Here is a 115,343-nt window from a genome sequence, read left to right on the forward strand (position 1 = left end):
GCACTTGGCGTTCGGCGGCGCGGGCGGGGCGGAGTCGATGCCGCCCGCGACATCGATGAGGTAGTCGTGATCGCCGCCCAGCGGCTCGGTGCCGAGCAGTAGACGTTGGACCACACACCCGGATTCGAAGAACACCGGATTGATGCCGTGGTCGCCCGGCACCACGCGGCCCTCCAGGTCACGGCCACTGACCACGGTGTACATCGAGACCGGATGGCCGGTGAGGGCGAGCCCGGCGCGCATCTCGAGCGAATGGATGTAGGGCACCAGGGGGTCGGCGGTGCCGTGCAACAGGATCGCGCGCTTGACGTCGATGCGGTCGGACATCAGTACCGCGGACCGGTCGAGATAGGACTGCGGGCAGGTGATCGGAGTGCAACCGCCCGCGTCGCGTTCGATCTCGGCCCGCACCCGCGGTCCGGCCAGGCCGGATTCGAGCCAGGCGGTGACATCGTCGGCGTGGCCGAACGTGTCGACCCAATAGTCGTAGGTGCCGGGCGGGGCGTAGGCGGCGGCCAGACCGCTCGTCACGCCACCCTGGCTCCAGCCCCACAGGACGGTGGGACCGAGGCCGGGATGCTCAGCGCGGTACCACTGGGTGGCCGCCAGCGTGTCCCGCCAGCCCGCCCAGACGTTCCACTCCCCCGTCCGCCAGGTGCCGGTGCCCGAGCGCTGATCCATGGTGACCAGGGCCGCACCCGTCTGACGGACGATCGAGGCCAGATACTCGGGGAAGTCACCGGCGCTGCCATCGTGACCGTGCACCGCCACGATGAGCGCCCTCGCCCCGCCGTCGGGTTCGTAGACCCGGCCGGTGGCGGTTTCACCGTCCACGGTCAGCGTCACCGGCCTCACGGACACGCCATCGGATGGCGCGCTCGAAACCACCGGAGCCGCAACCACCGTCGCCGCGAGCATGCCCGCGACCGCACCGACCACCCGAAACCCTCGCCATCGGCCGCCCACGCCCGGCATCGTCGCACGTCCGCCCGGTCCGGGCGGGTACCCACGCCGGGCCGCTCGCCCAGCGTTCCGACGCCGCGAGGTGCGCGTGGATTCGGCTGGCGGAGGCTAGTATTCGACCATGCGTTCGATGGACACCGCGGAACGACGGGCTCGGCTGGGGGTGCGGCATCGGCTGGCCGCGCAGGCTCGGGGCGAGGAGGTGGAACAGATCGTGCGGTCGGTGGTGGCCTTGCACGCCACGGATCCGGCCACCGCGTTCCTATCGGTCGCGGCACGCGGCACGGGCATCGAGCCCGGGCATGTGGAGAAGGCGCTCTACGACGAGCGGACGCTGCTGCGCCTGCTGGCCATGCGCCGCACCATGTTCATCGCTCCCGTCGATCTGGTGCCGGTGTTGCAGGCTTCGGTCGCGGATGCGCTGGCGCACAAGCAGCGCAAGACCTACGGGCGGTACATCGAGCAGTCCGGCCAAGTGCGGGGGAACGTCACCGCGTGGCTGAGCGAGGTCGAGGCGGAGACGCACACGGCGCTGCTGGCCCGCGGTAGCGCGACCGGAGCACAGCTGAGCAAGGATGTCCCGCGGCTGCGGACCCAGGTGGATACCGCGCCGGGAAAGCCCTATTCCAAGCCGACCAATATCACCACCTGGGTGCTGGTGACGCTCGGCTGTGAAGGCAGGATCGTGCGCGGTCGACCCAATGGGAGCTGGGCCAGCAGCCAATACACCTGGTCGCCCATCGAATCCTGGCTTCCGGACGGTATTCCGGCGTTGCCTCTGGAACAGGCGCGAGCGGAGCTGGTCCGGAAGTGGTTGCGCGCCTTCGGTCCCGCGCCGGTGAGCGACATCAAGTGGTGGACCGGCTGGACACTGGGCGAGGTCCGCAAGGCGCTGGCGCTGGTGGACACCGTCGAGGTGGACCTGGACGGTGAGACCGGCCTGGTTCTCGCCGACGACCTGGAACCCACCGCCGCCCCCGAACCCTGGGCCGCTCTGCTGCCCGCCCTCGACCCCACCCCGATGGGTTGGCAGTCCCGCGACTGGTACCTCGGCCCGCACCAGCCCGCCCTCTTCGACCGCAACGGCAATATCGGCCCGACCGTCTGGTGGGACGGCCGCATCATCGGCGGCTGGGCCCAACGGCCGGACGGCGACATCATCTGGCGGCTCCTGGAAGACGTGGGCGCCGACGCCGAACACGCCATCGCCGCCGAAGCCGAACGCCTGCAAGCCTGGTACGGCGACATCCGCCCGATTCCCCGTTTCCGGACGCCCTTGGAGCGCGAGCTCACTGCCTGAGCATCACGATCGTCCCCTTGTGCCCGTACTGCGGAGCACGGTTCGGCACAGCCCCGCGGGCGCGTCGCGCGACGCGAATTCCGCCATGCCGGATCGCGATCCAGGCCGCATGCGGGGTGCGAGTTTGCGATCCCATGTCGATCTCATTGCGGGGCAGGGTATTCGACGGTCCGCGCGGCGGCCGGATCGGTACTGTGATGTTGCTGTCCACGAGTATTCGGAGAATTTCTGCGGGCCTACCGGGCGGCAGGCTGTTACTGTCTGAATTGTTGTTCGCACGATCCGGGCCGGGACGCGGGGAGGTCCAGGGGTTCGGCGAGTCTTCGGAGTGTGTCATGGCATTGACGAATCGGCTGGTCTCCCCGGCTGCCCCGCACATCGATGCGGCCGGCGCGTCGCGGGCCGAATCCAGTATCGAGCGGCCCACGGCCGCGCCACAGCGAAACGAACTCTGGGGCAACGCCTTCCGCGATGCCGCGCTGGGCATGTGCGCGGTGTTGTCGGCGACCGACGGGCGCATCGATCCCGCGGCGCGCATGCGGGTGGCGCAGATGGTCGGCGCGCACGAGGTCCTCTGCCACCGTTCCCCCGAGGACCTGCGAAATCTGTTCGAGGACAATTGCGCCCGGCTCATCATGGATCCGGCCTTCGGCCACGCCTATGTGATGGCCCAGATCGCCAAGGCCACCGAATATCCCGAGCAGGCGGCCGCCGTCGTGCGGATCGGTCTCATCGTCGGGCAAGCCGACGGCGAACTCGGCGCACACGCGCTCACGGTAATTCGCGAGGCGTGTCAGATTCTGCGTTTGGACCCGAACGAATTCGGTGTGTAAAGCCCTCTGGCTTTTGCTGGACATTACCCGGACGGGCCCCGCATCCTTGGAGCGTTTGATGCCCAGCGAGGGGATGCACTCTGCATGGCGATCCAAGGGTTCCTCAATATTCTGCTCGATACCGTCCACCCCAATCGGGGCTGGCGATACTGCGGCTGGTGCGAAGGCACCGGGGCCGCAGGCTATTCCGAGAGCGGGTCGATTGTTTTCTGCTCATGCTGCGGCGGCACCGGCTGGCTGGTCGATCCGCCCGTGTACCGGCGCTGAACACGCGATTCACCCCCGGCCGAGGGGCACACCGGGGGTGAATCGACGGAAACTCGTTTCTCACATATCGAGTCCGAGATCCAGTACCCGGACCGAATGGGTGAGCGCGCCGACGGCCAGGTAGTCGACGCCGGTGCGCGCGTAGTCGGCCGCCATGTCCAGCGAAAGTCCGCCCGAGGACTCGAGTTTGGTGCGCGGCGACCGGGAGTTGCGACGCTGTACGGCCGCCTGGGTGGCCCACAGCGGGAAGTTGTCCAGCAGAACCAGTTCCACGTCCTCGGCCAGGACGGCGTCGAGCTGGTCGAGGCTGTCCACCTCGACCTCGCACTCGATGTCCGGGTTCAGTTTCCGCACGGCGCGCAGCGCGGCAACCACCGAGCCCGCCGCCACCACGTGGTTGTCCTTGATGAGCGCGGCATCGCCCAGGCCCATACGGTGATTGACGCCGCCGCCGACCCGCACCGCGTACTTCTGCAGAGCGCGCAGGCCGGGCAGTGTCTTGCGGCTGTCGCGGATTCGGCACTCGGTACCCGCCACCGCGTCCACCCATCGCGAGGTGGCCGTCGCGATGCCGGACAAGTGGCACACCAGGTTCAACAGCGTGCGCTCGGCGGTGAGCAGCCCGCGGGTGGGCGCGACCAGGCTCAGCACGGTATCGCCCGGCTGCACTCGGGTTCCGTCGGCCACCCGCCCGGTGACCTCGTAGTTGTCCGCGCCGAGCACCTCGTCGAGCACCAGCAGCCCGACATCCAGCCCGGCCACCGTGCCTGGTTGCCGAGAGGCCATGCCCGCCTTGGCCACCGCGTCCTCCGGCACCGTGGCCATCGTGGTGATGTCGGGTCCGTACCGCAGATCCTCGTCGAGGGCGGTACGGATGAGCGCGACCACCTCGTCGCGGTCGAGTCCGGCGTCGAGGGTCATGACTGCACTCCTTGTTCGATGACTGTTGCCGCGCCCCGGGCGTATCCGCTCATGACGCGGCGGGAATCACAGCGCGGCCCCAGGGCAGCGGCTCGACGCCCTCGGACACCAGCTTCGGACGCCCGTCCGATCCCAGCCGCACCGAGGTGCTGCGTCGCAACTCCTCCCGCGGCTCCGGGTAATCGGAGCGGGTGTGGCAGCCGCGGCTCTCGGTCCGCGCCGCCGCCGCGACCAGCAGCGCCCGCGCGGTGAGGGTGAGCGCGGAATCCTCCAGCTCGCGGAGGATGACGGCCGCCGAATCCGGCTGCGCGCCCGCACCATTCGTGTGCGCGTCCGGTCCGCCCGCACGCTGGGCGGGCGGCATGTCGGCCCCGTCGACCGGGTCGCCCGACGCCCCAGCGCCGTTCAGGCCTTCCGGGTCGGGCGGGCCGCTCACCGGGCCGTTCGAGACGGCCGCACCGGCGGGGCGGCTCGGTGCGCCGGTGGCGGGCGCGAGGCGGTTCAACGCCCACTCGACCGGGATATCCGGCGCGGCATTGTCGGCGACGAGGCCGAGGATCCGCAGGATGGCGGCACGCAGGCCGTCGCCGTCGCGGACGATGGCGGCGTGTTCGGTCATCAGCTCCTGCAAGAGCTTCCGGTCCGCACGGGGGAAGCGCAACGGGCCCACCTCGGTGATCGGAGCGGACATGCCCTGCCGTTCGGCGGAGGCCGCGCCCGCGCGCTCACCGACCACCAGGCCCTCGAGCAAGCTGTTGGAGGCGAGGCGGTTGGCGCCGTGCAGGCCGGTGCGGGCCACCTCACCCGCGGCGTAGAGGCCGGGGACGGTGGTACGGCCGTGGGTGTCGGTGAGAATGCCGCCGCACTGGAAGTGGGCGGCGGGGGCGACCGGGATCAGGTCCGCGGTCGGGTCGATGCCCGCGGCCAGGCAGGAGGCGGTGATGGTCGGGAAGCGTTGCGCGAAGCCGTCGATCGAGCGGGCGTCGAGATAGACGTGATCGGTGTCGAGCGCGTGCATGCGGGCCGCGACGGCGCGGGAGACGACGTCGCGCGGAGCCAGGTCACCGCGCGGGTGCACCCCCGCCGTCACCGAATCGCCCTCGGAGTCCACCAGAATCGCACCCTCGCCGCGCACCGCCTCACTGATCAGGGGACGGCGGCCGAGACCACCGGGGGTGAACAGCACGGTCGGGTGGAACTGCACGAACTCCAGATCCGAGACCAGCGCCCCGGCCCGCAACGCCAGGGCGATGCCGTCGGCGGTGGCGCCCGCTGGATTGGTGCTGCACGCGTACAGCTGGCCGAGACCACCCGTGGCGAGCAGCACGGCGGGTGCGTGCACGATGCCGAATCCCTTGTCCGACAAGGCGATAACGCCGCGCACCCCTTCGGGACCGGTCACGATGTCCAGCACGGCGGCACCGAAGATCGCCGACAGCCCCGCGGCATTCAACGCACGCTGCACCTCGGCACCGGTGGCGTCACCGCCGGCGTGAATGATCCGCCGCGTGCTGTGCCCGCCCTCCCGGGTCCGCGATACCTCGCCGTCTCGCCCGAGATCGAATACGGCCCCGAGGTCGGTCAGCGCGACCACCGCCTGCTGACCGCCCTCGACGATGGACCGCACCGCGTCGGCGTCACACAGTCCGGCCCCGGCGACCACGGTGTCGTGCACATGGGATTCCACCGAATCCCCAGACGGCGCGACCACGGCGATCCCGCCCTGCGCGTACTGCGTCGAAGTGTCGGTGGGTCCGCCCTTGCTGAGCGTCAGCACGCGCAGCCCGCGCAGGGAGGCGGTCCGCGCGGCGGTCAGCCCGGCCACTCCGCCACCCACGACGACGAGGTCGGCCTCGGCTTCCCAGGTGATGGAAATCGATGTATTCACCATTGTTCATCCCTCCCCGCACGGGGTGATGTGGCTATTCGCCGCCGCCCGGGTTGCCGATCTCGATCATGCGCTGGACCGAATTGCGGGCCAGGGCAGCCGTTTCGGGATCGACGTGAACCTCGTCGCGGTTCTCCACCAGGCAGCGGAGCAGGGCGGCGGGGGTGATCATCTTCATGTACTTGCAGGAGGCGCGGTCGTTGACGGCCTGGAAGTCGATGCCCGGGGCGGCCTTGCGCAGCTGGTGCAGCATGCCGACCTCGGTGGCGACCAGGACCTGGTTCGACTTCGCCGCCTTGGCGGCGTCGATCATGCCGCCGGTCGAGAGGATGTGCACGCGGTCCGCCGGGAACTCGCCCGCGCCCGCCAAGTACAGAGCCGAAGTGGCGCAACCGCATTCGGGGTGCACGAACAGTTCCGCGTCGGGGTAGGTGCGGGCCTGCTCGTTGAGCTCGTCGCCGTTGATGCCGGCGTGCACGTGGCACTCGCCCATCCAGATGTGCATGTTCTCGCGGCCGGTGACGCGCTTGACGTGCGCGCCCAGGAACTGGTCCGGCAGGAACAGCACCTCGCGATCCGGGTCGATGGAGGCGACCACGTCGACGGCATTGGACGAGGTGCAGCAGATGTCGGTCAGCGCCTTCACCGCGGCGGTGGTGTTCACGTAGGAGACCACCAGCGCGTCCGGATGCTCGGCCTTCCAGTGGCGCAGTTCCTCGGCGGTGATGGAGTCGGCCAGCGAGCAACCCGCGCGCTGGTCCGGGATGAGGACGGTCTTCTCGGGGCTGAGGATCTTGGCGGTCTCGGCCATGAAGTGCACACCGCAGAAGACGATGGTGTCCTCCGGCGCCTCCGCGGCGATCCGGGACAGCGCCAGGGAGTCGCCCACATGGTCGGCGATGTCCTGGATCTCGGGCAGCTGGTAGTTGTGGGCCAGGATGGTGGCGTTGCGCTCACGCGCCAGCCGCTTGATCTCCTGCGCCCATTCGGGAGTGGCCTCCACGCCGGTGTATCCCGACGGCCCGTCCGCGATGCGCTCGGTCAGCGTCATCGTCGCGCCCACTGCTGCAGCCATGGCATGGCTCCTTCTCTCATGCGGCCGGCAACCTCGCCGATTCGCATCCCATCGGTTTTCGACTTAGAATCGAAAACGTGGCCCATCGTAGCACCATCCACGAAACGCTCACCGCCGTGTTCCAGGTTCGTCGCTTCCCTGACACCATCCGTGCAGGTGAGAGCGCTATGGCCCGGCCCAGTGCGGTGCTGGATCGGTGCCCGCCCGGCCAACGCACGGAATTGGCGGTTCTGCTGTGGGAGCGGGCCCTGAATCCCGCCAAGGGAACCTGGTCACTACCGGGCGGCCGGCTGCGCGACGACGAGGACCTCGACACCTCGGCCGCGCGGCAACTCGCCGAGAAGGTGGATGTCCGAGAGTTGACGCACCTGGAGCAGGTGTGGGTGTTCAGCGATCCGGATCGAGTTCCCGGTGATCGACGGATCGCCTCGGCCTATTTGGGTTTGGTGCCGCTCACCGCGGAACCGGAGCTTCCGCCGGACACGCGCTGGCATCCCGTGTCGGACCTGCCGCCGATGTCCTTCGACCACGGAATCGTCGTGCGCCATGCGCGGAATCGTTTGGCCGCCAAGCTCTCCTACACCAATATTGCCTTCGGCCTCGCCCCGGCCACGTTCACCATGTCCACATTGCGCGAAATCTACTGTGCCGCACTAGGATACGACGTCGACACCACCAACCTCCAGCGAGTGTTGTCCCGCCGCAAGGTGATCACCCCCACCGGCGCGACGGCGTCCCCCGGCCGCGCCGGTGGCCGACCCGCCGCCGTCTACCGGTTCACCGACTCCGGAATTCGCGTCACCGACGAATTCGCCGCGCTCCGGCCGCCGAGCTGATAGCTGTCCCAGGCTCACCCGCATGGAAGCCGTCGACGCTCTCGACCTGTACCGAGCGCGCACCCGTACCGGTTGGGAGATTCCGATCGGTGTGACCGGCGAAATGTCGCCGGCCACACCGAACCGTCGGTCAGGACGCGGCTTTCACTCCCGGCGGATTCCAGGTGCCGTCGACGACCTTGGTGTCAGGCCAGTACAGGCGCAACAGCAGGTTGAAATCGGCCGAATCCGGAGCCGGGAGCCAGTTGGATTCGTGCTCCGGACCGGGGTTCTGGCTCTGGATATAGATATCGAGCGAGCCATCGGGATTCCTCTGCATCCGCTCGCCCCGGACCGCGTAGCGGTTGACGGGGTTGGCCACGAAGTAGCCCTTCTGGTTGTACATCGTGAGCGACCAGAACGCGTGCACCGGCGGAATCTGGTCGGCGGTGAAGTGCAGGACATGGCCGCGATCCGAGTTCAGCTGCGTGCCGTCGGCATCGGTCTGCGTGTTCGGGTAGATCGCGTCCTCGGGCAGGTTCGCGCCGAGGCCGCCGTGCGCGACGACGGCGCGCTGGTCGTAGTCGGTGCCGTAGGTGCCCATGCCGCTGACAGCGCTGTTCCAGCCGTTGACCGGCTTGCCGCCCATATTCGCCTCGATCTTCGACAATGCCTTGGGCCAGGCGTTTTCCCAGGTCTTACGGTCGGAATCGGAGAGCGAAGCCAGATCGAGTTTCTTGTCCGGCGTCCATCCCGCCTTGGCCAGTTGGTCGAGCAGGTCCTTGTCAGCCGGGAGGGGCTGATTGTGGGACAGGCTCGAGTAGTACAGATCCCAGTACTGCTGTGGCGTCAGGTTGTGGATGTAGGCGCCGACCTCCTGTCCCTGGGGCCAGTCCGGGTGCAGGTCGGTGTTCTCCGGCGGGGTGTAGGCGGTGCCGTACGCGCTCAGGGGCGCGGCGGTGAGCTGCTGCTGGATCGCGGCCACCGCGGGAATGTCCTCGGGGCCGTTGACCTGGATACGACCGATGATCCAGCCGCCGTCGGTCGGCATCTTGTACTCGCGGACGCCGTCCGGCAGGCTGCCGTGCCAGTTCGGGCCGGTGATGGCGAACTGGTAGCCATGGCTCGGGCCGAGGGTGCGGGTGCCCGGTGACGCCTGCACATTGGTCCACATGTCCAAGATCGGGAGCAGATAGTAGCGATCACCCATATCCGGAACGTTGATCACCAACGGCTCTTTCGAAACGTCATAGAACATCGACGAATACAGGGTGTCGACGTTCGCACGCACGACGCCGTTGAAGGACGCGTCGGGCAGGAACGCCATATTGGCGAACTGATTCATCGGAGCGGCCCCGCGCCCATCGGGCTGTCGCACGTTCGTCGACTGCCGGCGCGTGACCTCGACCGATACCAGTGGGTAGCTATAGACGTATGCCTTGACCGCCGCGTCCGCACTGACACCGGCCTCCGATGACGGGTTCTTCGAACAAGCCGTCATCCCCACCGCGACCATCGCCGAAATGATGAGCGCCGCAATGGCCTTGCCTTGACGAGATCTCGAACTCACAGGCCCTCCTAGGGGCTCGGACCGATCAAACTCATATTTGCCGAAAGATCGCTTCGGCAAATATCAGGCTAGCTTCGGCACATCGGACCACGCGTAATTTCGGGCTCCGCGTCACCGGCCTTTCCAACGGCTGACCCCGGCCTTGCCGTGCGTCACCGCAGCCGGAATTCGAGCAAGCACCGCTGATCGGTCAGATCGATCACCGAGTCCAGCACCAGCCCGCGCGGTGCCGCCAGCGCCTCGAACTCGTCGACCCTCCGTTCCCGGATTCGCCGCCGCGATCGCGGCAAGCACGCTCCCCCCGGTCCGCGGAGAACGCAACCGCGACGGTGTCTTACCGCGGGTGTTGCGGGGTTGTCGGCCAGGCGATGTCGTCTACGGCGAGCCAGGATTCGTCGGCGACGGCATGGGGGGTTATGCCGGTGAAGGCGACGATTTCGCGGTGGAGGTGGGATTGGTCGGCGTAGCCGGTCTCGGCCGCGACTCGGGCCGGGTCAGCGCCGGCGGCCAGGCGGTGGACGGCGTGGTCGAAGCGGATCAGGGTGGCGGCGCGTTTGGGTGGGAGTCCGAACTGGGTGTGAAATCGGGACCATAGGCGCTTTCGGGTCCAGCCGATTTCGTCGGCCAGGGCGTCTATGCGCACGAGGCCGTGGCCGGATCGGATGCGACGCCACGCCCAGGTCAGCTCCGGGTCGACCGACGGCCGGCAGGCGCCGCGGTGGGTGAGCAGCGCCTCGACGATGGCGAAACGTTCTGTCCACGAGTGTGTTTCGGCGAGTTGCTCGCGAATCCATCCCGCTTCGCGGCCCCACACTGCGTCCAAGGGCACCACGGAGTCGCTCAGTTCGGGCAGGGACACGCCCAGCATGGATGCCGCGATCAGCGGGGACAAACGTATCTGGACGCATTCGATCTGCTCGCCGCGCACACGGCGGGTGCCGGTGCCGAGGCCGGCGACGAGGCTGCCGTGCCATTGGCCGGCGGCGTCATCGATGAGGGCCGAGCGGGGGCCGAATTCCAGCAGCAGTGTCACGGCGGGATGCGGCAGTGCCAGCTGGTCAACGGGTTTCAGGCCGTGGTCGCGGAATCCGGCCATGCTGACGCCGGGGATCCGGCTGGGCCGCGGCGGGCAGACGACATCCCACACGGGTTCGGGCACAGTGGCGCGCACGACTTCATCGTGAGGGCAGGGGAACATTTGTTCAAGCCGGAGGTATCCGCTGACGGCGACAGTGGGTGCGTGACTATTTCAGCAGTACCCGACAACTACCCCCACGGCGGACGATGCCGCCGGCGCCTTGTCTCCATGGCCGTCGCCGGTGCGATTGTCGTTCTGGGAGGCTCGATGGCGACCATACCGGAGAGCTCCGCTGCCACAAGCGATTCGACGGTGACCGTGGACGGCGAGGGCATGCACGTCAGCCAGGACGGCCCGGGCGATGAGCCCGCGCTCGTCCTGATCCACGGGCTCGGCGCGTCCGCGCATTGGTGGGACCGGATCGTGCCATTGCTGCCCGGCTATCACGTGATCCGCGTCGACCTGCTCGGCCACGGCAGTTCCGACAAACCGGAAGGGGACGACTATTCGATCCCGCAGCAGGGCCATCGAGTCGCCGGTGTACTCGACCAGCTGGGCATCCGGCACGCCATCGTCGTGGGCCACTCCACCGGCGGCGCGGTCGCCACGTCCATCGCCGAACAGCGCCCCGACCTGGTGGTGGCGCTGGCCTTGGTCGACACCGGCCCGAGCATCGCCGACGACACCTCGGAATCCCCCGCCGCCCAACTGCTCACCACCCCGGGCGTCGGCGAGGCGCTCTGGCAGATACGCACCGACGCCCTCCTCCACCAGGCCCTGACCAGCGCCTTCGCCACCGACGACTACCCCATCCCCCAGCAGTTCATCGACGACCTGCGCGGCATGACCTACCACGCCCTCACCGCGACCTCGGCGGCCAGCACCGACTATGTGACCGAACGTCCCATACCGGACCGCCTGTCGCCCCTCGGCAAACCCGTCCTGGTGATCTTCGGCGACCAGGACCGCCGCTGGCGACCCTCCACCTCCACCGCCGAATACCGCACGGTCCCCGGCGCGACAGTGACCACGATCCCGAATGTCGGCCACTCCCCGCTCGTCGAAAACCCACCCCGGACGGCCGACATCCTGTTGTCCTTCGCTGACGGGATACCGCGCCCATCGTGGTGAACACGCACGCAGGCAACTGAACAGACGGAGGCATCGTGGCGGCCGAGGACAGCAAGCGAGCAGCATCGAGCTCTGGCATCGAAGAGAGCCTGCGAGCAACCCTGCGAATGCTCGGCACCATCACTCGCGACGGCACCGCAACCGCCGACGACATGCGAAAAGTCCTGTCCACCCGCGTAACCCGCCAACAGGTACGAGACGCCCTCACGGTCTGCACAGCTTTCAACATCACCGACCGCCTGGCCGACGCTTCGCCTTCGCCTTCGAAATCCTCACCCCCGCAGCCTTCGACGCAGGAGCCAAGTACCTGTCGAAGCGCGGCTACCATCAGCAGCCCGAACCATAATCCGACGGCAACCGCCCCGCCAATCGATCCCGCCAAGTCGAATTCGCATGCACCATAACGACTTTGACTACAACCCTGTCACGGCAGCCGTCTCGCGCCGGACCAGCTGTCCTGGTCGCGGTTACGGTGCTTGGTGGTGCGGTTGTAACGGCGGCCGCTGGGGATCGGTTGGGAGGCGTTGGAGCGGCGCAGGGCGTGACGGTGACGCCAGGCAGTGAGGTCTGGACGTTCGGTGAGGGGTGGCGCGGGGTGCGCGGCGGCGGGTTTCTTCACTGGTCCCCCTGGACGGAGCGTGTTCGTGGACTCGAACACGGTAGGGGGGAAAACGCTTGGGCTCCAGTGAATATTGCTGGGGCCGGGCCGGCGGAGAGTGCCGGATTCGAGGCGGGACGGGGCTCGAAGAGGACTATGGGCTCTCGGGGGCGAGGGTCTGCCGGGTGCCGTTGCCGGGGTAGGGGCCGTAGGTGATGGCGGAGCCGTACTGGGATGGGGCGATGGCGATCGGGGCGGGGCGGTGGCCGCCGAAGGGGAGGTATTCACCGCTGCCCAGGTCGTCGGAGGTACTGAGCGCGGCGAGGAAGAGGACTGTGACCGCGGCGGCCAGGGGTTGGGCGATGAGGGCGGCCCAACCCTCCACGGAGGGAGCGAATTCCACGATGGAGTGGATGGCTGGGTGTGCGGGCCGGGTGTGGAGCCGCTCGGCGACCGCCTCGCCGACCACCTTCACGAGGAGGGCTCCGCCGAGCGAACCGAGGACGATGCCGGAGAGCAGGACGGGGCCGCGGACGCGGCGCCAGCGCCAGGCCGCGGCCGTGCCGAGAACGCCGAGGGCGATGCCGATCAGCACGAAAATGGCGAGAGCGTCGAAGCGGTGCACGCTCTCGCCGGTGAGCGCGGTGCCGCGGTCGGGTTCCACCACCAGCAGCTGCTCGGCGGGAGCGAGGAACGCCCAGGCCACCCCGGCCAGGGCGCTCGCCGCGGCGAAGACGGTGCACACCACCGCCGCCGCGCGCACTTCCCGCCTCAGTATCTCGACGCGTGGCCCGCCCGGCTCGGCGGTGAGTGTGGTCGCCACTAGCGGTGTTCCAGGCTCGTGGAGTCGAGGATGCCGTGGCGGGAGCATTTCGCCCACCAGCCGTCGGGGCTGACCTGCACGATCATGCGGCGACCGCATTGTTCGCAGAAGCGCGGGGGCTCCAAACCCAGTGCGGCTGCGGCGGGTACCGGATCGTCCAGTCCCGGAACCACTCGCTTACCCGTGAACGGGTTGTAGCGCTCCTCGATGTCCACGACCACCTCGATGGATCCTTCGTGTCTCGAACTCGGGCGTGGGGGCGCAGCCCCCGGAACCCTTACCGTATGGGACGAGTCCGGGGTCGATGCCCCGTACCCCCTTTTTTTATCTCAGAAGGTTTCGTTGAGTGCCTTGATCGGCATCTCGAGTTCGCCCAGGAGATCCAGGTCGGCCTCGGCGGGGCGGCCCAGGGTGGTCAAGTAGTTGCCGACGATGACGGCGTTGATGCCGCCGAGGATGCCCTGCTTGGCACCCAGGTCGCCGAGGGTGATCTCGCGGCCGCCGGCGAAGCGCAGGATGGTGCGCGGCAGGGCCAGGCGGAAGGCGGCGACGGCGCGCAGGGCGTCGGCGGCGGGCAGCACCTCGAGGTCGCCGAAGGGGGTGCCGGGGCGCGGGTTGAGGAAGTTCAACGGCACCTCGTCGGGCTCCAGCTCGGCCAGCTGCGCCGCGAATTCGGCACGCTGCTCCAGGGTTTCGCCCATGCCGAGGATGCCGCCGCAGCACACCTCCATGCCGGCCTCGCGGACCATGCGCAGGGTGTCCCAGCGCTCCTCCCAGGTGTGGGTGGTGACCACGTTCGGGAAGTGCGACCTCGAGGTCTCCAGGTTGTGGTTGTAGCGGTGCACGCCCATGGCGGCCAGCTGATCCACCTGCTCCTGGTTCAGCATGCCGAGCGAGCAGGCGACCTGGATGTCGACCTCGTTGCGGATGGCCTCCACGCCGGCGGCGACCTGCGCCATGAGCCGCTCGTCCGGACCGCGCACCGCGGCCACGATGCAGAACTCGGTCGCCCCGGTCTTGGCGGTCTGCTTGGCGGCCTCCACCAGCGAGGGGATGTCGAGCCAGGCCGCGCGCACCGGGGACTGGAAAAGGCCGGACTGCGAACAGAAGTGGCAGTCCTCCGGGCAGCCGCCGGTCTTGAGCGAGATGATGCCCTCGACCTCGACCTCCGGGCCGCACCACTTCATGCGCACGTCGTGCGCCAGGCCGAGCAGCTCCTCGAGCCGGTCGTCGCCGAGCTTCAAGACCTCGAGGGTCTGGTCCTGGGTCAGGCCGACGCCGCGCTCGAGCACTTGCTCGCGGGCGATGGCGAGAATGTCATCGCCTGCTGCGGTAACAGCTTCGGTGGTGACGGCTGCCTGGGTCATTGCGCGCGAGTCCCTTCTGACGGCCGATGTGGCGGCCGAGCAACTTGAACGGTGTTCAGGGTAGGCTAGCAGTCCGATACGTGAGCCGGAACACGAGAGGGTCGGGTTTTTTCAGTGCAACTCCATCGCACGGATGTGGTCGACGGGGCCATCGCCATTCTCGACCAGTACGGACTGGCGGATCTGACCATGCGCCGCCTGGCCACCTCGCTGCACGTCCAGCCCGGCGCACTGTACTGGCACTTCCCCAACAAGCAGGCGTTGCTCGGCGCGGTCGCCGACCGGATTCTCGCCCCCATGGACGAGCCGGTCCGGGCCGACGAATGGTCCGAGCAGATGACCGAATTGGCGCACCGGCTGCGCGAGTGCCTGCTCGCCTATCGCGACGGCGCCGAATTGGTCTCGGCCACTTACGCTTCCCGCCTCACCACCAGCAAGGGCCGGGAACGCTTGGCCAGCGCCGCGATTCGCGCCGGCATGACGCGCGAGGAGGCCGAACTCGCCGCCTACACGCTGCTGTACTACGTGCTCGGCCAGACGGTCGACGAGCAGTCGCGCATCCAGATGGATTCCGCGGGCGCGCTGACCGAGGAGAACTCACCGCTCTACGACATGCCCGACGCCACCGCCCGTTTCGACTTCGGCCTGCAACTGTTCGTCAGCGGCGTCCGCCACCTCCTGGGCGCCCGCATCCGCTGACCGGCCCGGCGCCCGGAGACGTCCGAACGGTCGAGTCCGCGCGGCCATGGTCGGTGGCCAGGTGGGGATCCGGAGTGGTCGCGCCACCGCTAGCGCTGAATCTGGTGCCGCCCTCGACAATTCACCCACCTCCGATTCCGACGACGCGGTGCGCTGTCGGGCCCGGCTACCGCGGGACCGAGATCGCGATGACCTCGTCCGCCAGCACCTGCCGTACGAACGGCACCACCTGCTGTTCGATGACCGTGTTGTACTCTCCCGGCCGCTCGATCGGGTTGGCATGCGCCGTGGTTCGCATGGTCACCACCAGGAGCGTCCCGTTCACGCCACCCACCTGATCGATCAGTACGTTGTGCGAGTACTCCACATCCACGATGGGATCGTCGTAGGGGTTGTGCGGCCGCATGAACACGACGGCCGGACGTGGTTTGCCCGCAGCGGGTTTGGACAGCGCCCGCAGATCGTCGAGTGCGCCACCCGCCACAATGGCCTTGAACTGCGCCTCGATCAGGCCGTTGCTGGCGGCATCGGTGTTCAGGATCTTGTCGCGCAGTACATCTTTCACGGCGGCACGGAATTCGTTGCCGCGGATGATGTAGCGGCCGCCGACGAAACGGTCATGGCGCGCATAGGTTTCCACGATCAGCCGCAATATCCGGCTTTCGCGCGCGCCGGGCACCCAGCCCATCCAGCGCAGCATTTCCTCGCCCTGGTCGCGACTCTCGGGCCGTACCGCGTTCAGGTCGATGGGCGTGCAATCGAGGAGCACCGCCCGCACCCTCTTCCTGCTGTCCAGGTGCAGGTGCTTGGCGATCTCCAGCGCGATGACCCCGCCCATGCTGTGCCCGGTCAGCACCACGTTCGGCACCTTGGCGGCGTCGGTGACCTTCACGATCAGATCCGAGATGACCTTGGTGTCGATACCGCTGTTGTCATATCGCACCGCCCACACCGACCCCAGCCGCGTCAGCGACGGCAGCGCCCGGGCGGTGTCACTGGCATCGAGCACGCCGAGCCCGACCAGGTCGAAGACCGCGGTGTCGGTCGCCCGCAGATCCGACGGCCCCGCGATGGGCAGCACCGCCGGTTCGGTGCGCGCCAGCCGAGTCTGCTCCGGCAGCACGTCCAATCCCATGTATTCGGCGAAGGCGCCCAACGCGATCAGCGGAACCAGGCTCAGCCGCAGGACCAGCAGCCGGGTCCGCCGCCACCGCCCCCATCCGGCGCCGAGCCGGGTCGCGCGCAACCGCGCACGACGCCGCCGATCGTCGTAATCGGCGGCACCGGACGGACTCGGAAAGCCCGGCAACGCCATACCAATCAACTGTACGAATTTCCGGCTCGTCATCCAGGCTTGTGCTGCCGGTCATCTCCTGGTACGGCACAGGTCATCTCGATGGGCGGCAGTGATCACGCCGGAACGGCCGCGAAACGAGACCGGCGCCGGAGGGTGCCGGTGCGGCGGCATCAGTGTTCGGCGGTGTGTTCGGTGTGTTCCGCGAGTTTGGCCAGCGCCATGCGGAATCCGATCTCGTTCTCGTCGGGCGACAATCCCGGCGGCAGGTTCTCGTGGCAGGCGGTCACGCGAGTGCCGCCCGGTGCGTCGTCGAGGGTGTAGGTCACCGTCATCTCGCCGCGCAGTTCCGGGTCGTCCGTTTCGAATTCGACGATCTGCACCACCTCGCGATCGGGCACGACCCGGGCGAAGACACCGTGGAAGGTATCGGTGTGCGCGGTCGTCTTCCCCGCCCCGGTGGGCAGGTCGTAGGTCAGCGAGATCCGGAATCGCCCGCCGACGCGGGGATCGAACTCATGGACGCGGCTGCTCATGCCGTCGGGAACCATCCACGTGCGCACCGAATGCGCATCCAGGAGCGCCCGGAAGACATTCGGACGCGGGGCACCGACGAACTTCTCGACTCGAGTGGAAGGCACGGCGCCACCCTACGCTCGACGTGACGAAGATCACGACACCATCCCCGCCGGGTCACTCGAGGAGTCCACGGGCGCGCTGCCACGCCCGTTCGGATCGCGGACCGCAATCGCGGCGGCACAGGGTCCACTCACCAGATCGTCGTCCCCCGCGCACCGCTCACGGCCGCAGATACCGACCGGTCCAGCCCGTCTCGAACCAGGTCGGCGCGGCGACGGCGAACTCGGCCCGGCCCCACGTGCCCGCACCCGCCGGAACGGAACCGACCAGCTCCACCCCGGTCACCGCGGGCAGATCGGTTCGATTGCACTCCGACGCCAGGTCCGGTGCGGCAGGCCAGGATCCGATCACCAGGCCCGCGCACTCGATGCCCGCACCGGCCAGCGCGCGCGTGGTGAGCTCGCTGTGGTTGAGGGTCCCCAGCCCCGCGGCCGCGACCAGCAGCACCGGCGCGCCCATCTTCTGCGCCAGATCCAGCAGGGTGAACTCCCCCATCCGAACGAGCAGCCCGCCCGCTCCTTCGACCAGGACGAGGTCGGCGTCCGCGCAGGATTCGATCCCGGTGACCGTCTCCGCCAGCGTGAGCAGCGGCTCTCCGCAGCGGCGCGCGGCGGTGTCGGGAGCCAGCGGCTCGGGATAGCGGGCCAGTTCGAGTGTGCGGGTCACCCCGCTCAGCCGTGTGATCTCCGCCAGGTCGCCCGGCTCCCCCGAGGCCATGCCGGTCTGCGCCGGCTTGCACACCGCGACCTCGATTCCGGCCGCGCGGGCGGTGGCGGCCAGGGCCGCGGTAACGACCGTCTTGCCGACATCGGTGGAGGTGCCGGTAACGAACAGCAGTCTCGGACTCATGCCGAAACCACCTCCCGCCCACGAGCTTCGGCCAGTACCTCGCCGAGAACGGTTGCGATGGTGACCAGTTCCGCCTCGGTGAGATCGGCACGGGCGGTCAGGCGCAGGCGGGAGGTGCCTTCGGGGACCGACGGGGGGCGGAAGCAGCCGACGCTGAGGCCGCGGGCACGGCAGGCCTCGGCGGCGTCGTAGGCTACCTGCGCATCGCCGAGGACGACCGACACGACGGCCGAATCCGGTTGCCCGACACCGGCGATGCGGGCCAGATCGGCGGCCCGATCCAGAACACGCTGCGCCATCGCGGGTTCGCGGCGCAGCAGACGCAACGCCGCGCGGGCCGCGCCGACCACGGCGGGGGCCAGGCCGGTGTCGAAGATGAAGGTGCGGGCGGCGTCGATGAGGTGAGCGCGAACCCGCTCGCTGGCGAGCACCACACCGCCCTGGGCGGCAAGGGCTTTGGACAGTGTCGCGGTGATGATCAGGTCGGGTTCCCCGGCCAGCCCGCACTCGTGTACCAGGCCGCGCCCGCCCTCGCCACGCACGCCCAGGCCGTGCGCCTCGTCCACGATGAGCACCGCCCCGTTCGCGCGGGTGACCCGGTGCAGTTCGATCAGCGGCGCGAGGTCGCCGTCGGCGCTGAACACCGAATCCGTCAAGACCAGTGCACGTTCCTCACCGCGACCGGCCAGCAACCGGTCCACGGCCGCCGGATCACGGTGCGGGGCGATCTCGACGCGCGCCCGCGACAGCCGGCAGGCATCCACCAGCGAAGCGTGGCTGCCAGCATCCGAAACCACCAGTGCCCCACGGCCGGCCAGCGCGGTGACCGCACCCAGATTGGCTGCGTAGCCGGAGGCGAACACCAATCCGGCCTCCGCGCCGACGAATTCGGCGAGCTCGGACTCGAGTTGCTCGTGCTCGGCGGTGGTCCCGGTGACCAGGCGCGAACCGGTCGACCCCGCGCCCCAATACCGGACCGAGGCGATGGCGCCCTCGATCACCTCCGGGTGGCGCGCCAGCCCGAGGTAGTCGTTGGAGGCGAGGTCGATGGTCACCGTGTCGGACGTGCGGGGTCGCAGTTCACGGCGCAGCCCGGCATCGACGCGCTCGGCGGCGCGGGTGTCGAGCCAACTCAAGGGATCGGCAGTCACAGCTCGGAAGCATACTTGAACACCGTTCAGGCGGCCATGGGCATGGGTGGACGGCGCTATGCTGGGAAGTCGTAAGGAGGCTGCGCGATGCCACGATGGGCAATAGTGGTCGAGCAGACGACCGGCTTCGGCGACAACAAGACCTGGAGTCCGAAGATCCTCACCGAGGTGGTGGGAACCCGCGAACAAGCCCTCGCGAAGGTCCCGGACCTCGTTTCGAGATTCACACCCGATCACCCGAGATTGATCAGCCGCCGCACCATCCTGCGCGACGGCGACACCTTCATGCTGATCGCCCGGGGCTGGTCGGACGACTACCACTGCGTATTCAAGGTCTGGGAAGTCCTGTCAGACAGCGACAATTCAGACAAAGTGCGCGAAAGACGGGCCAGTCGCTGAAGGCTCGCGCCGCGCGAGCCGAAAGGGCGACACACCGTCAGCCGATGACCGCGTCGGACCAGCGGACCAGCCGGCTCAGCAAGGCCGAAGCGGTGACGCGAGGGTGGCGGCCCCGGTGAGCACACCGAAGTCCAGCCACGGGTGCGTCCGCGATGGTGTGGATCTGCCCGCACCGTGGGGACCCAGCACCTCATCGCGTTCAAAGGGCGAGATCGTCGACCACGCCGCGGGTGTCGCAGGTATTTCGCCAGGAGCGCGAACCGGTGGTCAGACCGCCGCGGCCGCGCACATGGCGGTGGCGATGCGCGCGACGTCGTCGCGGGTGCTGATGAACGGCGGCATGCAGTAGACGAGATTGCGGAACGGCCGCAGCCAGACGCCGGATTCGACTGCGGCATGGGTGGTTTCGCGCATGTCCACCGGGTGGTCCAGCTCGATGACGCCGATCGCGCCGAGGGTGCGGACGTCGGCGACGCCGGGGAGATCGCGTGCGGGGGCCAGGCCCTCGGCGAGGCCGTCGTGGATTTCGCGGACCTCCCCCTGCCAGTCCCGCGACAACAGCAGTTCGATCGAGGCCACCGCGACCGCGCAGGCGAGAGGATTTCCCATGAAGGTCGGACCATGCATGAGCCCGCCGTGCGAGCGGCTGATGGTCTCGGCGATCTCGGTGGTGCACAGCGCGGCGGCCAGGGTCATGTAGCCGCCGGTGATCGCCTTGCCCACGCACATGACATCCGGGCGGACTCCCGCGTGCTCTGCCGCGAAAAGCGTTCCGGTGCGCCCGAATCCGGTGGCGATCTCGTCGAACACCAGCAGCACGTCGTACTCGTCGCACAGCCTGCGCAGATCGGCCAGATAGCGCGGATCGTGGAAGCGCATGCCGCCCGCGCCCTGCACCACGGGTTCCACGATGACCGCGGCCAATTCGTGGGCGTGCGCGGCGATGGTTTGCTCCAGCTCCGAAACATATCGCGGCTCATAGCCTTCCGGCGGCGGGCCCGCGAAGATCTGCGGGACCAGCACATCCGTCCACAGCGAGTGCATGCCGCCCTCGGGATCGCACACACTCATGGGCGTGAAGGTGTCGCCGTGGTAGCCGCCGCGCCAGGTCATCAGCCGGTGCTTCGCGGGACGCCCCAGAGCCCGCTGGTACTGCAGGCACATCTTCACCGCGACCTCCACCGACACCGAGCCGGAGTCGCAGAGGAAGACCTTGTCCAGCCCCTCGGGCGTGAGCTCGACCAGCAGCTGCGACACTCGCACCGCCGGCTCATGGGTGAGCCCGCCGAACATCACGTGGCTCATCTTCCGCGACTGCGCCAGCAGCGCCGCGTCCAGCACCGGGTGTTGATACCCGTGCACGGCGGCCCACCAGGAGCTCATGCCGTCCACCACTTCCCGGCCGTCGGCAAGGGTGAGCCGGGTGCCGGACGCGGAGGCGACCACCAGCGGTTCGGTGGTGGCCGGGAAGCCGCCGTAAGGATGCCACACGTGGGCGGCGTCGATGGCGGTGATCTCGCCGGAGGTCAATGCCACAGTAAGTCCTTCGAGGAGCGCGCTTGAACGGTGTTCAAGTTACCACGAACCGGTGCACCCACCAGCACCTCGCCGTATTCTTTGACTCAGTCAAAGGATTGGAGCTGGTATGGCAGTCGAGACGGCCGAGCGCCCGGTCGAGGCGCGACACATTGCCGCCGTGCGCGCCTTCAACCGGCGCTACACCCGCATCATCGGTGTCCTGCAGGGCGGGATGGTGGGCACCGAGCACTCGCTCACCGAGGGCCGGATCCTGTTCGAGCTGGCCCACTTCGGGGCCACCGAGGTGGCGGATCTTCGGTTGGCGCTGGAGCTGGACGCCGGATATCTGAGCCGCATCCTGGCCAAGTTCGAGGAACGCGGTCTGGTGGCCCGCCGGAGATCGGAGGCCGACGGGCGACGGCAGGTGGTGGAGTTGACCGAGGCGGGCCGCACCGCGTTCACCGTCCTGGACCAGCGCACCCAGCAGCAGATAGGGAATCTGCTGATCCCGCACTCCCCCCTCGTGCGGACGCGGCTGGTCGGCGCCATGCGAACCATCGAGCAGATCCTCGACTCCGAGGCCGAACCGAATCCGGCCGGGGTCGTCCTGCGCGAACCCCGGCCCGGCGACCATGGCTGGGTCATCCAGCGCAATGCCGTGCTCTACGCCGAGGAGTTCGGGTGGAACGGCGAGTACGAGGCACTGGTCGCCAAAATCGTCGCCGACTGGCTGAATTCCCATGACCCGCAACGGGAACGGGCCTGGATCGCCGAATACGGGGGCGCACCGGTCGGCTGCGTCTACTGCATGCGCGCGGACGATGCCACCGCCCGGCTGCGACTGCTGCTGGTCGAGCCGTCCGCGCGCGGGCTCGGCGTGGGCAGCGCCCTGGTCGACGAATGCCTGCGCTTCGCCGCCGAGGCCGGATACACCGAGATGGTGCTGTGGACCAATAGCGTGCTCGATTCCGCGCGCCACATCTACCAGCGCGCCGGATTCGAACTGGTGGAGTCGAATCCGCACCATAGTTTCGGCGTGGATCTGGTCGGGCAGACCTGGCGGCGGGGACTCGGTCGGGAGGAGGATCCGGCCCGCTAGGGTCTTGGATCATGGCTCCCGCGACTCCCGACACCACCGCGCTCGGTGTCTGGCCGGGGACCGCCTATCCGCTGGGCGCGACCTACGACGGGGCCGGGACGAACTTCTCGGTGTTCTCCGAAGCGGCCCGCCGGGTGGAGCTGTGCCTGATCGACGCCGGCCATCGCGAGACCCGGATACCGCTCGACGAGGTGGACGGATACGTCTGGCACGCCTATCTGCCCGGGATCGGGCCGGGACAGCGGTACGGTTTCCGGGTATATGGGAGTTTCGACCCGACAAAGGGGCTGCGCTGCGATCCCAGCAAGCTGCTGCTCGATCCGTACGGCAAGGCGTTCGAGGGCGATTTCGGGGCCGACTCCGCGCCCTACAACTTCGGGCAGAATTCCCTCGGGCACACCATGACCGGGGTGGTCATCAATCCGTATTTCGACTGGGCCGACGACCGACCGCCGCGCCGGCCGTATCACGAGACGGTCATCTATGAGGCCCACGTGAAGGGCATGACCGTCACCCATCCGGCGGTGCCGCCGGAATTGCGCGGCACCTTCGCCGGCATGGCGCACCCGGCGATCATCGAGCATCTGCTGGGACTGGGCGTGACGGCCGTGGAGCTCATGCCGGTGCACCAGTTCCTCGACGATCGCATCCTGCTGGATCGGGGACTGCGGAATTACTGGGGCTACAACAGTTTCGGCTATTTCGCGCCGCATCGCGGCTATGCCGCGGGCTCCTCTCCCGCCGCGGCGGTCACCGAATTCAAAACCATGGTGCGCGCCTTCCACGCCGCCGGGATAGAGGTGATCCTCGACGTGGTCTACAACCACACCGCCGAGGCAAATGAATTCGGGCCGACCATCAGCTTCCGAGGTATCGACAATGCCGCGTATTACCGTCTGGTGGACGATGATCCGCAGCACTACATGGATTACACCGGCACCGGCAACAGCTTCAATATGCGTCACCCGCACGCCTTGCAGCTGATCATGGATTCGCTGCGCTACTGGATCCTCGACATGCATGTGGACGGGTTCCGCTTCGACCTGGCCGCCACCCTTGCCCGCGAATTGCACGATGTGGACCGGCTTTCCACCTTCTTCGACCTGGTCCACCAGGATCCGGTGGTGAGCCAGGTCAAGCTCATCGCCGAGCCCTGGGATGTCGGAGAGGGCGGGTATCAGGTCGGCAATTTCCCGGTGGCCTGGACGGAATGGAACGGCAAATACCGGGACACCGTGCGAGATTACTGGCGCGGACGGCCCGCGACGCTGGGCGAGTTCGCCTCCCGGCTCACCGGGTCCTCGGATCTCTATGAGACGACCGGGCGACGACCCAGCGCCAGCATCAATTTCGTCACCGCGCACGACGGGTTCACCCTCTCGGATCTCGTGTCCTACAACGAGAAACACAATGAAGCCAATGGCGAGGACAATCACGACGGCGAGGACTACAACCGCTCCTGGAACTGCGGCATCGAGGGCCCGACCGAGGACCCCGAAATACTGGACCTGCGCCGCCGGCAGTCCCGCAATCTGCTCGCCACCCTGATGCTCTCGCAGGGCACACCGATGCTGCTGCACGGCGACGAATTCGGCCGCACCCAGCAAGGCAACAACAATGCCTACTGTCAGGATTCACCGCTGTCGTGGATGGACTGGACGTTCATGGACACCAATGCCGATCTGCTCGAATTCACCAGGCGCGCCGTGGCTCTGCGCGCCGCGCACCCGGTATTCCGGCGGCGCCGCTTCTTCGATCCGGCGCCGGAGCCTGACGACCTCGGCGATATCGCCTGGTTCACCCCCGGCGGCGCGCCCATGACCGATGCCGACTGGGAGACCGGGTTCGCCCGCTCGCTCGCGGTATTCCTCAATGGCGACGGCATTCACGAGCCCGGCCCGCGCGGGGAGCGCATTGCCGACGACTCGTTCCTGCTGTGCTTCAACGCGCACGACCAAACGCTCGACTTCACCCTCCCCGACCGCCGGCACGGCGATGCCTGGTCGGTCGCCCTGGACTGCTCCGCGCCCACCGGCCGCCCGGCCGCCGACCCCGTCCTCCCGGCCTGCTCCACCGTCCAAGTGCCCGCACGCTGTCTGCTCGTGCTGCGCCGTACGGCATGATCGATACCGCCATGACCAGCTCGCCCGAACACCAGACCGGACCCATCGCCCGGCAGACGCCCGTGCGCAGCACCTACCGCCTGCAGCTGCGGCCCGACGCGCTCACCTTCGCCGATGCGCGCGCCATCGCCGAATACCTGCAGCAGCTGGGCATTTCGCATCTGTACCTGTCGCCCATCATGACGGCGGCGCGCGGCTCCATCCACGGCTACGACGTCACCGATCCGACCACTGTGTCGGCAGGGCTGGGCGGGCCGACCGGGCTCAAGGCCCTGGCCGACGAGGTGCGCAGCCGCGGCATGGGCCTCATCGTGGATCTGGTGCCCAACCATGTGGGCGTGGCCGATCCGCGCCAGAACCCGTGGTGGTGGGATGTGCTGCGGCACGGCAAGAAGTCCCAGTACGCCACCTGGTTCGATATCGACTGGACGCCCGGCAACGGCGCGGGCGGGCGCATCGCGCTGCCGGTGCTGGCCGGCGAGAACGATCCGGCGGCGCTGACCGTGGACCGCTCCGGACCCGAACCCATGCTCGCGTTGCACGATCTGCGCTTCCCCATCGCACCCGGCACCGATGGCGAGAACGCGCTGCGCATTCACGACAAACAGCACTATCGGCTGGTCAACTGGAAGTCCGGGCTGTGCGGATACCGCCGCTACTTCACCGTCGGCGGGCTGGCCGCCATCCGGCAGGAAGACCCGGCGGTCTTCGAGGCCACCCATCGCGAGCTGGCCGCCTGGTGCGAGCACGACCTCATCGACGGTGTGCGCGTGGATCATCCGGACGGACTGGCCCAGCCCGCCGAATACCTGCGGCGACTGCGCCAGCTCATCGGACCGCAGCGGCTGCTGCTGGTGGAGAAGGTGCTCTCCAATCGCGAACCCCTCGACGCCACCCTGCCCATCGACGGAACCACCGGCTACGACTCCCTCGCCGATATCGGCGGCGTGCTCATCGACCCCGACGGCGAAAAGCAGCTCACCGACCTGTCGCGGGAGTTCACCGGGCACGGCAGCGACCGGGCCTGGTTCACCGAGCAGGAGCACCGGATTCGCCGGGCCGTCGCCGAGACCATGCTGGTGCCCGAGGTGCGGCGGCTGGTGGCCGCCATCAAGCGCGACGCCCGCGCCGACGCCTTCGACACCATGGCGCTGACCAATGCCGCCATCGAGGTGCTGTCGTTCATGCCGGTCTACCGCACCGACTACGCGCCGCTGGCCGGCATGGTGGGCGCGGTGGTCGCGGAGGTGGCGCGGCGCAATGCCGAACTGACCGCACCGCTACAGGTGCTGGTCACCGCGCTGGCCACGGGCGGCGAGGCCGCAACCCGCTTCCATCAGGTAGGCGGGGCCATGAGCGCGAAAGCGGTGGAGGACACCATGTTCTACCGCGCCGCGCGACTGGTGTCGCTGCAGGAGATGGGCGCGGATCCGGCCCGCTTCGGCTGCTCGCCCATCGAATTCCATCTCGCCAATGCCGAACGCGCGCAACGCTGGCCGGCCACCATGACCACGCTGTCCACCCACGACACCAAGCGCGGCGAGGACGTGCGCGCCCGCATCGGCATGCTCTCGCAGGTGCCCGACATCTGGGCGCGCTCGGTCAGCAACTGGGAGGAGATCGCGCCCGGACCCGACGGCGCCACCACACTGTTCCTGCTGCAGAACATGTTCGGCGTCTGGCCCACCGACGGCCGGCCCGCCGCCGCGGTGCCCGGACTGCGCGAGCGCCTGCATCAGTTCGCGGAGAAGGCGGTCCGCGAGGCCGGGACCCAATCCTCGTGGGAGGAACCGGATATCGAATTCGAGACGGCGGTGCACCGCTGGATCGACACCGTCATCGACGGGCCGGTCGGGGCCGAACTGGGCGAGTTCGCGGCCGATCTGGCCATCCACGCCTGGACCGACGCGCTCGCGCAGAAGCTGCTGCAGCTGTGCGGTCCCGGCATCCCCGACATCTACCAGGGCTGCGAGCTGTGGGAGGACTCGCTCGTCGATCCCGACAACCGCCGCCCGGTGGACTTCACCCACCGCTCGCTGCTGCTGCAATCCCTCACCGGCACACCGGATCTCGAGCCGTCCGGCGCGGTGAAGATGTGGATCGTGGCCTACGCGCTGTGGCTGCGCCGCGAACGCCCCGACTGCTTCGTCGGCGGCACCTACACCCCGCTGTTCGCCACCGGCGACCGCGCCCAGCACCTGCTCTCCTACGCCCGCGGCCGCACGGGCGAGACCCCCGAGGTGATCGTGGCCGTCACCCGCCACAGCATCCGCCTGGACGAGGCGGGCGGCTGGGGCGACACCGTACTGGATCTGCCGCAGGGACATTGGACCGACCGGCTCACCGGCCACACCTTCTCCGGACGCGCCCGGCTGGAGAAGCTGTTCGCCCGGCTGCCGATCGCCCTGCTGGTGCGCTGACGATAGCGGCGCGGTCACCCCGCGATCGCTCATGATTCGTTCACGATCGCTGTGACAGCGTGGCCGCATGCCCGACGACGGAGTGAGCGCCCGCGGCGTCAAGGTGCTGGTCTGCGAGGACGACGAGCAGCTGGGCGAGCGGGTGCGGCGCGGGCGTGGACGAGGGGATACCTCCTGCGCGCCTGAAGGCCCCGGCGGGGCAACCGGTCCCGTGTGATCCGAACGAGGGGTCGGATCACACGGGGACACCGATCAGGTCAGATACCGGTAGGCGGGTGAGTTCGGCTCCAGCCGCTCGCACTGGATGGGCGCCCGGTCCATCCGCTCGAGCAGCGACTCGAGACCCTCGGGGGCACCCAGTTCGATGCCGACCAGGGCTGCGCCGGTCTCGCGATTGTTGCGCTTGACGTACTCGAACAGGGTGATGTCGTCCTCGGGGCCCAGGACCTCGTCCAGGAAGCGGCGCAACGCGCCGGGCTCCTGCGGGAAGTCGACCAGGAAATAATGTTTCAGGCCCTGATGCACCAGCGAGCGTTCGATGACCTCGCCGTAGCGGGAGATGTCGTTATTGCCGCCCGAGAGCAGGCACACCACCGTCGAGCCCGGCTCGACCTCGATCTCGCGCAGCGCCGCCACCGACAGCGCGCCCGCCGGCTCGGCGATCACGCCTTCGTTCTGATACAGCTCCAGCATGGCGGTGCAGATGGCGCCCTCGTCCACATGCATCATGCGGAAAGAGCCTGCGCCGGAATCGGATTCGGTCGTGGTCAGTAAAGGCAGCGAGGCGTGCGAACGGACCCGGCCGCCGAAGCGCGAGATCGCGGAGTAGGGCACCGCGCCGATCCGGCGCACGGCCGCGCCGTCCACGAACGGGTCGATCGTGGGCAGCGTCACCGGGCCACCCGCCACCAGGGCGGCGGTCATGGAAGCCGCGCCCGAGGGCTCGACGCCCAGGATCGCCGTCTGCGGCGAACGCTCCCGCAGATAGGTGCCGATACCGGCCAGGCAGCCCCCGCCGCCCACCGGCACCACCACCAGATCCGGTGCACGGCCGAGTTGTTCGAGGAATTCGGCGGCGATGGTGCCCTGCCCGGCCGCGGTGCGCGGATCGTCGAAGGGCGGGACCATGGTCGCCCCGGTGCGGGCCACATCATCGGCGGCGGCCGCGGCGGCCGCGTCATAGGTGTCGCCGACGGCCAGGAGGTCCACGAAGTCGCCGCCGTGGACGCGGATTCGGTCGCGCTTCTGCTTCGGCGTGGTGGTCGGCACGTAGATGCGGCCCTTGACGCCCATGGCCTTGCACGCGAAAGCCACGCCCTGTGCGTGGTTTCCGGCGCTGGCGGTGACCACGCCCGCGGCCTTCTCGGCATCGGTGAGCTGCACCATGAGGTTGTAGGCGCCGCGCAGCTTGTAGGAGCGGACGGCGGTGAGGTCCTCGCGCTTGAGATAGACCTCGGCCCCGGTCAGCGCCGACAGCCGCGGAATCCGTTGCAGCGGCGTCGGCTCCATAATGTTCGAAATCCGCTTGGCAGCCGCATCGATCTCGTCCGCCGTCAATTCGGGCAGCGGACCGGACACTTTCTCTGCTACAGCAAACGGATCAGACACCCGAACATGCTAGCTGGGAGCATGCGGCGGGTTGAAGGCAGCGCCACGAAATGCGCCGATCATCCGGGCCGCCGCGCCGCGCACGGCCGCGAAAATGCCCCGATGACGAGGTGATCGGGGCATTTTCTCATCGACCGCCGTGCTTCCCGGCGACTCGGCGGGCGAAGCTCAGGGGCGTGGGGTGAGAACGAAGACCGGGATCTCGCGGTCGGTCTTCTTCTGGTACTCGGCGTAGTCGGGCCAGACTTCGACGGCCCGCTTCCACCAGAGAGCCTTCTCGTCGCCGGTGACCTCCCGGGCGTCGTAGTCCTTGACCACGTCGCGATCGCGCAGTTCCACGTGCGGGTCGGCCTTGATGTTCCAGTACCAGACCGGGTGCTTGGGCGCGCCGCCCAGGGAGGCTACCGCCGCGTACATGCCATCGTGCTCGACCCGCATGAGCGGGGTCTTGCGGAGCTTGCCGGATTTGTTGCCGCGGGTGGTCAGCAGGATGATCGGCACGCCGCGCAACTCGTGCGCCTCGGCGCCGCCGGAGTTCTCGTACTGCTCGGCCTGCTCACGCGACCAGTCTGACGGACTGGGTTCATACTCTCCGATAAGTGGCATGACCTGGGTAACCGCTCACGATCATGCGTTGTTCCCGACAGAAGTTTCGGTTGCCCGAACTTTGGGTCACCGACTACCCTTACCGTATGGCAGTGGTTCACCCTACGGACACCGGGCGGCCCCGCTCGCACACCTCCGTGGACATCGCCGGTACGGCGTGGCCGGTCTACAAGCTGGAAGCCTTGTTCGCCGGTGTGGTGGTCTGCCTGATGCTCGCACTCATCACCGGGTCGGTACAGGCCGCGGTGCTGGCCGGCGCGACCGCATCGGCGGTGCGCTGGCTGCTCGCCGCGGTCCGTGACTGAAGTCCCACGCGTCGCGCGCCGGGCACACGGTGCCAGGATCGTGGTGGGCGCCGCGCTCAGCCCGCGAGACAGCCCGGACCGAGCAGCGCCTTCAGGTCCCCCATGAGTGCCGACGACGGCGAAACCCGGAGGTTGTCAGCGACTTTCAGCACCGTGGTGCGGTCGCGCGAGCCGACGTGGCGGATGTGGACGGTCGCGGTGCCCGGATGCCGGGACAGCACCCGCTTGAGCTCGCCGATCTTGTCAGGGGTGCACAGGCGGGTGGGGATGACCACCGCCAGCGGCTTGTCGACGCCGATAGACGAAAGGTCCGGCACCACAAGGTCATTGGCGATGAGCGAGACACGATCGTCACGGGCGCTCACGCGGGCCTTGACAAGAACGATGGCGTCCTCGGTGACATCCATGCCGTAGACCGAGTAGGACTGCGGGAAGAACAGCACCTCGATGCCACCGGTGAGGTCCTCGAGCTGGGCCGAGGCCCAGGGCAGGCCGTTCTTGTTCACGCGGCGGGTGACGTTGGCGAAGATGCCGCCGATGGTGACCTGCGCGCCGTCCTTGACATCGCCTTCGAGGATGGCCGGGATCTGGGTGTCGGACTGGGCCGCGAGGACGTGCTCGACACCGTTGAGCGGATGGCCGGACACATAGAGGCCCAGCATCTCCCGTTCCAGGGCGAGCTTGTGCTTGGTCTCCCATTCCTCGTCGGGAACCCTCACATTGAAGACGCTGGCGATGGACTCGTCACTGTCGTCGAGGCCGCCGAAGAGGTCGAACTGGCCGATCGCCTCGGCCTTCTTGGTGGACATGACCGCGTCGATGGCGTCGGAGTGCACCAGCATCAGGCCCTTGCGCGGATGCCCGAGCGAGTCGAAAGCGCCCGCCTTGATGAGGGATTCGGTGACCTTCTTGGTGCATGCGATGGCGTCGATCTTATTGAGGTAGTCGGAGAAGTCGGTGAACTTCGACTTCTCCTTGCGCGCCTGGATGATCGAGGCGACGACGTTCGCGCCGACGTTACGAACAGCCCCCATACCGAAGCGAATGTCATTGCCCACGGAGGCGAATTCGAGCTCGGACTCGTTGACGTCGGGCGGCAGCACCTGGATGCCCAGGCGGCGGCAATCGGCCAGATAGACGGCGGCCTTGTCCTTGTCGTCACCGACGGAGGTGAGCAGACCCGCCATGTACTCGGCGGGATAGTTGGCCTTGAGGTACGCGGTCCAGAACGACACCAGACCGTATCCGGCGGCGTGCGACTTGTTGAACGCGTAACCGGCGAACGGGAGGATCGTGTCCCACAGCGCTTTGATGGCGGGTTTGCTGAATCCGTTCTCCAGCATGCCCTTTTCGAAGCCCTCGAATTCGGCCTCGAGGACCTCGGCCTTCTTCTTACCCATGGCGCGGCGCAGAATGTCCGCTCGGCCGAGGGAGTATCCGGCGACCTTCTGCGCGATCTGCATGATCTGCTCCTGATACACGATCAGGCCGTAGGTATCACGCAGGATGTCCTTCAGGGGCTCTTCGAGCTCCGGGTGGATGGGCTTGACCTCTTGCCGCCCGTTCTTGCGGTCGGCGTAGTCGTTGTGCGCGTTCATGCCCATGGGGCCGGGGCGGTAGAGCGCGAGCACGGCGACGATGTCCTCGAAGCCGGTGGGGATCATGCGGCGCAGCAGATCTCGCATGGCCCCACCGTCGAGCTGGAACACGCCGAGGGTGTCGCCGCGGGCGAGCAGTTCGTAGGTGGCCGCGTCCTCGAGCGGCAGAGTGTCGAGGTCGAGTTCGATGCCGCGGTTGGCCTTGATGTTCGCCAGGGCGTCGCCGATGACGGTGAGGTTGCGCAGACCCAGGAAGTCCATCTTCAGCAGGCCGATGGCCTCACACGACGGGTAGTCCCAGCCGGTGATGATGGCGCCGTCCTGCGCGCGCTTCCAGACCGGGATCGCGTCGGTCAGTGGCTCGCTGGACATGATCACGGCGCAGGCGTGCACACCGGCATTGCGGATCAGACCCTCGAGACCGCGCGCGGTCTCGTAGATCTTGTTGACGTCCGGATTGGTGTTGATGAGCTCGCGGACCTCGGCGGCCTCTTTGTACCGCTCGTGCTCGGGATCCATGATGCCCGAGAGCGGAATGTCCTTGGCCATGATCGGCGGCGGCAGCGCCTTGGAGATCTGGTCCGCGATGGCGAAACCAGGCTGGCCGAACTGCACGCGGGCCGAGTCCTTCAGCGCCGCTTTGGTTTTAATGGTGCCGAAGGTGATCACCTGGGCGACCCGGTCGCTGCCCCATTTGTCGGTGGCGTAGCGGACCATTTCACCGCGGCGGCGATCGTCGAAGTCGATATCGATATCGGGCATGGATACGCGCTCGGGATTGAGGAAGCGCTCGAACAGCAGACCGTGCGGAATCGGGTCGATGTTCGTGATGCCCATGGCGTAGGCGACCAGCGAGCCGGCCGCCGAACCACGGCCCGGACCGACATTGATGCCGACCGAGCGGGCGTAGGTGATCAGGTCACCGACGACGAGGAAGTAGGCCGGGAAGCCCATCTCGTTGATGACGCCGAGTTCGTACTTGGCGCGCGAGATGTACTCCTGCGGCGGCCCGCTCGGGAAGCGGCGGTCCAGGCCCGCCATCACCTCGTGCTCGAGCCAGGTGGCCTGGGTGTGGCCCTCGGGCACCGGGAAGATCGGCATGCGGTCGCGGTGCGACCAGACCTCGTCGTAGGACTGGACGCGTTCACCGATGAGCTCGGTGTTGTCGCACGCGCCGGGGACCTCCGCGTCCCAGATGGCGCGCATCTCCTCGGCGGACTTCAGGTAGTAGCCGGAGCCGTCGAACTTGAAGCGGGTGGGGTCGGACAGCGTCTTGCCGGTCTGAACACACAGCAGCGCTTCGTGGTTGGCCGCATCGGCCTCGTGCACGTAGTGGCAGTCGTTGGTGGCCAGCGGCGGGATGCCCAGCTTCTTGCCGACTTCGAGCAGGCCCTCGCGAACCCGGCGTTCGATGGACAGCCCGTGATCCATGATCTCGAGGAAGAAGTTCTCGGGACCGAAGATCTCCTGCCACTTGGCGGCGGCCTCGAGGGCCTCACGCTCGTGGCCCAGGCGCAGGCGGGTCTGCACCTCGCCCGACGGACAGCCGGTAGTGGCGATGATGCCCTCGGCGTGCTCGGCGATGATCTCGGCGTCCATGCGCGCCCACTTGCCGAGCTGGCCCTCGATGGAGGCCAGTGAGGACAGCTTGAACAGGTTGCGCAGGCCGGTCGCGTTCTCGGCGACCATGGTCATGTGGGTGTAGGAACCCGAACCGGAGACGTCGTCGCTCTTCTGGGACGGGTCTCCCCACAGCACGCGCTTGGTGTTGAAGCGGGAGTCGGGCGCGATGTAGGCCTCGATGCCGATGATCGGCTTGATGCCCTGCTTCTTGGCGGAGTTGTAGAACTCCGAGGCGCCGTACATATTGCCGTGGTCGGTCATGCCGACGGCGGTCATGCCCAGCCGGGTCGCCTCTTTGAACAAGGGCGTGATCTTCGCCGCGCCGTCGAGCATCGAGTACTCGGTGTGGTTATGGAGGTGAACGAATCCCGACGAGGCTGACACCCCGACATACTATGCGGCCCCACTGACGAGTTTCGAAGGCACGCGGAGGCGGATCGGTCTTCCGGCGTGCCGTCCTCGCGTGTCGCGAGTTCACCCCGACGGCACAATGGCGAATGTCACTTCGGCAACGGCTCGGTGATAATCAGGCAGTGGACAGGTTGCGACGCGGTTCCGCGGACGGGGCGGCATGACCGCGACCGTCGCGGCGATCCTGGTCTCCGGTGCGCTGATCGCCGGCGCGCTGCTGGCCTGGCCGCGAACCCGGCGCACGGTCACCACACCCGCCGAGCGCGCCGTCCACACGGTCCTGCACACCGCCTCCCAAGCGGCCCGCCCGCTGCGCCGGGGCCTGACCGCCGACTCCGCCGCCCAGGCCGCCCCGCATCTGCGCGCCCTGACGGGGGCCGAGGCGCTGGGCATCGCGGATACCGAGGGAACACTGCTGGCCTGGGACGGCCCTCATTCGGAACTGGCCGAGATCTTCACCGACGCGGCCCGTCGGGCCATCTCGACCGCCCGCCCACTGCTGGTCTCCGGCCCCGGCGCCGGGACTCACGTCGTGATCGCGCAGCCGCTGTCCACCGAATACGGCGGCATGGCGGGCGCTCTCGGCGCGATCATCACCGGGCAGCCCGATCCCGGAATGCTGGGCGCGGTCGCCGAGGTCGCCCGATACGCCTGCGGACAGATCGAATTGGCCGAACTCGACGCCTCCCGCGCACGCCTCGACCGCGCCGAGGTTCGCGCGCTGCGCGCTCAGATCAGCCCCCATTTCATCTACAACGCGCTCAATACCATCGCGTCCTTCGTGCGCACCGACCCCGCCCGGGCGCGCGAACTCATCCTCGATTTCGCCGACTTCACCCGCTATTCTTTCCGCACCGCGGGCGAATTCACCGTTCTGGCCGACGAACTGAAGAACATCGACCGCTATCTCGTCCTGGAGCGCGCGCGTTTCGGCGACGCCCTTCAGGTCAGGCTCCGGATCGCCCCGGAGGTCCTGGGAGTGGTGCTCCCCTTTCTCGCCCTGCAGCCGCTGGTGGAGAACGCGGTGCGCCACGGTCTGGCTTCCAAACCGTCCGGCGGCACCCTCATTCTGGTGGCGGCCGACGAGGGCACCGACTGCGTCATCACCGTCGAAGACGACGGCGTGGGCATGGACCCCGACATCCTCCGCTCCGGGGCGCTGGACGCCATCGAAACCGGCTCCGCGGCAACCGGTTCCCCCGAATCCGCCCATATCGGCCTGGCGAATGTGGACGACCGGCTGCGGGCCGCCTTCGGCGACGACTACGGCCTCGTGGTGGAAACCGCCCCCGGCGCCGGCACCAAGATCATCATGCGGATCCCCAAATTCCGCGCCGGCATCCACACCTGAACGCGCCCCGCCATCGTCGTGGACCACATCGTACGATGAGGCCGTTGTGACTCAGACCACCGCGAAGGGGCCGGGCGCGCTGCGCGTACTGGCCGTGGACGACGAGAAACCTGCTCTGGACGAGTTGGTGTACCTGCTGCGCGCGTTGCCCGAGGTCGGCGAGATCCACGCAGCCGGTGATGCCACGGCGGCCCTGCGGGTATTGCGGGCGCGGTCGGTGGACGCGGTTTTCCTGGATATCAATATGCCCGGACTGGACGGGATGGAGCTGGCCGGGATTCTGTCGGAGTTCGCGGCGCCGCCCGCGGTGGTGTTCGTGACCGCGCACGATGACCGGGCGGTGGCGGCGTTCGACCTGGGAGCCCTGGACTACCTGCTGAAACCGGTGCGGCAGGCGCGGCTCACGGAATCGGTGCGGCGGATCGCCGCGGGGCGGACGGCGCCGGCGCGGGAGGACCAGCGATCGGACCCGCACGCGGTGATCCCGGTCGAACTGGGCGGCGTCACCACGCTGGTAGCGCGGGACAGCGTGGCGTGGGTCGAGGCCGACGGGGATTACGCGCGGCTGCATACCGACACGGGCTCGCACCTGGTGCGGGTTCCGCTCTCGGAACTGGAGAAGCGCTGGCGCGATGCGGGATTCGTGCGGGTGCACCGGTCGTATCTGGTCGCGCTGCGTCAGGTGGCCGGCCTGCGGACGGTGGGCAGCGGCACGGTGGTGTGCCTGCGCGCCGGCGGCTCCGCCCCGGCGGTCGAATTGCCGGTCGCCCGCCGGCAGGTACGCGAGCTGAAGCAGCGATTGATTCCCGCGGCGCACCGCACCCGGACAGTCCGGTGAGCGCGGAGCGGAAACCGGCGCGGGAACGGGTGGTCTTGGCCGAGCGGCGCGGAGCCCGGGTGGTGCGGACGCGGGTGGAGGTCGAGGAACAGACCGAGGTGGGCGCGGTACTCATCGGCGGATTGATCCGCGCTCAGTTCGGGCTGGCGGTGCGGCTGGGACTGGTGACCGTGGTCGTGCTGGGGGCGTTGCCGCTGGTTTTCCTGGGTCCCCTCGGGGCGGCGACGGTGTTCGGGATCCGGCTTCCGTGGCTGTTGCTGGGGCTGCTGGCCTACCCGCTGCTGTACGGCGTGGGGCGGATGTACACGCGACTGGCGGAGCGGAACGAGCAGGACTTCGATGAACTGACCGGGGACTGAGATGGTGTCACACGCCTCGGTGCCCACCCTGGTCGCGCTGCTGGCCTCGGCGGTCGCGACGGTCGGATTCGCGGTGTACGGGGTGCGGCTGGCGCGCACCACCTCCGACTTCCTGGTGGCCTCGCGCAGCGTCGGACCCCGGTTCAACGCGGCGGCCATCTCCGGTGAATATCTATCCGCCGCTTCATTTCTCGGCGTCGCGGGCCTGATCGCCAAGTACGGCGCGGACGCGCTGTGGTATCCGGTGGGATTCACCGCCGGATACCTCGGGCTGCTGATGTTCGTGGCCGCGCCGCTGCGGCGGTCGGGGGCGTACACGGTGCCGGACTTCACCGAATTCCGGCTCGGCTCTTTGCGTTTGCGGCGGTTGGCGTCGCTGGTCGTGGTGCTGGTGTGCGCGGTATATCTGATCCCGCAGTTCCAGGGGGCCGGATTGACACTGCGGATTCTGCTGGGCGTTCCCGGGTGGGTCGGGGCGGTCGCGGTGGGGTCCATCGTGATCGGGACCGTCGTCGGCGGCGGGATGCGGTCGATCACCTTCGTGCAGGCATTCCAGTACTGGCTGAAACTGACCGCCGTCGCGCTGCCCGCGCTGGTGCTGACCGCGCACTTCTTCGGCGACCGCCCGGCGACAGCCGACCTCGGCCCCTGGCTGCGGCCGGGCGGCGGACTGGGCGGCCCACATCCGCTGTACGCGGTGTATTCGCTGATCATCGCGACTTTTCTCGGCACCATGGGTTTACCGCATGTGCTGGTGCGCTTCTACACGAATCCGGACGGCCGAGCCGCGCGGACCACGGCCGCGACGGTGATCGGACTGGTCGGCGCGTTCTACCTGTTCCCGACCCTGCTGGGCGCGTTCGCGCGGATATACGCACCGCAGACGCTGGGCGCGGATGCCTCCGATGCCGCCGCGCTGCTGCTGCCGGAATCGGTGCTGGGCGGATTGCCCGGACAGTTGCTGGGTGCGCTGGTCGCCGCCGGTGCGCTGGCGGCCTTCCTGTCCGCCTCCTCCGGACTGCTGGTGAGTATCGCCGGTGTGGTCAGCACCGATCTGCTACGGGGCCGAATTCGTGATTTCCGGGTGGCGGCACTCATCGCCGGCGCTGTGCCGCTGGCGCTTTCGCTGATGGTGGTCTCACTGGATCTCTCGCGCACGGTCGGACTGGCCTTCTCGGTGGCGGCGTCGACGCTGTGCCCGCTGCTCACCCTGGGCATCTGGTGGCGCGGCCTGACCGCTACGGGCGCGGCCGCGGGATTGATCGCCGGCGGGCTGATGTCCGGTGCGGCGACCGCGGTTTCGGTGGCGGGCGGCGTGCCGGACCGGGCGGCCGGCGGGTGGCCGGCGGCGGTGCTGAGCTATCCGGCGGCGGTGAGCGTGCCGCTGGCCTTTGCCACCATGGTCGCGGTCAGCGGATTCACCCGCGGTCAGTCTGCGCGCGAGGTGGCCCGCGCCTTCGCCCGTCTGCACGCTCCCGAACGCCTGGGCATGGGCGCGGACCGTGAACGCGGCCTGCGATCGGCCTGAGCGGGCCCGACCGTTCGGCGCGCGGAATCGACCGTTCGGCTCAGGAAGCGGGTCCTTCGCCGAGTGACCCCGGACACAGCATGTGCCGACCACGCATAGCTGATTAACGTTCCGCGGCAAGTAAGCCACGTCACACGCTAGGACCGTTCGATGAGCAGTATCGAGCTCGGCGCCACGCCGCCGCATACCCCCACGGCGGCGGAATTCGTCGCCATGCAGGCCGGCCCGGAATTCCAGGAACTTCGCAATCGGCTGCGCCGCTTCGCTTTTCCCATGACCGCCCTGTTCCTCACCTGGTACCTGATGTACGTGCTGCTCGGCGCGTACGCGCACGACTTCATGGCGCACAAGGTGATCGGGCACGTGAACGTGGGCCTGCTGCTGGGGCTCGGGCAGTTCGTGTCCACGTTCGTGATCACCGGCCTGTACGTCCGGTTCGCCAACCGGGAACTGGATCCGCGCGCGGCCGCGCTGCGCGCCGAGCTCGAGGAGGGCCGGGCGTGAACACCCTGACCTACGCCGCCGCCGAAACCGTCGGTAAACCGGCCGTCAATATCGCCATCTTCGCTGTGTTCGTCGCCGTCACCATGGTCGTGGTGGTGCGGGCCAGCCGGTCCAATGCCGGCGCGGCGGATTTCTTCACCGGTGGACGCGGGTTCTCCGGCCCGCAGAACGGCATCGCCATCGCGGGCGACTATCTGTCGGCCGCGAGCTTTCTCGGCATCGCGGGCGCCATCGCGGTGTACGGATACGACGGGTTCCTGTACTCGATCGGCTTCCTGGTGGCCTGGCTGGTCGCGCTGTTGCTGGTCGCCGAAATGCTGCGGAACACCGGCAAATTCACCATGGCCGATGTGCTGAGCTTCCGGCTGCGGCAGGGTCCGGTGCGCACCGCCGCGGCTCTGTCCACGCTCACGGTGTCGCTGTTCTATCTGCTGGCGCAAATGGCGGGCGCGGGCGGCCTGGTGGCGCTGCTGCTCGATATCAAGAGCCGCACCGGGCAGTCGGTGGTGATCGCGGTCGTCGGCCTGCTCATGATCGTGTACGTGCTGGTCGGCGGCATGAAGGGCACCACCTGGGTGCAGATCATCAAGGCGGTGCTGCTCATCGTGGGCGCGGCCTTCATGACCGTACTGGTGCTGGGTAAGTTCGGCTTCCACTTCTCCGACATCCTCGGCTCGGCGCAGCAGCACGTGTCGGAGTCGACGAACAAGGCCATGGCCAAGCGGGACGTCCTGGCCCCCGGCGCACAGTACGGCGCGAACGGCACCACCAAGCTGAACTTCGTCTCGCTGGGTCTGGCACTGGTACTCGGCACGGCGGGCCTGCCGCATGTGCTCATGCGCTTCTACACCGTGCCGACCGCCAAGGAGGCACGCCGCTCGGTGGTATGGGCAATCGGCCTGATCGGCGCGTTCTACCTGTTCACGCTGGTGCTCGGCTACGGCGCGGCCGCCATCGTGGGCCCGGACAGGATCCTGGCCGCAGCGGGCGGCCAGAATGCGGCCGCCCCGCTGCTGGCGTTCGAACTCGGCGGCGTGGTGCTGCTGGCCGTCATCTCGGCGGTCGCCTTCGCCACCATCCTGGCGGTGGTCGCGGGTCTGACCATCACCGCCTCGGCGTCCTTCGCGCACGACATCTACGCGGGAGTCATCAAGCGCGGCGATGTCACAGAGAGCGAACAGCTGCGGGTCTCACGCATCACCGCTGTGGTGGTGGGGTTGCTGGCCATCGGTCTCGGCATCCTGGCCAACGGGCAGAACATCGCGTTCCTGGTCGCGCTCGCGTTCGCGGTGGCGGCCTCGGCGAACCTGCCGACCATTCTGTACTCGCTGTTCTGGAAGCGGTTCAACACCACCGGCGCGCTGTGGAGCATGTACGGCGGACTGATCTCCACCATCGTCTTGATCGTCTTCTCCCCCGCCGTATCCGGCTCCAAGACCGCCATGGTGCCCAGCCTGCACATCGACTGGTTCCCGCTGTCCAACCCGGGCATCGTATCCATCCCGCTCGCCTTCGTGCTCGGCATCGTCGGCACCTTGCTGAGCAAGAACACCGAGGACCCGGCGAAGGCCGCCGAAATGGAGGTGCGCGCCCTCACCGGCGTCGGCGCCGAAAAGGCCGTCGCGCACTGACCGCTGTAGAGGAGATATCGCCATGAGCAACATGATCACCGCGACCGAGTTCTGGGCCGAACAGGCCGGGCGGCTGCACTGGGCCCAGCCCTGGACCCGCGTATTGGATTGGGACGGAGCGCCTTTCGCGAGATGGTTCGCGGGCGGCACGCTCAACGTCGCCTACAACTGCATCGACCGGCACGTGCTCGACGGCCACGGCGACCAGGTCGCCATCCACTGGGAGGGTGAGCCGGGCGATACCCGCGACCTCACCTACTCCGACCTGCTGGCCGACGTGTCCAGGGCGGCGAACACGCTCGCCGGGCTCGGTCTGCGGTCCGGTGATCGTGTCGCCATCTACATGCCGATGATCCCCGAGGCCATCGTCTCGATGCTCGCCTGCGCCCGGCTCGGACTGGTGCACTCAGTGGTCTTCGCCGGCTTCTCCGCGAGCGCGCTGCGTCAACGGGTCGACGACGCCGAGGCCCGACTGGTCATCACCAGCGACGGCCAGTGGCGGCGCGGCAACGCGGCCCCGCTCAAGGCCGCCGTCGACGAGGCCCTCGCCGAGGGCGATTCGACCGTCGAGCACGTGCTCGTGGTGCGCCGCACCGGCATCGACACCGCGATGACCTCCGGCCGCGACCTGTGGTGGCACGAGACCGTCGCGAACGCCTCCCCCGAGCACGAGGCGCAGGCCTTCGACGCCGAGCATCCGCTGTTCATCCTCTACACCTCCGGCACCACCGGAAAGCCCAAGGGCATCCTCCACACCTCCGGCGGCTACCTGACCCAGGCCGCCTACACCCACGAGGTCGTCTTCGACCACCGGCCGGGGCGAGACGTATACTGGTGCACCGCAGACATCGGCTGGGTCACCGGGCACTCCTACATCGTCTATGGGCCGCTGGCGAACCGCGTCACCCAGGTGGTGTACGAGGGCACCCCGAACTTCCCGGACGAGCACCGGCACTTCGAGATCATCGAAAAGTACGGCGTCACCATCTATTACACGGCGCCGACACTGGTCCGCACGTTCATGAAGTGGGGCCGCGAGATTCCCGCAGCCCACGATCTGACGAGCCTGCGGCTGCTCGGCTCGGTCGGTGAACCCATCAATCCCGAGGCCTGGCGCTGGTATCGGGAAGTCATCGGCGGTGACCGGACTCCCATCGTCGACACCTGGTGGCAGACCGAGACCGGCGCCATCATGATCTCGCCCCTGCCCGGGACCGCCAACGCCAAGCCGGGCGCGGCCATGACCCCGGTGCCCGGCATCCACGCGAAGATCGTCGACGAGGACGGCAATGATCTCGGCGACCGCGACGCCGACGGCCTCCTGGTGCTCACCGAGCCCTGGCCGTCCATGGCCCGCGGCATCTGGGGCGACCCGCAACGTTTCCGCGAAACCTACTGGGACCGATTCGCCTCCGCCGGTTGGTATTTCGCGGGTGACGGGGCCCGACTGGACGCCGACGGCGACCTCTGGATCATGGGCCGCGTGGACGATGTCATGAACGTCTCCGGCCACCGCATCTCCACCGCCGAAGTGGAGTCGGCACTGGTCGGCCACTCCGGCGTCGCCGAGGCCGCGGTGGTCGGCGCCGCCGATGCCACCACCGGGCAGGGCATCGTCGCATTCGTCATCCTCACCGCCGAAACCGCCGACACCGGAGCCGATCTGGTGCACGAGCTGAAGGCCGAGGTCTCCCGCGAGATCAGTCCCATCGCCAGACCGCGCGATATCCACGTGGTTCCCGAGCTGCCCAAGACGCGCTCCGGCAAGATCATGCGCCGCCTCCTGCGCGACGTCGCCGAGGGCCGTGAGCTCGGCGACATCTCGACCCTGGTGGATCCCGACGTCTTCGCGGCGATCGCCCGGCGCTGAGGTCGCGTCCGCCGGTCAGGCAGCGGCGGGTTCGACGTGGGTAGGGGTGCGACGCGCTGCGTGAGCGCCCCGCACCGCCAGCGGCAGCACCCATGCCGACGCGAGTTGGTCCAGGCTCGTCGACCCGCCGATGCCGAGCCGATTGTGGACGAATCCGACGGAGAGTCCCAGGCGGGGTTCGGCCCAGCCGAACGATCCGCCCAGACCGATATGCCCGAAGCCCGCGCGGGCACCCGGAACGGGCAGCGAGTGATAACCCATGTGCCACATCATCGGGACGTAGAACAGCGCGCGGTCGAGCCGGTAGCTCTCCACGCGCCGCATGGCCCTGATGGTCGCCGGCGACAGGAAGCGGCGGCCCTGGTGCATGCCCTCGTTGGCGAGCGCGCTGTACACCGTGGCCAGGCCCTTCGCGGTGCAGACCCCATTGCCCGCACCCAGCTCTGTGCGCAGGATGGGCGGATCGTCGCCTTCGAGCAGCTGATCCAGGCCGGGCAGGAACAGCGCGCGGACCACGGCACCCAGCGGGCCGGGCACGGAGTAGGCCCGGCCCAGGGCCAGCGAGACGTAGTCGGTGCCGACCGCAGACAGCTTGTTGCCGTACAGCATCGCGGCGCTGGTGGGCGATCCGGCCGGCGGGCGGCCCAGGTGAATGCCCTCGGTGCCCAGCGGTTCGGCGACCTCGGTGCGGAACAGTTCGGCCATGCCGCGGCCGGTGACCGCGCGCGCCAGCCCCGCCAGCAGCCAGCCGTAGGTGAGCGCGTGATAGGTCGGAAGGCCCAGCAGGTGATCGGGTTTCGCGGCGGCCAGGCGCTCTTCCATCATGCGGTGGTCGAGCACGTCTTCCAGGCCGCGGGCGATCTCGGGCAGCCCGTACAGGCCGGCGCGGTGGGACAGCAGCTGCCGTACGGTGATCCGTCCCTTGCCGTTGGCGGCGAATTCGGGCCAGTAGTGAGCGACGGGGGCGTCGTAGTCGATCAGGCCGCGGTCGGCGAGCCGGTGGATGACCGTGGCCGCAATGCCTTTGGTTGCGGAGAAGACGATAGCGCCGGTGTCGGCGTCCCAGGGCCGGCGCGGTGCGGCCTCCCCGGTCCAGATCTCGACCAGCGGCTCTCCACGCAGGTGCACAGTGAGCGCCCCTCCGGCGCCCGGTTTACCGCCGACCATCCGCGCGAATGTACGTACCAGGGGACGGAATTCGGCGGTCGCGTACCCACCCACCGTGGTGGGTAGTTCCACGAGCCCCGTGGAGAAAGCGTCATTGCTCACAATTCCACGGTACGAGCGCTGGCGGCGCGGGGCAATGGCGATACGGCGGAGTTATTCTCCCCGGCCGAGTGGTTATTCGGGCTGGCCGGGTAGCGACAATGGCGTTATCGGGACAAGGTTTACCGAGATCGGGCGCGCTCGGGTGATCGGCGGCCGGCTGCGTAGGCTGTGGCCATGCGAAGGCCGTGGTCGTTGCTCGCGCCGGTGCTGGTCATGCTCGCACTCGTGCTCGCCGGATGTTCGTCGCCGATGCGGGAGGCCGCGCCGGGCGGTTTGACCGGGGACTGGCACGGAAGCATCGAGATTCCCGACCATCCGCTGGCCGTGGGGGTCACCTTCACCGATGAGGGCAAGGCCACCATCGACATTCCGGCACAGGGCGTCGACGCCGCTCCGCTCGGCGATGTGAGCAACGATCCCGATGACGTGGCCTGGACCCTCGCCAAGATGCCGGGCAATCCGTCGTTCCAGGGCAAGTACGACAAGGGCTCCGACAGCATCAAGGGCCGGTTCAGCCAATCCGGGCAGACCTTTCCGCTGAACCTGACCCACGGCAAAGTCGAGGGTCCGCCGCGGCCTCAGGAGCCGAAACCGCCGTACCCGTACAAGTCCGAGGACGTCAGCTACCCCAGCGGGGACATCACCATCGCGGGGACGCTGACCGAGCCCAACAGCGGCGGGCCGTTCCCGACCGTCGTGCTGATCAATGGCAGCGGACCCAATGACCGCAATGAGGAACTGCTGGGCCACAAGCCGTTCCTGCTGCTGGCCGACACCCTCACCCGCGCGGGTTACGCGGTGCTGCGCACCGACAAGCGCGGCGTCGGCAAGACCGGCGGGCACCTGGACAGCGCGACCTATCAGGAACTCACCGACGACATCGGCGCCGGAATGGCCTTCCTGCACGGGCGTTCGGAGATCGACGCCAAGCGGATCGGCCTGCTCGGCCACAGCGAGGGCGGATATCTCGTGCCGCTGTACGCCACGAGGCCGGACAGCGGGGTGGCGTTCGTGATCATGATGGCGGGGCCGTCGGTGCCCGGGTCGGATGTGCTGGTGGAACAGAACCGGCTGATCCTCACCGCACAGGGGGCCACGCCCGAGCAGATCAGTCAGCAGGTCGCGTTCTCCTCGACGCTGGCGACGCTGCTGCGCTCGGGTGATCTGGAGGCCGCCAAGACCTATGTGCGGCAGCACAATGACAGCCTGCCCGCCGACAAGAAGCTGTCCGAGGCGGATATCGACGATCTGGTGACGCCGTACATGGCCGCGCTGGTCGACTACGACCCGGCCCCGGCGCTGTCGGCGCTGCGGGTGCCGGTGCTGGCCCTCTACGGCAGCAAGGATCTCCAGGTGCCCGCGGCCCAGAACGAGGGTCCCGCGCGCACGCTGCTGGCCGCCGATCCGGACGCGACCGTGCACGTCTTCGACGGGCTCAATCACCTGATGCAGCCCGCCGACAAGGGCACGCCCGACGAATACGCGAAGATCGAGACCACCATCGACCCGCAGGTGCTCACCTTCGTGACGGATTGGCTGACGCAACGATTCCCGCCTGCCCGCTGACCGGGCACGCGCACAGTGCGCGAAGCAGTGGCGCACGCGCGCTTCGCTTGTAAGAGTGATGTGGTGGGAATCTACGAAGACCGGGTGCTGCCCAGGCTGATCGACCTGTGCTGCGGTGCGAAGCAGATGGATCCGGAGCGGCAGCGGGTCTGCGCCGACCTGCACGGGCGCGTGGTCGAGATCGGGTTCGGGTCCGGGCGCAATGTCCCGTTCTATCCGGGCTCGGTGAAGTCGGTGAGCGCGGTCGAGCCCGCCGACCTCGGGTGGAGACTGGCCGCCGAACGGTTGGCCGCCGCGACGGTTCCGGTGGAACGCGCCGGTCTGGACGGACAGTCGCTGCCATTCGAGGACGACAGCTTCGATTCCGCGCTGTCGACGTGGACGCTGTGCACCATTCCGGATGTCGAGACCGCGCTCGCCGAAGTGCGCCGAGTGCTGGTGCCCGGCGGTACGTTCCATTTCGTCGAGCACGGTCTCGCCCCCGATGCCGGTGTCCAGAAGTGGCAGCACCGGTTCAACTCGGTGCAGAGGACGCTGGCCGGTGGCTGCCACCTCAACCGCGATATTCGCGGCCTGATCGAAGCCGCGGGATTCGAAATCCGCGATATCGATCGGTACTACCAGCAGGGCCCGAAGCCCTGGGTCGCGCTCTCATTGGGCGTCGCGATCGCCGCGTGAGATCGCCGCGACGGCCGCGTGAGGGTTATTGCGGCCGGCCACCGTACGGGACCGTGATCAACTCCATGTAGTGGCCGGCGGGATCGAGGAAATAGATCCCCCGGCCGCCGTCATTGTGGTTGATCTCGTTGACGGCCCGCTGCCGCGGATCGGCCCAATAGGTGAGCCCATACCGCTTGATCTTCTCGTAGGCCGCGTCGAATTCGTCCTCGGAAACGAGGAAGGCGTAGTGCTGTGGTTGCGGTTCGCCCTCGAAACCCGGTGGCAGATTGGCGAAGTCGAAGGTGACGCCATTCCCGACGGTGATCGGTAGGAATGGCCCCCACGGCTTGCCCACCTCCACCCCGAGGATGTCCGCCCAGAATTCCGCGGAGACTCGATTGTCCGTGCACGCGACAATGGTGTGGTTGAACTGGATAGTGATGGGAATTCTCCTGTGCTCGTGACGATCCCGACCCTGGACCGGTACGAGTCGGCCGACAGGAGCATCGCCACGTCCTCGACGTTAACCACCCGCGTGCGCTTCCGCCAAGCGACGTGTGCGAACCGTCACAGCGCCGCCAGGCCGGCATTCCCGTCGCTCGCCGTGGCCGCCCGGACCCGCGCAGCCGCCGGTAGCCCGAGGTAGCCCGCCGGCCGGGCCGCGAGTGCGGCGTGACCGAAGCGCTTCATCGGACAGCCCAGCGCCCGCGGCCGTCGGCGCGGCGCGCACGGTCTCCGATTCCCTTGCGGCGGTGACCATCATGGCGTCGAAGGTGATCTCACGAACCAGATCGATCCCGGATCCATCCGGAAGGTAGACCGTCCACCGGGGCCGGATCGACCGGCGTCTCGGCCGCAGCGGCCCGCGCGTCGGCAGAGCGGTTTCACGCTATTCGGGGACGGTGACCGTCGGGCGGCGCGAGCGGCGCAGGGCGTCGGCGGTGAAGATGGCCAGGGCCAGCCAGATGAGGGCGAAACCGGCCCAGCGGGAGGCGGGCATGGGTTCATGGCCCACCGCGACTCCCCAGGTGAGCTGGAGGGCCGGGGTGAGGTATTGGAGGATTCCCATGGTGGACAACGGAACTCGCGGTGCGGCCAGCGCGAACAAGACCAGGGGCACGAGGGTGACCGGGCCGGTCAGCATGAGCAGGGTGGTGTGCGGGACCGAGGAGCCGAAGGTGGCGTTCCCGGTGAGGGCGATGACGACGACGGCGATCAGGGCGAAGGGGGCGGCCGCCAGACCCTCCGCTGCCAGGCCGGGCAGGGCGTCGAGCCGGATCACCTTCTTGACCAGGCCGTAGGTGGCGAAGGAGCAGGCCAGGATCAGGGCGATCCACGGCGGGCTGCCGTAGTCGACGGTCAGCACGATAACCGCCGTCGCACCCAGTCCGAGCGCGACCCACTGCGGTGGGCGCAGTCTCTCGCGAAAGATGAGGACGCCGAAGGCGACCGTTACGAGCGGATTGATGAAGTAGCCGAGCGCGCACTCCACCACATGGTGGGAGATGACGCCGTACACATAGGTGCCCCAGTTCAGTGAGATGGCCGCCGATGCCACCGCCGCCAATCGCCAGGTCCGCGCGTCGATCCGCCGCAACTCGCCGATCCGCCCGGCCACCAGCAGCGCCAGCAGCGCGACGACGAGGGTCCACAGGATCCGTTCGACCAGCACCTCGCCCGCGCTCGCGAAGGACAGCAGCCCGAAGAACGCGGGGAACAGGCCCCAGAGGAAGTAAGCGCCGATGCCGAACGCGATGCCGGTGTCGCGTCCGCTGTCATGCCGGGTGAACCGGCCGCGCCATCCGGGCTTGGCCGTCATGACGGCCCCGGCGCCGGCGACCTCGGCCGGATGCGGGATGGCGGACTCCGGGTTCTGATGTCCTTCGGCCACCCAATGACGTTAGCGTGCGCAACAAATCCTTTTGTGCCCGATTTGCCGGATTGCCTCTGACCTGGCGCTGCAGCCCGTCCCGACGCCAGGAAAGTTGGCTATACCTGGGCTAACCCGTCGGCCCGCTAGCCTGGTCGGCATGTCGATCACCGCGCAGGCAACGAGTCCGCCCAGTCCACCCGCGTTGGGACTCACCGCCGCCGAGGTGGAGAAGCGCCGCCGGGACGGGCTCACCAATGACGTGCCGCAGCGGGCCAGCCGGTCCGTGAGGGACATCGTCAGGGCGAATGTGTTCACCCGGATCAACGCGATCCTCGGCGTGCTGTTCATCCTGGTGCTGGCCACCGGATCGCTCATCGACGGCATGTTCGGACTGCTGATCATCGCCAACAGCGCGGTAGGCATCATCCAGGAGGTCAGGGCCAAGAACACCCTGGACAAGCTGGCCATCATCGGTCAGGCCAAGCCCATGGTGCGGCGCGAGGGCAGGACCACCGCCGTGGCGCCGCAGGAGATCGTGCTCGACGACATCATCGAACTCGGGCCCGGCGACCAGATCGTCGTCGACGGCGAGGTGATCGAGTCCGAGCTGCTCGAGGTCGACGAGTCGCTGCTCACCGGCGAGGCCGATCCGATCGACAAAACCGTTGGCGCCCATATCATGTCGGGCAGCTTCGTGGTGTCCGGGAGCGGCGCCTACCGGGCCACCAAGGTCGGCAAGGACGCCTACGCCGCCAAACTCGCCGACGAGGCCAGCAAGTTCACATTGGTGAAATCGGAGCTGCGCAGCGGTATCGACACCATTCTGAAAGTCATCACCTACCTGCTGATTCCGGCGGGTCTGCTGTCCATCTACAACCAGCTGGTCTCGTCCAAGGAATCCTGGCGGCCCGCCGTCAACGGCATGGTGGCAGCGCTGGTGCCCATGGTGCCCGAGGGTCTGGTGCTGATGACCTCCATCGCGTTCGCGGTCGGCGTGATCCGCCTCGGCGCGCGCAAGTGTCTGGTGCAGGAGCTGCCCGCCATCGAGGGGCTGGCCCGGGTGGACGTGGTGTGCGCGGACAAGACCGGCACGCTCACCGAGAACGGCATGCGACTCTCGGAAGTCCGTCCCGTGAACGACATTCCGGAGGCGACGCTGCGCGAGGTGCTGGCCGCGCTGGCCGCCGACGATCCGCGGCCCAATGCCAGCGTGCTGGCCATCAAGGAGGCGCTGCCCGACGCGCCGGGCTGGCAGTCCAGTGGGGTCGCGCCGTTCTCCTCCGCCAAGAAGTGGAGCGGCATGTCCTACGGCGAGCGCGGCAACTGGCTGATGGGCGCGCCGGACGTACTGCTGGATCCGGCCTCCGAGATCGCCGACACCGCACAGGACATCGGTGCCAAGGGTCTGCGCGTGTTGCTGCTGGCCCGCAGCGACCGGCCGGTGGACGCGCCGGACGCGCCCGGACAGGTCACCCCGGCGGCGCTGGTAGTGCTCGAGCAGAAGGTACGGCCCGACGCCAGGGGGACGCTGGAATACTTCGCCTCCCAGCATGTTTCGACCAAGGTCATCTCCGGCGACAATGCGGTGTCGGTCGGTGCGGTGGCGTCCTCGCTGGGATTGCCGGGCGGCCACGACCCGGTCGACGCCCGCAAGCTGCCGACCGACCAGGACGAGCTGGCCGATGTGCTGGAGCACAAGACCGTCTTCGGCCGCGTCCGCCCGGATCAGAAGCGCGCCATGGTCGGTGCGCTCCAATCGCGCGGCCACACCGTCGCCATGACCGGTGACGGCGTCAATGACGTGCTCGCCCTGAAGGACGCCGATATCGGCGTCGCCATGGGCTCGGGCAGCCCCGCTACCCGCTCGGTGGCGCAGATCGTGCTGTTGGACAACAAATTCGCGACCCTGCCCTATGTGGTGGGCGAGGGCCGCCGGGTGATCGGCAATATCGAACGGGTCTCCAACCTGTTCCTCACCAAGACCGTCTACTCGGTGGTGCTGGCCTTCCTGGTCGGCATCGTGGGCATCGGCTCCCAGATCTTCGGCTACAAGGCCATCGGCTACCCATTCCTGCCCCGCCACGTGACGATCGCCGCCTGGTTCACCATCGGCATCCCCGCCTTCATCCTCTCCCTCGCCCCCAACAACGAACGCGCCCGCACCGGATTCGTCGGCCGCGTCATGCGTTTGGCGGTCCCCTCGGGCGTGGTGATCGGCGTGATGACCTTCATCTCCTACCTCGTCGCCTACAAGGGCCCCGACGTGAGCGAGACCGCCAAGGTCCAAGCCGGCACCACCGCCCTGATCACCCTCCTGATCATCGCGGTCTGGGTCCTGGCCATCGTCGCCCGTCCCTGGAACTGGTGGAAGATCCTCCTGGTGGCGGGTTCCGTCGCGGGCTACCTCATCCTGTTCGCAGTGCCCTTCACCCGCCACTTCTTCAAACTCGACCCCTCGAACGTGGCCTTGACGACTTCGGCCATCGTGTGCGGCGGAATCGGCATCGTCCTGGTCGAGACTGCCTGGTGGCTCAGCGCCAAGTACCTCGGCGACTCGCCACATACCCATATCGAAGCTGTGGACGAAATACACTGACCTGCCGGGCAATTCAACCCGGGGCCGCTCTGACCGCCCCGGGTTTCGTTGTGCCGCGGCGCCTGAGTTGCACATGACGCGGCCCGGTGCCTCGGCATGACGCAACCCGAGGTTCGGTCCTGACGCAGGCTGAGGCTCAGTCCTGAAGCAGCTCCCGGGTTCGGTTGTCACGCAGCCGCGGGATTCGGTTGCGGCGCGGCGTCGGGGTTTCCGGGGCGGAAGCCCCTGAAAGCTCGGAGCGTTGAACTGGTCGCATGGTTTGGCTCGCCGGGGGTTGGTCGTTCTGGGCAGTAATTGAATTCGCAGGTACCTTGGCGCCATGGAGGTCTTGCTGCATCAGCTCGACGCATTCGCCGACGCGCCCTTCTCGGGCAATCCCGCGGCGGTCATGCCGCTGGTGTCGTGGCTGCCGGACGAGCTGTTGCAGCAGCTGGCGGAGGAGAACAATCTGGCGGAGACGGCCTTCTACACATCGGCGCTTCCGGCGGAAGCGGGTGCACCGCCGGACAACTCGCCCGCTTTCCACCTGCGCTGGTTCACGCCGACCGTGGAGGTCGAACTGTGCGGGCACGCCACCATGGCGGCGGCCGCGCAGATTCTGGAGGACATGCATCCGGGCGCGGATCGGGTCCACTTCTACACGCGCGGCGGGTGGTTGCGGGTGGATCGGGATCGCGACGATCTGGTGCTGGACCTGCCGTCGGTGTCATCGGTGGAAATCGATGTGCACGAGGAACTTCCGCACCTGCTCGCCGAAGCGCTCGGGGTGCGGCCGCTGCGGGCGTTCGAGGGCACCGATGTGGTGCTGTTCCTGACCGCCGAACACGAAGTGCGCGAATCACATCCGAACTTCGCGGCGTTTCCCGATTTGAACCGCGCCGCCATCCTCACGGCGGCGGGCGATGAGGTCGACTTCGTATCCCGGGTCTTCGCACCCGGGCAGGGTATTCCCGAGGACCCGGTTACCGGGTCCGCGCATGCCCAGCTCGCCCCGCTCTGGAGCCGAGAACTCGGCCGCACCAGCCTCACCGCCCGCCAGCTGTCCCGCCGCGGCGGGGCCATGCGCTGCGCCCTCACCGGGGACCGGGTTCGGCTCACCGGCCGCTGCCGCCGCTACCTCGACGGCGTAGTGCGCCTGCCGGACTGAGGGATTCAGCGCACGGTGATCTGCCGGGTGCGGGACCGCCGGTCTCGGCCTTGTCCAGCAAGGGTTCCCAGAAGCCGGTGTCCACCTGGGACAGGGCATCGCGCAGGCCGTCACAGGCGCCGTGGGGAACGGCGTGGCGGCTGACTGGCCGCCATGGCAATCCCACCGCAACAAAACGGGCGTCCCAGCAGACGAGGCGATGCGGCAGCTGTTTCCGATGTCATCCGGAAGGGCTCGGGGCGCCGGGGCCGGTTCGGTTGTCGTCGGCTCGATTCAGCCACCCGGACAGTAGGGCGCGTTCGGCGTCGGTGAGCATCGGCAGCTTCGGCGCGAGGGCCCGGAAGGCGGCGACTGCTGCGGTCGTGCTGTTTTCGGGGAGGGTCGGCATGTCGATGAGGATCGATCCCATCACCGCGTCGTACATCGCGTCGGCAAGGTCGAGGTGCCGATCTTCCGGTGGGACCGACAGGAGGGCGAGCACGGCACCGGTGCCGGCGGCGTGGATGAGTTCGACGGCGCGAGATTCGGTGACGCGAAGTCGCCCGGCTGCCGCGACGCGGTGCACCCGGGCACGCAGAACCTCCAGTCCGGCGGCCGCCGCCGGTGAGGAATTCCCGCGGCCGGGATCGGTGAGCAGGCCGAACACGGCCGGGTTGGCCAACCCGAAGCCGATATGCGTGTCCCACCCGGCCCGAAGATCGGCCACCGGGTCGCCGCTGTGTTCGACGAGCGTCTTTCCCGCGACATAGGTGGACAAGACGTGCTCTGCGACAGCGTTGAGCAGCGCCTCTTCGGTCAGGCGCTCGAGACCGGTGAACGAATCGCGCCGGCCGACGGACCTGTCACCTGGACCACGCATGCCGACCTCGCCGAAGCGGCGGCGATCATCCTCGCCGACGAGGCCAGGTTCGACGGGCCGACCCCGCCGCTGAACGCACCGAACGCGCTCGACCTCGGGGACATCGCCGATATTCTCACCGAACTCACCGGACGCACGATCCGCCGCGTCGTCGCCGACGATTCCGAGTGGACGGCCACATCGATCGCACACGGTGTACCCGCGGATCAGGCGACCATGCTGCTCGGCATGTTCCAGGCAGCACGCCGCGGGGAGTTCGCCACCACCGGAGGAGAACTCGAAAACCTTCTCCAGCGTCCAGCCACGCCGCTCCGTTCGGTCCTGGAGGCAGCTATCAACCAGCGCTAGCCATGCACCCTTGCGATGACCGACGGAGCAGGGCAGCCACAGCGCACTCAATTCGGCATGCGCGTACGGGCAGGATGCCGGCGGTGTGCCAGATGTTCACAGCTGGCCGCACGCGGGGAAGCTTCAGCGGCCGCTGACATACCCCACCCCGCGGGCACGCCGACCGGCGCGGCCGCCGTCTCGACGGGTTCTGCACTACCCTCGAAGGCACTCCGGTGCAGTGTCGCCGCAGTCGTTCCGTGCATTCCTCTCCGCCACTCGGATGGAAGATCCGGAGGTTCTGCCGATGATGGACCAGCTTGCCCACCGTCCCGCCCCCGCCGCGGCGGATCCACTGTCCCTGCCGCTGGCCCCCGTCCCCAGCACTGGGCATATTTTCGACGTCACCCGCCGCCTCGGCACCGTCGACATGGACGAGAACCGACACCTGCGCATCGACGGGATCGCCCGGCATCTCCAGGACGCGGGCATCGACCACCTCGTCCACACCGGCGCACTCGACTCCCATCCGCACTGGATCGTCCGCCGCACCGTCATCGACGTACTGCGCCCGGTCACCTGGCCCGCTCAGCTGCGCATCCGCCGCTGGTGCTCGGGCATCTCCCCGCGCTGGTGCACCATGCGGGTCCGCATCGACTCCGACAGCGGCGGGCTGATCGAGACCGAGGGCTTCTGGATCCACGTCAACAAGGACACCATGAGCCCGACGCGGGTAGCGGACGAATTCTTCGAGCTCATGTGCACCACCACCGACGATCACCGTGTGCGCTGGCAGCAGTGGCTCGACGAGCCTCTCCCGACCACCACCGGCACCCGATTTCCCCTGCGCCGCACCGACACCGATTACTTCCAGCACATCACCAATACGGCGTACTGGCACGCCGTCCACGAATTCACCGCCGACGCAACGGAACTCATCCAGCGGCCGCACCGATTCGTCCTCGAATACAACAAACCCATCCGGTACGGCGAACAGCTCGACATCCACACCGCCCACGCCCCCGACGCCCTCACCCTCTGGCTCTCCGTGGACCGGGACACCCGGGCCATAGCCCAACTCCGCCCCGCCTCCGAGTGAAAACCGTGCGCCTGCAACAGGTCCCGCAGACGCGGGCCGACGGCGGATCCGCACTCGCGACCGCCATGGACCACAATGTCGCGGAGCACGCATGCCACCTGCACCGCCACCTCCCGGGCGCACGGGTACACAAGGATGCCGAGCTGGTGATCGCGGACAGCGGATCGGATTCCTCCATCTTCAATATCGTCGCCGCCGCGAGGTTTCCGGTCGACGCCGCCGACCGAGTCGCCCGCGCCACGACAACGATCCACTCGACCGGTCGCCCGTTCTCCTGGCTGCTCGGCCCGTCCTCCGAACCGGCGGGGCTGTCCGGTCTGCTGACCGCCAGCGGATGGTCGGCCACCTCCACCGAACCCGCCCTGCATCGGCCGCTGCTCCAGCTCCCGCGGACACGGCCAGGAGAGCTGGAACTCCGGCTCGTCTGCACCCCGGGCCAGGTTATGGACTTCGCCACCGTGCTGTCCGGCACCTGGGACCCACCGGACACGCTGATCCCGCGCTTCTTCGCCGCCGTCACCCCCGGCATCCTGACCGCGGACTGCCGGGCCCGCTATCTGGTCGGCTACCTCGACGGCCGTCCAGCGTGCACCGCCGAAGTCTTCCTGTCCACCGACGTCGCGGGCATCTACAACGTCGCCACCCTGCCCGAGTACCGTCGCCGCGGTCACGCGCGCACCATGACCACCGCGGCCCTGCACGCCGCCCACGACGCCGGCTACCACCACGCCGTCGTGCAGGCCGGTGCGGCCACCGAATCCCTATGTCGAGAACTCGGATTCGTCGAATGCGGCCGCCTCACCACCTACTGCCGAATCCCGCCCGAGCCACGATGAATTCGCCGAGCCCGAGCCGTCTCGACTCCTGTCCCCGACGAGAGGTAAGGAAGCGATGATCGCAGATCCGGTATCCGCACAGGACCTCAACATTTACGGCAAGGCCGAGTTGCCGTGGGATGTCGTACGGAAGGCGATGGACGCCGGGATCGGGCTGCCCGAGACGGCGGGGTTCCTCGGGACTGTCAGTCCTTCCGGGAAACCCAGTTCCGCTGGAATCGGGTGCGTCGAATCCGGCGGGCACATCTACTTCACCAGCGGGCCCGGCACCAAGAAGTCTCGCAACTTGACCGGTAACCCGTATTGCACTCTCTCCTTCCGCTTCCCCGAGATCGACCTCGTCCTGTCCGGTGAGGCGCACCGGGTGACGGACGCTGGTGAGATCGACCGGGTCACTGCGGTTTTTCGCGAGGGAGGTTGGCCCGCTGAACGATCCGGGGATGCTGTCACTGCCCCGTACAGTGCTCAGAGCGCCGGGCCCGCGCCGTGGCATCTCTATCGATTCGCTCCGCATACCGCTGTCGCGCTGGCCCTTACCGACCCACACGGGGCCACGCGCTGGCAGTTCGCCCATTGACCTGTGCCGCCGCGTTCAAAGATGAAGAGACTCAAAGACAAAGACTGAAAGACGCCTGGAGGAGAGAGCGAGCTGGCTTGGGAGACCGAACTCGCCTACCAGCCCACGCACCTTTGAAGCCGTGGGCTGGGGTCGCTGCCGGAGGATTCTGATATCCCGATGCTGGGGTGGCTCTACGAAGGCGGCCGACTCCCGGGCAGAACACCCACCGGCAGCCAGATCCGGGGCGGAACACCTGCCGACAGGCAGGTCCCAGGAAGAACGCTCACCGACAATCGGGTACCCGATAGAGCCCTGACCGGTAGCCAGGTCTCGTATAGAACTCTCACCCGGCAGCCGGGTCCCGTAGAACTTCGATCGGCGGTGGGATCACGCTGGGACAGGAGGGGATCGATATAAGCCCGAAGTTGTTGGGGCACAACCACCTCCATCATGAGCACACCGAACACTGTGGTCGACGACCATGTCGTCTCGTCCTTACACGGCGATGCCCATCATGTCTGTCGATCAGCGGTCGAGTCGTCGCGGAACAACGGACGGCCAACCGCTCTCGGCCATGAACCCCGGCAATGTGTAAAGCCAGACCCGGCGCTCCCGGATGATTCGAAGCACCGGCCAACGAGCTCCACCACCCTGCAAGAAGGGTAAGGATCCGTGCAATCCCTGGGCCCGGATCAGCGGGTCATGGCACCACCCCGGCGCCCAACCTCGCATCAGCCCGAACTGGGCCTGGCCTGGCCAGGCCAGGCCGGGGCAGGGCAGGCCCGGGCAGGGCAGGGCAGGGCAGGGCAGGGCAGACGAGGCGACCTCGCTTCCCGTTGTCCTGCGCACGTCAGCCCGGGCATGAGAGGGTTCCGGGGTCACGCCACCCGTGAACCCCACCCCCGTGAACCCCGCCGCTGACAGCTCGACTCGACCGCCACAGCGACCCGCTCCCCCACGTGGTGCCGCTGGTTCACCCGCGGAACACCCGACGGATCGAGACTCTTCGGCGCGATCCACCCCGTCCGCCCCCGATACCGCGAATCCTCACCCATCACAACCGTTCTCCAACCCGTGGCACTGTCATTGACCAGCGCATGACAGTGGTCGCACGCCAAGGTCAGATTGGTCAGATCCGTCGGCCCACCCTTGACGAAATCGGTGACATGATGCACCGCACACATCGACGCGGGCGCATCACACCCCGGCCGAGTACACCCCCTGTCCCGAGCGACCAACACCAACCGCTGACCCGGACTCGCCAACCGACGACACCGCCCCAAATACACCGGGATCCCGTCCGCATCGAGCACCACCAACACCGGTCTGGTGCCCCCGGCCATCTTCAACGCCGAATCGACACTCACATGCCCACCCGAAGCGGTGATAGCCACACCGGTCCCGCGCTCCAGATCCGCAACGCTCATGGTCAGGATCGCCTGCACCGGCAAACCCCGGTGGTTGCCCAGCCCGGCCGGATCCACACCCGGCCGCAACAACGCGAACAGCGCATCATGGGTCCGCTGCCCGGCATCACGCCGGTCACGACGCGCGGCCGCTTCCAGCACCGCCGAATCGATGACACCGGCGGTGGCCGACAGGCTTTCGGTGTCATCGAGGTTGCACATCCCCGGACGCGCCAGCTTGGCGAACACCGCATCCAGCAACGCCCGCAACTCAGGAGTGATCCAACCCTCGATCCACGACATCCCGTCCACACCGGGGCGACACACCACGATCCCGCGCTTGCGGCGACGGTCGGCCTCGGAAACCACCATGCCGTCGGGGTCGAGGCGGGCCAGGACCTCACGCCCGATCCCGGGCAGATCATCAGGCCAACCGACCCGGCAATGCCCGACCAGGATCTCCTCAGCCTCCACCCGCACCTCGACCGGAACACCAGCGGGCAGATGCGCCATCACATCCACGATATTGCGGACATGATCACGCGAAATATCCCCGGCCTCAAAGGCTTCGGCCACTCGCGGCAACACGGCGGGCCGCAGGTGACCGGTGGGCTGAAAGAACTCCCCGCACTGCTTGGTGATCTTCACCCGCACCGCCGCGTCATACCGCGACACCCAAGAATTTGACGCAGAAACGGCACCACAGCCCCCGCCCCACTCGCCTGCGGCAGCGACCGGTTCGAGGCTTCGATAATCAGCCGCGAACCCAGCGCCGACAGTCGCCTTTTGCAGGTCTCGAGGCGCTGCATCAATGCCACGACCTCCCCGTCGGAAAACGGGGTCAGGTTCCCATGCAGGACCGATTCGGACAGGGCCGCCACCGCGGCCGCCAATTCGGCGATACCGCACGTGTCGAATGTTTCCCCCTTCGAACCCATGTGCTAATTTTAGCGGCAGCGCTCGGTATTTGCAGTCGAATCCTGTTGTAATATAACGCTTTTCAGACTCTCACTCATTCCGAATACGCTTCGGTAAAGTGCAGAGGGTGCAGGAATCCGACGTCGCCCTTGCGCTTTGAGCCGCCGAGGCAGCCTCCGGGATAATCCGAGACCAATTCCACGCCCCGCTCACCCCCTACGACAAAGAAGCCGACGACTTCGCCACCCAGGCCGACTACGCCTCCGAACGAACAATCCTCGATATCCTCCGCGCCGCCCATCCCACGGACCGATTCCTCGCCGAAGAATCCGGCACCACCGGCAACCGGTCCGACCGAGTGTGGCTGATCGATCCTCTGTGCGGCACAAGGAATTTCGCGGCAGAACGCCACTCATGGCCGTCAATATCGCCCTGCGCGTAGGAAACACCGCTACAACCGCGGAAGCTGAGCGCACCGGGCACCGCGGAGCGGCGGCTCAGGCGGCTGTCGTAGACGACCGCCATGGTCACACCCACCAGAAGCACATCGAGCGAGTCGAGGAACGCGAATCCGGCCAGCGCGAGGAGGAAGATCAGCATGCGATCAGTTGTCCGGGACCGGGCCGTCGTCGGGGATTGGGCCGGCGGAGTCGACTTGCTCCGGGAGGAGCGGGGACACGGCGAAAACCGCGGCGGACGCGTCGGCGGGCAGGGCCTCGACCACACGAGTTCCCGGGTGGGTGGCCAGGGTTCGGAGTTTCGACAGGGGGGCTTGGAGGACCACGCCCACGACGCAGGCGCAGCCGGCTCGCAGACGGGCGGCCACGAGGTTCTTCACCCGCGTCGACCGGTCGTCATAGGTGGGGGTGGATTCCATCTGGGCGGCAGCCGATTTCACCGACGCCACCGCCACCGCGTCGCCTTCCGGAACGCCGATGGCGATGATGGGCGTGGCCACGCGGTCGACAGCCACGTGGTAATCGATCTCCGAGATACGCAGCCCACCACCGAATTCGGGAATGCGATCCGCCGTGATCGCCTCGGTGAAAGACAGCAGCGCCCAGTGGCTGTCGGAGTCGGTGCCCTGCAAGGACGTCCGGGCCCGATCCAGGTAGTGGACCACCGGCTCGCCGCTTTCCGGCCCCAGCCGATCGGTGGAGATGATCGCCGCCCGGGGCGGAATGGCCCAGCCCAGGACGACGATCAGGATCGCGAAGAACGCGGCCGCCGTGGCGATCCCGGCGCGGCGCAGCGTCGGTGCATCCACTCGAGAACCCCGATCAGTGCGTGCGAAGGACGTCGAGAGCGTGTTCCAGGTCGGCGGGGTACTCGCTGGTGATCTCCATCCAGCGGCCGTCGGCGGGGTGGTTGAACCCCAACTGGCGAGCGTGCAGCCACTGGCGTTCCAGGCCGAGGCGCTCGGCCAGACGGGGATCCGCGCCGTAGGTGAGGTCGCCGCAGCAGGGGTGGCGGATGGCCGAGAAGTGCACGCGAATCTGATGGGTGCGACCGGTTTCCAGGTGGATGTCGAGCAGGCTCGCCGACTGGAAGGCCTCGATGGTGTCGTAGTGGGTGACCGATGGGCGGCCGTCCGCGGTGACCGCGAACTTCCAGTCGTTGCCGCGCGCCCGGCCGATCGGCGCGTCGATGGTGCCGCTGCTCGGATCCGGATGCCCCTGCACCAGCGCGTGATACCGCTTGTCCACAGTCCGGTACTTGAACGCCCGCTTGAGCTGGGTGTAGGCGTGCTCGGACTGCGCCACCACCATCACACCGGAGGTGCCGACGTCCAGCCGGTGCACGATGCCCTGCCGCTCATGGGCTCCCGAGGTCGAGATGCGGTAGCCCATGGCCGCCAGCCCGCCCACCACGGTGGGCCCGCTCCAGCCGACACCCGTATGCGCCGCAACCCCGACGGGTTTGTCGACCGCCACGATGTCGTCATCGGCGTAGAGGATCTTCATCCCCTCCACCGGCGTCGCCTCCACGGTGAGTTCCCGCTTGGGCTCGGGGAATTCGACCTCCAGCCAGGCCCCGGCGGTCAGCCGATCCGACTTGCCGGCCGCGACGCCGTCCAACTGAACCGCGCCGTCCTCGGCCATGGTGGCCACCGCGGTCCGCGACAGCCCGAGCAACCGCGACAGCCCGGCATCGACACGCATGCCGTCCAGCCCATCCGGCACCGGCATGCTGCGGGTCTCCCTCATGCCGTCCCCCCCTCCGCACCGGACGCCGCCTGCTGCCGATGCATGCGGGTGCCGTCGGGCTCGAAGCCGAACAAAGTCAAAGCCACCAGCAGAACGGCCCCGCACACGATCGACGAATCGGCCACATTGAACACCGGCCACCAGCCGACAGCCACGAAATCCACCACATGGCCCTGCAGCGGCCCGGGCGCGCGGAACAGACGGTCGATGAGATTGCCGAGCGCACCGCCCAGCACCATGCCCAAGCCGATGGCCCAGGGCAGCGAGCGCAGGGTGCGGCCGATGCGGATGACGCCGATCACCACGGCCGCCGCGATCAGGGTCAGCAACCAGGTCATGCCGGTGGCCATGGAGAACGCCGCGCCCGGATTGCGAACCAGGGTCAGGCGCACGGAATCGCCGATGAGATAGATCGGCTTACCGGGGGTCATGGTGGAGACCACAATGGTCTTGGTCAGCAGATCGAGACCGAGCAGAACCGCCGCGACGATCAGCAGGGTGCGCAGCCGCAGCGGCCGCGCCGGCTCCGATTCGGTCGCCGCCGTCTCCGGCTCCTTCGACTCGGCCGGTTCGCTCACGGGGGAAGTCTCGGCATCGGTCGCGGGAATCTTCTGCCCTGGCGACGTGTCTGGTTCCTCTGCGCCCGATTCGCGCGGCCGGTCGGTACTCACCCTGACATCATTCCTCATCCCTGCTCGCCGACTCTGAACGGCCCGAAACCACGGCCCCACGGGATCCCAGCTGTTTTTCAGGAACGCGCCGTAACCTGTTCGACGTGACGGTGTTGTCTTCCTCCCCCAGCTCGGCCAACGCCACCGCACGCTGTTGCGGCACACCGCGCCCGCCGCGGCGAAGCGCGGGCACGCGCACCACACGCTCGGGGGTACTGCTCCTGGTCCTCGCGGTGACCCTGACAGCCTTCGGCGTCGGTTGCAGCGATCGCACGGAGACCACGGCCGAAGCCGACGGAACCGAACCCGCGGGCATCAACAAAGAGGTCACCATGCCCATCGAGGCCGTGACCACCACCGTCGTCGACCCGGGCGCCGAACCCCGCTCGCCGCTGCGCCGCACCCTCGAGCCGGGCATCAGCCAGCAGGTGACGCTGAGTACCGATCATCACATCGAGCAGCAGATCAATCAGCAGGCGCTGCGCGATATCTCCCCGCCCGCGATCACCATCCCGATTACCGCGCAGTCCGGTAATGACGGAGTGGAACTGACCCTCGGCAACGTCACCTCCCCCGATCCGACCCTGGCCAAGGCGCTGCTGCCGGCGGACGGCTCCCACGTCGGCTTCGACGTGAGCGATCTGGGCGCGATCACCGCGCTCAAGCTCGCACCCGCGCCCGCCACCTCCGACTCCGGGCGCGCCGCCCTGGAGCAGGCGTTCTATCAGGCGGTGTACCAGTCCATCGCCTTCCCGAACGAGGCCGTCGGCGTCGGCGCGGTGTGGACGGTGCGGCAGCAGGTTTCCGGCAGCGTGCCGCTGGAGCAGGTCACCACCTGCACCCTCACCGCACGCGACGGCAACCAGCTCGCCATCCAACTGAATGTCGTGCAGACGCCGAAATCCACCGTCTGGCACCTGCCCAATGAGGCGGGCCAGCTGGAGATCGTCGACTACCTCATGCACGGCACCGGCACCATCGCGGTGGATCTCGGCCTGCCGCTACCGGTCTCCGGCTCGGTCCAGGTGGGCGGCAACCAGACCTACCGCGACCCGCGCAGCTCGGTGACGCTGCGGCAGACCCTGCGCACGGAGGTGCAGTGGGGGGCCTGACGCGGCTGGCGCTGCTGACCGGCATGCTGGCGCTGACGGCTACCGCCTGCGGGAACAGCAAGGATTCCACGCCCGCATTACCGAGCCTGGGGCCCACCGTGCAGCCGAGCCGATCCCCGAACGGCGCTCCGGTCCTCGACCAATTCACGCTGCGCTCGGATCTGCTGGACGTGTCGGCGATGCCCGCGGGGTTCACCGCGCTCGACGATCCGCCACCGGGGAACTCCGGCGGCGCGGGCGCCAAGACCGATCCGGCGCAGTGCGCGAATGTGCTGGCGGCCATAGCCGTTCAGGCTCCGGGGGCGGCGGCGCAGGCCGCGGCGCAGTTCGGCGGGCCGAATTTCGCGAGTGTGGACATCGATGCGGCGTCCTACGCGAATGGTGGAGCAGCGCAGGCTTTTTCCACGGTCCAGTCGCTGCTGTCGGGCTGTACCCAGTATTCCGGTAAGGATGCCGACAACACCAAAGTCGAATTCCGGCTGGGCGGTTTGAATCAGCCGCAGGCCGGTGATGGATCGAGCGCATTCCAGGTGCGCACCACCAGCGACGGGCTCACCCTGTACACCGATGTGAGCATCGCGCTGGTCGGCTCGACGGTCGTGCAGATCGCCTACTCGGATGCGAAGGAACCCGATCCGCAGCAGCTCAGCGCCATGACCGCGGCGCAGGTGCGCAAGCTGCGGGGTGCTGCGGGTCCCTAGCCACGGAACATTTCCGGGATACGAACCCATTCGGGTGATCATCGGGATATTCGAGCAATCGGCGATGTCCGCACCTCCGGCATCGAGGATCCGTGGAGCCACCGCCGGTCCCTCGCCGTGCATGTCGAGCGAGAGGAGATGGGGCCGAGCGCATGGCCGGCACGCATGGCTGAGAATCGCCATGCGGACCGGTAGCACGGCCCGAAGACACCTCCGCACCCGTTTCGACGAGGAAACGGGTGCGGATCGGTGTCGCACGGGCCGGGCGGCTACTGCCAGCCGGTCACGTTGATCGGGCCGGGGTTCCAGAGACCGGTGTGGGTGTCGGTGGTCACCACCGGCTTGACGGTCTGGGCGGAGCTGTCGATCCGCTCGAACCGCTGAAGCTCACCCCAGTCCATGCGCGGGTCGTTGTCGAGGTAGGTCGCCAAGGTGACGGGCCGCAACAACATCGAACTCCAGCCCAGCGCACCGCCGCCGTCGTGGCTCTGCCACAGCGTGGTCATGGCGGCGCCGCCGCGGTCGGGCAGGATGCGGTAGTCCGGTACCTCGGCGATGCCGTCGAGGTGATCGAACGGCCGCTGACACGGGAACTGCAGGCCTACTTCCCAGTCCAGCAGCACCGGCTTGTCCCGGCCTACGTAGTCCTCCAGCGTCACCGTCTGCGGAATGCGCGGCGGGGTGAGGGCTACCCACTGTTTGGCGTCGCTGTCCCGGTCGGAGGCGATCACGCGAATCGCGGTGGCCTGCACCGGAATCTGGCTCAGCGGCACCCGCAGGTTGCGCCAGGTGGGCGCCGGCCCGATATCGATCGGCGTGATCCGGCCCTGTGGTGCGATCGAACCATCGGCTCCAGGCACGCCGTACTCGATCTCGACCGACTGGCCCGGGGTGACAGTGCCGTCCTTGTTCACCGACTTGATCCGCCCGGCGGCCGCCATCGCGAGGATGCCGGACCGGTCCTGCGACGGCAGCGCGTACCACCCGGTGGTCAGCGTGGCGACCGACTCGGCGCTGTTGTAGCTGCCCAGCATCGGGGTGTTCGCGTCCAGACCGAAAGGCAGTGGCGCGGTGGTGGTTCCGTCCACCGTGGTGCTGCTCCGGTTGCTGACCGCGCTGGCGACGCTGCCGCCGGTGTCGACGTCGTCGTCGGCGCGCAGATCGGTCGCCACGCCCTTGGGCGAGAAGCCGACCGCATCGGCGGTGAAAGTGCTCAGCGCGTCACCGCCGATCGGCTTCAGCATGCCCTTGTTCGGATCCGCCTCCACCAGCACATCCCGGGCCATGCCGCACGGCTTGCCCAGCACCGCATCCACATTCGAGCGGGCCAGCGAGTACGCCGGATACTGCGCGACCGCGCCCTTGGCCAGCGAGGCCACCTCGAACAGCACCATGAACGCGGCCGCCACGGTGAGCGGCGGAATGGCCACGAAACGCCAGCCCAGCGTGGAGATCCGGTGCGGGCCGGGCTGTTCCGGCGCGCGCACATGGAACCAGCCGGCCAGGCCGAGCAGCAGCAGGGCCAGCGCCAGGAAGATCTTGTCGACACCGATCCCGGCCACCACGACCGCCTTGTCGTTCCACGGGATCGACCAGTTCGACACGTACCACCAGCCATTGATGCTGGAGAACGCCACCGCCAGCGCGAAGGCCACCACAGCGGCGAACAGCGCACGGTTGCGCGGCGAGCGCATCACCCGCGGGCTGACCGCCACCGCGGTCAAAACCGCTACGACACCGGCCAATCCGGCGTAGACGCCGTTGTGGTGGGTCCACTTGGTGGGCGTGAGCATCATCAGCAGGATGACGCCGACGCCGGTGCCGAGAACACGACGCACCGGACCGGGCGCGGTGAACGGGATCCGGCCGCCCTTGCGCAGCAGGACGAACGCGCACACCAGCAGGCCGATCCAGAAGGCGAATATGCCGAAGCGGCGAGCCAGGGACCCGTCGATGGTCGGCATGAACAGGTACTGGTAGCGAATGTATTCGCCATCCCAGTGGACATCGGGGCCGATCGCGGTGTGCACGCGCTTCATCTCGAACATCGACGCCAACGGCTGATCGCAGAACATGATGGCCAGCACCACCGCGCCGGCGGCCAGCAGCGGCGCGGCCAGCGTCAGGTACGCGCCGAAGCGAGCCCTCAGGATGGTGGGCGTGCTCGCGCCGGCGGGCGTCGGCTTGCTCAGCGCCGCGGCACGCCGGTTGAGGATCCGCCAGATCGGCCGAACACCGGCCAGCAGCGGCGCGAAACAGATGATGCCGGACGGGCCGACGGTGCAGGTGAGGGCGCCGATCATGACGGCCACGCCGAAGGGCAGCAACCGACCGGTCGCAATGGCACGCTCCACCGACACCCAGGTGAGCAGGACACCCAGCGCCACCAGCGGTTCCGGGCGCAGTCCGTTGTTGTACGGCAACCAGACGGCCAGGAAGCCCAGCGCGCCCGTCCACACCGCGACGCGGTCGCGGCGGATGCGCGCGCCCAGGCGGGGAATCACCTCGCGGCTGAGCACCAGCCAGATCAGGATGCCCGACAGCAGGGCCGGCAGACGCATCCAGACGCTGGCCGGGCTGATCTGCGCCATGTGGCCGATCAGGTCGTAATACGGTGTGCCGACCGGGGTTTCGGGCACGCCCAGGTAGCCGAAGTAGTTGGCCATGTAGCCGGCGTGGATCGATGCCCGGCCCATGCCGTACTGGTAGCCGTCGTCGGAGGTGGTCGCGCCGATGAAATGCCAGAGGATCAGCGTGCCCAGCACCACGGCGTCGACCGGTGTGAAGGTCCACCAGTGCCGCGGCAGGAAGCGGCGCGCACGGCGGCCGTCGAGGCGGTCCAGGCCGAACATCGCGAACAGGGCGATGAGCGTGCCGATGATCGCCGTCCAGATGGCGATTCGCTTGATCGGGCTCGGCGTCGAGGTGAAGCGGCTGTCCACCTGCGCGGTGACCTTGGCGCCGTCGGAGACGGTCAGGTCGCTGAAGATGCCGACCAACTGCGGCCGGTAGTCACCGTCGAGGGTGACCGGAGCGACGGTGGAACCGCTCAGAACCGCGGTGGAGGAGGTGAGATCGGAGTGCACGGTGAGCGCGCAGCCGGCGCCGAGCTGATCGACGGGGACGCTCACCAGGGTTTTGTGATGCAGGATCGCTTCCAGCTTGCCCGGCGTGGACACCCCGTCGGTGGTGGAGGCCGCCGTGACCCGCGCCACGAAGCCGTACTTCTCCAGGTCCGGTGCGCCGTTCGGCGCGGTGGCGGCGAGCGTACCGCCCTTCGAACCGAGCTGTGCGACAGCAGAACAGGGAATGGTGGCGTCGAAGCTCAACGGCGCGTAGGTCACCAGCGGAGCCTCGATGCTCTGCGCCGAATTCCCCTGCGGCCAAGTCACAGTCGTGTGGTCCACGCGCACCGGCAGGAGCGGCACCGCCAGCGCCGCCATGACCGCGATCACACCGGCGATCAGAGCGAGCGGCCGCGCCCATCCCCCTCGAATTCTTCTCTCGGGCTCAGCACCAGCACTCCCGGCGGAATCCTGCCCCGCCTTCTCCAACAACTCGGTCACGACCGCCGATCCTAAGCGGAACTCATCATCCGCCGCTCCCCCCTGTCCACCTACACCCCGCAAACCCCGGGGATCCGGGCCCGACCATGCATTCCGCACCACATTCTGTGTGCCAGCTCACATTTCGAGCGACCCGCGCGGATCACCGGGCGACGTTCCGGTCCGGCATCGGTCTGGATCGATGCCGGACCGGTCACCTCGGGACTAGCTGCAGGCCGGGGAGGTCTGGTTGGCCAGCGACAGGGTGTTGCAGATCCACTCCTTCTGGACCTTCCACTTGCCGTCCTCGGCCACGAACGGCACGACCACGGTCTGCGGCTGTCCGCCGTTGATGGAGACCTGGCCGTCGGCGGTGAGGGTGCCGTTGCCGAGGTCGGTCACGTTGGTGACGGTGATCGTGGCGTTGTTCTGCTTGTAGGCGTCCGCCAGGCGGCTGGGCAGGCTCGGGTCGGCCGAGACGCCCTGCATCATGTCGAGCTTCTGCGTGTCCGGGACGCTCGGGTCCAGCGCCTTCTGCAGCGCGGTGTTCAGGTCCGCCGCGGTCGGGGCCGGCGGGTAGCTCGACTGGGCGACCGTGGTCTTGGAGGTGGCGGCCTTGGTGGGCTTGCTTTCCTTCTTGTCACCGCTCCCACACGCCGACAGCCCGAGTACGGTCACGACAGCCAGTGCGGCGACCGCGATGCGTCCAGTCTTCTGAAGCTTCAACTGCTCGTCCTTTGCGTTCGAGTGGGTCCGTTCGACAACGTGCCAGCTACACCCGACCGGCGACGCTGCACGACAGGCGACACTACCAACGCCACGTCTCAGAAGCCGCCTTCGCGACCGCTGACGCGGCATTTTCAGACCGAATCCTCATAATTCGCGCATCGGGGCCTTAACAGTAGGAGGCAAGCCCCCTTGTAGGACTGGAGAAGAGGTCCGGGCCTTGGTCCACCGGACCCTGGACGGGCCGGTCAGCGCAGGCTTCCCAGTGGATCAGCGCGTGTGAGGTCGGGGTCCTCGGCGGGAAAAGTGCGGGCGGGGCCGGGTCCCGTGGAGCGGGTCTCGAACCTGACGGTCACGACACCGTGCCCGGCCCCCTGCACCCAGCCGTGGCCGAACTCCGGGTGTTCGACATCGAGTCCGGGATACCAGGTGCCGACGGCGAAGGAGCGAGTTGCGGGCGGCACCACCGGATCCGGGCCGTCGGGCACCGCGAGGGCGGGTTCCTCCGAGACCACGCCGTCGGGGTCGACGGTCTGGTCCAGTTCGGGAAACAGCGATTCCTGCCGGATCTCCGAAAGCCCGGCAAAACCCACGCCCACCAGTCGAATCGGGCCGATCTCGGCCGGATCCAGGGCCGAGCGCTGGGCGGCGGCGGTGAGGGTGGTGAGGTCCTCGGTGGCGTAGGGCAGCGTGGTGGAGCGGGTCACGATGCTCATATCGGTCTTCTTCAGTTTCAACACCACCGTGCGCGCGGCCCGCCCATCGCTGATGAGCCGCCGGTGGGCCGAGGCCGCCATGGCATCGATGGCCGGGCGGAGCTGGGCGAGATTGAGAATGTCGGTCTCGTAGGTGGTTTCGGCGCTGATCTGCTTGGCTTCCGTACGCTCGGCCACCGGGCGGTCGTCGATGCCGCGGGCCAGCCGGTGCAACGCCACCCCGATGCTGCCGCCGAGAATGGAGGACGCCTCCGACTCCGGCAGGGCCGCCAGCGCTCCGACGGTCTCGATTCCCAGTGCGCGCAACCGGCTTTCGGCCACCGGCCCGATCCCCCACAGCTTGCGCACCGGCAGCGCGGACAGGAATCGGTCCTGTTCGGCCGCCGGAATCACCCGCACCCCATCGGGTTTGGCCAGGCCGGAGGCGATCTTGGCGAGCTGCTTGCCGCTGCCCGCCCCGACCGAGGCCACCAGCCCGGTGTGCTCCCGCACGGCCGCCCGCAGCTCCTCACAGAATGCGAGCACCCGCTCCGGCGTGGCTCCGGCCAGTTCCGCCGGCTCCCCGAACGCCTCGTCGAACGACAGTGTCTCCAGCACCGGGATCCGCGTGCGCAGGGTGTCGAAGACCTGCCCGCTCAGCTCGCCGTACACCGCCCCGCGCGGCGGAATCACCACCGCGGACACCCCGACCAGCCGCCGCGCCTGATGCATGGGCATGGCCGAGCGCGCCCCGAACACCCGCGCCTCGTAGCTGGCCCCTGCCACCACGCCGCGCCCGCCCATACCGCCCACCAGCACCGGCCGTCCGCGCAGTGTCGGCCGGGTCAGCTGCTCGACCGAGGCGAAGAACGCGTCCATATCTATGTGCAGCACCCACCGCCGCTGTCGCGTATCCCGGGATCCGGTGTCGATTTGCTGTGTGTCCGCCCCCGCCCCGACCGGCCGGGCGCCCACACCCCCCGACCCTGCATAACAGGCTCCACCAGGCACGATGCCTGAGTTCGCGGGGTCGGCAGAGGTGTTCACACCGGGAAATCTACAAGCGACTACCGACAGGCACGACCCGCCAGGTATGTGATGATTCGTCCATGACGATTCGCAAGGCCGTGATTCCCGCAGCGGGTATCGGCTCGCGCCTGCTCCCGCTGACCAAGGCTATCCCGAAGGAAATGCTGCCGGTGGGCGACAAGCCCGTCATCGAGCACACGGTGCGTGAGCTCGTGGCCTCCGGCATTACCGACATCACCATCGTGGTCAGCGGTGGCAAGTCGTTGATCCAGGATCACTTCCGCCCGAATGCCGCCCTGGTCGCCCAGTTGCGGGCCGACGGCAAGACCGCCTACGCCGACGCCGTCGAGGAGGTGGGTGAGCTGGGCCGACAGGGCCACATCACCTACTTGGACCAGCACGGCCCCTACGGCAACGGCACGCCCGTCCTGAACGCGGCGCGCCACCTGGGCGACGAGCCGATGCTGGTGCTGTGGCCCGACGATGTCTTCGTCGCCGAGGTCCCGCGCGCACAGCAGCTCATCGACGCCTACGAGAAGACCGACGCAGCCGTGCTGGCCCTCATGCCGATGGATCCGTCAGAGTCGCAGCGCTACGGCGTCCCGGTGGTCGAGGAGACCGTCGGCGAGGGCCTGATGCGGATCAGCGGCCTGAAGGAGAAGCCCAAGCCGGACGACGCCCCGTCGGCCTTCGCCGCCATCGGTGGTTACGTGGTCACTCCGGGCATCATCGCTGAGCTGCGCAAGCAGGTCGACAACTGGTACACCCACCGCACCGGCGAGGTCTACCTGACCGATGCCATCAATATCTTCGCCACCGAGAACCCGGTGTACGGCCAGGTGATTCGCGGGCGCTGGTACGACACCGGCAACCCCGCCGACTACCTGACCGCCCAATTCGCCTCGGCGCTGGCGCATCCGGAGTACGGTCCGGTGTTGCGTCAGCTCGTCGCCGAGTAGGTCACCGCCGCACCGAAACCGCACGGGTCCGGCGCACAGGTGCCGTGCGCCACAAGCACGCCAGCGCCGATATTGTCGAAACCCGAAACATGGGGGCATGTTTCGGCGATCATGCACGTGGGTCGGGACACCCTGTGGATCGAAGGTCGGTTTTGCTAGGCGGATTGGGCACCCGGGCGGCACTGCTCGCGGCGACAAGTTGTTCTCTTGTCACTACGTTCACCATGGTCGCGCCCGCGGGCCCGGCCTTCGGCGCCCCACCCGACCCGATAACCAGCACCGCGACCCTCGCGGGCACCGCGGTCTCCGACGACGGCTCCTCGATCACCGGCTTCGAGGTGCACGATTCCCGCAATCTGACGCTGCACGTGCACTCGGAGGCCATGGACTCCGACATCACGGTGGAGGTGCAGCGCCCCGCCGACACCTCCGAACCGCGGCCGGTGCTGTACCTGCTCAATGGCGCCGGGGGCGGCCAGGATACGGCGACCTGGAAGCGCAATACCGATTCCACCCAGTTCTTCATGGACAAGAACGTGAATGTGGTGATGCCCATCGGCGGCGCGTTCACCTACTACACGGACTGGCGCGCCCCGGATCCCAAGCTGGGCCGGCCGATGTGGAAGACCTTCCTCACCGAGGAGCTACCCCCGCTGATGGACGCGGCCCTGGGCACCAATGGTGTGCACGCCATCGCGGGCATGTCCATGTCCGGCACCTCGGTGCTGCAGCTGGCGATCGCCACGCCCGGCCTGTACCGCGCCGTCGCCGCCTACAGCGGCTGCGCGCAGATCAGCGATCCGGTCGGGCAGAAGTTCGCCAATCTGGTGATCTCGATCGGCGGCGGCAATCCGGTGAACATGTACGGGCCCATGGACGATCCGGAGTGGGCCGCCAATGATCCCTATGTGCACGCCGAGGCGCTGCGCGGCATGGAGATCTACGTCTCCAACGGCTCGGGCCTGCCCGGCAAACACGACAATGTCGCCGATGTGCGCAGCCTCGGACCGGCCGACGGCGGTCTGCCGCAACAGATCCTTGTCGGCGGCATTCTGGAGGCGGCCAGCGACTGGTGCGCCCGCAATCTCAAGACTCGCCTGCGGGACATGAACATTCCGGCGACCTTCGACATCACCCAGGCGGGCACGCACTCGTGGGGCTACTGGCAGGACGCGTTGCGCTCCTCGTGGCCGGTGCTCGCCAAGGGCCTGGACCTGCCCGAAACCACCTGAGCCGCGACCGGTTCCGGGCTATCCCGCGTCGGCTGCGTTGTAGCGCACGAGATACCCGGCCAGCCGATCCACGTCCGCGTCGTCCCAGTCCTTGAAGCGTTCGGCGAAAGCGCTGCCGCGGCTACGGGCGGCCGCGCGCGCGACGCGCTTGCCCTCGGCGGTGGCGTGCAGGACCAGGTTGCGCCGATTGGCCGGATCGACCTCCCTTTCCAGGTAGCCGTCGCGTTCCAGTGCGGCCACCTGGCGGCTCACCGTTGATTTGTCGAGGTGGAAGTGCCCGGCCAGATCGGCGGCCAGGCACCCGTTCCGCTCGATCACCAGGTCGAGAATGCTCGACGCCACCAGTGACAGCTCCGGGTGCAGTTCGGCGGCCCGGCCGCGGGCGCGCCGGGCGAAGGCGGTGAGCTCGCGCTGTATGACTTCGATCGCATCGACTCGGCTGGGGAATGCGGGATCGCTCTGCATAGTTGTAGACTACAACCTGACTTGGTTGTATTTACCAACTATTGGAGAAGAGTCATGGCCTCGCATCAGATCCGGCATGTCGCCGTGCACCTGCTCACCCCGCTGCTCATGTGCCTCGGCATGGGGCTGGCGTACCTGGGCGCGTTCCACCAGCCCGAGCCGAACCACCTGGCGGTGGCCGTCGTCGGCGACAGCCCGCAGGTCAAGGTGCTGGCGCAGACACTGAAGGACAGGGGCGGCAATGCCCTCGACGTGATCACCGTGCCCACCCGCGACGACGCGGTGAGCCGGTTGCGCCACCGCGACTTGGCCGGCGCTTATGTACCCGATGCGCAGACGCCCGAACTGCTGGTCGCCAAGGCCGGGTCCGACACCACGGCCATGGCCGCCGAGGCCGTCTTCGGCCAGGTCGCCGGGCTGCAGGACACGCCGCTGACGGTCACCGACGTCACCAACCCCAGCTCCGGCGACCCCACCGCCCAGGGCATCTTCTTTCTGCTGGTCGCCCTGAGCATCGGCTCCTACGGCAGCGTCGCCGCCATCGGCGCGTCCGGCGCGGGCCTGGCCATGTGGCTGCGCGGCGTGATCGGCCTGGTCACCTCGCTGCTGGTGAGCCTGATCGGCGTGGCCCTGGCGGGCCCGGTCTTCCACGTGGTGGACCATGACCTGGGCGCGATCTGGGGCATGTCCTGGCTGTACTCGGCCGGAATCCTGGCCATCGGCATCGGCCTGCACACCTTCCTGAAGCGCTGGACCACCCTGGCCCTGATGGTGCTGTTCGTCATGCTGAACTTCACCAGCTCCGGCGGCGTCTACAGCCCGTGGCTGCAGGACGATTTCTTCGGCACCCTGCACCACTTCTGGAACGGCGCGGGCTTCGTCGAGGGCGCGCGCGGCCTGCTCTACTTCGGCAGCGCCGGGCTGGGCGGCCGTATGGCGAGCCTGACGCTCTGGTTCGCGGCGGGCGTAGTGCTCATGATCATCGCGGCATTGGCCGAGAAGCGGCAGGCCACAACGCAACTCGGACCGCGGCAGAACGCCCCCGAGCCCACAGCCGAGAACGAGGCGGCCGAGGAGGAGATGGAGGAGGCGGTCGGCGTCTGACGCCGCGGTCCTACGCCCGACCGAACACCATACTGCGACAGAGCGTTCCGGATGACCGCCGACGTCAGCCAGGACAAGGACGAGGAGACCGGTTCCGGCATCTCCGTCGTGCGTGCGGCACGTCGGGCTGCGAGAGGAGCCACAGAACGACCAGGGTCGCGAACTGGTCGAAGCCGCTCACCGGGTGTACCTCCACTCCAAGGCCATCCGCGGCAGCATCCCGGTGAAACTGGTTGTCGAGTAAGGCGATTCAGTAGAAGCGGCGAATGGTGTAGATATCGAACTGATTCAGCGGAGTCAGGCCGACGGGCACACCCGAGCCGTAGGCGTTGAGCACATTGCCGCCTCCCGCGTAGATGCCTACGTGGGAGGCGTCGTCGTTGAGGACGACGACGTCGCCGGGTTCCAATGCGCCGAAAGGCACCTCGAGCCCGGCGGCGGCCTGCTGCCAGGTGGTGCGCGGCATGTCGATGCCGACGCTGCGAAAAGCCCACTGCACCAGGCCCGAGCAGTCCCAGGCGTCCGGGCCGACGCCGCCCCAGCGATAGGGCTTGCCGGTCTGGGTGGTGGCCAGCCCGAGTGCGACCATGGCCCGCGGGCTGGCCAGCGGCAGTTGCGCGGACCCGCTCGCGCTGCCCGAGGCCGAACCGCTCGCGCTGCCGGAGGCGGCGGATCCGGATCCCCCCGAGCCCGAGGACGAGCCGGTGTCCGCGTGCGCGAGGCCTGCCCAGAGTGTGGCGGTCAGCACCAGGGCCGAGGTCGTCGTGACGAACGATGCGAAACGGTGAAACCGCCTTCGAGCCATGTGCGCGCCCCTTCATGGGTGTTACCGCGGAACTGCTTCGGCAAATAAGGTAGCTAGCCAATAGCTGTTTTAGCGCACACGCAACACACGTCACAAGAGAACCCGAGCTGGCGTGTCTCGAGACCTCCTCGTGCAGATCCATATACGGCCTGATCAGGCACCGATATTCGAGAAGCCCCAGAGCGCCTTCCCGGATTCCGGGAAGGCGCTCCATATTTGCTGAAGGTCAGCGGTGCGGCCGCAGGGTCAGGTGGTGATTGGCCTTCCCGGAGTGGAGGCGATGGTGGCCATCTCATGGCTCCTGGCGGACCTCGAGGAGGAACGGTGACTGTCAAGGCCGGTTACGGGCTCCTGCCGGGCAACACTCCACCCACCGCATCAATTCCAGCGTGCCCCCGGGGCACCGCTACTGGTACGCGTCAGAACGTTTCGCGACCGCGAATATGGTGATCACACCGGCCTTTTCGTCGATGGTGTAGACGATTCGGCGAGGCCGATCGGCCGCGCCCCCTCACCATGTCAACGGCACTACGACTCTTCGGCTCCGTGCCCCCGCTGCATCGGCAGCGGGGGCACGGGAACCCGAAAGAGCTCCGGCTACGCCTTGACGATCGAGACCTTCACGCTGCCGACGATCTCGGCGGCGTCCGCGCCCGCCTCGCCGAAAGTGAGGGTAGTGGCGAGGATTTCGCCCGCGATCAGGTCGCGGTGGGTCTCCGCCCAGGCCAGCCGCTCGGCCGGGACGTCGAGGACCACGGTGATGCGGTCGGAGACGTCCAGGCCCAGGGACTTGCGGGTCTCCTGGAGGTCGCGGATGAGGTCGCGGGCCCAGCCCTCGGCCTCGAGCTCCTCGGTGACCACCGAATTCAGCACCACCAGACCGGTATTGCCGGGCAGGGCGGCGGTGGATTCGGGTTCGGCGGCGACCAGTCGCTGGGTGTACTCCTCCGGCAGCAGAGCGATCCCGGCGACGGCGACGGTGCCGTCGGCGGCCTCGCTCCACTCCCCCGCCTTGACGGCCTTGATGACCGTCTGGACCTCTTTGCCCAGGCGGGGACCGGCGGCGCGGGCGTTCACCACGAGTTCGAAGCGGCCGTGCGCGGCCACATCGGTGGTGAGGTCGACCTTCTTGACGTTCACCTCGTCGGCGATCAGATCCACGAAGGCCCGCAGACGGTCCGCGTCGGCGGCGGCCACGGTGACCTCCGAGAGCGGCAGGCGCACGCGGAGGTTCTGAGCTTTGCGCAGGCTCAGCACCGTGGAGCAGACCGTGCGGACCTCGTCCATGGCCGACACCAGTTCGGCGTCGTGCGGCAGGTCGGTCGCGGCCGGCCAGTCGGCCAGGTGCACCGAGCGCTCACCGGTGAGGCCGCGCCAGATCACCTCGGTCAGCAGCGGCAGCAGCGGCGCGGCCAGCCGGGTGGTCACCTCGAGCACCGTGTGCAGGGTGTCGATGGCGTCGCGGTCCTCTTCCCAGAAGCGCGAACGCGACCGGCGCACATACCAATTGGTGAGCGCGTCGGCGAAGGTGCGCAGCTCGTCGCAGGCGGTGGCGATGTCGTAGACCTCGAGCGCCTCGGTCATGACTTCGCGGGTCGCCGCCAGCTTGGCCAGGATGTATCGGTCCAGCACGTGCGGGGAATCCGTGCGCCAGGTACCGGGTTTCGAGGCGTACAGCTGCAGGAAGGTCCACGCGTTCCACAGCGGCCGCAGCGCCTGGCTCACGCCCTCACGGATGCCGCGCTCGGTGACGATGAGGTTGCCGCCGCGCAGCACCGGGGACGCCATGAGGAACCAGCGCATGGCGTCGGAGCCGTCACGCTCGAAGACCTCGTTGACGTCCGGGTAGTTGCCTTTCGACTTGGACATCTTGAGGCCGTCGTCACCCAGCACGATGCCGTGCGCCACAACCGATTTGAAGGCCGGGCGATCGAACAGGGCGGTGGACAGGATGTGCAGGTTGTAGAACCAGCCGCGGGTCTGGCCGTTGTACTCGACGATGAAGTCGCCGGGGCTGTGGGCGGCCTTGTCGGGGGTGCCCTCGAACCATTCCTTGTTCTCGAACGGGTAGTGCACCTGCGCGTACGGCATGGACCCGGATTCGAACCAGCAGTCGAGCACCTCAGGGGTGCGCCGCATCATCGACTTCCCGTTCGGGTCATCGGGATTCGGCCGCACCAGCTCGTCGATGCCGGGCCGGTGCAGATCCGCCGGGCGCACCCCGAAGTCCTGCTCCAGCTGATCCAGCGAGCCGTACACGTCGACGCGCGGGTAGGCCGGGTCGTCGGAGACCCACACCGGGATGGGCGCGCCCCAGTAGCGGTTACGGCTGATGTTCCAGTCGCGCGCGTTCTCCAGCCACTTGCCGAACTGGCCGTCGCGGATATGCGCGGGGACCCAGGTGATCTCCTTGTTGAGCTCGACCATGCGGTCGCGGAACTTGGTGACGGCCACGAACCAGGACGGCACCGCCATGTAGATCAGCGGCTGGCCCGAGCGCCAGCTGTGCGGGTACGAGTGCTCGATGGTCTCGTGCCGCAACAGCTTTCCGGCGGCCTTGAGGTCCTTGATGATGACCGGGTTGGCGTCGAAGACCATGAGGCCCTCGTACGGCGGCACCATGGAGGTGAACTTGCCGCCCGGGTCCAGCGGCTGCACGATCTCGATTCCGTTGGCCGAGGCGACATCCATGTCCTCCTCACCGAAGGCGGGCGCGAGATGCACCACGCCGGTACCGGAGTCGGTGGTCACGTAGTCGGCGTTGAGCACCCGGTGCGAGTTCGGGTGGCCCAGGAAGAAGTCGAAGGGCGGCAGGTAGCGCAGGCCCGCCAGCGCCGCGCCCGAATGCTCGGACAGCACCGTCGGTTCCTCGCCGAGCTCGCGGGCGTAGTGCGAGACCCGCTCGGCGGCAAGCACATACCGCTTGCCGTCCTTGCCCTCGACGTGGGCGTAGGTGATGTCCGGGTGCACCGCGATCGCCAGGTTGGACGGCAGCGTCCACGGCGTGGTGGTCCAGATGAGGGCGTTGGCGCCGTCCAGGACGTGCAGCGGGTGGTCCGCGGGCACCTGCAGCAGCATGTCGACGGTGACCGCCGGATCCTGGCGCATCCGGTAGGAGTCGTCCAGACGCGCCTCCTGATTGGACAGCGGGGTCTGCTCGTACCAGCTGTAGGGCAGCACGCGGAAGCCCTGATAGATCAGGCCCTTGTCGTACAACGACTTGAACGCCCACATGACCGATTCCATGAAGTCGAGGTCGAGGGTTTTGTAGTCGTTGTCGAAGTCGACCCAGCGCGCTTGGCGTGTCACATAGTTACGCCACTCGTTGGTGTACCGAAGCACCGAGGATTTGCACGCGGCATTGAATTCCGCGAGACCCATGGCATCGATCTGTGATTTGTCCGTGATACCGAGCTGCTTCTCCGCTTCGATTTCCGCGGGCAGTCCGTGAGTATCCCAACCGAATCGTCGTTCCACCTTCTTACCGCGCATGGTTTGGAAACGCGGGATCAAATCCTTCACGTATCCGGTCAGCAGATGACCGTAGTGCGGCAACCCATTGGCGAAGGGCGGGCCGTCGTAGAAGACGAATTCCTCTGCATCGGAACGGTTCTCGATGCTGGCGCGGAAGGTGTCGTCGGCGGCCCAGTAGTCGAGGACCCGCTGCTCCAACTCGGGGAACGACACCTGGCCGGACGTGCGGCTCAGGTCAACGCGCGGATATGCGCTTCGGGTGGTGGTCTCGTCCGCCATCGCGGCCTCTCAGCTCCTCGTGCCAGCATGTTGGGCACGGGGACGATGCCGGCGCTCGGTGCGCCGAAACCGCGGTACCACCCCGCTTGCCCGACCCTAGGATCACGAAAACCCTTGCAGGACCGAGCCTCTCGTTGCGAGCTGTGACGGGCTCACCCGTTCGGTTCTACTGGGCGAGCCCTACCGTCCCTCGCTGGACGCGGGTCTCGCCGTTCTTCCGAAAGCTCCCCGGTGATGGCCGGATCAACGCCGTAGTGCTGCTTCCATACTAGCGGGGCCGGTCCAGCGGATATTCCGCGGACCCGCCCCGTGCGTCTCATTCAGTGTTTGGCGTGTCGTCCACCCGGTCTCGGCGAGGTGTCCTCGTCATCGGTCCGCAGCGACAACGCACTGACGAGCAGCAGCACCGCGCCTATCACGCACACGATGATGCAGCCCCATGCCCAGATCACCGAACCGGTGGTCAGTGCGGTCACCAGCAGGCCGAAACCCACCGCGGCGAGCGCGAGCGTCACCACGAGCAAGTACACCACCCCCTCGTGTGTCTTCGATAGCGGTGGCTACCGGAGGTCGCTTCGAAAGGTTGGCGACGATACCGCGCCACCCAGGAGTTCCTCCCGCGCGACGTGGCATCGCTGGCCGTATCTACGACTTTACTTGCTGCCCTTGAGAAGTGCGCCGTTGCCGGACGCGTCCTGACCGAACTCGCCGCCGTCGACCGGGACCGCCGAACCACGGTTCTCCAGCTCCTCCAGCTGCGATTCCAGATAGGACTTCAGGCGCACACGGTATTCGCGCTCGAAGGTCTTGAGTTGCTCGATCCGGCTCTCCAGCACGCTGCGCTGCTGGGTGATGGTGGCCATGATCTCGGTGTGCTTGCGCTCGGCGTCGGCCTGCAGCGCGTCGGCCTTCTCCTTGGCCTGACGCAGCTGGGAATCCGAGCGGGTCTGCGCGTCGGACAGCATGGCCTCGGCCTTCTGTCGGGCGTCCGCGATCATCGCCTCGGAGCGGGTCCGCGCGTCGCTGACCAAGCGCTCGGAATTGGCCCTGGCGTTGGCCAGCAGCTGCTCGGCCTCGGTCTTGGCGTCGGAGGTCAGGCGGTCGGCCATTTCCTGGGCCAGCGAAAGCACCTTGGCGGCCTGCAGATTCGCGTCCGCGGAGGGCGCGTCCTGCTTGACGGCGGCCACCGGGGCCGGGGCCGGCATGGGGGCCGGGGGCGGCGGCGGAGCGGCCTTGATGGGCTCCGGCACGACCGGGGCCTTCACGGTCTGGACCGCGGGGCCCCGATTCTTCTTGGCGTCAGCGAGTTCCGCGTCCAACTCGGCAACTCGCTGGCGAAGATCAGCATTCTCCTCGATGAGGCGTGAGAGCTCCTGCTCGACCAGGTCGAGGAAGGCATCGACTTCATCCTCGTTGTAGCCGCGCTTCCCGATCGGTGGTTTGCTGAACGCGACGTTATGAACATCGGCAGGGGTCAGCGGCATGGAACGATCCCTTCACGCTTCGTATGGAGATCTAGCGGTAGATCTGGGCAAGCTTTCTTTCGGCCCATTCTGTCACACCTGAGCTACCGACTGCCCTAGCTGGCCCGTGATCGACATCAAGATGAAGACGATGAAAAGCAGGACCATAATCGACAGATCGAGTCGAATTCCCCCAAGATTCACTGGGGGTATCAAACGCCTCAGAAGTTTCACCGGGGGGTCGGTGATCGTGAAGATCACCTCCAGGATGATCACGACGAAGCCCGTCGGCCGCCAGTCCCGCGCGAAGCTGCGGATGAACTCGACGATGACTCGGCTGATCAGCAGCAGCCAGAAGAGGAACAGCAGTAGGTTCAACACCTGGAACAGGGCCACCGCACCACTCTGCACTAGATTCCATGATCGGCAAAATAGAAACACGGTGTCCGATTGCCCTCCGCTTCGCTCCGGGCGGTTCGCGGCCCTGTCACCTCGGCCTTCCCTCCTCCGCTCCCCCAAGGCGCAGGTCTATGGAGCCGTTCGCTCCTCCGCTCCGAGGCGGAGGTCTATCAAGCCGCAGTCCAGGCCGAGGCGTGCCGCGAACACCGAGTGGGCCGCGGCAAGGTGACCGCCTGATGGTGCATGTCCAGGCATGTGACTCATCACAAGGCCGACTGAACGAGCGTGCGATACCCGACAACTCGGGCACAAGACTCCCCCGCCATTCCCCCGCGACTATTTCGCAACCCCCGGTGACGCGACGCAATTCCTTGCCGCGGTTTACTTTTGAGCTCCGCGCCGATGATCGGCGCCTCGGCCGCTACCCCTTGCGGCCGACCCTCCCCTCGGGGCCCGGGAGGCAATGCCTCCGAACGGGTTTCAGGGCGCAGCCCTGAGAGTCCCCGAGAGTCGGGTTACTTCTGGTTGTAGAAGCCGTTTTCGGCGATCCGGCGGCGTTCCTCGGCGGAGACGTCGACGTCGGCGGGCGAGAGCAGGAACACCTTGGTGGCGACCTTGTCGAACGAACCACGCAGGGCGAAGGCCAGACCCGCGGCGAAGTCCACCAGGCGGCGGGCGTCGGAGTTGCTCATCTCGACCAGGTCCATGATCACCGGGGTGCCGTCCCGGAAGCGCTCGCCGATGATGGCGGCCTCCGCATAGGTGCGCGGGCGCAGCGTGGTGATCTTGGACAAGGTGCCTCCGTCCTCGAAGATCTGGGGACGGCGGGCCGCCTCGATTCGGCGCTCCTGCTCCCGCAGCTCCTCGATGCGCCGCTCCGCCTCGGTATCCATTGCGAGCGCGCCGCGGGTGCTGCCACGGACCGCGGGCGCGCCGCCGCCCGCGGGACGGGTGCGGCTGGACGGGGCGGTATCGATGCGAGTGGGGCGACGCGGCGCGTCGTAACGGTCGTCGGCGTCGTAGCGGTCACGGTGGTCGCGCTCGCGGAGATCGTCGGCGTAATCGTCGCGCCGGGACGCGCTGTACCCGGGCTTGTAGGGGGCTTTGTACGACGGCTCGTAGGCGGGCTCGTCGTCGTAGCGGTCCTCGCCGTATCGGTCGTATTCACGCTCGCGTTCGGCGTAGGGCCGGGGACGACGCTGGCCACGCTCATCGGCGCTCCGGGCGGCTCCGCGGTCGTCGACGTAATCGTCTTCGTAATCCTCGAGCGGAACCATCCCGAAGTACGCCTTGAACTTGTGCAGCGTGCTCATCTGGTCGACCTTCCTTCGGCCCCGGTTGGCCTGGGGTGTTGTCCTGCTCAGTCCTCGTCTGCCACCAAGCATATGTTTCAAATGTGACTGGTGAGGTTTCTTTGCTACGCCGAGGTTATCGGCCGCGCGCCCATCAGGGCTGTACCGACACGCACGCAGGTGGATCCATGACGAATGGCCGCCTCCAAATCGCTGGACATACCCGCCGATAGTTCTTTCGCATCGGGGTGGACGGTCGTTAATGCGGCGTGGATGCGCGCCAGTTGCTCGAAGGCGGCATCCGGATCCACATCCAGCGGAGGGATGGCCATCAGGCCCGCGAGCTGCAGGGATTCCGAGGCGGCGACCTGATCGGCGAGCGCGCGCAGGGCCGCGTCGCGGGCGCCGCCGCGGGACGGGTCCTCGTCCAGGGACACCTGCAGCAGCACGCGCAAGGGGGTGGTGCGGGATCCGTCGTCCAGCGCGGCCCTCGCACCGGCGTCCAGAGCGTTCACGAGCCGGTCACTGTCCACCGAGTAGACCCCATCCGCCCAGCGTGCAACGGATTTCGCCTTGTTCCGCTGGAGCCGACCGATGAATTCCCAGCGTATCTGAGACAGGTGTCCCAGCTGCGCCACCTTGCCCGCCGCCTCCTGTTCGCGCGACTCGCCGAACTCACGCAGGCCCAGGTGATAGAGGATCTCGATATCCGAGGCCGGGAAGAACTTGGTCACCGGCAGCAGGCGCACAGACCCCGGCGTCCGGCCCGCGGCCGCGCACGCTGCGTCGATTCGCTCGACGAGTGCCGACAGGGCGGCGGCGAGCGCCGCGGCGCGACGCTCGCCGCACGTGACCTGTGCCGCATCGGAAGCCTCTGCGGCGGTGAAGCTTTCGGTCATTCTGTAACTCCCTCGGATGACATCCAAATCACACCGGCGAGTCGGCCGGTCGGCGCGCCGCGGCGGTGTGAGAACAGCGTCTTGTCCTCGATGGTGCACCGCGGATCCATCGCCACCGCGCCCACGCCGGCCGCCTCGAGCTGCCTGCGGATGCCCGCGCGCAGATCCAGACCGGGCGTGCCCTTGGCAGTGGTGGTCGCGCTGCCCGGCAGATGCGCCTCGACATCCGCGCGCATGGCGGCGGGCACCTCGTATTGGCGACCGCTCGCCGCCGGGCCGAGGAACGCGCCAATGCGCTCGGGCTTCGCGCCCACCGACGTCATGGCCTCCAGCACCCGTGGCACGATCCCGATCCGCGCCCCGATCCGTCCCGCGTGCACCGCCGCGATCACCCCGGCCTCGTCATCCGACAGCAGGATCGGCACACAGTCGGCGGTCAGCACCACCAGCGCCAGATCCCGCTGTGTGGTCACGAGCGCATCCGTGGCAGGCACCGGCTCGGTCCGCGGGCCGTCCACGATCTCCACATTCCGCCCGTGGATCTGTTCCATCCACACCAGCCGCTCCGGCGGCAGCCCGATACTCTCCGCGAGCCGAACCCGATTGCGCCGCACCGCCTCCGGATCGTCCCCCACGTGATCGCCCAGGTTGAACGAGTCGTACGGCGCCTGCGAGAACCCGCCCGCCCTGGTCGTCACAACCCGCCTGGTCCGAAATACCGGTGCCGCTGCAGTCATGCCTCCGAGGGTAGTAGTCACCGACGGGCAACCCGGAACTCACCACCCTCGGGGACCCGGCCGGGTCGTCCCGCCGGGCGGGCCGGTTGCGGATCGTCCGAACGCACGCAGCAGGTCTGGCGCAGCGAATGCGATTCGCGCACAGCGGGTCCACACCATCGCGGTCGGCGAGGCAGGACATCGTTCCCTTGTGACAGCACTGCGCCCGCTCCGTGACCGGAGCGGGCGCAGGGTGAATCGATCAGCGGCGCAAGATCAGCGGCGCATGAAGTAGGGGACGTCAACGTCGTCGTCATCGGCATCGGGGGGCTGGATGTGATTGCGGGTGTTGGCGCCGATGGTGGGGTCGACCGCCGGGCGCGGGGCGCTGTAGGAGGGAGCCGGGCCGCGTTCGGCGACCGGCGGGGTCTGTGCCGCCGGGGCGGGGGTCGGCTCCTGGCGCGACAGGGCCGGTTCCTGGGCGCGGGTGGACGTGTATTCGGTGCTGCGGCTTACCGTTCCGGCGGAGGCGCTGGCGGTGCCGAAGGTGCGGCCGACGGCGGGTTCGATGCGCCGGGCCGGGCCGCTGCCGTCGAAGCCCGCGGCGATCACGGTCACGCGGACCTCGTCGCCGAGTGAATCATCGATGACCGTACCGAAGATGATGTTGGCCTCGATGTGCGCGGCCTCCTGGACCAGCGAGGCGGCCTCGTTGATCTCGAACAGGCCGAGGTCGGAGCCGCCCGCGATCGACAGCAGCACGCCGTGCGCGCCGTCCATGGAGGCCTCCAGCAGCGGCGAATTGATCGCTGCCTCAGCGGCCTTCACCGACCGGCCCTCGCCGCGGGCGGAGCCGATGCCCATGAGGGCCGAGCCCGCGCCGGACATGACCGACTTGACGTCCGCGAAGTCGACATTGATCAGACCCGGGGTGGTGATCAGGTCGGTGATGCCCTGAACACCGTTGAGCAGCACCTCATCCGCGGAGCGGAAGGCGTCCATCAGGCTCACGGCGGCGTCGCCGAGCTGCAGCAGCCGGTCGTTGGGGATGACGATGAGGGTGTCGCAGGACTCGCGCAGCGCCTGAATGCCCGCCTCGGCCTGGTTGCTGCGGCGCTTGCCCTCGAACGAGAACGGCCGCGTCACAACACCGATGGTGAGCGCGCCGAGCTTGCGCGCGATGGAGGCCACGACGGGCGCGCCGCCGGTGCCCGTGCCGCCGCCCTCGCCGGCGGTCACGAAGACCATGTCCGCGCCCTTGAGGACTTCCTCGATCTCGTCCTTGTGGTCCTCGGCGGCCTTGCGGCCCACCTCCGGATCGGCGCCGGCGCCCAGACCGCGGGTGAGTTCGCGACCGACATCGAGCTTGACGTCGGCATCGGACATCAACAACGCCTGCGCGTCGGTGTTGACGGCGATGAACTCGACTCCCTTGAGTCCCTGTTCGATCATCCGGTTGACGGCGTTCACGCCGCCGCCGCCGATACCGACGACCTTGATCACAGCAAGGTAGTTGTGCGGGGGCGTCATGGGCTCTCGCCTTCCTTCGATCTGAAACAGCTTGTCGTCTTCGGTTATCGACAGAACTCCTGCGCTATGGTCTCGGTCCGATAAACCCTCAACCATAGGTTCAGCGTTATGTCAAGTATCCGACTGGTGCGGAACGGTATTCGCAGCCACCGCGTTACGGGCGCAGGCGCGCCGAACCGAGCATCAGAATCTTGTGTGATTCAACTCGTCCGACCCACCTGAGCATCGTATCGTGGACGGTTGCCCTCCGGTCCTGGATCGGAACCGACGGTGCCCTTCCGGCAAACCACCGAAAATTCCGGCGGCCCAATGGGTATCGCTCACTTTACCGTGACCAGATTCGGACTCGAAACATCGAATACCTTGCCCGGCTGGGAAAGCAGGGGGCCGACCACCGCCGCCTTGCGCGCGGAATCCACGGTTCCGCCCCAGAGCACGGTACGGCCGTCACGCAACTCCAGGGCAATATCCGAAACCGAGCGGGCCACAACCGCTCCCACACCGACCTGGTCGCGCAGCGGAAGCGGAATGGCGGCCATGACCGCCACCGCGGCCTTGGTCACCGCGTCCGATCCGTCCGGATGATCGGTAATCAGTTTGGGCACCCCGGGTCCCGGCGGCTCGATCGCGAATTCCACGCTGTCGCAATCGAGCAGATGGGCGCCCTCGGGACTGTCGAAGTACAGCACCGGTGTCCGCTCCACCACCGTAACCTGGACCGTGGATGGGAAAACCCGCTGCACACGAACGGAACGGACCTTGGGCAGGTGCGAGACCCGTTCGGCCATGGCATTGGTGTCCAGCCGCATCATGGACAGTCCGTCCGGCACCTGCAGCGCGTCCAGAACCTGTTGCTCCGGAACGGCGGCCAGCCCGTCGACCTGCACCGTGCGCACCGACAGCAGCGGCGTGAACCAGGCGACCAGTCCCAGCGCGATCAGCACCACGACCCCGGACAGCGCGCCCAGACGCACCCGGCGCGACTGCCACGCCGCCGCGATTCGCGACTCACGCCGAACCCGGCCGCGGCGCAGGCGCGCCCGTCGGGCCGCCGCGCTCTCGGCCACCGATTCGGCACCGTCCGCGTCAGCGGATTCCGCGCCGTAGGTATCGGCGTCGTAGGTATCGGCGTCGTAGGTATCGGCGTCGTAGGTCTCCGCGTCGTAGCTGTCGTCCGCGGCCGCATCCGGCCGATCCTCCGCTCCCCCACCCGAGCTCACGGTGACTCACCGCCCGTGTGCCGGTCGCGCGCGCAGCCCGTCCAGAATCTGGCTGCCGAGCATGGTCACATCACCCGCGCCCATGGTGATCACCACGTCACCCGGCCGCGCCAGCGCGCCCACCTGCTTGCCGACCCGCGACATATCCGGCTGATAGTGCACGGGTTTGGTGACCGCGTTGGCCACCAGCGCGCCGTTCACGCCCGGCAGCGGTTCTTCACGCGCGCCGTACACATCGAGCACGACGACCTCGTCGGCCAGCGAGAGCGCCGCGCCGAACTCGCTCGCGAAAGTGGCGGTACGGCTGTACAAGTGGGGCTGGAACACCACGATCACCCGGCCCGGCCGCGAACGCGCGCCGTCCCGTGCCTCCTGCGCGACCAGTTCGGCCGCGGCGGAGAGCACCGCGCGCACCTCGGTCGGGTGATGGGCGTAGTCGTCGAAGACGCGCACGCCGTTCTCGCGTCCGGTGAGCTGGAAGCGACGGTGCACACCGCCGAAACCCTCCAGCCCCTGGATGATCTCGCTGATATCGGCGCCGGTGGCGCGGGCGGCCAGCAGCGCGCCGAGGGCATTGAGGGCCATGTGCCGGCCGGGCACCGACAGCCGCAGGGTGCGTGGGGCGGGCTCGTCGGAGAGCTGGAAGACGGCCACGCCGCCGACATCGCGCGGCTCCCAGGACAACAGCTGCGCCCCGATCGGGAAGCCCGACGCGGCGAGATCGCCGGAGCCGTAACCGATCACCTGGATACCGCGCGGATCATCGGCCAGTTCGGCCGCCGCGCGCCGGGCCAGGCCCAGCGAGCCGGGATCGTCCAGGCACACCACCAGGCGGCCGCCCGGTTCGAGCCGGTCCACGAAGTCGTCGAAGACCTGGACGTACGCCTCGTCCGAACCGAAGTAGTCCAGGTGGTCGGATTCGATATTGGTGACCACCGCGACGTCCGGCGCGTACTGCAGCAGCGACCCGTCGCTCTCGTCGGCCTCGGCCACGAAGATGCCGCCGGTGCCGTGGTGGGCATTGGTGCCCGCCTCGTTGAGCTCGCCGCCGACCGCGAAGGACGGGTCGAGTCCGCAGTGCTGCAGGGCCACCACCAGCATGGAGGTGGTCGAAGTCTTGCCGTGCGTGCCCGACACCAGCAGCGTCTTGTGGCCCTGCATGAGCGAGGCCAGCACCGCCGGACGCAGCAGCACGGGCACCCCGCGCCGATGCGCCTCCACCAGTTCGGGATTGGTCTTGGGAATGGCGGCGTAGGTGGTCACCACCGCCGTGGGCCCGCCGGGCAGCAGGTCCAGAGCGCTGGCGTCGTGGCCGATGCGCACCTCCGCGCCGCGCGCCCGCAGGGCCAGCACGCCGCGGCTCTCCTTGGCGTCGGAGCCGGACACCATGCCGCCGCGCGACAGGAGGATTCGGGCGATACCGGACATACCGGCACCACCGATGCCGATCATGTGCACGCGCTGCAGATGGTCGGGTAGATCGGTGTGAGCTTCCGCGGTACCCACATCACTGTCCGGCCGCTCCACTGTCACCTCGAATTACCCCGTTCCCTGGCGTGTTTCATCGGATAGTTGGGCTCCCAGGCCCGGGTGCTGCGCCACGACTCCGTGGAGCGGCTGGTGCGCCGGGCCGAATCCGAATCTATCGACCGTCGTGACGACGGCTCCGACCCACCCCGGCCCCGACCCGAGGGTAGCGCCCGCCGCTGCGGACCGGACTTCACCTTGGCGTTCGTCTTGGCCTTGGCCTTGGCCCGGGCGCGGGAGGCCTGGGCCCGCGCGGGCGAATACAGTTCGGGTTTCGGCAGGCGCAGCATGCGGCTGACCCGGCCGTCCTGCCCGGCGTGCAGGGCCGCCACCGCCTCCGGCTCATGCCGGGCGGCATTGGCGATGATGCCGAACATGAACAGGGTGATGGCCAGCGATGAGCCACCGGCCGACACCAGCGGCAGCTGCAGACCGGTCACCGGCAGCAAACCCACCACGTAGCCGACATTGATCAGCGCCTGTCCGGTGATCCAGGTGGTCGCCGACGCGGTCAGCAGGCGGATGAACGGATCCACCGACCGCGACGCGATGCGCAGGCCCGCGTAGACGAACAGCGCGAAAAGCCCCAGCACCAGCGCACATCCGAGGAACCCGAGCTCCTCACCGATGATGGCGAAGATGAAGTCGTTGTGCGCGTTGGGCAGATAGCTCCACTTGGCGCGGGACTGGCCCAGCCCCCGGCCCCAGATACCGCCGTCGGCAAGCGAATACATGGCCTGCCGCGCCTGATACCCGATGCCCTGCGGATCGTCGCCCGGATTGAAGAAGGCGCGCATGCGGTCGGAGCGGTATCCGGCCGACAGCGCCAGAATCGACGCCGCCACGGTGCCCGACACCGCGATGGTGACGAACATGCGCAGCGGCAGCCCGCCGAACCACAGCAGCGATACCAGCACGATGCCCAGCGCGATGGTGGTGGACAGATTGGGCTCGAGCACCACCAGCAGACAGACCAGCAGGCCGGCCGGCACCAGCGGCATGAGAATGTCCTTGTACCCGGCGTTTTCGCTCTGCCGGGACGCCAGCAGATGCGCACCCCACACCACCAGCGTGACTTTCGCGATCTCCGAGGGCTGCACCGAGACCACCCCGAGGTCGAACCAGCGCTGCGAGCCCTGTACCCGGGTGCCGACACCCGGGATCAGCACCAGCACCAGCAGCACCACCGACAGCGCGAACACCGGGAACGACAGCTGCCGCATCACCCGCATCGGGACGCGCAGCGCGACATAGAACAGCACCGCGCCCAGAGCGGCCAGCATCGCCTGCTGGATGAACAGCGAATAGGCCGAACCGCCACCGGCATAGGACTCCACGCTGGAGGCGGAGAGCACCATGACCAGGCCGAGCACGGTGAGCAGTACCGCGATGGCCACCACCAGGTGGAACGACGCCAGCGGGCGGGCCAGCCATGCCCCGAACCATCCGGTTCGCAAGCGCTGGGATTCGGTCCCGGCCCGCCGCGGCGTCGCCGTCGTCATTCGGTTCTCCCGATGTCCTTCTCGTCCAGGGCCTGCACGGCGACCGCGAAGCTGCGGCCGCGGTGCGTGTAGTCGGCGAACATGTCCAGGGATGCCGCGGCCGGGGCCAGCAGCACGGTGTCGCCGCGGTGGGCGAAGCCGGCCGCCACGCGGACCGCACGCGCCATCACCGCTTCGGGTTCGATCTCGGTGAAGGCGTCACCCATTCGAGCATCGTCCCCCGAATTCAGCTCCACCACCGGGACATCGGGGGCGTGTCGCGCCAGTGCGGCCGCGATCACCGCGGCATCCTGGCCGAAGAGCACAGCTGCCACGAGGTGCTCGCGGCACTCCTCGATGAGATCCTCGACGCTGGCGCCCTTGAGCTGACCGCCGGCCACCCAGATCACGGCGGGGTGGGCCAGGATCGAGGAGCGGGCGGCGTGCGGGTTGGTGGCCTTGGAGTCGTCGACGAACTGCACGCCGGACAGCTCCCGCACGAAGGCCGCCCGGTGCGGGCCGACCTTGTGCTCCTGCAGGCCCTCCTTCACGAACTGCGGCGCCACGTCGATGGATCGGGTGAGGGCGGCGGCAGCCAGGGCGTCGGCCACCCCGGCCGGGCCCTGCGGGCTGATGTCGCCGACCTCGGCCAGGATGGCGGCCTTGGTGAAGGCGCGGTCGAGCAGCTTGCCGTCCACCACGCCCAGCTCGCCGTCGGCGGGGACGCCGATGCGGAAGCCGACGGTGCGGCGCGCCTTGGACTTTCGCGCCAGCGCGGAGGCGACCGCGTCATCCAGGCCGACCACGCCGACCCGGCCGGTCAGCGCGCGCGCCTTGGCGGCGGCGTAGGCGTCCAGGCCGCCGTGCCAATCCAGGTGATCCTCGGCCACATTCAGCACCACCCCGGCCTCGGGGCGCACCGACGGGGCCCAGTGCAGCTGGAAGGACGACAGTTCCACCGCCAGGATCTGCGGGCCCGGATTGCGCCGCAGCGCGTCCAGGATCGGCAGGCCGATATTGCCGCAGGCCACCGAGGGAATCCCGGCGGCGCGCAGGATGGAGTGCGTCATCTGAGTGGTGGTGGTCTTGCCGTTGGTGCCGGTCACCACCAGCCACTTGCGGACCGGCCCGTAGATGCGGGCCTGATCCACCCACCAGGCGAATTCGACATCGCCCCACACCGGGATGCCCTCGGTGACGGCGGAGACCAGTACCGGGGAGTCCGGCCGCCAGCCCGGGCTGGTGATCACCAGTGCGAAGCGTTGCAGCGCATCGGGTTTCAGCAGGTCGTCGCAGGTGGCGGTGCCCAAGCCCAGTTCGGCGGCCTCGGCCAGCGCCTTCTCGCCGCCGTCGGTGACCACCGGGCGCGCGCCGATGTCCTGCAGCGGCTCGATCAACGAGCGTCCGGAGACGCCCCAACCGGCCACCAGCACGTCACGACCACGCAGGAATTCGAGCATGGGTCCCGGCGAGCGCAGGACCCTCGGAGAATGTTCGGACATTGCTCACTCACCCTGCCGCAGAAAGGTATTCACTGTAGAACAGGCCCAGACCGATCGCCGAGGCCATGCCGGCCAGCAACCAGAACCGGATGATCACCGAGGTCTCGGCCCACCCGCTCAGCTCGAAATGGTGATGGAACGGCGCCATCTTGAACAGGCGGTTGCGCGTGGCGCGGAAGACCGCCACCTGCAGCACCACCGACGCGGCCTCGGCCACGAACAGCGCGCCCATCACGACCATCAGCAGCTCGGTGCGGGTGGTGATGGACAGGCCCGCGAGCAGACCGCCCAGCATCAACGAGCCGGTGTCGCCCATGAAGATCTTGGCGGGCGCGGCATTCCACCACAGGAACCCGATACAGGCCGCGCCGCCCGCGGCGCACACCAGGGCTAGGTCGAGCGGGTCCCGGACCTGGTAGCAGCCCGCGACCGCGTGCGCGGAGCAGGAATTGCGCCACTGCCAGAAGGTGATGATCATGTACGCGCCCAGCACCAGGCTCATCGAACCGGCCGCGAGGCCGTCGAGGCCATCGGTCAGGTTCACCGCGTTGGACCAGGCCACCACCAGCAGGCAGACGAATGCCAGGAAGACCACCACGCTCATCGACAGGGTGTTGATGTCGCGTGTGTAGGACAGGCGCTTGTCGCCGGGGGTCAGGCCGTGAATGTTCTTGAACTGCAAGGCCAGCACGCCGAAGACGACGGCAGCGGTGAGCTGGCCGATGTATTTGCCGGCCGCGGTCAGGCCCAGGTTGCGCTGCTTGCGCAGTTTGATCAGGTCATCGGTGAAGCCGACGAAGCCCAGCGCCGTGGCCAGGCCCATGACCAGCAGACCCGAGGCCGACGGGCCCGGCTCACCGTAGGTCATGGAGATCAGGTGCGAGCCGAGGTAGCCCGCCCACATGCCGATGATGATCGCGACGCCGCCCATGGTGGGGGTGCCGCGCTTGGCCTTGTGGCTCTCCGGGCCGTCGACCCGGATCTCCTGTCCGAAGCCCTGTTTGGCGAAGTACCGGATCACCACGGGGGTCAGCAGGATGGAGACGGCCAGCGCGATGGCGGCCGACAACAGGATCTGGGTCATCGAGCGGCCTCCTGCTCAGCACCCATGTGGCCGACAGCGGGGCCCTCCATGGCTACGCTCGGCTGACTCGTCGGGGCCTGGCCGCTGTCGGCCGCACCGATCAGGTGTTCGGCGACCGTCCACAGCCCCGCGGAGTTCGAACCCTTCACCAGCACCACCGCGCCGGGCTCGAGTTCCTCGTCGAGCAGCGCGATGGCGGCGTCGATATCCGGCACGTGGACGGCCTCCTCACCCCAGGAGCCCTCCTGCACCGCACCCTGGAACAGGGCGCGCACGGGACGGCCCTGGCCGACCACGACCAGGCGGTCCACGTCCAGCCGTACCACCAGGCGGCCGATCCGGTCGTGTTCGAGGACGGATTCCTCGCCCAGTTCGCCCATTTCGCCGAGCACCGCCCAGCTCGGGCGCGGCTCGGTCCCGGCCTTGGACATGGTGACCAGCGCCTTGAGGGCGGCTCGCACCGAATCCGGATTGGCGTTGTAGGAGTCATTGACGACGGTGACGCCGTCGGCGCGGGTGCGCACGTCCATGCGGCGCTCCGAGACGGCGGCCGCGCCGGACAGCGCACGGGCGACGGTCGCGAGGTCCGCACCCTGATCCAGGGCGACGGCGGCGGCGGCGAGAGCGTTGCCGACCTGGTGCTCGCCGTGCACGGCCAGCTGGACCTCGATGGATTCACCGTTGGCGTGCAGAGTGAATCGCGCGCGCGCCCGATCGTCGAGGACCACGTCGGAGGCGCGAACATCGGCATCGGCGGCGTGGCCGACGGTCACCACGCGGGCAGCGGTCCGGTTTGCCATCGCGGCGACCAGGTGGTCGTCGGCATTGAGCACGGCCAGCCCGGAGGCGGGAAGGGTCTCGACGAGTTCGCCTTTGGTCTGCGCGATGACCTCGCGGCTGCCGAACTCGCCCAGGTGCGCGGTGCCGACATTGAGCACGACGCCGACGCTCGGCGGGGCGATCTCGGTGAGCGCCTTGATGTGTCCCGGGCCGCGGGCGGACAACTCGAGCACCAGGAAGCGGGTCTCGGCGTCGGCGCGCAGGGCCGTCCACGGGTGGCCGAGCTCGTTGTTGAACGAACCGGGCGGGGCCACAACGGGTCCCAGCGGGGCGAGCACCGCCGCGAGCAGATCCTTGGTAGAGGTCTTGCCCGAGGAGCCGGTCACGCCGACCACGGTCAGATTGCCGGCCTGCACCAGGCGGTCCACGCTGACGCGGGCCAGGGCGGCCAGCGCGTCCAGCACGGCCGCGCCCGAGCCGTCGGTGTCATGGGCCAGCGCGATGGCGCGCGTGTTCCCGGGGCGGGGCGCCACCACGATGGCGGGCACCCCGACGGGCCGGGCGGCCAGCACCGCGACCGCGCCCCCCGCGACGGCCTGCGCCGCGAAGTCGTGGCCGTCGGCGCGCTCACCCGGCAGCGCCAGGAACAGGTCACCGGAACCGATTCGGCGCGAATCGAATTCGGCCGAACCGGTGACCTTCGCCTCGGGATCGGGGGCGTCGTGCAGCGTGCCGCCGACGACCTCCGCGATTTCCCGCAAAGTCATTTCGATCATGAATGCGTCAGGTCCCTCGTCTTTTCCGACAGGGCGGCCGCGAGTACCTCGCGATCGTCGAACGGGTGCTTCACGCCTGCAATCTCCTGCCCTGTCTCATGTCCCTTGCCCGCGACCAGCACCACGTCGCCGGGCTGCGCCCAGTCGACGGCGATCCGGATCGCGGCTGCCCGGTCCCCAACCTCCCGGACCTCACCGCGTTCCGCGCCCGGAACCGCCTGGGCTCCCGCGAGCACCGCGGCGCGAATGGCCGCCGGGTCCTCGCTGCGCGGATTGTCGTCGGTAATGATGGCCAGGTCGCTGCCGCGCGCCGCCGCCGCACCCATCAAGGGCCGCTTGCCGGCATCGCGATCACCGCCCGCGCCCACCACCACGGCCAGACGCCCCTCCCCAAGCCCGGGGAGGAGGCGGCGCTCGGCCAACCACGTGCGCAGAGTCGCCACGACCGATTCGATCGCGGCGGGCTTGTGCGCGTAATCCACCACGGCCAGAAACTCCTGCCCCCGATCCACCCGCTGCATGCGGCCCGGCACATCGACCGCGCCGAGCGCCGCAGCGGCGGTCTGCGCCTCGACACCGGCCGCCGCGCACACCGCGACGGCCAGGATTCCATTGGCGATGTTGTACGCGCCCGGAAGCCGCAGCCGCACATCCACATTGACGCCCGGACCCGAAGCGGTGAACTCCTGGGTGCCGCCCGGTCCGGCGATGGCCGGCCCGGCGGTCCAGTCCGCGGGCACGCCCGCGCGGGTCGCCACGGTGCGCAAACGCCCGGCGGCATCACCGGATTCGGCTGCGAGACAGTCGGACACGTCGCCCGCCAGGCGCTGCCCCCACTCGTCGTCGACACAGATCACCGCCGTGCGCGCGGCCACCGAGGGACGCGGCGCGGCGGCCGAATCCGGGCCGTCCGGAACGAACAGGCGGCGCTTGGCGGCGAAGTAGTCCTCGAACCCGGCGTGGAAGTCGAGGTGGTCCTGGGACAGATTGGTGAACGCGCCGACCGCGAAGCGCACCCCGTCCACCCGGCCCAGCGCCAGCGCATGGCTCGAGACCTCCATGACCACGGCGTCCACGCCCCGCTCCACCATGAGCGCGAACATGGCGTGCAACTGCGGGGCTTCGGGGGTGGTCAGCGCCGACGGCACCCGGACGCCGCCGATGCGGGTCTCGATGGTGCCGATGAGGGCGGTGCGCAGCCCGGCCGCGGCCAGCCCGGCCTCCACCAGATACGACGTGGTGGTCTTGCCGGACGTGCCGGTGATACCGACGATGCGGAGTTTGCGAGACGGATCACCGTAAAGGGCCGAGGACAACTCGCCGAGGACCGCGCGCGGCGAATCGTGCACGAGCACGGGAACGGCGATCTCGCCGATCAGCTCCGCGCCCGCCGGATCGGTGAGGATCGCGACCGCGCCGCGCTCGACCGCGCCCCGGGCGAAACGCGCGCCGTGCGCGCGGTCGCCGGCCAGACCGGCGAACAGATCGCCCGGCAACACCGCGTTCGAGCGCTGTTCTATGCCGGTGAGCTGGATGTCCTCGAAACCTGCCGCGGACCCCGCGGGCCGCGCGCCCGTCAGCTCCGCCACCGTGCGCAGAGTGGTCGCCGGCGGTGCGGCGGGCCGAAGCAGCTGCGGCTCGGCCGAATCACCGCTGCACGGGACTGCCGAATCACCGGCGCGCGGCCGTGCCGAATAACTACTGCGCGGGACTGCCGAATCACCGCTGCGCGGCTGTGCCGAATCACCGCTGCGCGGTACCGACTGCGCGGGCACGAAGCTCCTCTCCGGATGGCTGTCATGGCAGAAATTCGTCCGGATGACCGGATCGACGTGTCAGGTTACCCGTGTTCGATCGTCGCGCGATCGGCACGGCACAGTTCGGTCCCCCACCGGTGTGCGCACCGGCGGCGGTGGGCGTCACTACCATTCGTTCCCCGCGCTAACTCGCCTGCAGAATCAGCTGTTTGGCGGGCGGCGATGGCGGAACGCGGTCCCGCTGCAGCAGCCATGACGCGATGCTGTGGAACAGCGGCGCGGCCGAACCACCGCCGCTGCCATCGGAGCTGCGCATCGGGGCATCCAGCATCATGCCGATCACATACCGGGGATTGTCGGCGGGGGCCATGCCCGCGAAGGTGATCCAATAGCGGTCGCTGGAGTAGCAATGGCACTTGGGATCGATCTGTTGGGCGGTGCCGGTCTTGCCCGCGATCTGATAGCCCTCGATCGACGCCGGGCCGCCGGTGCCGGACTGGATGCCGCGCGGATCCTTCTGCACCACGGCCTGGAACATCTGGCGCAGCGTCTGCGCCGTCTGCGGGCTCACCACCTTGACGCCGTCCGGCTGCTCCTCCTCGGTGCGGGCGCCGTCCGGAGCGACCTTGGCCTTCACGATGCGCGGCGGAATCCGCACGCCATCATTGGCGATGGCCTGGTACATGCTGGTCATCTGCAGGGTGGTCATCGAAAGGCCCTGGCCGATCGGCAGGTTGGCGAAGGTGGAGCCCGACCACTGGTCGCGGGCGGGCACCACGCCGCCGCTCTCACCGGGCAGGCCGACACCGGTGCGCTGACCCAGGCCGAACTTCTTGAGCATGTCGAAATAGCGGTCCTCGCCGACGCGCTGCGCCAGCATGAGGGTGCCCACATTGGAGGACTTACCGAAGATGCCGGTGGTGGTGTACGGGGCGACGCCGTGCTCCCAGGCGTCGTGCACCGTGACACCGCCCATGAAGATGCTGCCCGGAACCTGGTGCACCTCATCGGGAGTGGTGAGGCCGTACTCGATGGCAGCGGCCGCGGTGATGATCTTGTTCACCGAGCCCGGCTCGAATACCTCCTGCACCGACGGGTTACCCAGGTCGGTCGTGGACCAGTACCGCGGTCCCATGGCTGGATTGAAGGTGTTGTCATTGGCCATGGCCAGCACCTGGCCGGTGTGCACGTCCAGCACCACCGCCGAGGCCGCGCCCGCGCCGGAGAGATCCTTGGCCTGCTGCACCTGCTGCTGCACGTAGTACTGCAGATCCGAGTCCAGGGTGAGCTCGACGCCGTAGCCGTTCACCGCGGGCTGGCGGTCACGCCACGAACCCGGGATCACCGCGCCGTCGGAGCCGCGGTCATAGGTCATCGAACCGTCCGAACCGGCCAGCAGCGCGTCCATCGAGGACTCCAGGCCGATCTGGCCGTGCCCATCCCAGCCGGTCGCGCCGATCACATTGGCGGCCAACGATCCACCCGGATATTCACGCATGTCCTGGCGTTCGAGCCCGATCTCCGGGAACTGCAGATTGATATCGGCCGCGACGCGCGGATCCACATTGCGCACCAGGTACACGAACGGCTCGTCGCTCTTCAGATTGGCGAGAATGTCCTTCTCGGGCGCGTCTTTGCCGAGCTTCTGGTGAATGTATTTGGCGATGGCCGCCAGCCGGTCGTCCGGATCCGGCGCGGTCTTCGGATTCATCTCGTGTTCGTCCGCGAGATCCTTGCGCACCCGCACCGGTTGAAAGGTCAGGGCCTTGGCCGCGATCGTGAATGCCAGCGACTTCCCGTAGCGATCCGTGATCGGTCCCCGGGTCGCGGGATCGGCCAGTTTCACTGTGCGCTGGCTGGCCGCCTCCGCAGACAGCGTCGGCGCGGAAATGCTCTGCACCCACAGCAATTGGATGGCCGCCACGGCGAGCGCCACCAGCATGACCAGCCGGCCCACCGCGAACCGGAACCGCGTGCTCGAATCCAGCCCCGGAGCGGGCCGCGGCCGGGACTGGCGACCCGGCCCCGAGCCGGCGCGGCCGGAACCCGACCGCCCCCGGCCGGAGGCGACACGCCCCCGACCGGAATCGGACCGGCCCCGGCCGGAATCGCGCCCGCGCCCCGCGCGGGCAGGGCTCATCGACCAGCCCCGTTCGCTCGCCGCGCGATCACCGTCATCGGGGCGCTCCGTTCGCCTGGACCTGCGGGTTCTGCGGAGTCGGAAGCGGCGCCACAGGAACAGGATTCGCCGCGGTCGCGGGCGGCGGGGCGGCGTTCGGTGTGGTAGACGGCGCGGGTGTCGTCGTCACCGGGACCACCCGCTCGCCCTGTGCCTGCTGCAGTTTCGGCGGCTGGGCCGCCGGCGGGGTGGTGTTGAGCGGCGGCGCGGGCGTGCCCTGGGCGGGCTGCGGATCGCCGACCACGACGACCTGGCCGTCCGGCCCGATCACCAGGCGGGCCGGGTCCTTGGCCGGGATCATGCCGAGTTCGGCTGCGCGCTTGGCCAATTCGGGCGCCGAGTCGGCGGAGGCGACCTCGCGCTGCAGCGCGTCACGCTCATCGGACAGCTTCTGATTGGCGCGGCGCTGATCGCCGAGCTGATAGCTGTCCTCGGTGGCGCGGGTGGTGAGCAACAACGTCAAGGCCAGGCCGCAGCCCAGCAACGCGATGATGGTGGCCACGAAGGACATGCGGCCGCGCGGAATCGGATCGCTGCGCCGCCCCCGGCGCATGCCGGGCAACTCGGTCCGGCCGCCCTCACGATTGCGGCGGCGGGCGTAGGCACGTTGCGCCGCACCCGATTTCACGCGTTCGGCGGCCTGCACCCGGCGAGCCCCCCGGCCCGTCGCCTGTGTCCGGGTAGTCATCGGGCGGCCCCGATCCAGCGGGTGGCCGCCCGGCACTTCCGAATACCCCGGAACCTCACGGTTGCTCCTCCCCTGCGATCCGTTCCGCCGCCCGCATGCGCACCGGGGCGGCCCGCGGATTGTCCTCGATCTCCTGCTGGGTCGCTTTCTCCGCGCCGCGGGTCAGAATCCTGAATTCCGGCCCCATACCCGGCAATTCGACCGGCAGGTCCAGCGGTGTGCGCGAGGCCGATCGCTTGGCGAACTCCGCCTTCACCACCCGGTCCTCCAGGGACTGGTAGCTCATGACCACGATGCGGCCGCCCGGGACCAGCGCATCCAGCGCGGCGGGCAGCGCCGCCTCCAGGGACTCCAGCTCCCGGTTCACCTCGACGCGCAGCGCCTGGAAGGTGCGCTTGGCCGGATGCCCGCCCGTGCGTCGCGCCGCGGCCGGGATGGTGTCATACAGCAGCTCCACCAGCTGGGCGCTGGTGGTGAACGGGGTGCGCTGGCGGCGCCGCACGATCTCGGCGGCGATCTTGCCCGCGAACCGTTCCTCGCCATAGGTTTTCAGGACCCGGGCCAGCTCGCCGTGGCTGTAGGTATTGAGCACGTCGGCGGCGGTCGGGCCGGTGCTGGTGTCCATCCGCATGTCCAGAGGCGCGTCGATGGAGTAGGCGAAGCCGCGTTCGGCCTCGTCCAGCTGCATGGAGGACACACCCAGGTCCATCAGAATCGCGCTGACCGAAGCCTTGTCGGGTAGCCCCGCCCGCTCGAGCGCGTACGCGATGCCGTCATACCTGGTGTGCACCAGAGTGATCCGGTCCCGGAACGGCGCCAGCCGCTCACTGGCCAACTGCAGCGCGGCGGTGTCGCGGTCCAGCCCGACCAGGCGGATATTCGGGTACGTCCGCAGGAAGTGCTCGGCATGACCGCCGAGACCCAGCGTGCAGTCCAGGTAGACCGCGCCCTCGGAATGCAGTGCGGGACCGAGAATTTCGTCGGCGCGATGGAGGAGTACCGGAACATGGCGGGGGACGTCACTGCTTCGGTGCACCTCGACCTCCCGGAATTCCTGCCTCACGTTCATTCGCACGGCCGTACGGCTCGCAAGCGAAAAGGACCTTCGAAGTTGGGCGAATGCCCCGTGGTCTCTGACCGAAGCACCGCACCTGGCGTTGGGGAAGTACGTCAGGGTCGGTGTCGGGCAGAGGCCGCAGGGCACTCGCCTCGCTGCGGGCTAGAAGATCCCGCCCAGCGACTCGTCTCTGGCCTGCGAGTAATCCTCCTCATGCTCGGCGAGGTAGGAATCCCACGCCATCTTGTCCCATATCTCGAGGAAGTCGACCGAACCGATCACCACGCAATCCTTCGTGAGGTTGGCGTAGCGGCGATGCTCGGCCGACAGCATGATCCGGCCCTGCGTGTCCGGACGCTGTTCATCGCTGGAAGCCGCCAAGGCCCGGACGAATGCGCGGGCCTGCGGGTTCGATCGGGATGCCGCCGCGGCTCTCCGCGCGAGCGCGGTGAACTCGTCCTTGGGATACACGGCAAGGCTGTGGTCCTGTCCCTTCGTGACCATCAACCCTCCCGCCAGCTCGTCCCGGAACTTCGCAGGCAACGTCAGTCGCCCTTTGTCGTCCAACCGAGGGGTGTAGGTACCGAGAAACAAACCTCGACACCTCCTACCGGATCACCCTCTCGACTGTTCGGCCTCCTGTAGTGCGCGCTCCACATTACCCCACTTTCCCCCACTTTCAATCGAAAGCGTCGGTGATCTCGGTCCCCGCTTGGCGAACTTCGCAGGTCACACCAGCTATCACAGGGGTGGGGAAGATTTTGCGCAGTTCCCCCGACACGCGCGACGCGCGTCGGCGGGCATCCGACAACCGCCAGCAAACCCGCAGATAGCGTGCATTTCCGACATGAGTGGAGCGCGCTGGAGAGCTCCCGTGGGGAGGCGTGGGGAATCGTGGACAGCCTTCGACACGCCGAACCGGCATCAACCAGAAACGCCGTGACGCCACACCCTAAATCGGTGTGGCGTCATGGCGTGTCGTGAGATATTCAGTTAGTCGATCATCGTCTGCCGCCGCGCGCGCCGACTCGCGGCGGCACGGCAGCCCGGTCAACTGTCCTGTTCGAACCTCTTGCGGAACCGGTCCTCCATCCGCGCGGAAAACCCGCCCTGCTTGCGTGGCTTCCCCCGGCCGACGCCGGGAGCGCCACCCGTGCTGGGATGCGCGTCGGAGCCACGACCGCTCGGCGAGCTCATCCGAGGGCCACCGATCAGCAACAGCACACCCGCGCCGAACATGACGATGAATCCGACCAGACTGATGATCGGGAAGCCGCCCGGCTTGAACGGTGCGGCGATACCTGCCACCAATAGGAACAGACCGAGGACGAACAAGGCGGCCGCCTGAAGTCTGCGTCGACCGGTGGCAGAACGTAACCGTCCGCCCCGAACAGTCGAGGCGAACTTAGGATCCTCAGCATAGAGCGCGCTCTCGATCTGTTCGAGCATGCGCTGCTCGTGCTCGGAGAGTGGCACGGTACCTCCCCCGGCACTAGGTGGTGGCTGTCGTCTCCGGGTAGACGACGGATAGCCGACCTTGGCGGCTGTCTGCCACCAATAATACGAGTTCGATCAGACCGCGACCACCTACTCGCCGATACTCACGCCAGCATTCCGGTCACCCACCCTGAGCTGGGCCGCAGCCGGGCCGCCGCGGCCATCAGGTCCTCCACGTCATGCAGGAATGCGCCTACCCGCGAAGCGAACTCGTCCGCGCGGCGATCGTCGATGGGCCGCGGCAACCCGGCCTCCAGGGCCGCACGCGTCTCGGACTGGCCGGTGAAATAGTCGGCCCACATGACGAATTCCGGTGCCGCGCGCTGCATCAGGACCCAGGCGTTACGAGAACGCGCACGAGGCGCGCGGTCCGCCCCGGTGAGCGCCAGCACGGCGCCCGCGCCGCGCAGGGCGGCGAGGTAGGCGGTGCGGAAGCGCTCCGCCGGATCGGTTTCCCCCCGAGCCTCCCGCAACAGACCGTCCGCCTTGCGCAGAAGGTCGCCGGCGCGGCCGGGGTGGCCCGGTCGTTCAGTTTTCCCGCTCATTTCGGGTACCTCCCCACTCGCACACCCGATTCGTCTTCCCAAGGACTTCCGGTCCCGATCGGGCATTTCGCCCGCCAGTAAGATCGAACAGGTATTCGAAGGTTTCTCGTGGGTTTGAATATAGACAGACCCACCGACAAGTTGACGCCCACGCAGTGGCGCTACTGTCGACCTCATCCGTCCGCGCCAACGAGAGTTGCGTCCAGCCGATGACCGCAGTGACCCCCAAATCGACACCCGCACCGGTCGTGGTCGACCTGTCGGCCGCGACCCTGCGGCACCGACTCCATGACGCCCTCGCGGTCTATGTGGCGGCCATGGATTACCCGCGCGGTACCGAACATCAGCGGGCGCCGATGTGGACCGAGCACACCACCCGGCCCGGATGGCAGGCGGTGGCGGCGGTGCTGCCCGACGACGACGGACGACTCGACCTTCGGACCGCGCCCATCGTGGCCATCGCCTACGGGTACCACGGCGCGCCGCATCAGTGGTGGCATCAGCAGGTGTACAGCGGTATGCGGCGCACCGGCTGGCCCGAACACGCCGCGCGGCAACTGCTTTCGGACTACTTCGAGCTGACCGAGCTGCATGTGCATCCGGCCGCGCAGGGACGCGGGCTCGGCGAGATCCTGCTGACCCGACTGCTCCAGAACCGGCCCGAGCGGACCGTGCTGCTGTCCACCCCCGAGGTGGATCAGGAAGCGAACCGGGCCTGGCGGCTGTATCGGCGGCAGGGATTCGGGGATGTGGTGCGGCACTTCATCTTCTCCGGGGACACCCGGCGGTTCGCGGTGCTCGGGCGGCGGCTGCCCCTGTGAGTAGGAGCGACGTCGGATCCCGGACCATCGTCATCATCGGTTCCGGGCACAATGCGCTGGTCGCGGCCTGCTATCTGGCGCGGGCCGGACATCGGGTCGAGGTGCTCGAGCGCGACACCGTGCTGGGCGGGGCGGTGTCCACGGTCGAGCGGTTCCCCGGGCATCTGGTCGATCGGGGATCCTCGGCGCACATCATGATCCGGCACACCGGGATCATCGAGGAGCTCGAGCTGGCGCGGTTCGGGCTGCGATACATCGACTGCGACCCATGGGCTTTCGCGCCCGCGCCGCCCGGAAGCGGGATGTCGCCGATCGTGTTCCACCGGGATCTGGATCGGACCTGCGCGTCCATCGCGGCGGCCTGCGGGGAGCGCGACGCCGAGGCGTATCGGCGATTCGTGACCGTGTGGGGTCCGCGCAGCGCCCGGGTGATGCGAGCGTTCTCGGGGAGACCGACGGGCGGGAATCTGCTGAAATCGTTCTGGGGCATGGATCCCCGCGAGGCCGCCGGGGCGACCGGTCGGGCCGACGGCGGGGCACTGTCCCGGGAGATGACGCAGACCGGAGACGCGCTGCTGGACAGTCTTTTCGACAGTGAACGGCTGAAGGCGGCGCTGGCCTGGTTCGGCGCGCAGTCCGGGCCGCCCATGTCCGAACCCGGGTCCGCGCCCATGGTGGGGTTCGCGGCGCTCATGCACACGCTGCCGCCCGGGCGGGCGGTCGGCGGCAGCGGCGCGCTGACCTCGGCGCTGGTGGCGCGACTGCAAGCGGACGGCGGAATCGTGAGCGCCGGGGACGCGGTCACCTCGATCGTCCGGGCCGGGGACGCCTGGCAGGTGCGCACCGCGGACGGGCGAAACGTGCGCGCGGACATCGTGATCGCGGGCACCCATATCCTCACCACGCTGAACCTGTTGGAACAGGGTGGATTCGACGCCGGGGTCATCTCCGACTGGCGACGTCGCATTCGTGTGGGGCCGGGCATCGGCATGGTCGTGCGCGCCGCGCTCAGCGGCCTGCCCCGCTACCCGGGTGCGGAAACCGCCGAATCCGCCCGCGGCCTGCAACTTCTCGTCACCGATCGCCGCGAGCTGCGCCGCGCCCACGGCGCCGCGCTGGCCGGGGATCTGCCGCCGCGCCCGGTCGTGCTGGCCATGAGCTTCAGCGCACTAGATCCGAACATCGCGCCCGCGGGCGAGCATCAGGTCACGCTGTGGTCGCAATGGCATCCCTATGACCTGGCCGACGGCGCCTCCTGGTCGGAGTACGGCGACCGTGAGGCCGACCGCATCATCGCCGAAGTCGACGCCCACGCGCCGGGATTCGCCGACACGGTGACGCAGCGCTTCGTCCAGACTCCGGTCGATCTGGAACAGGAGATGGGTCTGCTCGGCGGCAATGTCATGCACGTCGAGATGTCCATCGACCAGATGTTCATGTGGCGGCCGCTGCCCGAGCTGGCGGGCCAGCGGGTGCCGGGCGCGCCGGGGCTGTATCTCACGGGCGCGTCGACGCATCCGGGCGGTGGCGTCTCCGGCGCGAGCGGGCGCAGTGTGGCCCGGCTGATCGAACGCGATCTGCGTCCTCGCCGCCTGTTTCGCCGGCGATGACAGGATCTGACCTGCGCGAGCTCGCCGCAGCGCGTGCCGCGGTCGTCACGGCTGTACCGGCGGTGTCGCTCGTGCTGGTGCAGATCGCGTATCCGCTGATGCACGAGGTCGCGCGAGATCGGGTGACCATAGCGGTCGTATTGCTCTCGGCGGGTTCGGCTCTGGCGCACGCCGGAGCGACGCGTGGCGTGCGGTGGGCTGCGGGTTTGCTGGTGATTGTGTCGGGGATCGGGCTCGGCAGCGAGGTCCTGGGGACGGCGGCCGGGTTTCCGTTCGGCGGCTACGGCTACGCGGGTGGGCGGCTGGGGCCCGAGCTGCTCGGGGTGCCGCTGGTGGTGCCGCTGGCTTGGACCGGCGGGCTGTATCCGGTGTGGATCGTCGCCGGGATGCTGGGTGATGGTGCGGCCGCGCGGATTTCGCTGACCGCCCTCGGGGCGGTCGGATGGGATCTGTTCCTGGATCCGCAGATGGTCGCGGACGGGCAGTGGACGTGGCGCTGCGCGGTTGCGGGACTGCCTGGGCTGGGGCACATTCCGGTCACCAACTACGTCGGCTGGTTCGCGGTGGCATCGGTGATGGCCGGGTTGCTGGAGTGGTGGGATCGGACTGCTCCGGACAGCGGCGCGGCGCGGGTGGTTCCGGTGGCGGTGTTCTTGTGGACCTGGCTGGGGTCGACGCTGGCGCACGCGATGTTCCTGGGGCTGCCGGTGTCGGCCGTTTACGGGTTCTGCGGACTCGGAATGCTGGGGATTCCGCTGGTTCGGGGGCTGAGCGCCCGTCGAATCACCCTGCGGCCCGGGACGCATGGCACGATGTGAGCCGTGCAGCCGAGTCCGAACATGTCGACAGCAGAGGAAACGCTCGAATCCATGGCACCGTCGAATCCGAGCGCACCGGTAGCACGGCGATCACGCCGGTGGGTGCGGATGCTGGCCGTGGTCCTGTTCGCGGGACTGGCCGTCATGCTGACCGGATGCCTGCGGGTGCAGGTGTCGATGGGTGTGTCCTCCAATGACCGGGTATCGGGCCGCATTGTCGCGGCGGCCGTGCCGCAGAACGACAAGGACAAGGGCCCGCAGCTGAAGGCGCCCGACGGATTACAGGGCAAGGTGCGGGTGGATTCCTACTCGCAGGACGGATACGTCGGCAGCCAGGTGTACTTCGACGACCTCACCTTCGGCGAGGTGCAGCAGCTGGGCGGCATGTCCGACCAGACCTCGGGCATGTTCAACCTGGTCTTCAGCCGCACCGGCGACCTGGTCACCCTGACCGGCCGGGTCGATCTGAAGAGCCTGCCGCCCCAGGGTTCCGACGTGCAGCTGACCGTGGCCTTCCCGGCTCACGTCGCCACCACCAACGGCAACCGCGAGGGCGACTCCGTGGTGACCTGGAAGCTCCCGCCCGGCGATGTCAGCACGCTGCGCGCCGAAGTCGGCTACGCGGACCCGAACACGCGCTCGTTCGCCGGCTGGGCGGGCATCGTCGGCGGCATCACCCTGGCGGTGGCGGCCGTGGTCGCGGTCCTCGCCTTCATGACCCGCAACCCCGATCCGCCGGCCTACGTGCGCGCGGCCCGGTGGCTGCGGCCCGATCGCGCCAAGACTCGATGACCCTCGCCGCCAGGGCGGTGACGGCCGGTAGCGCCGTCGCCGCCCTGGGCGCGGCCATCGCCCTCACGAATCGCCTTACCGTCCGCCGCCTGCGGCCCGGCGGGCATCCCGTCTCCGAAGCGGTCACCGTCTGTATCCCGGCCCGCGACGAGGCCGACCGCCTCCCCTCCCTCATCGCGGATCTCCGTGCCCAGCAGGGCGTTCCGCGATTGCGGGTCCTGATCCTCGACGACGCCTCCACCGACGGCACCGCTGCCGCCGCCCGCGCCGTCATCGGCACCGACGACCGCTTCCACCTGTCCCGCAACGACATCGATCCCGCACCCGGCTGGACCGGCAAATCCGCGGCCTGTGCCCGCCTGGCCGACCTCGCGACCGAGTCGACCGCCGGGGACGGGGTACTCGTCTTCCTCGACGCCGACATCCGCCTCTCCCCCGGCGCCCTCGCCGCGGCCGTGCACGAATTGCGCTCCACGCGAGCCGCCCTCGTCTGCCCCTGGCCCCGCCAGCTGGCCGATTCACCCGCGGAGCGCCTGATCCAGCCCCTGCTGTGCTGGTCCTGGGCCTCCACCCTCCCGGTCGCCGTCGCGAACCGCACCCTCCGCCCCTCGATGGCCGTGGCCTGCGGCCAATTCCTCGTCTTCGACGCCGCCGCCTACCGCGCGATCGGCGGCCACACCGCGGTGGCGACCAGCCTCACCGAGGACCTCGCCATCGCCCGCGAGTTGCGCCGCAACGGCCACCCCACCATGCTCGTCGCCGCGGGTCCTCACGCCGAAACCCGCATGTACCGCACCACCTTTGCCCTCACCGAGGGCTATACCCGCTGGCTCTGGTCCGCCTACGGCGGCCCCACCGGCAGCCTCGCCATCGCTTCCCTTGCGGCCCTGGCCTTCTGGCTTCCACCCCTCGCCGCGCTCCTCGGCCACGGACGCGTCCGGCGGACCGGATTGCTGGGTTACAGCGCCGCGGCAGCCGCACGTCTGCTGGCCCGCTCCATCGAAAACGGCGGACCGATCGAATCCGCGGACATCGTCGCGGCCCTGGCTCATCCGGCCTCCGTGGCCGCCTATCTCGGGCTCTCCGCCCGGTCGCATCGAGCGCGCCGGGCGGGCAGCCTGCGCTGGAAGGACCGCGCACTCGGCGACCGTTGAGCCGGTCAGGGGACAGGGGTCACGCCGATCGTCGGGAGGAAGAAGCAGGTGGTGGCGCCGTTGCGGACGGTGCCGAACATGGCGGCGAGGACGGTGCCGGAACCGGTGGTGACCGGTACGGCGCGGACGCCGCCGGTGGGGAGGGCGGCGGTGAAGTAGTCGCGGACTGCCTGCTCGACCATGGGGCGCAGCTCGGCCGGGACCTGGGACGGGATCATGGCGTTGAGAACCTCGCTCAGCGGGCCCATGGGGACCAGGCCTCCGAGGCCGGTGCTGAGGTTGAACCAGGCGACCTGCATGCCGGAGGTGTCGGCGCCGTCGGCCGCGATGCCATAGGGGACGAAGGCGAACATGGTCTGGCCCGCCTTGACGGCCGAAAGATCCAGGCCGGGAACGGAAGCCACGTATGTGGGCCAGGGGCCGGGGATCGCGCCCGCCACGGCGGGAGCCAGGCCGAGGGTGGTGCCGCCGAGGCAGAAGGGGGCGGCGGTCGGGTACAGGAAGGGCTGGATGCCCAGCGCCCGCAGCCCGTTGATGGCCTGGTCGTAGGCGGACAGCCAGTCGGACGGGCCGGCGGTATCGGACCGAGAGACGGTGTCGCCCACGGCATTGATCGCGGCCAGCGCGGCGGCGGCCTGCTCGGTCAGCGGCGCGGCGGCAGTTCCGGACGGTCTCGCGGAGGGATCGGTCAGGACGCCGACGGGATCGGCGGGTGCCGCCCCGGCCGGGCCCGTGAGGGTTGCCGAACCGGCGGCGGTGAGGACAGCGCAGGCGCCTACCGCGCCTGCGACGCGGACGAGGCGGTGGAACACGGACATGATTGGCTCCCCTCGAGGTCACGGGTGAGGGGGACGCTACTCCGTTGACCAGCGCATTCCCGGCATTTGATGCGGCATGCCGAGCGGCGGATCAGGCGTGGGCGAGCCGGATCAGGCGTGGGCCGGGGTCGCCGACATGGTGTAGCCCAGATTCGCCAGCACTTCGCTGGTGGCCTTCGCGAAATTCAGGGTGATGAAATGCAGGCAGGGCGCACCCTCTGAGATGAGGCGCTGGGCCATCTCCGTGGCGATCTCGATTCCGCAGGCCCGGACCGCGGCGCGATCTTCGTCCGGGCCATTGCCCGCGGCCTTGCGCAGGCGCTCCATCACCTTGGCCGGCAGCGGACGACCCGAGAGCTCCTCCGCGCGCTGCACCGTGCGCAGCGAGGTGACCGGCATGAGCTCGGGAATGATCGGTTTGGCGCCCTCGATCGGATCGCAGGCGATGACCCGATCCCGCAGGCGCAGATAGTGCTCCACGTCGAAGAACATCTGGGTGATCGAATACTCCGCGCCCGCACGCAGTTTCGACACCAGGAAGCGGGTGTCCTGGTCGAGGTCGGTGGAGCGCGGGTGGCCCTGCGGGAACGAGGCCACACCCACGTGGAAGTCGCCCAGATCGCGGACCATGCGGACCAGTTCCTCGGCGTACTCGACGCCCTCGGGGTGCTTGATCCACTCCCCCAGCACGTCGCCCGGCGGATCGCCGCGCAGCACCAGCAGATTCCGGATGCCCGCATCGGCGTACGCGCCGACGATCGAACGCAGCTCGGCGACCGAGTGATCCACCGCCGTCAGATGCGCGACCGTCAGCAGCGTGGTCTCGCGCGCCAGCTGGCCGGTGACCCGGATGGTGCGGTCGCGGGTGGAGCCGCCCGCGCCGTAGGTCATCGACACGAACGCCGGATGCAGCCGCTCGAACTCGCGCGCGGCTCGCCACAGGCGCGCCTCGCCGGCGGCGTCCCGCGGCGGATTGAATTCGACCGAGAACGGAATCGACCCGTCGGGACGCGGGCCCAACTGCTGCACCACGGAGCGAGTTCCGGACACGTGCGGCGTGCGAGAAACTCGGCCAGGGGTCGAATATCCCCGTACATTGTCGAAACTCACGCCGACATTTTACGGGGCCGCACCGGGCACCAGACCCCGACCTGGGCTTATCTCAGCAGGTGAGACCGGATCGGGTCCGACCGATTCCCGGCCGCCACACGGTGGTCGGTAGAGTCGGACGCGAACCCCGCTGGCTGCGCACGCGACGCGCCGCGGCACCCACCAAGGAGGCTCCTCTGTCCGCCGGACCCGGTACCCCGACCCGCCACCCGGTGGGCGCGGAATCGCTCGTCGCCGCCGTGGAAGACCGTCTCACGGCGTTCTTCCGCACCCGGGCGCCGATCGTCGAACCGCTCGGCCCGGTGTTCGTGGACGCGGCCGCGGCCCTGGAGGACTTCGTCATTCGCGGCGGCAAGCGCACCCGGCCCTCCTTCGCGTGGACCGGCTGGCTGGGCGCGGGCCGCAGCGCCGACGACCCGGACGCCGACGCCGTGCTCACCGCCTGCTCGGCGCTGGAGCTGGTGCAGGCGTGCGCGCTCATCCACGATGACATCATCGACTCCTCGCGCACCCGGCGCGGCTTCCCGACCGTGCATGTGGATTACGAACAGCGGCACCGGGGTCAACGCTGGGCGGGCGACTCGGACCACTACGGCATCAGCGTCGCCATCCTGATCGGTGATCTGGCCCTGGCCTGGGCCGACGATATGGCCCGCGACGCCGGGCTGCCCGCCGACGCCGCCGCCCGTTTCGCTCCGGTGTGGGCGGCCATGCGCACCGAGGTGCTGGGCGGGCAGCTGCTCGACATCCACGGCGAGTCCGCCGGCGACGAGACCGTCGAGGCCGCGCTGCGGATCAACCGGTACAAGACCGCGGCTTACACCATCGAGCGCCCGCTGCACCTGGGTGCCGCCCTGGCCGGGGCCTCCCCCGAACTCATAGCCGCCTACCGCGAATTCGGCACCGATATCGGCATCGCCTTCCAGCTGCGCGACGACCTGCTCGGCGTCTTCGGCGATCCGGCCGTGACCGGTAAGCCCTCCGGCGACGACCTGCGCGAGGGCAAGCGCACCGTCCTCATCGCCGAGGCGTTGCAGCGCGCCGACGCCGCCGCCCCGGCCACGGCGAACCTCATCCGCTCCAGCCTCGGCACCGACGTCACCCCGGAGCGGGTCGCCGAATTGCGTACGGCCCTCACCGAACTCGGCGCGGTCGACGCCGTGGAGAAGCGGATCGGTTCGCTCACCGACCGGGCGCTGACCGCGCTGGACGCCAGTACCGCGACCCCGGACGCCACCCGGCAGCTGCGCGCCATGGCTCTGGCCGCCACCGCGCGCTCCTACTGACCGGTCCGGCGGAAGAGGCGACGGGCATGAGAACTGTTACGGGACCGACCGATCGGGTCGTGGTGATCGGCGCGGGACTGTCCGGACTGGCGGCCGCACTGCACCTGGTGGCGGCCGGACGGCAGGTGACCGTCCTGGAGCGCGACGATCGCCCGGGCGGGCGGGTCGGCGCGTATCGCGGACCGGACTACGAGATCGACTCCGGGGCAACGATTCTCACCCTGCCCGCACTCATCGACGAGGTGCTCGGCGTGGTCGGACACACCCGGGAGTCCGTCGGCCTGCGGATCCTGGACATAGCCCCGGCGTATCGGGCGCGGTTCGCGGACGGCTCCGAGATCGGCGTCTACTCCGACGAGGAGGAGATGGCGGCCGAGGTCGCGCGAATGCGCGGGCCCGGCACGGCGCGCCGCTACCGGCGGCTGCGCGGCTGGCTGAAAGGCGTGTACGAGGCCGAGTTCCGGCAGTTCATGGACACCAACTTCGATTCACCGTTGGACATGGTGCGCATTCCGGAGAAGCGGGCGGCGCTCGCGACACTGGTTCGACTCGGCGCTTTCGGGCGGCTCGGACCCAAGGTCGGGCGGATCGTGCGGGACCCGAACGTGGCCCGGCTGTTCAGCTTCCAGGCGCTGTTCGCGGGCATGGCCCCGAAGCAAGCGCTCGGGGTGTACGCCGCCATTCCCTATATGGACACCTGCCTCGGCGTCACCTACCCCGAAGGCGGAATGCGGGCCGTCGCCGCGGCGCTCGGCCGCGCTCTCTCGGCCGCGGGCGGGACGCTCGAACTGAATACCGACGTGATCGGGATCGACTACGCGGGCAAGCGGGCCACCGCCGTGCGGACCGCGGACGGCCGCGTCTTCGACTGCGATGCCGTCGTGGTGACCGCCGATATCGGGTCACTGCCCCGGTTCGGGCTGCGGCACCGGATCGGACTGCGCGCCTCCCCCTCGGCGGTGGTGGCGCACGGCACGATTCCCGCCGCCGTCGCCCAGAGCTGGCCCGTGCAGGCGCATCACACCATCGACTTCGGGCATGACTGGGACGGGACCTTCACCGAGATCGCCGCCCGGCGCGGGCGCGGAAAGCTCATGAGCGATCCCTCGCTGCTGCTCACCCGGCCCGCGCTCACCGATCCGACCCTCTACATCGAGCGCGCGGAACAGCACATCGACATCGACGGACACCTGCGCGACACCGTCCGCTACGAGCCGCTCTCCCTGCTGGCCCCCTGCCCTAACCTGGATGCCGCGCCCCTGGCCTGGGAGCAGCTCGGCCCCAGCTACCTGCAAGAATTGCTCCAAACCCTGGAAGACCGGGGCTATCAAGGCATTTCGCGGTACTTCCGGATCGACCACCTCGACACCCCGCGCACCTGGCGGGAGAAGGGGATGATCGCGGGCACCCCGTTCTCGGCCGCACACCTGTTCCGGCAGACCGGTCCCTTCCGCACCCGGAACCTGGTGCGGGGCCGCGCGAATGTCGTTCTGGCGGGGTCGGGCACCGTGCCCGGCGTCGGTGTGCCGACCGTGCTGTTGTCGGGAAAACTGGCCGCCGCGCGCATTACGGGTGATCCACGACATGCCGGTTTCGGATCCGCCGACTCCGGGGCGGTGGCACCCGCGCGCACGCACTAGACTGACCGCGTCCTTGAACCAACGCGGCTGCTGCCGCCGACCTTTCCGGGGGGAACGACCGCCTATGCCGACCCCCGATACGGACGCCACCACCCCGGACGCCGCGAGCAGCACAGCCACGCGGACCGCCCGGGGTGTCGCGCGGGCCGAACCGACCGTTCGCACGACCGATCGGATCGCCGTCGCCGGCCCCGCATCGCACCACTGGCTGCGTCACGCCGCCGACTTCAGCCGCAGCCTCGAGGGGCATGCGGCCACGCTCGGCTTCTTCGGTGCGCTGCTGATCACCTTCGGCGGCTTCGGCGCGGGCAGCGTCCGGCGAAACGACCCGCTGCTGGAGGCCATGCACCTGTCGTGGCTGCGCTTCGGGCACGGGCTGGTGCTGTCGTCGGTGTTCGTGTGGATCGGTGTCATCGCCATGATCACCGCGTGGGTCCGGTTGGGGCGCATCGTGATCGGCAAGCAGCCGGGCGCGGCGGTCACCCTCAACGAACTGCGCGGCATCGTCGGCATCTGGACCTTCCCACTGCTGCTCGCGGTGCCCATGTTCAGCCGCGACGCCTACTCCTATCTGGCGCAGGGCGCGATGCTGCGCGACAACATCAACCCGTACCTGTACGGGCCGGTGGAGTTGAAGGCCAATGCCGCGGTGCTGCTCGACAATGTCAGCCCCGTCTGGACCAACACCACCGCGCCGTACGGGCCCATCTTCCTGCTCATCGCGCGCGTCATCACCAGCGTCACCGGTGACAACGTGGTGGCCGGGACCATCGCGCTGCGCCTGGTCATGTTGCCCGGGCTGGCGCTCATGGTGTGGGCGGTCCCGCATCTGACCAAGCACCTGGGCGGCAAGCCGACCATCGCATTGTGGCTGGCGGTGCTGAACCCGCTGGTCCTCATTCACCTCATCGGCGGCGTGCACAACGAGATGCTCATGGTCGGCTTGATGGCCGCGGGCATCGCGCTGGTGCTCGAACACCATCACGTGGCGGGCATCGTGGTGGTCGCGATCGGCGTGGCGGTGAAGGCGACGGCGGGCATCGCGCTGCCATTCCTGGTGTGGATCTGGATGATTCACGAGCGCGAGCGCCGCGCGGCGGAGAACGAGGGCGAACTGCCACATCCCATGTGGACCTTCGCCAAGATCGGCGCACTGGGCGTGGCGGTGTTCGCGTCCGTGTTCGCGGTGGCCACGCTGCTCACCGGGCTCCGGGATCACCAGATCGGCTGGCTCACCGCGCTGTCCGGCTCCAAGAAGATCATCAACTGGCTGTCGCTGCCGACCGTCATGGCGCACGTGGTCACCTGGGTGACGCCGCTGCGGCTGGAGTCGGTGCTGTCGGTGACGCGCACCATGTGCGCGGTGGTGATGGTGGCGATCCTGGTGTGGGCCTGGTGGCGGTTCAAGAACAGCGAGAAGGAAGCCGTGTTCGGCATTCTCGTGGCGTTCGTGGCCATCGTGATCCTGTCCCCGGCCGCGCTGCCCTGGTACTACTCGTGGCCGCTGGCGCTGGCCGCCGGATTCGCGCTGTCCACCCGGACCCTGCAGGTGCTGGTGGGTTTGTGCGCCTGGCTCATGCTGGTGTTCCAGCCGGACGGGTCGATCGGGCTCTACAACATCGTGCACGTCGGCCTGGCGACCTTCGCCGCGGTGGTGGCGGCACTGTCGCTGTGCACCGTGGATCCGCTGAAACTGCGTGTCGCGCACGCGCACGCCGACGCGTTCCCGCAGCCCGATCAGCCTGTCGGCGCCCCCACGCCCGGTCCGGCGTGAACCAGCCGATCATGCTCGAGCGCGCCTACCGCGATTGCCGCCGGATCGCCGCCGCCCACGGCCGCACCTACTTCCTGGCCACCCGGCTGCTGGAACCGGAGCGAAGACCGGCCGTGCACGCGCTGTACGCCTTCGCCCGCCTGGTCGACGACATCGTGGACGCGAGCGACGCGCCCAGCCGGGCCGCCGAATCCGCGGCGCGACTGGATGAGATCGAGCATGAGCTGCGCGCCCGCCTGGTGGACGCGCCCATCGACGCCACCGACGGGCCCGAGGAGCGGGCACTGCTGGCGGTCTCCGACACCATCCGCCGGTATTCGATTGCCGCCGAACACTTCTGGGTGTTCCTGGACTCCATGCGCATGGACATCCCGGGCGGGCCGCATTACCGCGACCGCTACGCCACCATGGCCGACCTGCGCGACTACATGCGGGGCTCGGCGGCCGCCATCGGCCTGCAACTGCTGCCGGTGCTGGGCACCGTCGTCCCCGTGACCGATGCCGAACCGGCGGCGGCCGCGCTGGGAGAAGCCTTCCAGCTCACCAACTTCCTGCGCGATATCGGCGAGGATCTGGACCGCGGACGGCTGTATCTCCCCGGCGACGATTTGGCGGCCTTCGGCGTCGATGCCGAATTGCTGTTCCACTGCCGGGAATCCGGCCACACGGATCCGCGTGTTCGGCGTGCGCTCGCTCATCTGATCGCCGTCAATCGCAGCGTGTACCGCCGTGCCGTTCCGGGCATCGATCTGCTGACTCCGCGTGTGCGCCCGGCCATCCGGACCGCTGCCACGCTCTACGGCGGCATCCTCGACGAGATCGAGCGCGCCGATTACGCGGTCTTCACCCGCCGCGCGGTGGTGCCCCGGCACCGCCGTGTGCGGGTGGCGGCACGGGAGTGCCTCTCCGCCTCTCCGCGCCTCCTGCCGGTCCTCGGGGAGCCTCTCCAATAACTCACCGGACCGGCGGGTTGGGTCTCGGACGTACCCGGCGAGTTACCGCGACGGCACCGAATCGGTGGGCGCCCTGGGCATCGGTTCGCGCACGGTGCCCGGCACCGTGCGCGAAGGATGGACCGGCGTCAGAAGGGATCCGCCGCGGCCCGGCGCAACACCTCACGGGCCAGGGGTCCGTGGATCGCGTCGATGGGGCGGCCGGGCAGGGTCTCGTCGTCCTTGTACACCCATTCGAGGATTTCCTCGTCGGTGTATTTGCTGTCCCGCATCACCGTGATCAGACCGGTGAGGTGCTTGGCGACGGCGCCGTCGGAGTCGAAGAACTCCTTCGGGACGCCGGCCACGCCGTTACGGCGTACCGCGATGATCTGGTGGTCGCGCAGCATCTGATGCACCCGCGTGACCACCATGCCCAACTGCTCGGCCACGTCGGGCAGCGGGATCAGGGTCACCGAATCCGGCAGGACGTCTTCGCTGCAAGGAAAGGCACTCACGCCGACCACGGTAGTCTCTCGCGTCGCGGCAGTCGCATCACACCCCGACACGACTACCATCGGGTGAGCCGCACCGGGCGGCCTCGGGAAAGTCGGAAGGGTTGCAGTTGATCGGCCAGATGCTGGAAGGGCGCTACCGCATCGACGCGCCGATCGCGCGCGGCGGTATGTCCATGGTGTTCCGGGGGGTGGACACCAGATTGGACCGACCGGTTGCCATCAAGGTGATGGACCCGAAGTTCGCCTCCGACCCGCAATTCCTCACCCGCTTCGAGCTCGAGGCCCGGGCCGTGGCCAAGCTCAAGCATCCGTCCCTGGTCGCGGTATACGACCAGGGCGTGGACGGCGACCATCCGTTCCTCATCATGGAATTGGTCGAGGGCGGCACCCTGCGCGAACTGCTGCGCGAACGCGGACCCATGCCGCCGCACGCGGTGCGCGCCGTCGCCGAGCCCGTCCTCTACGCCATCGGCGTTGCGCATGCGGCCGGACTGGTGCACCGCGACATCAAGCCGGAGAACGTGCTCATCTCCGATTCCGGCGAGGTGAAGATCGCCGACTTCGGTCTGGTGCGCGCGGTCGCCGAGGCCAAGATCACCTCCGACAGCGTGATCCTCGGCACCGCCGCCTACCTCTCTCCGGAGCAGGTCACCAGCGGTACCGCCGACGCGCGCAGCGACGTCTACTCCGCGGGCATCCTCATCTTCGAAATGCTCACCGGCCGAACGCCGTTCACCGGCGACAACTCGCTGTCCATCGCACTGCAGCGGGTCGAGAAGGACGTGCCGAGCCCGAGCCGGTTCATCGCCGGCGTCCCGCCCGAGATCGACGAACTCGTCGCGCACGCCACCGCGCGCGAACCCCTGCACCGCTTCGCCAACGCCACCGAGATGGCGGCCGAACTGCGCCGCATCGCCCGCGAACTCCAGCTGCCCGACTACCGGGTGCCCGCGCCCACCGAATCGGCCGAGCACCTCAGCGCCACATACCGGGTCGGGCCCACGCCCGCCCCGCGCGGTCCGGTGCCGCCGCGAGCGATCGCGGGCGCGGCCGACGCGACCACCCGACTACCCGCGGACCCGCCGACCGTGCACCTGCAGCCGCAGGCGCAGCACACCCGGGTCATGACCGCGGCACGCGAGCTGCCGCCGGAATACCAGCGGCAGCCGGAGTATGCGCCGCCGCCCGGGCAGCCGGGCAATCACGGCTACGGCTCCGATCTGATCGAGGATCGCGGCAAGTCGCGGCGCAAGGTCATCATCTGGCTGAGCGTCGTGGTCACGCTGGCGGTGCTGCTGGGCATCGGCGGCTGGTGGCTCGGAGTCGGCAGATACTCGGCGGTGCCGTCGATCGCCGGGATGGACACCCAGAAGGCGGTCTCCACGCTGCAGGACGCGGGGTTCAAGACCGAGACGCGGCAGAAGGCCTCGGACATGATCCCGGTCGGCAATGTGGTCGGCACCGATCCGCCCGCCGGAACCCGGGTCACCAAGGGATCATCGGTGGCGGTGCTGGTCTCCAGCGGCAAGCCGAAGGTCCCCGACGTCCAGCCCGGACAGGACGTCAACTCGGTCGACAAGGCCATCCGGGACGCGGGTCTGACCCCCGTGGACGCGGGCGAAGTGGGCAGTACCGCCCCGAAAGGCACTGTCGCCAAGGTGGATCCGAGCCCCGGCACCGTCCTCCCGGCCAATGCCCAGGTGAAGGTCTACCGCAGCAAGGGTTCTCAGCCTGTCAAGGTGCCGGATCTGCGGGGCAAGACCGAGGACGAGGCCAGGACGGCGCTGCAGAAGGCCGGTCTCACCGTCAGCTCCACTCGTGACCAGTTCGATGCAAAGATCAAGTCCGGTCAGGTGATCGGCACCGACCCCGCCGCGGGCACCAGCACCGAATCCGGCAATGGCGTGGTCCTGATCGTCAACAGCGCCGTTGACATGCCGAACCTGCTGGGCGCCAACGTCTCCACCGCCCGCAGCAAGCTGCAAGCCCTCGGCCTCACCGTGACGGTTCGCCAGCTCGCCAACAACGACGGCTCGATCGTCATCTCACAGAGCACCGCACCCGGCGACGCCGTCCAGCCCGGCGCCACCATCACCCTGGTCGCGATACCCTAGCCGCCTCCCCGGGACTTCCGCGGGCGGCCGAGAGCCGTTGACCGTCGCGCACCCGTGCCGGCGGTCGGGTTCCGAACCGATGTCGGTCGTACCCGACGAGCTACCCCGACCGGCCCGAAATCAGTTGTCACCCTGGGCAACGAAGCGAACGAAGGTCAGAGCCCGGACCGCGATAGGCGGTCCGGGCTCTGACTTTGTTGGAGCTCATAGGCGCGCAGAGGCGGGACGGCCCACTGAAGGCGCTGGAAGGCGGACAGCTAGCGAAGCATCTCCGCGACCAGGAAGGCCAGCTCCAGCGACTGCTGGGTGTTCAGGCGCGGGTCACACGCGGTCTCGTAGCGCTCCTCGAGATTGAGGTCCGAGATGTCCTGTGCGCCGCCCAGGCACTCGGTGACGTTCTCACCGGTGAGCTCGATGTGCAGGCCGCCCGGGTGGGTGCCCAGCGCGTGGTGCACCTCGAAGAAGCCCTGCACCTCGTCCACGATGCGGTCGAAATGGCGGGTCTTGTAGCCGTTCGACGACTCATGGGTGTTGCCGTGCATGGGGTCGCACTGCCAGATCACCTGGTGGCCGGTGGCCTGCACCTTCTCGATGATCGGGGGCAGCACGTCGCGGACCTTCTGATTGCCCATACGGGCAACCAGGGTCAGGCGTCCGGGCTCGTTGTTCGGGTCCAGGCGCTCGACGTACTCCACCGCCTGCTCCGGGGTGGTGGTCGGGCCGATCTTCAGGCCGATCGGGTTGGCCACCAGCTCGGCGAAGGCGATGTGCGCGCCTTCGAGTTGACGGGTGCGCTCACCGATCCACAGGAAGTGCGCCGACAGGTCGTAGAGCACCGGCTCACCCGAGACCGGATGCTCGCTCAGGCGCAGCATGGCCCGCTCGTAATCGAGCACCAGCGCCTCATGGCTGGCGTACAGGCGGGCGCTGGACAGGTTGGGATCGTTGACGCGACAGGCCTTCATGAAGGCCAGCGCGCGGTCGATCTCGGTGGCCATCTGCTCGTAGCGGGCGCCGGCCGGGGACTGGGCCACGAACGCGCGGTTCCAGTCGTGCACCTTGTGCAGGTCGGCCATGCCGGCGGAGGTGAGCGCGCGCACCAGGTTCATGGCTGCCGAGGCGTTGGCGTAGGCGCGCACCAGTCGCGACGGATCATGTTCGCGCAGCGCCGCATCCGCGACCAGCGAGTTCACCATATCGCCGCGGTAGGACCGCAGGCCCAGCGAATCGGTGTCGGCGGAGCGGGGTTTGGCGTACTGGCCCGCGACGCGGGCCACCTTCACCACCGGCAGACTGGCGCCGTAGGTGAGCACCACCGCCATCTGCAACAGGGTGCGGATATTGCCGCGGATGTGCGGCTCGGTGTTGTCGGCGAAGGTTTCCGCGCAGTCGCCGCCCTGCAGCAGGAAGGCTTCACCACGGGCGACCTCGGCGAGCCGCAGGCGCAGCTCCTCGACTTCGGCGGGCACGCAGATGGGCGGCACGCTCTCCAGCACGGTTCTCATCTTGGCGGCCTGCTCGGGATCCCAGGACGGCTGCTGCAGGGCCGGGCGGGCCAGTGCGTCGTCGAGGCGGCGACGAAGCTCGGCGGGCAGCGGAGGAAGTTCCGGCAAGCGATCGATCGGTACATCGACGGTCCAGTTCACCTGTTCAGAATACGGATCGTTCTTGGTGACGTGGACCACCCCCAGGGCTTGGACTGCTCACACCGGCCTGCCGCCTAGGCTGGGAGCGGATGATATGCCCGGAAACCATCCCCGGACCTGAGCTGAGGAGAGACCCATCTCACTGCGGTACTTTTACGATTCGGAATTCATCGAGGACGGAACCGTCATCGACCTCGTCTCCATCGCCGTGGTGTGCGAGGACGGACGCGAGTTCTACGCGGTCTCGACCGAATTCGATCCAGAGAAGGCCGGGCCGTTCGTCCGCCGCAATGTCCTGCCCAAGCTACCGCCGCCGTCCTCGCCGCTGTGGCGCTCCCGGCAGCGCATCCGCGACGACCTCTACAAGTTCCTGGTTCCCCGCCCCGGCGTGGAGCCCGAGCTGTGGGCCTGGGTGGGCGCCTACGACCACGTGACCCTGTGCCAGTTGTGGGGCTCCATGGTCGATCTCCCCAATGCCCTGCCTCGCTATACCAATGAGCTGCGTCAGCATTGGGAGCAGCACGGCCGCCCGCCGCTGCCGCCGGTGCCCAAGGACGCGCACGACGCGCTCGCCGATGCCCGCCACAACCTCGCGAAATTCGAAGCGATCGAGGCGCACCGGCTCCGCCGCCAGCCCGCGACTTCGACGGGCTCCTCCGCCACCCCGCGATTTCAGCGGGCAACCGACGATCGTTGACCGTCTCGCACCCGCGCCGGCGGTCGGGAGCCGAATCCGTTCCGGCCGTA

The 115,343-nt window shown here is 68.5% G+C and carries 102 protein-coding genes and 2 pseudogenes (1 of these 104 running past the window's edge); 45 read left to right on the forward strand and 59 right to left on the reverse strand.

What is annotated here, in order from left to right:
- Positions 1-855, reverse strand: the 5' portion of a protein-coding gene (locus GLP40_RS14290; protein WP_328290146.1) for an alpha/beta hydrolase family protein. The gene continues 9 nt to the left of window position 1, outside the view; only the first 855 of its 864 coding nucleotides appear in the window; the start codon lies at positions 853-855; the stop codon falls past the left edge of the window.
- A 229-nt stretch (positions 856-1,084) separates the two neighbouring features.
- Between GLP40_RS14290 and GLP40_RS14295 the strand changes: the two genes are divergently transcribed.
- From GLP40_RS14295 to GLP40_RS14305, 3 genes are all read left to right on the forward strand, one after another.
- Positions 1,085-2,263 (forward strand): winged helix DNA-binding domain-containing protein, encoded by a 1,179-nt coding sequence (locus GLP40_RS14295; RefSeq protein WP_154788388.1) that lies wholly within the window; start codon positions 1,085-1,087, stop codon positions 2,261-2,263.
- 335 nt (positions 2,264-2,598) lie between these two features.
- Positions 2,599-3,096 (forward strand): tellurite resistance TerB family protein, encoded by a 498-nt coding sequence (locus GLP40_RS14300; RefSeq protein ID WP_196054663.1) that lies wholly within the window; start codon positions 2,599-2,601, stop codon positions 3,094-3,096.
- A gap of 84 nt (positions 3,097-3,180) precedes the next feature.
- Entirely contained in the window at positions 3,181-3,363 is a 183-nt protein-coding gene (locus tag GLP40_RS14305; protein WP_154788390.1) for a hypothetical protein, read from the forward strand.
- Positions 3,364-3,423: 60 nt separating this feature from the next.
- Here GLP40_RS14305 and nadC read toward each other — a convergent pair whose 3' ends face one another.
- Genes nadC through nadA form a run of 3 tightly spaced genes read right to left on the reverse strand, consistent with a single transcriptional unit; the run spans position 3,424 to position 7,247 of the window.
- Entirely contained in the window at positions 3,424-4,284 is an 861-nt protein-coding gene (gene nadC / locus GLP40_RS14310; RefSeq protein ID WP_154788391.1) for a carboxylating nicotinate-nucleotide diphosphorylase, read from the reverse strand.
- A gap of 49 nt (positions 4,285-4,333) precedes the next feature.
- The gene (locus tag GLP40_RS14315; protein ID WP_154788392.1) at positions 4,334-6,175 is read right to left on the reverse strand and encodes an L-aspartate oxidase; all 1,842 of its coding nucleotides are present in this window, start codon (positions 6,173-6,175) and stop codon (positions 4,334-4,336) included.
- A gap of 31 nt (positions 6,176-6,206) precedes the next feature.
- Entirely contained in the window at positions 6,207-7,247 is a 1,041-nt protein-coding gene (nadA, locus tag GLP40_RS14320; RefSeq protein WP_154788393.1) for a quinolinate synthase NadA, read from the reverse strand.
- Positions 7,248-7,324: 77 nt separating this feature from the next.
- Here nadA and GLP40_RS14325 point away from each other — a divergent pair, with 77 nt between their 5' ends.
- Positions 7,325-8,083, forward strand: coding sequence for an NUDIX hydrolase (locus GLP40_RS14325; protein ID WP_328290147.1), 759 nt, complete (start codon positions 7,325-7,327; stop codon positions 8,081-8,083).
- Positions 8,084-8,213: 130 nt separating this feature from the next.
- Here the strand turns inward: GLP40_RS14325 and GLP40_RS14330 are convergent, their stop codons facing one another.
- From GLP40_RS14330 to GLP40_RS34820, 3 genes are all read right to left on the reverse strand, one after another.
- Positions 8,214-9,632, reverse strand: coding sequence for a DUF1254 domain-containing protein (locus GLP40_RS14330; protein ID WP_154788395.1), 1,419 nt, complete (start codon positions 9,630-9,632; stop codon positions 8,214-8,216).
- Positions 9,633-9,784: 152 nt separating this feature from the next.
- A complete protein-coding gene (locus GLP40_RS14335; RefSeq protein ID WP_196054664.1) occupies positions 9,785-9,922 on the reverse strand; it encodes a hypothetical protein in 138 nt (45 codons plus the stop codon).
- 44 nt (positions 9,923-9,966) lie between these two features.
- A complete protein-coding gene (locus GLP40_RS34820; RefSeq protein ID WP_328290148.1) occupies positions 9,967-10,803 on the reverse strand; it encodes an AraC family transcriptional regulator in 837 nt (278 codons plus the stop codon).
- Positions 10,804-10,977: 174 nt separating this feature from the next.
- Here GLP40_RS34820 and GLP40_RS14345 point away from each other — a divergent pair, with 174 nt between their 5' ends.
- Together GLP40_RS14345 and GLP40_RS14350 are read left to right on the forward strand one after the other, a co-directional pair.
- Positions 10,978-11,841 carry an alpha/beta fold hydrolase gene (locus GLP40_RS14345; RefSeq protein ID WP_328290149.1) on the forward strand — a complete coding sequence of 288 codons (864 nt, stop codon included), beginning with the start codon at positions 10,978-10,980 and terminating at the stop codon, positions 11,839-11,841.
- A gap of 35 nt (positions 11,842-11,876) precedes the next feature.
- Positions 11,877-12,245: a hypothetical protein gene (locus GLP40_RS14350; protein WP_154788396.1), complete on the forward strand. Its 369-nt coding sequence runs from the start codon at positions 11,877-11,879 to the stop codon at positions 12,243-12,245.
- A 20-nt stretch (positions 12,246-12,265) separates the two neighbouring features.
- Here the strand turns inward: GLP40_RS14350 and GLP40_RS14355 are convergent, their stop codons facing one another.
- From GLP40_RS14355 to bioB, 4 genes are all read right to left on the reverse strand, one after another.
- A complete protein-coding gene (locus GLP40_RS14355; protein WP_154788397.1) occupies positions 12,266-12,460 on the reverse strand; it encodes a hypothetical protein in 195 nt (64 codons plus the stop codon).
- A 133-nt stretch (positions 12,461-12,593) separates the two neighbouring features.
- Positions 12,594-13,262, reverse strand: a complete 669-nt coding sequence (locus GLP40_RS14360; protein WP_196054665.1) for a DUF2567 domain-containing protein — start codon at positions 13,260-13,262, stop codon at positions 12,594-12,596.
- Positions 13,262-13,477: a biotin synthase auxiliary protein BsaP gene (bsaP, locus tag GLP40_RS14365; protein WP_328290212.1), complete on the reverse strand. Its 216-nt coding sequence runs from the start codon at positions 13,475-13,477 to the stop codon at positions 13,262-13,264. The genes GLP40_RS14360 and bsaP overlap by 1 nt, the downstream gene beginning before the upstream one ends.
- A gap of 114 nt (positions 13,478-13,591) precedes the next feature.
- On the reverse strand, positions 13,592-14,629 hold the full coding sequence (gene bioB / locus GLP40_RS14370; RefSeq protein WP_154788400.1) for a biotin synthase BioB: 1,038 nt from the start codon (positions 14,627-14,629) through the stop codon (positions 13,592-13,594).
- A gap of 114 nt (positions 14,630-14,743) precedes the next feature.
- On the opposite strand from bioB, the gene GLP40_RS14375 reads away from it, so the two are divergent.
- Positions 14,744-15,328 carry a TetR/AcrR family transcriptional regulator C-terminal domain-containing protein gene (locus GLP40_RS14375; protein ID WP_328290150.1) on the forward strand — a complete coding sequence of 195 codons (585 nt, stop codon included), beginning with the start codon at positions 14,744-14,746 and terminating at the stop codon, positions 15,326-15,328.
- A 166-nt stretch (positions 15,329-15,494) separates the two neighbouring features.
- Here the strand turns inward: GLP40_RS14375 and GLP40_RS14380 are convergent, their stop codons facing one another.
- The 4 genes from GLP40_RS14380 to GLP40_RS14395 form a co-directional block, all read right to left on the reverse strand.
- Complete coding sequence (locus tag GLP40_RS14380; RefSeq protein ID WP_154788401.1) at positions 15,495-16,643, reverse strand: alpha/beta fold hydrolase; 1,149 nt, start codon at positions 16,641-16,643, stop codon at positions 15,495-15,497.
- Between the two features lie 152 nt (positions 16,644-16,795).
- Positions 16,796-17,263, reverse strand: a complete 468-nt coding sequence (locus GLP40_RS14385) for an SRPBCC domain-containing protein (protein WP_328290151.1) — start codon at positions 17,261-17,263, stop codon at positions 16,796-16,798.
- A gap of 157 nt (positions 17,264-17,420) precedes the next feature.
- A complete protein-coding gene (bioD, locus tag GLP40_RS14390) occupies positions 17,421-18,110 on the reverse strand; it encodes a dethiobiotin synthase (RefSeq protein ID WP_154788402.1) in 690 nt (229 codons plus the stop codon).
- Positions 18,107-19,261: an 8-amino-7-oxononanoate synthase gene (locus tag GLP40_RS14395; protein WP_328290152.1), complete on the reverse strand. Its 1,155-nt coding sequence runs from the start codon at positions 19,259-19,261 to the stop codon at positions 18,107-18,109. The genes bioD and GLP40_RS14395 overlap by 4 nt, the downstream gene beginning before the upstream one ends.
- Before the next feature lie 105 nt (positions 19,262-19,366).
- On the opposite strand from GLP40_RS14395, the gene GLP40_RS14400 reads away from it, so the two are divergent.
- Positions 19,367-19,660 (forward strand): hypothetical protein, encoded by a 294-nt coding sequence (locus tag GLP40_RS14400; protein ID WP_230329571.1) that lies wholly within the window; start codon positions 19,367-19,369, stop codon positions 19,658-19,660.
- A 267-nt stretch (positions 19,661-19,927) separates the two neighbouring features.
- Here GLP40_RS14400 and GLP40_RS14405 read toward each other — a convergent pair whose 3' ends face one another.
- Positions 19,928-21,196 (reverse strand): adenosylmethionine--8-amino-7-oxononanoate transaminase, encoded by a 1,269-nt coding sequence (locus GLP40_RS14405; protein WP_328290153.1) that lies wholly within the window; start codon positions 21,194-21,196, stop codon positions 19,928-19,930.
- 109 nt (positions 21,197-21,305) lie between these two features.
- Here GLP40_RS14405 and GLP40_RS14410 point away from each other — a divergent pair, with 109 nt between their 5' ends.
- From GLP40_RS14410 to GLP40_RS14425, 4 genes are all read left to right on the forward strand, one after another.
- Entirely contained in the window at positions 21,306-22,277 is a 972-nt protein-coding gene (locus tag GLP40_RS14410) for a bifunctional helix-turn-helix transcriptional regulator/GNAT family N-acetyltransferase (protein WP_154788404.1), read from the forward strand.
- 11 nt (positions 22,278-22,288) lie between these two features.
- Positions 22,289-24,400, forward strand: coding sequence for a glycogen debranching protein GlgX (glgX, locus tag GLP40_RS14415; RefSeq protein ID WP_154788405.1), 2,112 nt, complete (start codon positions 22,289-22,291; stop codon positions 24,398-24,400).
- An 11-nt stretch (positions 24,401-24,411) separates the two neighbouring features.
- Positions 24,412-26,820 carry a malto-oligosyltrehalose synthase gene (treY, locus tag GLP40_RS14420; RefSeq protein ID WP_154788406.1) on the forward strand — a complete coding sequence of 803 codons (2,409 nt, stop codon included), beginning with the start codon at positions 24,412-24,414 and terminating at the stop codon, positions 26,818-26,820.
- A 67-nt stretch (positions 26,821-26,887) separates the two neighbouring features.
- The gene (locus tag GLP40_RS14425) at positions 26,888-27,037 is read left to right on the forward strand and encodes a hypothetical protein (protein WP_154788407.1); all 150 of its coding nucleotides are present in this window, start codon (positions 26,888-26,890) and stop codon (positions 27,035-27,037) included.
- 35 nt (positions 27,038-27,072) lie between these two features.
- On the opposite strand, the gene ilvA is transcribed toward GLP40_RS14425, so the two are convergent.
- Together ilvA and GLP40_RS14435 are read right to left on the reverse strand one after the other, a co-directional pair.
- Positions 27,073-28,398: a threonine ammonia-lyase IlvA gene (ilvA, locus tag GLP40_RS14430; protein ID WP_407671601.1), complete on the reverse strand. Its 1,326-nt coding sequence runs from the start codon at positions 28,396-28,398 to the stop codon at positions 27,073-27,075.
- Positions 28,399-28,596: 198 nt separating this feature from the next.
- Positions 28,597-29,034 carry a nitroreductase family deazaflavin-dependent oxidoreductase gene (locus GLP40_RS14435; RefSeq protein WP_154788408.1) on the reverse strand — a complete coding sequence of 146 codons (438 nt, stop codon included), beginning with the start codon at positions 29,032-29,034 and terminating at the stop codon, positions 28,597-28,599.
- 86 nt (positions 29,035-29,120) lie between these two features.
- Here GLP40_RS14435 and GLP40_RS14440 point away from each other — a divergent pair, with 86 nt between their 5' ends.
- Positions 29,121-29,339 (forward strand): hypothetical protein, encoded by a 219-nt coding sequence (locus GLP40_RS14440; protein WP_154788409.1) that lies wholly within the window; start codon positions 29,121-29,123, stop codon positions 29,337-29,339.
- A 56-nt stretch (positions 29,340-29,395) separates the two neighbouring features.
- Here GLP40_RS14440 and dnaE read toward each other — a convergent pair whose 3' ends face one another.
- On the reverse strand, positions 29,396-32,944 hold the full coding sequence (gene dnaE / locus GLP40_RS14445) for a DNA polymerase III subunit alpha (RefSeq protein WP_328290155.1): 3,549 nt from the start codon (positions 32,942-32,944) through the stop codon (positions 29,396-29,398).
- Between the two features lie 187 nt (positions 32,945-33,131).
- Here dnaE and GLP40_RS14450 point away from each other — a divergent pair, with 187 nt between their 5' ends.
- The 7 genes from GLP40_RS14450 to acs all read left to right on the forward strand — a co-directional run bounded on the left by GLP40_RS14450 (position 33,132) and on the right by acs (position 41,052).
- Positions 33,132-34,322, forward strand: coding sequence for a histidine kinase (locus tag GLP40_RS14450; RefSeq protein ID WP_154788410.1), 1,191 nt, complete (start codon positions 33,132-33,134; stop codon positions 34,320-34,322).
- 46 nt (positions 34,323-34,368) lie between these two features.
- Positions 34,369-35,160: a LytR/AlgR family response regulator transcription factor gene (locus tag GLP40_RS14455; protein ID WP_328290156.1), complete on the forward strand. Its 792-nt coding sequence runs from the start codon at positions 34,369-34,371 to the stop codon at positions 35,158-35,160.
- A 29-nt stretch (positions 35,161-35,189) separates the two neighbouring features.
- Complete coding sequence (locus tag GLP40_RS14460; protein ID WP_407671602.1) at positions 35,190-35,519, forward strand: hypothetical protein; 330 nt, start codon at positions 35,190-35,192, stop codon at positions 35,517-35,519.
- A 1-nt stretch (position 35,520) separates the two neighbouring features.
- Positions 35,521-37,047 carry a sodium/solute symporter gene (locus tag GLP40_RS14465; RefSeq protein ID WP_154788411.1) on the forward strand — a complete coding sequence of 509 codons (1,527 nt, stop codon included), beginning with the start codon at positions 35,521-35,523 and terminating at the stop codon, positions 37,045-37,047.
- 150 nt (positions 37,048-37,197) lie between these two features.
- Positions 37,198-37,551: a DUF485 domain-containing protein gene (locus GLP40_RS14470; RefSeq protein WP_154788412.1), complete on the forward strand. Its 354-nt coding sequence runs from the start codon at positions 37,198-37,200 to the stop codon at positions 37,549-37,551.
- Entirely contained in the window at positions 37,548-39,182 is a 1,635-nt protein-coding gene (locus GLP40_RS14475; RefSeq protein ID WP_328290158.1) for a solute symporter family protein, read from the forward strand. The genes GLP40_RS14470 and GLP40_RS14475 overlap by 4 nt, the downstream gene beginning before the upstream one ends.
- Positions 39,183-39,204: 22 nt before the next feature.
- On the forward strand, positions 39,205-41,052 hold the full coding sequence (gene acs, locus GLP40_RS14480; protein WP_154788413.1) for an acetate--CoA ligase: 1,848 nt from the start codon (positions 39,205-39,207) through the stop codon (positions 41,050-41,052).
- A 15-nt stretch (positions 41,053-41,067) separates the two neighbouring features.
- On the opposite strand, the gene GLP40_RS14485 is transcribed toward acs, so the two are convergent.
- A complete protein-coding gene (locus GLP40_RS14485) occupies positions 41,068-42,321 on the reverse strand; it encodes a serine hydrolase domain-containing protein (protein WP_328290159.1) in 1,254 nt (417 codons plus the stop codon).
- A gap of 174 nt (positions 42,322-42,495) precedes the next feature.
- Here GLP40_RS14485 and GLP40_RS14490 point away from each other — a divergent pair, with 174 nt between their 5' ends.
- Both GLP40_RS14490 and GLP40_RS14495 read left to right on the forward strand, forming a co-directional pair.
- Positions 42,496-43,887 carry an alpha/beta hydrolase family protein gene (locus GLP40_RS14490; RefSeq protein WP_230329572.1) on the forward strand — a complete coding sequence of 464 codons (1,392 nt, stop codon included), beginning with the start codon at positions 42,496-42,498 and terminating at the stop codon, positions 43,885-43,887.
- Between the two features lie 63 nt (positions 43,888-43,950).
- On the forward strand, positions 43,951-44,565 hold the full coding sequence (locus GLP40_RS14495; protein WP_328290160.1) for a class I SAM-dependent methyltransferase: 615 nt from the start codon (positions 43,951-43,953) through the stop codon (positions 44,563-44,565).
- A gap of 25 nt (positions 44,566-44,590) precedes the next feature.
- Here GLP40_RS14495 and GLP40_RS14500 read toward each other — a convergent pair whose 3' ends face one another.
- Both GLP40_RS14500 and rarD read right to left on the reverse strand, forming a co-directional pair.
- On the reverse strand, positions 44,591-44,989 hold the full coding sequence (locus GLP40_RS14500; protein WP_328290213.1) for a VOC family protein: 399 nt from the start codon (positions 44,987-44,989) through the stop codon (positions 44,591-44,593).
- Between the two features lie 447 nt (positions 44,990-45,436).
- Positions 45,437-46,366: an EamA family transporter RarD gene (gene rarD, locus GLP40_RS14505; RefSeq protein WP_154788635.1), complete on the reverse strand. Its 930-nt coding sequence runs from the start codon at positions 46,364-46,366 to the stop codon at positions 45,437-45,439.
- Between the two features lie 211 nt (positions 46,367-46,577).
- Here rarD and GLP40_RS14510 point away from each other — a divergent pair, with 211 nt between their 5' ends.
- Together GLP40_RS14510 and GLP40_RS14515 are read left to right on the forward strand one after the other, a co-directional pair.
- Positions 46,578-49,016, forward strand: coding sequence for a cation-translocating P-type ATPase (locus GLP40_RS14510; RefSeq protein WP_154788414.1), 2,439 nt, complete (start codon positions 46,578-46,580; stop codon positions 49,014-49,016).
- A 319-nt stretch (positions 49,017-49,335) separates the two neighbouring features.
- The gene (locus GLP40_RS14515) at positions 49,336-50,163 is read left to right on the forward strand and encodes a PhzF family phenazine biosynthesis protein (protein ID WP_154788415.1); all 828 of its coding nucleotides are present in this window, start codon (positions 49,336-49,338) and stop codon (positions 50,161-50,163) included.
- A 220-nt stretch (positions 50,164-50,383) separates the two neighbouring features.
- Here GLP40_RS14515 and GLP40_RS14520 read toward each other — a convergent pair whose 3' ends face one another.
- On the reverse strand, positions 50,384-50,869 hold the full coding sequence (locus GLP40_RS14520; RefSeq protein WP_154788416.1) for a hypothetical protein: 486 nt from the start codon (positions 50,867-50,869) through the stop codon (positions 50,384-50,386).
- Between the two features lie 12 nt (positions 50,870-50,881).
- On the opposite strand from GLP40_RS14520, the gene GLP40_RS14525 reads away from it, so the two are divergent.
- The 4 genes from GLP40_RS14525 (at position 50,882) to GLP40_RS14540 (ending at position 53,861) form a co-directional block, all read left to right on the forward strand.
- Positions 50,882-51,370: a Rossmann-fold NAD(P)-binding domain-containing protein gene (locus tag GLP40_RS14525; RefSeq protein ID WP_230329573.1), complete on the forward strand. Its 489-nt coding sequence runs from the start codon at positions 50,882-50,884 to the stop codon at positions 51,368-51,370.
- Between the two features lie 286 nt (positions 51,371-51,656).
- A complete protein-coding gene (locus GLP40_RS14530) occupies positions 51,657-52,448 on the forward strand; it encodes an acyl-[acyl-carrier-protein] thioesterase (RefSeq protein ID WP_196054666.1) in 792 nt (263 codons plus the stop codon).
- Positions 52,449-52,453: 5 nt separating this feature from the next.
- Positions 52,454-53,284 carry a GNAT family N-acetyltransferase gene (locus GLP40_RS14535; protein WP_328290161.1) on the forward strand — a complete coding sequence of 277 codons (831 nt, stop codon included), beginning with the start codon at positions 52,454-52,456 and terminating at the stop codon, positions 53,282-53,284.
- Between the two features lie 55 nt (positions 53,285-53,339).
- Positions 53,340-53,861, forward strand: coding sequence for a pyridoxamine 5'-phosphate oxidase family protein (locus GLP40_RS14540; protein ID WP_154788418.1), 522 nt, complete (start codon positions 53,340-53,342; stop codon positions 53,859-53,861).
- 860 nt (positions 53,862-54,721) lie between these two features.
- Here GLP40_RS14540 and GLP40_RS34825 read toward each other — a convergent pair.
- Positions 54,722-55,924: an HNH endonuclease signature motif containing protein gene (locus tag GLP40_RS34825; RefSeq protein WP_154788419.1), complete on the reverse strand. Its 1,203-nt coding sequence runs from the start codon at positions 55,922-55,924 to the stop codon at positions 54,722-54,724.
- The gene (locus tag GLP40_RS14550; RefSeq protein WP_154788420.1) at positions 55,894-56,187 is read right to left on the reverse strand and encodes a hypothetical protein; all 294 of its coding nucleotides are present in this window, start codon (positions 56,185-56,187) and stop codon (positions 55,894-55,896) included. Before GLP40_RS14550 ends, GLP40_RS34825 begins: the two co-directional genes overlap by 31 nt.
- Before the next feature lie 164 nt (positions 56,188-56,351).
- Between GLP40_RS14550 and GLP40_RS35085 the strand changes: the two genes are divergently transcribed.
- Positions 56,352-56,609 (forward strand): inositol monophosphatase family protein, encoded by a 258-nt coding sequence (locus GLP40_RS35085; protein ID WP_407671603.1) that lies wholly within the window; start codon positions 56,352-56,354, stop codon positions 56,607-56,609.
- Between the two features lie 20 nt (positions 56,610-56,629).
- On the opposite strand, the pseudogene GLP40_RS35200 reads toward GLP40_RS35085, so the two are convergent.
- The 4 genes and pseudogenes from GLP40_RS35200 to lspA all read right to left on the reverse strand — a co-directional run.
- Positions 56,630-56,767, reverse strand: a pseudogene (locus tag GLP40_RS35200) (GAP family protein); the annotation flags it as partial.
- A gap of 4 nt (positions 56,768-56,771) precedes the next feature.
- On the reverse strand, positions 56,772-57,434 hold the full coding sequence (locus GLP40_RS14560) for a hypothetical protein (RefSeq protein WP_328290162.1): 663 nt from the start codon (positions 57,432-57,434) through the stop codon (positions 56,772-56,774).
- Between the two features lie 13 nt (positions 57,435-57,447).
- Entirely contained in the window at positions 57,448-58,374 is a 927-nt protein-coding gene (locus GLP40_RS14565; RefSeq protein WP_154788421.1) for an RluA family pseudouridine synthase, read from the reverse strand.
- Complete coding sequence (gene lspA / locus GLP40_RS14570; RefSeq protein WP_407671591.1) at positions 58,371-59,045, reverse strand: signal peptidase II; 675 nt, start codon at positions 59,043-59,045, stop codon at positions 58,371-58,373. Before lspA ends, GLP40_RS14565 begins: the two co-directional genes overlap by 4 nt.
- A gap of 104 nt (positions 59,046-59,149) precedes the next feature.
- Between lspA and GLP40_RS14575 the strand changes: the two genes are divergently transcribed.
- On the forward strand, positions 59,150-60,157 hold the full coding sequence (locus GLP40_RS14575; RefSeq protein WP_328290164.1) for a hypothetical protein: 1,008 nt from the start codon (positions 59,150-59,152) through the stop codon (positions 60,155-60,157).
- The gene (locus GLP40_RS14580; RefSeq protein WP_154788423.1) at positions 60,145-60,858 is read left to right on the forward strand and encodes a hypothetical protein; all 714 of its coding nucleotides are present in this window, start codon (positions 60,145-60,147) and stop codon (positions 60,856-60,858) included. Before GLP40_RS14575 ends, GLP40_RS14580 begins: the two co-directional genes overlap by 13 nt.
- A gap of 269 nt (positions 60,859-61,127) precedes the next feature.
- Here the strand turns inward: GLP40_RS14580 and GLP40_RS14585 are convergent, their stop codons facing one another.
- The 3 genes from GLP40_RS14585 to GLP40_RS14595 all read right to left on the reverse strand — a co-directional run bounded on the left by GLP40_RS14585 (position 61,128) and on the right by GLP40_RS14595 (position 66,703).
- The gene (locus tag GLP40_RS14585) at positions 61,128-64,412 is read right to left on the reverse strand and encodes an arabinosyltransferase domain-containing protein (protein WP_407671604.1); all 3,285 of its coding nucleotides are present in this window, start codon (positions 64,410-64,412) and stop codon (positions 61,128-61,130) included.
- A gap of 216 nt (positions 64,413-64,628) precedes the next feature.
- Entirely contained in the window at positions 64,629-65,129 is a 501-nt protein-coding gene (locus GLP40_RS14590) for a hypothetical protein (RefSeq protein ID WP_154788424.1), read from the reverse strand.
- A 248-nt stretch (positions 65,130-65,377) separates the two neighbouring features.
- Positions 65,378-66,703, reverse strand: a complete 1,326-nt coding sequence (locus tag GLP40_RS14595) for a DNA polymerase IV (RefSeq protein ID WP_230329607.1) — start codon at positions 66,701-66,703, stop codon at positions 65,378-65,380.
- Positions 66,704-66,933: 230 nt separating this feature from the next.
- On the opposite strand from GLP40_RS14595, the gene GLP40_RS14600 reads away from it, so the two are divergent.
- Entirely contained in the window at positions 66,934-67,812 is an 879-nt protein-coding gene (locus GLP40_RS14600; RefSeq protein WP_154788426.1) for a UTP--glucose-1-phosphate uridylyltransferase, read from the forward strand.
- A 224-nt stretch (positions 67,813-68,036) separates the two neighbouring features.
- Positions 68,037-69,044, forward strand: coding sequence for an alpha/beta hydrolase (locus GLP40_RS14605; protein WP_154788427.1), 1,008 nt, complete (start codon positions 68,037-68,039; stop codon positions 69,042-69,044).
- 18 nt (positions 69,045-69,062) lie between these two features.
- On the opposite strand, the gene GLP40_RS14610 is transcribed toward GLP40_RS14605, so the two are convergent.
- Entirely contained in the window at positions 69,063-69,509 is a 447-nt protein-coding gene (locus tag GLP40_RS14610) for a MarR family winged helix-turn-helix transcriptional regulator (RefSeq protein WP_154788428.1), read from the reverse strand.
- A gap of 54 nt (positions 69,510-69,563) precedes the next feature.
- Between GLP40_RS14610 and GLP40_RS14615 the strand changes: the two genes are divergently transcribed.
- Positions 69,564-70,613 carry a hypothetical protein gene (locus GLP40_RS14615; protein WP_154788429.1) on the forward strand — a complete coding sequence of 350 codons (1,050 nt, stop codon included), beginning with the start codon at positions 69,564-69,566 and terminating at the stop codon, positions 70,611-70,613.
- 250 nt (positions 70,614-70,863) lie between these two features.
- Here GLP40_RS14615 and GLP40_RS14620 read toward each other — a convergent pair whose 3' ends face one another.
- The 22 genes from GLP40_RS14620 to GLP40_RS14725 form a co-directional block, all read right to left on the reverse strand.
- Complete coding sequence (locus GLP40_RS14620; RefSeq protein WP_154788430.1) at positions 70,864-71,418, reverse strand: C40 family peptidase; 555 nt, start codon at positions 71,416-71,418, stop codon at positions 70,864-70,866.
- A 597-nt stretch (positions 71,419-72,015) separates the two neighbouring features.
- Positions 72,016-75,171: an isoleucine--tRNA ligase gene (gene ileS, locus GLP40_RS14625; protein ID WP_154788431.1), complete on the reverse strand. Its 3,156-nt coding sequence runs from the start codon at positions 75,169-75,171 to the stop codon at positions 72,016-72,018.
- 320 nt (positions 75,172-75,491) lie between these two features.
- Positions 75,492-75,695, reverse strand: coding sequence for a hypothetical protein (locus GLP40_RS14630; protein ID WP_154788640.1), 204 nt, complete (start codon positions 75,693-75,695; stop codon positions 75,492-75,494).
- A gap of 129 nt (positions 75,696-75,824) precedes the next feature.
- Positions 75,825-76,655: a DivIVA-like cell division protein Wag31 gene (wag31, locus tag GLP40_RS14635; protein WP_154788432.1), complete on the reverse strand. Its 831-nt coding sequence runs from the start codon at positions 76,653-76,655 to the stop codon at positions 75,825-75,827.
- A 72-nt stretch (positions 76,656-76,727) separates the two neighbouring features.
- Positions 76,728-77,030, reverse strand: coding sequence for a YggT family protein (locus GLP40_RS14640; RefSeq protein ID WP_328290166.1), 303 nt, complete (start codon positions 77,028-77,030; stop codon positions 76,728-76,730).
- A gap of 518 nt (positions 77,031-77,548) precedes the next feature.
- Entirely contained in the window at positions 77,549-78,346 is a 798-nt protein-coding gene (gene sepF, locus GLP40_RS14645; RefSeq protein WP_154788433.1) for a cell division protein SepF, read from the reverse strand.
- Positions 78,347-78,450: 104 nt separating this feature from the next.
- A complete protein-coding gene (locus GLP40_RS14650; protein ID WP_154788434.1) occupies positions 78,451-79,224 on the reverse strand; it encodes a YggS family pyridoxal phosphate-dependent enzyme in 774 nt (257 codons plus the stop codon).
- Positions 79,221-79,961: a peptidoglycan editing factor PgeF gene (pgeF, locus tag GLP40_RS14655; protein WP_154788435.1), complete on the reverse strand. Its 741-nt coding sequence runs from the start codon at positions 79,959-79,961 to the stop codon at positions 79,221-79,223. The genes GLP40_RS14650 and pgeF overlap by 4 nt, the downstream gene beginning before the upstream one ends.
- A gap of 255 nt (positions 79,962-80,216) precedes the next feature.
- A complete protein-coding gene (gene ftsZ, locus GLP40_RS14660; RefSeq protein ID WP_154788436.1) occupies positions 80,217-81,470 on the reverse strand; it encodes a cell division protein FtsZ in 1,254 nt (417 codons plus the stop codon).
- A 320-nt stretch (positions 81,471-81,790) separates the two neighbouring features.
- A complete protein-coding gene (locus tag GLP40_RS14665; RefSeq protein WP_328290167.1) occupies positions 81,791-82,690 on the reverse strand; it encodes a cell division protein FtsQ/DivIB in 900 nt (299 codons plus the stop codon).
- Positions 82,691-82,696: 6 nt separating this feature from the next.
- Positions 82,697-84,142 carry a UDP-N-acetylmuramate--L-alanine ligase gene (gene murC / locus GLP40_RS14670; RefSeq protein WP_154788643.1) on the reverse strand — a complete coding sequence of 482 codons (1,446 nt, stop codon included), beginning with the start codon at positions 84,140-84,142 and terminating at the stop codon, positions 82,697-82,699.
- A 77-nt stretch (positions 84,143-84,219) separates the two neighbouring features.
- A complete protein-coding gene (ftsW, locus tag GLP40_RS14675; RefSeq protein ID WP_154788437.1) occupies positions 84,220-85,719 on the reverse strand; it encodes a putative lipid II flippase FtsW in 1,500 nt (499 codons plus the stop codon).
- Positions 85,716-87,158 (reverse strand): UDP-N-acetylmuramoyl-L-alanine--D-glutamate ligase, encoded by a 1,443-nt coding sequence (gene murD / locus GLP40_RS14680; RefSeq protein ID WP_154788644.1) that lies wholly within the window; start codon positions 87,156-87,158, stop codon positions 85,716-85,718. Before murD ends, ftsW begins: the two co-directional genes overlap by 4 nt.
- 49 nt (positions 87,159-87,207) lie before the next feature.
- On the reverse strand, positions 87,208-88,284 hold the full coding sequence (gene mraY / locus GLP40_RS14685; protein WP_154788438.1) for a phospho-N-acetylmuramoyl-pentapeptide-transferase: 1,077 nt from the start codon (positions 88,282-88,284) through the stop codon (positions 87,208-87,210).
- Entirely contained in the window at positions 88,281-89,840 is a 1,560-nt protein-coding gene (locus tag GLP40_RS14690) for a UDP-N-acetylmuramoyl-tripeptide--D-alanyl-D-alanine ligase (protein ID WP_154788439.1), read from the reverse strand. Before GLP40_RS14690 ends, mraY begins: the two co-directional genes overlap by 4 nt.
- Positions 89,837-91,429 (reverse strand): UDP-N-acetylmuramoyl-L-alanyl-D-glutamate--2,6-diaminopimelate ligase, encoded by a 1,593-nt coding sequence (locus GLP40_RS14695; protein WP_328290168.1) that lies wholly within the window; start codon positions 91,427-91,429, stop codon positions 89,837-89,839. The genes GLP40_RS14690 and GLP40_RS14695 overlap by 4 nt, the downstream gene beginning before the upstream one ends.
- A 352-nt stretch (positions 91,430-91,781) precedes the next feature.
- On the reverse strand, positions 91,782-93,737 hold the full coding sequence (locus GLP40_RS14700) for a peptidoglycan D,D-transpeptidase FtsI family protein (protein WP_154788440.1): 1,956 nt from the start codon (positions 93,735-93,737) through the stop codon (positions 91,782-91,784).
- A 34-nt stretch (positions 93,738-93,771) separates the two neighbouring features.
- Complete coding sequence (locus tag GLP40_RS14705; protein WP_196054667.1) at positions 93,772-94,464, reverse strand: FtsB/FtsL family cell division protein; 693 nt, start codon at positions 94,462-94,464, stop codon at positions 93,772-93,774.
- A gap of 55 nt (positions 94,465-94,519) precedes the next feature.
- Positions 94,520-95,533 (reverse strand): 16S rRNA (cytosine(1402)-N(4))-methyltransferase RsmH, encoded by a 1,014-nt coding sequence (rsmH, locus tag GLP40_RS14710; protein ID WP_154788441.1) that lies wholly within the window; start codon positions 95,531-95,533, stop codon positions 94,520-94,522.
- A 150-nt stretch (positions 95,534-95,683) separates the two neighbouring features.
- Positions 95,684-96,115, reverse strand: coding sequence for a division/cell wall cluster transcriptional repressor MraZ (gene mraZ / locus GLP40_RS14715; RefSeq protein ID WP_154788442.1), 432 nt, complete (start codon positions 96,113-96,115; stop codon positions 95,684-95,686).
- Positions 96,116-96,571: 456 nt separating this feature from the next.
- Positions 96,572-96,997, reverse strand: a complete 426-nt coding sequence (locus GLP40_RS14720) for a DUF3040 domain-containing protein (protein ID WP_328290169.1) — start codon at positions 96,995-96,997, stop codon at positions 96,572-96,574.
- A 125-nt stretch (positions 96,998-97,122) separates the two neighbouring features.
- A complete protein-coding gene (locus GLP40_RS14725) occupies positions 97,123-97,563 on the reverse strand; it encodes an SAV_6107 family HEPN domain-containing protein (RefSeq protein ID WP_154788444.1) in 441 nt (146 codons plus the stop codon).
- A gap of 209 nt (positions 97,564-97,772) precedes the next feature.
- Between GLP40_RS14725 and GLP40_RS14730 the strand changes: the two genes are divergently transcribed.
- The 5 genes from GLP40_RS14730 to GLP40_RS14750 are packed head-to-tail and all read left to right on the forward strand — an operon-like array spanning position 97,773 to position 102,758.
- Positions 97,773-98,384 (forward strand): GNAT family N-acetyltransferase, encoded by a 612-nt coding sequence (locus GLP40_RS14730; RefSeq protein WP_154788445.1) that lies wholly within the window; start codon positions 97,773-97,775, stop codon positions 98,382-98,384.
- Complete coding sequence (locus tag GLP40_RS14735; RefSeq protein ID WP_328290170.1) at positions 98,381-99,994, forward strand: phytoene desaturase family protein; 1,614 nt, start codon at positions 98,381-98,383, stop codon at positions 99,992-99,994. The genes GLP40_RS14730 and GLP40_RS14735 overlap by 4 nt, the downstream gene beginning before the upstream one ends.
- Positions 99,991-100,812 carry a carotenoid biosynthesis protein gene (locus GLP40_RS14740; protein ID WP_154788446.1) on the forward strand — a complete coding sequence of 274 codons (822 nt, stop codon included), beginning with the start codon at positions 99,991-99,993 and terminating at the stop codon, positions 100,810-100,812. Before GLP40_RS14735 ends, GLP40_RS14740 begins: the two co-directional genes overlap by 4 nt.
- A gap of 51 nt (positions 100,813-100,863) precedes the next feature.
- Positions 100,864-101,604 (forward strand): LppM family (lipo)protein, encoded by a 741-nt coding sequence (locus tag GLP40_RS14745; RefSeq protein ID WP_196054686.1) that lies wholly within the window; start codon positions 100,864-100,866, stop codon positions 101,602-101,604.
- A complete protein-coding gene (locus GLP40_RS14750) occupies positions 101,601-102,758 on the forward strand; it encodes a glycosyltransferase (RefSeq protein ID WP_154788448.1) in 1,158 nt (385 codons plus the stop codon). Before GLP40_RS14745 ends, GLP40_RS14750 begins: the two co-directional genes overlap by 4 nt.
- Positions 102,759-102,763: 5 nt before the next feature.
- Here GLP40_RS14750 and GLP40_RS14755 read toward each other — a convergent pair whose 3' ends face one another.
- Positions 102,764-103,576, reverse strand: coding sequence for a hypothetical protein (locus GLP40_RS14755; protein WP_154788449.1), 813 nt, complete (start codon positions 103,574-103,576; stop codon positions 102,764-102,766).
- A 111-nt stretch (positions 103,577-103,687) separates the two neighbouring features.
- Positions 103,688-104,686 carry a methylenetetrahydrofolate reductase gene (locus tag GLP40_RS14760; protein WP_328290171.1) on the reverse strand — a complete coding sequence of 333 codons (999 nt, stop codon included), beginning with the start codon at positions 104,684-104,686 and terminating at the stop codon, positions 103,688-103,690.
- 176 nt (positions 104,687-104,862) lie between these two features.
- Between GLP40_RS14760 and GLP40_RS14765 the strand changes: the two genes are divergently transcribed.
- The 4 genes from GLP40_RS14765 to GLP40_RS14780 all read left to right on the forward strand — a co-directional run bounded on the left by GLP40_RS14765 (position 104,863) and on the right by GLP40_RS14780 (position 110,339).
- Positions 104,863-105,972, forward strand: a complete 1,110-nt coding sequence (locus GLP40_RS14765) for a polyprenyl synthetase family protein (RefSeq protein ID WP_154788648.1) — start codon at positions 104,863-104,865, stop codon at positions 105,970-105,972.
- Between the two features lie 26 nt (positions 105,973-105,998).
- The gene (gene crtI / locus GLP40_RS14770; RefSeq protein WP_154788450.1) at positions 105,999-107,612 is read left to right on the forward strand and encodes a phytoene desaturase family protein; all 1,614 of its coding nucleotides are present in this window, start codon (positions 105,999-106,001) and stop codon (positions 107,610-107,612) included.
- Positions 107,613-107,676: 64 nt separating this feature from the next.
- Positions 107,677-109,386: an alpha-(1->6)-mannopyranosyltransferase A gene (locus GLP40_RS14775; RefSeq protein ID WP_154788451.1), complete on the forward strand. Its 1,710-nt coding sequence runs from the start codon at positions 107,677-107,679 to the stop codon at positions 109,384-109,386.
- 11 nt (positions 109,387-109,397) lie between these two features.
- Entirely contained in the window at positions 109,398-110,339 is a 942-nt protein-coding gene (locus GLP40_RS14780; protein ID WP_154788649.1) for a phytoene/squalene synthase family protein, read from the forward strand.
- A gap of 128 nt (positions 110,340-110,467) precedes the next feature.
- On the opposite strand, the gene GLP40_RS14785 is transcribed toward GLP40_RS14780, so the two are convergent.
- A complete protein-coding gene (locus GLP40_RS14785) occupies positions 110,468-110,836 on the reverse strand; it encodes an Rv2175c family DNA-binding protein (RefSeq protein WP_328290173.1) in 369 nt (122 codons plus the stop codon).
- 107 nt (positions 110,837-110,943) lie between these two features.
- Here GLP40_RS14785 and GLP40_RS14790 point away from each other — a divergent pair, with 107 nt between their 5' ends.
- Complete coding sequence (locus GLP40_RS14790) at positions 110,944-112,950, forward strand: Stk1 family PASTA domain-containing Ser/Thr kinase (protein ID WP_196054687.1); 2,007 nt, start codon at positions 110,944-110,946, stop codon at positions 112,948-112,950.
- A gap of 257 nt (positions 112,951-113,207) precedes the next feature.
- Here GLP40_RS14790 and GLP40_RS14795 read toward each other — a convergent pair whose 3' ends face one another.
- Positions 113,208-114,596: a class II 3-deoxy-7-phosphoheptulonate synthase gene (locus GLP40_RS14795; protein WP_328290174.1), complete on the reverse strand. Its 1,389-nt coding sequence runs from the start codon at positions 114,594-114,596 to the stop codon at positions 113,208-113,210.
- 142 nt (positions 114,597-114,738) lie between these two features.
- Here GLP40_RS14795 and GLP40_RS14800 point away from each other — a divergent pair.
- A pseudogene (locus GLP40_RS14800) lies at positions 114,739-115,227 on the forward strand (polyadenylate-specific 3'-exoribonuclease AS); the annotation flags it as partial.
- Positions 115,228-115,343 lie beyond the last annotated feature (116 nt).

Origin of the sequence: Nocardia aurantiaca, assembly GCF_009708175.1 — a bacterium.
GTDB classification, from domain to species: Bacteria; Actinomycetota; Actinomycetes; order Mycobacteriales; family Mycobacteriaceae; genus Nocardia; species Nocardia aurantiaca.

Excerpts from the sequence above, each read along its gene's own strand:
- GLP40_RS14295 (WP_154788388.1), top strand. The coding sequence starts at position 1,085 with ATGCGTTCGATGGACACCGCGGAACGACGGGCTCGGCTGGGGGTGCGG.
- GLP40_RS14300 (WP_196054663.1), top strand. The coding sequence starts at position 2,599 with ATGGCATTGACGAATCGGCTGGTCTCCCCGGCTGCCCCGCACATCGAT.
- GLP40_RS14305 (WP_154788390.1), top strand. The coding sequence starts at position 3,181 with ATGGCGATCCAAGGGTTCCTCAATATTCTGCTCGATACCGTCCACCCC.
- nadC (WP_154788391.1), bottom strand. The coding sequence starts at position 4,284 with ATGACCCTCGACGCCGGACTCGACCGCGACGAGGTGGTCGCGCTCATC.
- GLP40_RS14315 (WP_154788392.1), bottom strand. The coding sequence starts at position 6,175 with ATGGTGAATACATCGATTTCCATCACCTGGGAAGCCGAGGCCGACCTC.
- nadA (WP_154788393.1), bottom strand. The coding sequence starts at position 7,247 with ATGGCTGCAGCAGTGGGCGCGACGATGACGCTGACCGAGCGCATCGCG.
- GLP40_RS14345 (WP_328290149.1), top strand. The coding sequence starts at position 10,978 with ATGGCGACCATACCGGAGAGCTCCGCTGCCACAAGCGATTCGACGGTG.
- bioB (WP_154788400.1), bottom strand. The coding sequence starts at position 14,629 with ATGACCCAGGCAGCCGTCACCACCGAAGCTGTTACCGCAGCAGGCGAT.
- GLP40_RS14380 (WP_154788401.1), bottom strand. The coding sequence starts at position 16,643 with ATGGCGTTGCCGGGCTTTCCGAGTCCGTCCGGTGCCGCCGATTACGAC.
- bioD (WP_154788402.1), bottom strand. The coding sequence starts at position 18,110 with ATGAGTCCGAGACTGCTGTTCGTTACCGGCACCTCCACCGATGTCGGC.
- GLP40_RS14410 (WP_154788404.1), top strand. The coding sequence starts at position 21,306 with ATGGCAGTCGAGACGGCCGAGCGCCCGGTCGAGGCGCGACACATTGCC.
- glgX (WP_154788405.1), top strand. The coding sequence starts at position 22,289 with ATGGCTCCCGCGACTCCCGACACCACCGCGCTCGGTGTCTGGCCGGGG.
- treY (WP_154788406.1), top strand. The coding sequence starts at position 24,412 with ATGACCAGCTCGCCCGAACACCAGACCGGACCCATCGCCCGGCAGACG.
- GLP40_RS14425 (WP_154788407.1), top strand. The coding sequence starts at position 26,888 with ATGCCCGACGACGGAGTGAGCGCCCGCGGCGTCAAGGTGCTGGTCTGC.
- GLP40_RS14435 (WP_154788408.1), bottom strand. The coding sequence starts at position 29,034 with ATGCCACTTATCGGAGAGTATGAACCCAGTCCGTCAGACTGGTCGCGT.
- GLP40_RS14440 (WP_154788409.1), top strand. The coding sequence starts at position 29,121 with ATGGCAGTGGTTCACCCTACGGACACCGGGCGGCCCCGCTCGCACACC.
- GLP40_RS14450 (WP_154788410.1), top strand. The coding sequence starts at position 33,132 with ATGACCGCGACCGTCGCGGCGATCCTGGTCTCCGGTGCGCTGATCGCC.
- GLP40_RS14465 (WP_154788411.1), top strand. The coding sequence starts at position 35,521 with ATGGTGTCACACGCCTCGGTGCCCACCCTGGTCGCGCTGCTGGCCTCG.
- GLP40_RS14470 (WP_154788412.1), top strand. The coding sequence starts at position 37,198 with ATGAGCAGTATCGAGCTCGGCGCCACGCCGCCGCATACCCCCACGGCG.
- acs (WP_154788413.1), top strand. The coding sequence starts at position 39,205 with ATGAGCAACATGATCACCGCGACCGAGTTCTGGGCCGAACAGGCCGGG.
- GLP40_RS14490 (WP_230329572.1), top strand. The coding sequence starts at position 42,496 with ATGCGAAGGCCGTGGTCGTTGCTCGCGCCGGTGCTGGTCATGCTCGCA.
- rarD (WP_154788635.1), bottom strand. The coding sequence starts at position 46,366 with ATGACGGCCAAGCCCGGATGGCGCGGCCGGTTCACCCGGCATGACAGC.
- GLP40_RS14510 (WP_154788414.1), top strand. The coding sequence starts at position 46,578 with ATGTCGATCACCGCGCAGGCAACGAGTCCGCCCAGTCCACCCGCGTTG.
- GLP40_RS14515 (WP_154788415.1), top strand. The coding sequence starts at position 49,336 with ATGGAGGTCTTGCTGCATCAGCTCGACGCATTCGCCGACGCGCCCTTC.
- GLP40_RS14530 (WP_196054666.1), top strand. The coding sequence starts at position 51,657 with ATGATGGACCAGCTTGCCCACCGTCCCGCCCCCGCCGCGGCGGATCCA.
- GLP40_RS14540 (WP_154788418.1), top strand. The coding sequence starts at position 53,340 with ATGATCGCAGATCCGGTATCCGCACAGGACCTCAACATTTACGGCAAG.
- GLP40_RS14550 (WP_154788420.1), bottom strand. The coding sequence starts at position 56,187 with ATGGGTTCGAAGGGGGAAACATTCGACACGTGCGGTATCGCCGAATTG.
- GLP40_RS14565 (WP_154788421.1), bottom strand. The coding sequence starts at position 58,374 with ATGAGGGAGACCCGCAGCATGCCGGTGCCGGATGGGCTGGACGGCATG.
- GLP40_RS14595 (WP_230329607.1), bottom strand. The coding sequence starts at position 66,703 with ATGGACGCGTTCTTCGCCTCGGTCGAGCAGCTGACCCGGCCGACACTG.
- GLP40_RS14600 (WP_154788426.1), top strand. The coding sequence starts at position 66,934 with ATGACGATTCGCAAGGCCGTGATTCCCGCAGCGGGTATCGGCTCGCGC.
- GLP40_RS14605 (WP_154788427.1), top strand. The coding sequence starts at position 68,037 with ATGGTCGCGCCCGCGGGCCCGGCCTTCGGCGCCCCACCCGACCCGATA.
- GLP40_RS14610 (WP_154788428.1), bottom strand. The coding sequence starts at position 69,509 with ATGCAGAGCGATCCCGCATTCCCCAGCCGAGTCGATGCGATCGAAGTC.
- GLP40_RS14615 (WP_154788429.1), top strand. The coding sequence starts at position 69,564 with ATGGCCTCGCATCAGATCCGGCATGTCGCCGTGCACCTGCTCACCCCG.
- GLP40_RS14620 (WP_154788430.1), bottom strand. The coding sequence starts at position 71,418 with ATGGCTCGAAGGCGGTTTCACCGTTTCGCATCGTTCGTCACGACGACC.
- ileS (WP_154788431.1), bottom strand. The coding sequence starts at position 75,171 with ATGGCGGACGAGACCACCACCCGAAGCGCATATCCGCGCGTTGACCTG.
- wag31 (WP_154788432.1), bottom strand. The coding sequence starts at position 76,655 with ATGCCGCTGACCCCTGCCGATGTTCATAACGTCGCGTTCAGCAAACCA.
- sepF (WP_154788433.1), bottom strand. The coding sequence starts at position 78,346 with ATGAGCACGCTGCACAAGTTCAAGGCGTACTTCGGGATGGTTCCGCTC.
- GLP40_RS14650 (WP_154788434.1), bottom strand. The coding sequence starts at position 79,224 with ATGACCGAAAGCTTCACCGCCGCAGAGGCTTCCGATGCGGCACAGGTC.
- pgeF (WP_154788435.1), bottom strand. The coding sequence starts at position 79,961 with ATGACTGCAGCGGCACCGGTATTTCGGACCAGGCGGGTTGTGACGACC.
- ftsZ (WP_154788436.1), bottom strand. The coding sequence starts at position 81,470 with ATGACGCCCCCGCACAACTACCTTGCTGTGATCAAGGTCGTCGGTATC.
- murC (WP_154788643.1), bottom strand. The coding sequence starts at position 84,142 with ATGATCGGCATCGGTGGTGCCGGTATGTCCGGTATCGCCCGAATCCTC.
- ftsW (WP_154788437.1), bottom strand. The coding sequence starts at position 85,719 with ATGACGACGGCGACGCCGCGGCGGGCCGGGACCGAATCCCAGCGCTTG.
- murD (WP_154788644.1), bottom strand. The coding sequence starts at position 87,158 with ATGCTCGAATTCCTGCGTGGTCGTGACGTGCTGGTGGCCGGTTGGGGC.
- mraY (WP_154788438.1), bottom strand. The coding sequence starts at position 88,284 with ATGACCCAGATCCTGTTGTCGGCCGCCATCGCGCTGGCCGTCTCCATC.
- GLP40_RS14690 (WP_154788439.1), bottom strand. The coding sequence starts at position 89,840 with ATGATCGAAATGACTTTGCGGGAAATCGCGGAGGTCGTCGGCGGCACG.
- GLP40_RS14700 (WP_154788440.1), bottom strand. The coding sequence starts at position 93,737 with ATGAGCCCTGCCCGCGCGGGGCGCGGGCGCGATTCCGGCCGGGGCCGG.
- GLP40_RS14705 (WP_196054667.1), bottom strand. The coding sequence starts at position 94,464 with ATGACTACCCGGACACAGGCGACGGGCCGGGGGGCTCGCCGGGTGCAG.
- rsmH (WP_154788441.1), bottom strand. The coding sequence starts at position 95,533 with ATGAACGTGAGGCAGGAATTCCGGGAGGTCGAGGTGCACCGAAGCAGT.
- GLP40_RS14725 (WP_154788444.1), bottom strand. The coding sequence starts at position 97,563 with ATGAGCGGGAAAACTGAACGACCGGGCCACCCCGGCCGCGCCGGCGAC.
- GLP40_RS14730 (WP_154788445.1), top strand. The coding sequence starts at position 97,773 with ATGACCGCAGTGACCCCCAAATCGACACCCGCACCGGTCGTGGTCGAC.
- GLP40_RS14740 (WP_154788446.1), top strand. The coding sequence starts at position 99,991 with ATGACAGGATCTGACCTGCGCGAGCTCGCCGCAGCGCGTGCCGCGGTC.
- GLP40_RS14745 (WP_196054686.1), top strand. The coding sequence starts at position 100,864 with ATGGCACCGTCGAATCCGAGCGCACCGGTAGCACGGCGATCACGCCGG.
- GLP40_RS14750 (WP_154788448.1), top strand. The coding sequence starts at position 101,601 with ATGACCCTCGCCGCCAGGGCGGTGACGGCCGGTAGCGCCGTCGCCGCC.
- GLP40_RS14755 (WP_154788449.1), bottom strand. The coding sequence starts at position 103,576 with ATGTCCGTGTTCCACCGCCTCGTCCGCGTCGCAGGCGCGGTAGGCGCC.
- crtI (WP_154788450.1), top strand. The coding sequence starts at position 105,999 with ATGAGAACTGTTACGGGACCGACCGATCGGGTCGTGGTGATCGGCGCG.
- GLP40_RS14775 (WP_154788451.1), top strand. The coding sequence starts at position 107,677 with ATGCCGACCCCCGATACGGACGCCACCACCCCGGACGCCGCGAGCAGC.
- GLP40_RS14780 (WP_154788649.1), top strand. The coding sequence starts at position 109,398 with ATGCTCGAGCGCGCCTACCGCGATTGCCGCCGGATCGCCGCCGCCCAC.